Origin of the sequence: Bradyrhizobium sp. WSM2793 (genome assembly GCF_000379585.1) — a bacterium.
Lineage (GTDB): Bacteria > Pseudomonadota > Alphaproteobacteria > Rhizobiales > Xanthobacteraceae > Bradyrhizobium.
Window position 1 is genome coordinate 56,009 of record NZ_KB902783.1, and the last position, 98,695, is coordinate 154,703.

Sequence of the window (98,695 nt, forward strand, 5' to 3'; positions counted from 1 at the left end):
ACCAGCCGCAATGTACTTGCTACTCGCCGAAATGACCGCCCGGCAGTCCGCAACGGCGGAAGTTGAGCATATTTTACGCAGCCTGGTCGAAATGACCCGCGATGAACCCGACACCGTCACTTACAACGCACATCGGCATCAGCACGATGCCAGCCGTTTCCTTGTCTACGAACTGTACAAAGATCGTGGTGCTTGCGATGCACATCTCTCGCGCGATCCAATCAAGGGTTTGATCGCTCGACTTCAGCCCCTTCTTGTGGCTCCCCCTCATATCTCCTGCTGCACGACCATAGCAGTAATGGAAATCTGAGGCCAAGATCGGTCGTCTTCTGAAGAGCGTTCGGATTCGGCAGGCGTTCACAAGAACGAGGTGAAGCATTGAAAGTCGACATGGTTGCAATCCGTGAGGCCCACGTGAAGCTTTCCAACTGGGGACGCTGGGGTAAGGACGATCAGATTGGAACGTTGAACAATATAACGCCCGACGACGTCGTAAAAGCGGGCCAACTGATCAAGACGGGCAGGGTGTTCTCCCTTGGTCTGTCGCTGAAGGAGCCGATACAGTCTGGCTTGTTTGGCGGCCGTTGGAATCCGATCCACACGATGCTTGCCACCGGGACCGATGCGGCCGCGGGCAACCAGGACGCGCCATCACCGCATCTGCGTTACGCGGACGATGCAATTAACATGCCCTGTCAGGCCTCGACGCAGTGGGATGCGTTGTGCCACATTTTTTACGGCCACAAGATGTACAACGGCTATGACGCAAAGCTGGTCGACGCGCGCGGCGCCAGGAAGCTAGGCATTGAACACATGCGCGATAAAATGGCCGGCCGCGGCGTGCTGCTCGATATCGCCCGGTTCAGGAAAGTTGACTCCCTGGATGATGGTTATGGGATCACCTGTGATGAGCTGGACGCTTGCGCCGAACAGCAGGGCGTCGAAATTCGCAAGGGCGATTTTGTGATCGTCCGGACTGGCCATCAGGAGCGCTGCCTCACGAAAAAGGACTGGAGTGGCTATGCAGGTGGGAACGCGCCGGGCATGGCCTTCGAGACCTGCTATTGGATCCGCCAAAAAGACATCGCCGCGATCTGCACGGATACATGGGGCTGCGAAGTGCGCCCGAACGAAACCGATGAGGCCAATCAACCGTGGCATTGGGTGGTGATGCCCGCGATCGGTATTTCGATGGGCGAGATTTTCTACCTTAAGGAGCTCGCTGAAGATTGCGCCCAGGACAAGGTGTATGAATTCTTCTTCAGTGCGCCACCACTGCATCTGCCGGGTGGTGCCGGGTCGCCGGTCAATCCTCAAGCCATTAAGTAGACTTGAGCTTCACCGGGGCTAGGTATCTCAAATGGCTCCGCTTATGGCGGAGCGAAGTGCGACTTCTGCGATGAATGAGGGATGCTGATGTATGTCATCATGGGAGGTACTGGACACATTGGTTCAGCCACCGCGAACATCCTGCTCTCTTTGGGGAAGGCGGTTACAATTGTTTCCCGTAACTCCGGCCACGCAGGCGGCTGGCGTAAGAAAGGAGCAGAGATTGTCGAGGCAGACCTCAACGACGTTTCGTCGCTCCACGCAGCCCTTCGTCGCGGTCGCCGCGCCTTGCTTCTCAATCCGCCTGCCGATCCGACTACAGACACGGACGCGGTTGAGAAACGCACGGTGGCCAGCATTCTCGAAGCGCTGGCAGGATCAGGACTGGAGAAGGTCGTTGCTGTGTCAACTGGTGGCGCTCAATCAGGTGACCGCATCGGCGATCTGAACACCCTCTGGGAATTCGAGGAGGGGCTACGGCGGCAGCCAATCCCAACCGCGATAAATCGAGGGGCATACTACATGAGCAATTGGGACGGCCTGCTCGACACCGTTCGCGCGACGGGCAAGCTGCCGAGCATGTTTCCGGCCGAACTTTCCGTTCCAATGGTCGCCCCGCAGGATCTGGGCCGATTCGCGGCAGACAGATTATTGTCCGGCACGGATGACGTGGGTGTGCGCTATATGGAGGGTCCGGAGCGCTATTCACCCGCAGATGTCGCCAGGGCTTTTTCGGAAGCGCTCGGACGGCCAATAGACGTTGAGGTAAAGCCACGTGCGGAGTGGTATGATGGGTTTCTGCAGCTCGGGTTTTCGGAGGCCGCCGCTCTATCGTACACCCGGATGACGGAATTGTGCGTCGACAATGGATTCGACATGCCTGCTGATGCGTCGCGAGGAGCGATCACGCTCGAACGATATATCGATAGTCTGGTAGTCCGCGCCGCGAAAAATTGACGTATTGGCGGATCGCGTGGACTGCGAGTTTTGAGCGAAGCCTCTGGCCACACGGCTCGATTACATTCGTTGCGAGCTGCGGCTGTCAACGTGGAGGTAGTCGCGTTGTGGAGGTAGTCGCCTTTACTGGGCGTAAGGTCGATGCTGCGCAAGAAGTGCCGGTCCCATGGCCGACCGGCAGCCATGAGCCCGCCCAATTGGGGCATACAATATGCTTGTGTTCTTGCTCTGCGAAACCTTCGGAACAGATTGTCTGCTTCAAAACAGCTTCGCCATTCAGCCGCAGCACGACCAGAGGTTCAATATTTCAGATCAGTGCGTCGAGCCTTGCAGTTGCGATGGAGGAAGCCATTCGGGTCGACTACCTGGATATGAGATGCTTAGCCGCAATAGCTTCAGCCTTGATAGCGAGCATAGCCTCGAGGCAATCGCGTTTGCCGCTCTTGCTCATTCGTCAGCAAGTTCGCGTGCGATCAATTCCACTGCGAATTTGAGGAAAGCCCTCTGATTGAGGCCGCTGGGGTCTTCAGCCACGCTCGCCAGTAAAGCATCACCTGCCATCGCCGCATGCATGTGGGCCGCACTCAAGAGAGCGATGGCGTATTGGGTGGACGCCAGCCGCGGCGCCGCATGCCCGGCCTTCCGCGCGGTTTCGATCCGCGCGCGATGCACACGCTTGACGAGCGATCCGAGCATCCCTGATCCTTTTGGCCGCCAGCCTGCCAGGCTGAGCCAGAGCGCGAGCCTGGCGGCGCGTTCATCGGCATAGGCGCGCTGAAACAGCCGACCCAGGGCTGCGACATCGATCTGGCCGGGCGCCCAGCCTTCGACGGTCGCGTCAATATCATCCACCAGCCGGCGACCGATCCGGCGCAGCAGGGCATCCATCAACGCTTCGCGGGTGCCGAAATGGTAGTGGACCGCAGCGTCGGTGATGCCGAGATCTGCAGCAATGCGCTGAATGCGCACGCCTTCGGGCCCCTCGTCATGCAGTCGCCGTTCTGCGGCATCCAGGATCGCAAACTTCGCGGCTTGCGGAGTCCGACGCTGTCGCGTTGCCATTGACATCCTTCCAGCATAGAGTTTACCTTTACTTAGGGTACCCTAAGTAAGGAATTTGTCCATGGAGGATTGGTATCCCGAGGCCCTGGCGATGATCGCCACCAAGCTCGGCGTATCCTTTTCCGACCTCGCTCCGCCGCAGTCCCGCCGTCTCCGCACGCGGGGCGGACCTGAGATCCACGCCCTCGATTGGGGCGGGCAGGGACCGTGTGTGGTGCTGCTGCATGGCGGCGCTCTCTCAGCTCGCACCTGGGATTACGTGGCGCTTGGGCTGCGGACCGAGTTTCGGCTTGTGGCGCTCGACTTGCGCGGCCACGGCGCCAGCGACTGGGCCGACGACTATTCGATCGAGAGCTATGCTGCGGACGTTTCGGCCGTGCTCGACGGACTTTCGATCGAACGCACGCACCTCGCCGGCATGTCGTTAGGCGGGATCGTGGCTTGCGAATTCGCATTGCGCCATCCCGCCCGGACCGAGAGCCTCACGATGGTCGACGTGGTCTCCAGGCCGATCTTCGCCGCAACTGCGCGGATGCGCAGCTTCATCAACGACTTTCGAGGCGCCTCCACGATCGACGACGTGGTCGAGATGGCGCTTGCGGTCAGTCCCAAGAGCGATCCACAGCGCCTGCATTATCGGATGCGTGTCCTCTTGAGGCGTCACGACGACGAGCGCCTGCTTTGGAGAGCCGACCGCCGTCGTCCAACTGACTTTGCCGCGATCCTGCGCCATCTCGCAGGATTGGAGACGCGGGTCCGCGAGATGGCCGCACCGTTTCTGCTGGCCAGGGGCGGGGACAGCCTGATCGTCACCAGAGAGGCTGCGCACAGTTTCACCGCGCGATTTCCCAACGGGCGATGGCTCGAAATCCCTGGCGCGGGCCATAACGTCCAGGAAGACAATCCGCGTGAGCTGACCAGCGCATTAAGGGATTTTTGGGCTGGACGGCTGCCGAGCATGACGCTGGATGACGTCGGACGCCGCACTGCACAGGGTAGCTAATCAGGAGCAGATATGAAGAATCTGATTACGGATATCGATGGTGTCCTCGTCGGAAACGCGGAGGACGAGAACGTTGCCTCGGGAGTGAGCGTCGTCCTCTTCGAGCAACCAGCTGTTGCGTCGATTGCGATCCACGGCGGCGCGCCTGGCCTTCGGGACGGAGCCCTTCTTGAGCCCGAGATGACGGTGTCCTCAGTTGACGCCATCGTATTGTCCGGCGGATCGGCGTTCGGTCTGGATGCACCTGGCGGCGTACAAGCGCGCCTGCTCGAACTCGGGCGAGGGCTTCAGGTCGGCCCAGCGCGCGTGCCGATTGTTCCCGGCGCAATCCTTTTTGATCTTGCCAACGGCGGCAACAAGGATTGGGGACGCCGTCCACCCTATTGGGATCTCGGCTACCGGGCGGCAAGCACTGCGGGCGCGACGTTCGCCCTCGGCACGGCCGGCGTTGGCTATGGCCTGACCACCTATGACCTCAAAGGTGGACTTGGATCCGCAAGCGCAGTCACGTCTAACGGCTTCGGAGTGGGCGCGTTGGTTGGCGTGAACGCCGTTGGACGCGCCACACGCGGGGAGGGTCCGCATTTCTGGGCGGCCCCATACGAGCAGGAGGCGGAGTTCGGCGGCCTCGGGCAGGGCGGCCAATCCACCCGGGAAGTTCTGCAAATGAGAATCAAGGGCAACGCACCGGCAAACTCGACCATCGGCGTGGTCGTCACCGACGCAGCCCTTACCAAGGCGCAGATGAAGCGCGTCGCGATCATGGCCCAGGACGGGTTTGCGCTTTCGCTGCGGCCGGCCCACGCCCCGATGGACGGCGACATCGTGTTCGCGGCGACGACCGGCCGGGCCGCGCGCACGCCCGACCTCGCTGACCTCACCGAAATCGGGATGATGGCCGCCGAGTGCCTCGCGCGTGCCATCGCGAGAGGCATCTATGAAGCAACGCCGCTGGCCAACGGGGTGGCGCCGCCCAGCTGGCGTGAGGTTCATGGAGCGTCGGCCCCCGGAAGCGGCCGACAATAAGATTTGACGAGACTCAACTGGCCTCCACCGGAATGGCGTCAGTCGCGGCAAAGCTCTCGGCGGTTCGACGGACGGAGCGCCGCCGCCGAATCTACGAAGAGTCCCGTGGTGCTCGACCGCAGCGCGGACCAGCTCTCGACTGCCGCATTGACCGCTTCGCGGCTTGTGCGCTGGGCTTCTGGCAAAGACATGACCGCACTGTATATCTCGTTCGAAATTGCGAGCCTGCTGCCCGGCGGCTTCTCTCGCCACTGCCAGAATTGGTCGAATGCGTCGTTCATGGCTGCGACCTCCGCGTGGCGCGGAATGGATTGTCAATCGTGAAGGCATCCGGCCTGATGCCACTCTCGATACGTGGCCAGGTGACGGGTGCAGCAATTGGAAAGCCCTGCCGCGCCCGCGGCGAGTAGGTGCCGATGGCGGTGGTGCCGCGCCCGTTCCGTAAGTAATCGAGGAAGATTCGCCCGCTGCGCGTCGCCTGTGCCGAGAGGATATAGCGGGCGGGGTTGCGCGCTGCGAAGTCAGAGACGAGGCCTCGTGCAATTTGATGCGCCTGGTCGTGCAGTATGGGTTCACTAAGCGGCGCCATCAAATGGATGCCCTTACCTCCGGTCAACTTCGGCCAGGTGTCGAAGCCCTGACGTTTCATGGCCGCGCGGAGTTCGAGAGCAGTGTCGGCGACCAACTCCCATTCAATGCCATCTCCGGGATCGAGATCGATCACGATGTGATCGGCGTGCTCGAAATCGTCCACCGTCGAATTCCACGGGTGCAGCTCGATCGCTCCGATGTCGATTAAGCCGAGCAAGCCATCAAGACTGTCGATCCACAGGCGTGTACCTTGGCCGCCTTCGCGCTTTTGGATCCGGAGCTGATGCACCGCTTCCGGAATCTCCTTTGGAAGCGGTCCCTTGTGGTAGAACGTGGTGCCGTGGACGTGCCTGACGAGCTTCAGCGGACGATTGCCCAGGTGCGGTAGCGCCTTCCCCCAAACACGCTTCCAGTACTCCGCGAGTTCTTCCCTCGAGGGGACGACGGCGTCGGGCAGCAGTTGCAGGATGTTTTCCTTGGGGACTGCGAGCTTCGACCTTCCGACGGGGGAGGGGACCAGGCGAGGGGCCCTGACCTTCCTCACGGCGAGGTCGTCGCGAAGCCCCTTGAACACGGCCTCGCGCAGCAGGCCGTCGTCCGTCAGCGCGCCAAACTCGACTTCAGCGTCGACGGTGGGGGCGACCCAGGTGGCCTTTGGCTTCTTGATCCTGACGTCCAGCGGCGACGTGCGCCGGATCAATGGATCCAGCCGCTCGCGCAATTCACGCGCGGTGGTCTCCGTATAGCCCGTGCGGACCTTGCCAGCATAGAGCAGCTTGCCGTTCTCGCGACGGCCCACGTAGAGCGAGGCGATCTTGCGAGGATGGGCGCCAAGCTTCTCTACGAAAGCAACGATCGGAAAGGTTTCGCTCTTCTTGCACTTGAGCTTGATCCAAGTCTCCTGCCGGCCTGAGCGGTATGGTTGTCCAAGCCGCTTGGCGATGAGCCCTTCAAAGCCCAGCTCACACCCATTGTGGAAGATGCGGTCGCCATCTGCTTCCAGGCTTTCGACATAGATGAAGGTCTCGGGCGCATGCTTGAGCAGGGCCTGCAACAAGCGCTTGCGATCCTCATACGCAACGTTACGCAGATCGTAACCATCAAGGTAAAGCAGGTCGAATGCGTGGTAGCGGACACGCTCGCTGCACTTCTTGCCGAGCTCGCGCCGGAGCTGCTGAAAGTCCGGTAATCCGCCGCTGCCGTACACCACGGCTTCACCGTCGATGATCGCACTGTTTGCTTTCAGCTTGTGCGCCGCTGCGGCGATTGACGAAAACTGCTCGGTCCAGTCGTAACCCGTGCGCGAATATACTTTGACGTCACCGTCGTCGAGGTGTAGCTGCGCGCGGTAACCGTCGGCCTTGATCTCATAGACCCAACCTTGGCCGCGCGGCGGAGTCTCGCGCAACGTGGGGTCACAAGGGTCGATGTAACCTGGAATAGCAGCTTTGTGCGCCCCAGCGGCGCGCGATACTCCCAAGCGAGACTGACGCAACACTACGGCACACATGCGGATTCAACGCGTTCGGGCCGATTCGTTCCCTCCTGGAAATGAGCCTCCGCTGGTGAACGCGATCGCGCTTCGTCGCGGCTGGCCGGTTTTTAGGCCGAGGAGCTATATGGGCGGGAGAGCCCGATGAGGAGGGTTGGGGAGGACCACCCGCGCAATATCGCCCGCAGCGACGCGCCCGCCGGTTCTAACTACGGCCATCACTCCGCATCTGAACGTCGGGCCCGTTTTCTCAGATGACAGCACCTGTCGTTTCAGGCCCGGCCGGAAGCGATCGATCAGCACGCAGGGAGTGCGAAGCCCGGTCAGTTCCACCGAGGCCGTCGGCCCGAGCAGGATTCGCGTCCCGAGCGGCAGCGCCTCGAGGTCGAGGCCGATCGTCGTGATGTTCTCGCCGAGGTCTCCCGCACCGACGTCGTAGCCGCATCTCAGTAGTTTGCCGAATAGCTCGGACGGAATCAGGTGAGCCTGTCGCATATTGGGCAGGCGGGGCTGCCTTCGGGCGAGATATCTGTGGCGAACGTAGGGTCCGGCGTGCGCATCGCCTTCGACGCCATTGCCTTCCACCAACAGGATGTCGCGCTGCGGCGTCTTGCTGAAACCGTGCCCGCGATCTGCTGACACGGCCACAACGCGTCCTTCGAGAGCGAGGCCCGCCATTGTCCGTCAGGCCGCACGTGCAAAGGCGCGCCGTCGCTGGCGAAGGTATCGCGTGATGTTCGCTAGCGGCATTGCATTCAGCACCCGGTTCGCCGGCACGCCGCCTTTTCGCGCCATCTCGACACCCCAATGCATGTGATCGAGCTCAGGGATCGAGTGCGCGTCGGGATTGATGCTCATCATGCAGCCGAATTCGAGCGCCGCCTGATGCCAGCGCCAGTCCAGGTCCAGCCGCCACGGATGGGCGTTGATCTCGACCGCGACGTCGTGCTTGGCGCAGGAGCGAAGCACTTTTTCGACGTCGATCTCGTACCCTGGCCGGCGCTGGAGCTGGCGGCCGGTCATATGGCCGATGATGGTGGTGTGTGGATCGGCGATGGCGCGGAGCAAGCGTTCGGTCTGGGCGTTCCTATCCAGCTTGAAACGTCCATGGATGCTGGCGACCACGAAGTCGAAGCCTTCTAGCACGTCGTCAGGATAGTCGAGCGATCCGTCTGCCAGGATGTCGGATTCGATCCCTTTCAGGATCCGAAACTCCTTGCCGAACTTCTTGTTGAGCCGGTCGGCTTCCCGATGCTGCTCCTTGATTTCCTCCAGTGAGAGGCCTCCGGCGTAGTGCGCTGACTTCGAGTGATCGGCGACGCCGAAATATTCGAAGCCGCGCTTCAGCGTGGCTTTTGCCATGGCCTCGAGGGTCTCGGTCCCGTCGGAGGCATCTGTGTGGCAATGCAGGATCCCGCGCAGGTCCCGATCGGTGACGAGGGTCGGCAGCTCTCCCTTTGAAGCACGCTCAATCTCACCGCGTCCCTCGCGCAATTCGGGCTCGATAAAGGGAAGCTCGAGCGCATCGTAGATGTCCCGTTCGTTAGCGGAGATCAGGCGGCGACCCTTCCGGAGGCCGTTGGCGTCGAGCTTCATGCCCTTTCGCTCGGCGAGCATCCGGAGCTGTGCAATATGTTCGGCCGAACCCGTGGCGTGCAGCAGTGCTGCGCCAAAATGCTTGCGGTCGGTGAGATGCACCTTGAGCCCACCTGCATCGAGGGCAGCCTGCCCGTCCTCCGCAGACTGAGCTTCGGCGACAAGGGCGAGGTCGGCGACGAGTTCGCAGCCGCGCCGAAAATCGCCGGCGAAGGTAACGTGCTTCAGGTCGGGCCGCGCGTTTTGAAGAGATACCTTCCCATGTTCGAGTAGGGCGGCGGCGCGGTGCAAATGAAATTGGCCTTCACCGCTTTTCGCTATGGCAAGATTCTGCAGGATCTTGGTCTGCAGCGCCGACCCCAATCCTTTGGCCTTCTTGATGCGATCCTGCCTGGCTGCGGTTTCCAATTCTGCAAGGGAAGATATCCCGAGATCGTTGTGCAGTCGAAGCACCTTGTCCGGCCGCAAGCCCGGCACAGTCAATAGCTCGAGAACGCCCTCGGGAATTTCCTTGCGTAGCTTCTCCAAACTGGGATGGGCACCTGTGCGATGCAGCTTCGTGATGATTTCGGCGATAGCATCGCCCACGCCAGGAATTTCGGTCAGGCGATCCTCCTCGATCAAGACGTGCAGCGGGACCGTGAGCGCAGCGAGACTGTCCGCAGCCCGAGAATACGCCTTGGCGCGATAAGGATTACCCCCGCGCAACGCAGTGCGCTGCCCATATTCTCGTAAGAGCTTCGCCACGGTTCGTGAATCAGCGGCGGCCACTCAATCCATCTCCGTTCTCGCCCACCTTCCTTGAAAGGCCCACTTGTACACCCTCGCCAGATACGATGCGCGCTCCGGATCCCTGGACGTCGGAGCGCTTCTTGCCTGTAAGGCCATCATCGAGTGACATCTCGAGCGTCTTCGCCGCCCGGAAGTCGTCCAAATGATGTAGGTTTGGCCCGTACGCGGCCTCCTTGGTGAGCAGGTGGTAGATTCGCCCGGCCACGGTCTGCAGCTTCTTCATCCTTCCGCGAGGCATCGCACGAGCCTTGCACAGGGCCCGGACAGCGTAGGCGCGGAAGTAATCAACAGCGTCTGACATCGGTGGACTCAACGTCCGGCCTCAGAATTGGTTCTTACCCTGCCCGCTCCAGGAACACCGCCGAACCAGAGGTGTTGAGAGACATGACCGCGAGAGTTCTCTACGAAAGCGCGAATGGTGATGTTTGGCGGCTGGTCCGGCATCCGCAATCGGGTGCCCCAATGGTGGAGCACGAGCCGAATGTCAGCTCTGGCGGACGAACCTCGCGGACCGAGATCGGACAATTCCTTCGTGCTGGCGCAAACGGGCCCGAACACCAGGCCCTGCTTCAACTGATCAGTACGCTTGCTGCCGACTAACAAGGGGGAACGCGACAGGCCTTCCCGAACGCTGGTGCCGATGGGGGCTTGGGCGTGCAACATCATGGCGTGCTGAAACATGTTCTTCTTCTTCTCGAACCGCCTGGGCTGTCTCGGCTCGCTGCTGATCTCTGCGTTCGTCACTGTTGTGCTGCTTTTTGTGTTCGGATTACTCCGGTTCTAAACGACAACTTGTGCAATGCACCTGCCATTGACCGCTCGATCGAGGGGGCGAAGTCAATTGGCTCTCCGAGCGCCGATCTGAGAGCAGAGTGCCAGTTCTCTGCCTTGCCTAATTTCACCTAAGGGGCGTCAGCCCACGGCTTGCCCGAAGACTGCGCACGTTGATCCCGGGGGGAGGCTGACGACTAGCTAGTCCAGCGCAAAGAAGAACGACTCGCCGCTCATGCTAGGAACGCGCGAGGCAACACGACGTTCGAGGGTGAAGGTAGCCGCGACCGCGCTTCCGAATTCCTTCAGAGGAGGATTCACCATGAGGTCCATTGCGAGCGCGCTGGTCTTTGCTCTGGCGCTTTCAGCCCCCGCCGCATTTGCACAGACGGCGAAGCCGGACGTCTCCGGCGCTCCGAGCGCACAGAATTCGGGCGCCGGCATAGCGGGACAGCCAGGCAACAAGAATGGTCCAGCCGCCAAGCCGGGAGAGACCGTCGGCGCCAGCTCGAACCAGCAGAATCCAACAGTCCAGCAGCAGGACACGTCCAACATCAAAGGTCTGCCGGGTAACAAGAGCGGTCCGCCTGCCAAGGAGCCCGATCGCAAGTGACGGTAATCGCCCGCGGAGGCCCTAGCCATCCGGACGATCTCGCCCGGATGGCAGGGCTCCTTCGGGGTTCGCTGGCCGGGCGCGCTCCTTCGCAATTGCAGCAGAACCGTTAAGCTCCAGGACACCAAGCGCCTTTACGTGGCGTTCGGCATTCTGCCCCTAGCTTGTTGATCGGCTGGGGACATTTTCGATGGGCCTACTCTCGCGAACGTGCAGCGCGTTTTCGATCGGCAGCACGACCGACCCGCTCGGTCGTTCGCTGCTCGTCGAGCAATTCCGGGTGCTGCGCAAGCAGGTGCCGGTTCTTTACGCCGTCCTGCTCGTCGACAGTATCAGTGTAGGACTGGTGCTCCCGACCACGGTGTCGCCGTGGCTGCGATTTGCGCTGCCCACAGCGCTGCTCGCGGTGTGTCTCGTTCGGCTGATCCAATGGCTGCGCTTGAGCGGCGCCGATTTCAGCCCGGAGGAGGCGTTCCGTCAGCTCGCCAGAACCCGCCTCGTGGCGGTCCTGCTCAATGCCGGGTTCGTGCTCTGGATTCTGGCGCTGTTCGGGGTCGTTGACCCTGAGCTCCGCGCGCCGGTGGCGCTGCTCGTCTTCATGGGCTGCGTCGGCACCGCGTATTGCCTCGGCAGTTTTCCGCCGGCATCCCTGCTGACGATGCTGATCGCCGGCGCCCCGATCGCAACGGTGCTGTTGATTTCCGGAGACGGGATGATGATCTCGCTCGGGATCAATCTGCTGCTGCTGCTCGTTCTGCTCGGACGGATGATCAACACCAACTTCCGGTCGTTCGTCCAACTGGTCCAGACCCACGGCAGGCTGGCGGAAGAGGGCGAGCGGGCGAAGGCGGCGGAGCAGACCGCGACCGCCTTCGCCGAGCGCTTCGACACGGCACTGAACAACATGTCGCACGGACTTTGCTTCTTCGACGAGGATCAGCGCCTGATCGTCTGCAATCGCCAGTATCTCGAAATCTACGATCTCGATCCTGAAATGGTCCGGCCGGGCATGAGGCTGAACGATATCGTGGACCTTCGCTACGCGGCTGGCAGCGCTCCGAAGATGCCCAAGCAGGACTATCTGACCTGGCGCAACAGCGCTCCGGTAATCGCTCAGCAATCCGACACCACGGTCGAGCTGACCAACGGGCGCATTGTCCGCATCCGGCATCGCCCCATGGAGGGCAACGGCTGGGTGGCGACCCACGAGGACATCACGGAGCGTCACCGGACCGAGGCCGCGCTCGCCGAGGCCAAAGCCGCCGCCGAGCGGGCCGAAGCCGCCGCACGCGCCGCTCACACCCATCTCACCGACGCGCTGGACGTCGTCCCCGAAGGACTCGCCGTCTTCGACAAGGATGACCGGCTGGTGCTTTGGAACCGGCAGTACGCGGAGTTCTACGCGGCGAGCGAGGAGGCTCTTGCGGCCGGGACGCCATTCGAAAGCATTCTCCGGGTCGGGCTCGCGCGAGGACAGTACCCCGAAGCGGCGGGTCGGGAGGAGGAATGGCTCGCCGCGCGCATGGCCCGCCACATGCTGCCCCGGCACACCCACGAGCAGCATCTGGCCGGTGACCGCTGGATCCGCGTCGAGGAGAGACGGACCGCCGATGGCGGCAGCATCGGTGTCAGGATCGACATTACCGACCTGAAGCGCCGCGAGGCGTCCTTCCGGCTTCTCTTCGAAGAGAACCCGCTCCCGATGTGGGTGGCGGACTCGAAAACGCGGCAACTGATCGCCGTGAACGGTGCGATGTGCCGACATTACGGATACCGGCGCGAGGAGCTCCTCCTCATGACGGAGCAGCAGCTCCGGTGCGGAGAGCTGGACGACGGGTCGGAACGCGATTTCGAGCTGCAAAGGACCGCATCCGGCGAGGTCATCCAGGTCGCGATCGAGTCCCGGCCGCTCGTCTACCACGGGCGCGCCGCCCACGTCAGCGTCGCCTTCGACGTCACCGAGCGCAACCGGACCCAGGAGAAGATCGGCTATCTCGCCCGCCACGACGCGCTGACCGAATTGCCGAACAGGACCGCGTTCGATCGGCATCTGGCCGACGCGATCGACCGAGCACTTGTCACCGGCAGCGGCTTCGCCGTGCTCTGCATCGATCTCGACCATTTCAAGGAGATCAACGACCAGTTCGGCCACGCAATCGGCGACGCCGTGCTGCGGGAAGCCTCGCGCCGCCTGCAGGAGGCCGCGCAGGGTTCATACGTGGCGCGAATAGGGGGCGACGAGTTCATCGGTATCACCGACCATTTGCCATTGCCGGCCAGCGCGGAACTGCTGGCGACCAGGATGCGCGCTGCCTTCGAACACCCGATTGAGGTCGAGGGTCACGCCCTGAATGTCGATCTCTGCATCGGCGTGGCCGCATTCCCGAGAGACGCGCAGGATGCGGTCTCGCTGCTGGCGAATGCCGATGCTGCCCTCTACCGAGCCAAGCATGAGGGCAGGGGCGCGATCCGCCTGTTCACGAGCGCAATGGATCAGCAGCTTCGGGAGCGCCGCGCGCTCGAGCACGACCTGCGGTTCGCAGTCGAGCGCGGTGAGCTCTTTCTGGAGTACCAGCCGCAACAGCATCGGGATGGGCACGTCACGGGATATGAGGCGCTCGTTCGCTGGCGACATCCGGTTCGCGGCATCGTCCCACCCGGGGAGTTCATCCCCGTGGCGGAGCGGAGCGGCTCGATCGCGCAGATCGACGACTGGGTCTTGATGGAAGCGTGCAAGGAAGCTGCCTCATGGGATCAGCCCCTCAGGGTGGCGGTCAACGTCTCGGCAGCGCAGTTTCGCCGCGACAACCTCGATGTGCAGGTCCGCAAGGCCCTACGAGAGAGCGGGCTTCCGCCGTCCCGGCTGGAGCTTGAGATCACCGAAGGCGTCTTTATCGATGACATTGCGCGCGCCGGGAAGGCGATACAGGCGCTCAAAAATCTTGGCATCTCGATCGCGCTGGACGATTTCGGAACGGGCTATTCCTCCTTGTCATACATCGAGGCCTTTCCTCTGGACCGGATCAAGATCGATCGGTCCTTCGTCGCTCGTCTCGGGCAGAGCGCGCGGTCGCTCGCGATCGTGCGGGCCGTCATCGGCCTCGCCCATGGGCTCGGCGTGCCGGTGCTTGCGGAGGGGATCGAGACGGAGGCCCAGATGTCGCTTCTCCTGCAGCAGCGATGCGATGAGATGCAAGGGTATCTGATCGGCCGGCCTGGAGCCTTGGCCGGCACCAACACAGGCAAGGCGCTCCGGCTCCGAGTGGTCTCTTGAACGGCGCAACCCGCGCCGCGCCGGGCGCGCAAGGACCAGACTAGTCGGGCTGCATGCGCCGGTCGCCTCCGAGCTCCTTTACCATTCGGACGATCTCGTCGGGATGGAAGGGCTTCCTGAGGATGCGGCTGCCCGGCACGGGATGTGGTGTAGTGGGCGAGTAGCCCGTGGCGTAGATGACGGGCAGTTCCGGATCGCTATCGCGGCAGCATTCCGCGACCTGCCAGCCGTCGAACTTTTCGGGCAGCCTGACGTCGGTGACCAACACGTCTGCGATGTGGCGCTTGCACCACTCCAACGCCTCCTCACCGGTGCTTGCGTGGATCACGTGATAGCCTGCATCGCGCAGCGCTTGGACGACAAATTCACGGATCAGGGGATCGTCCTCTACGAGAAGTACGCTCACTGGCAGCTCACTTGGGATAACATTCGCTACGCAGGTCGAACGGCGCAATTGCGTTGTCGTTCCTGACGAAGCGCGCCGGGCGGGCGTGACTGGATAGTTCAAGCGATCTCAAGAAGACTCACAAGCTATCAAACCCTCGCTCGGGTTCTACGATCTTGCGATGGCAACACCATCGATCAAGGCGGCCCTTGAGCCCAGGGCACGAGGAGCAATTTGTTCCATCAGGGCGTAGCGATAGAGACGGCGGACGCGACGAAGCGAGCATCACCCGCAATCAGCGACAATGAAGCGCGCAGGAGTTCGAGAAGGGAGCAGTGGCGCGAGGGGCCGAGCGGCGCCGGGAACAGGCGGCGCCGGCCAAGGCACGTGAGAAGCGGGAGAGGCCGGTCGCAAAGGCGCAGGCGGCGATAACAAGGCTCGGGGGGAGCACGAGGAGAAGGCAAGCGGCCATCGAAACTGAGCGCGCGGCGTTGGACGAGCGCGCCGAGGTCGCAGAGAGGCGCTAGGAGAAGCAGAGGGAAACCCTCGAGTCGGCTCTGCGCCGCGCTCGGGAGTAACCGTCGGAGCAGCGGGATAAAGTTCCCTCCGCTTGGGGTATGCTTCCCTTGGCGCGGCACTACGTACAGCCGACCAGAAAGATCCTGCGGCCCGCTTCGGTCTCGTGCGCCGGCTGATGCCCAGGTATGGCCGCGGAGGTCGCACCTGACCTCTGCGGGCCCGCCTTTCCTCATGCTTCGCCGGGACCGGAGAAGAGCGTCGAGGGGGGGCTGGTGCGTGGGGGTGGCAGCGGCCGGGCGCCGCCGGCGGGTCTGCTCTTGGCGTCGTACCTTTTGGCCAAATCGAGCAGCCTTCTGCGTGTGAACGGATCTGCCTTCTCCGCCAAGTCGCGAGCTTGCTGCGCGAAGCCGCTGTAGAACTCTTCCATGACGCCACCCCACTATATGACCGAATGCTCATCTTCGATGGTCAGCGATGCCCACGTCAAGACATCGCTTGTGCGCCCCGGGTAAACGGCACTAGGCTGATCCCTGGCGGGGGAGTCCAATGTCGCTGTTGCACCCTATCCGGAAGCCGTGCCCCCACTGTGGGCGGCCGATGAAGCTCGCACGCCACGAGGCCGGCAGACACGGAGAGCGCTATATCTGTCCCGAGTGCGACGACGATCCGCTGCACGATCCCGCCGCCCGGAAATGGGTGGACGGTCCACTGCGGCCGCCGGCAAAATAGTGCTCAAGCGTAGTCTGGTCGGGGGCCTCGCAAAGCCAGGACTGGCAAGTTCGTCGTCGGCGCATCAGTTCGTTTGTAAATGTCAAAGATCGGGAGTCGCCATGTCGACGGTCGCAAAGCTGCTCGCGCGGAAGCAGGCACTATTGGAGCGGCTCGAGAGTGATCTTGGGCCGAACGAGCGCGAGGAAATCCAGGCATTGCTCGCCCAGATCGAAACCGCGCTAAACCTGCTCGATCCGAAAGTTGCGACCGGTCTGAACGACGAGTGAACCGAGGTCGCCCGTCAAAGCGCTATGATCGTCCGGCACGTGCGGACCTTCCGGATCAGTGTGGCGTCGCCGAACTCGCCGGTGGTCGGACCCCCAGTCCGGTTGAACGCGAGCTCGCCGACGCAGCCAGGCTGTCGCGAGAGCGCCTCTGCGCGCTTTCCCGCCGCATTCGCTCATGCGTTCCACCGCCTCGCCTGGAGCGAGGCCGTCGTCCGCCACCACGAAGGGTAGCGCTACGTGATAGGCGACGTCCATCGGTCCCTCCCTACGTCGCGTCGGCGCAAGTCGTCTCCCTACAGCTGGGCTACCCTTCTGTGCAGGGGGCCGCCCCTGGAGAGCGCCGCTCCGAGCTCGGCGATGATTTCCTGCTCCGGACGCGCGGCGAGTGGGTCGTGCAGCCTTTTTGATGCAAGCCAATTCTTCGAGCTGTTCTGTGGAGTCTTTGACCGACATGGCAGCTCGCGTCGCTTCAATCCGGGCAGAACGAATACCTCTTTCCATCCTTGTGATCTCGTGCGGCCAAATGTGATCTTTCACCTTGAGCATCCGGCGCACGCAAATCGCAGCTCACTAGAATTTCAACGTCGTGCGCAGGCCGAAGACGGACGCATTCTTTAGCGCTCTGCCGGGCATGGGGCCCGTCGGGTCCGTCGCTCCGCCGCCCGGCCGGATGACGTATTGGAAATTGGGCTGAAGGGCCCAGCCGTCCCTCAGCTGATACTGGTATACAGCCGTCAAAAGCCCTTCGAAGCTGCGCATCGGCCACGCGGGACCGGCCAGCGCGCGATAGTCTAAGTCGAGCGCCTGGGCGCGCTTCGAGACGTGCGCGTAGCCAGCCGCGATGCCGAACTTGTCGTCGGGCCGTTTGTCGTTGAGGCCGATGAATTCGAGCCCCGCGTCCGCGTAGAGATCGATCAGGTTGCGAACGGCGGGGGCACCGGAGACGCGGGCGAAGACGCCGATTCCGCGGTCGTCGCTCTTAGGCACGCGATACAGCTGCTGCTCGAAGACCGCCCATGCGCCGACGTCGCCCGCCAACGTGAGTGGAGTGCCGCTGCTGGTCGGCGCCGCTAGGGAAACGCCGTTGCTGGCGAGTTGAAGATCAGAGAACGGCCCGAAGTGACGCCACCCGCCGAACTTGATCTGGCCGGTCAGGTTGGGATCACCCTTCTTGTTGTTCCAGGCGTACTGGATCTGGCCGACCAGCAGAGGCGGATCGTTGGTCCGAAAGTTGACGCCATATCGGTTACGTTCTTGCGGATCGCCCGGTCCCGGACCGGCCTGGTTGCCGTCGAAGATGCCTCCAAGGACGGAGAGCTGATCGGTGATGTTAACGAGCAGCCGGGTGCCCATTGCCGCCAACGGCGGCGACGGACCGCCGCTGAGGAGGTCGAGCGATGTGATCGCCGGCCAGCCCATCGAGGCATTGGTGAAAACGTCGCTGTATTTCGTGTTGAAGAACTCGCTGTCGGCTGCGAGCTGCCCGAACTTGAGGGAGACCTTCTTGCCGCCCCACTGCTTTTCGAAGTAGGCCTCGTAAAGGCGTGTCGAAGGCAAGGCTTCGATGCCGCTGACGACGAAGAAGTTGTCGAGATAGTTGCGCGACAGTCCGTCGCCATGGATCTGGAACATGTTGGCGTGGAACGTGAGCTTGTCGATGCCGACGAGCTTCTGCAGGTCGACGTCCACTGCGAGGTTCAACCGGCCTTCGTAAATCGCTCCCTGCTTCAGTCCGCCCGAGACATTCCCCAGCATCTCCCCGATATAGGTCGCGGCGAACTTGATCCCGTAGTTTTGGAATGGGTTCGGCAGAAGCCCAAGGGTCTTCTCCTCGACGGTGCTTTCGCCGGTATCGGGATCGGCGGGCTTGTCATCGTCGGTCTTCTTGTCCTCCTGCGCGAAGGCGTGGGAGCCTACGAGAAGACCCGCCAGAAGGATCGCCAGCGCCAGACATCTAAAGGACATGTTCAATCGGGCGGCTTCGAGGACTCGGCAGGACGGGCGCATTGGGACACGCTCCAACGGCAAACTCAAGGGGCACCCGCGGCTCCTCCTCCTTCGAGAAAGCTGCCGCTGGGGCTTGGGATCCTCTGCCGAGCAAAGCTCGAACGAGCGCGGCTATCGAGACCGCCGCAGTCGGTTTTGCGGCAACCGGCATGGGGAGAACTCATCCCTCGATAACGGACGGCGTCGGCTGGGGCGACTAGGAACCATCCAATAAAGGGGGAGTTCGTCCTCGAAGCACAATCAAAGAAGACAAGAGGGTGAGATGACGCGATCGGTGGAGGAGCCACGACGGGAGTCCGAGCGTAACCGGGCGGAGTTGGCGGCGACGGTCGGCGGTCTGAAGCAGGGGATATCGGACACGACGCGGGATCTGCGCCACCTGGCCTCGCCTGAACACGTCAAATCGGAAATGTCCGGCTACGTGAGCGACAAGGCCCAAGGCTGGGTCGAGGGACTCAAACAGCAGGCGATGGATAACCCCATGCGCGCGGCCGGTGCCGCGGTAGCCGTGCCGCTGCTGCGACTGGCGAGAGGGGTGCCCCTGCCGCTTCTCATGATCGCTGCTGGCCTTGCACTTACCTCCAAGAGCGTGCGCGACCGGGCTGCTGCAGCCGTATCGCCCGTGTTGGATGGTGCCGGTCGGGTCATCGACCAAACCGCCGAGAGAATTCAAGAAGCGAGAGGTGGGGCGGAGGCGAAACTGTCCGAGTCCCAGGGACGTGCCGCCGGTGCGGTCAACGACGCGATGGACGCGGCCAAGACTGCGACCGACGACCTCAAGTCTCGGGCAACGGAGGCCGCAGGGACGATCGGTGACAAGATCACCGGAGGAATGGACGCCATCAAGGACTCGGCTACCGCCGCCCCGGGACAGGCCCGTCAGATCATCGGTGATAACGCCGCGCTGATCGGAGGACTCGGCATCGCCATCGGCGCCATCATCGCGGCCGCACTTCCGGAAACGAAGTTCGAGGACCGGACGGCGGGGCCGGCCAGCGACAGCCTGAAGCGCGCGGCAGGCGAGGCCGCGCAATCCGGTTTCGAGGCGGCCAAGGACGCGTCGATGTCTGCGGCCGATGCGGCCATAAGAAGCGTGAGTGACGCTGACCTTGGGCGGCACGCGAGCCGTATGACCCGTAATCTGGCCGACAACCTCAAGGAAGCGGCCGCCGAGGCTTGTCGATGCAGCATTCAGTCCTTCCCCAAAATCCAGCACTTGAGAGACACAGCATGAGCGATTCAGATGTGGTCAAGCCGACTAACTTCAATAAAGGCAAGAGCAGCTCCTCCAGCGGCCTGAAGGATCAGATCGGCGACGCAGGGGCCGAGATGAAGCAGCGCGCCGGAGAAGCCCTGCAAGCATCGGCGGACATGGCGCGGGAAAAGTTCAGCGAAGCCACCGATGCAGCCAAGAATGTCACCAGCGGCACTGCCGACCAGATCCAGGAACGGGCACGGGAGCAGCAACAGACCGGTGCTGATTTCATCGAGCGCTTGGCGGGCAACTTCCGCCAGGCTGCCGGAGCATTCGAAACTGACGTGCCATTTGCCGCACGCGGCATAAAGTCAGCTGCCGACTACGTGGAAGACGCGGCCGCGAAGGTTCGCGATGGCAGCTTCCGCGACCTCGTCGACGGGGCGACTGATTTTGCGAAGCGGCAACCCGCGGCATTTCTCGGCCTTTCTGTTTTGGCTGGGTTCGCCGCTGTGCGCTTCCTGAAGGCTTCAGGCGGCTCCTCCACATCGCAGCGGGCTAGTACGCAAACCGGTGAGGAACCTGGTGCGTCCGGGGCTCGGACGGCTTACGCAAGCGAGGGGGTCGGTGGGCAGACCTCTATTGGATCCACAGGTCAGCGACCGAACCCGGGCGGCGGCAGCGCATCATGAGCATCCAGCACGATATCGAAACCGGGAAAAGCGATCTTCACAACATCTCGGGCCTTGTCGGCGACGCAATGGCTCAGGTTGCGAAGCTTTTCCAGAATGAGGTCGACCTGGCGAAGGCTGAACTTGGTGAGAAGGTTCAAAAGCTCGGTGGAGCATTGGGGCTTCTGGCCGGCGGCGCGGCTCTTGTCATCCCCGCCATCGTGATGGCGCTGTTCGCGTTGTCAACCGCGTTGATCAGTGCCGGATGGTCGCCGACATTAGCCTACCTGACGTCGGCGATCGTCGCCGCTGCCATATCCGGCGCTTTGTTTGCGGTTGGTATGAAGCGGCTGGACGCGCGTAGCCTCACGCCGCAGGAGACCATACGGCAGCTTGAAAAGGACAAAGACACTGTGAAGGGAATGGTGCGATGAGCGCGCAAACCGGTTTTTTTGACAGTCTCCTTGCCGCAGCCCGAGAAAACCCGCTTTCAGCCGCGCTTATCGGGGGCGGAGCACTCTGGCTGCTTGTCGGCGACGACAAGTTGAAGGGTGCTGCCCAATCCGCCGCCAACGTTGCATCCGGTGTGGTCGATAGCGGTGCCAGCAATTTGAGGGCTGCGGCCACGGGATTGCAGCGGACCGCGGCGCCACCAACCGCACCGGAGATGGATCATGAAGGGGTCGGCACGGCAGGGACCTCACGCGATGCCGCGCAAACGACAGCCGACTCGATGTCTGAAACGGTAGACCGGGTCCGCGACCGGTTTGACGAGGGCGTAGCTTATGCCCGCGAACAGTTTGCTAGGATGGGCAATCCCCTGCCGGCAGGAGACAGCCTGGCAAAAGCTCAGTCTTCACTCGGCGAGCTTATGGAGCGCCAGCCGCTGGTCGTCGGCGCCATCGGCCTGGCGGTCGGCGCTGCACTCGCAGGCGCGTTCAGAACGACCCAGATTGAAGACGACTACGTCGGCAAAGTCAGCGACCAAGTGAAGGATGACTTGAGCAGACGCGGGACCGCTGTATCGCAGGCGCTGCGCGAAGCTGCTGACACGATCGCTGTCGAAGCGAGTGACATTGGAGCCGAAGCGGTCGATCGCATGAAGCAAGCGGGAACTGAAGCCGCTCACGCCGCCAAGGAAAAAGCCAAGCAGTTGTGAGGGACGGGGGCCCCGGTACGGCCTCCCTCTCACGCGCTACTGCCCCGTCGGAATTAGGAGCTGAACACCATGAGCCGCGGAACGCGATCGATTACCGCCTTTTGAGGCATGCTCGCGTTTCGATGGCGAAGCGATCTGATTGGAACGTTGGCACGTTCAAGCCGTAACGACTACGAAGTTTCCTGGAAGGGTCTGTAGAGGAAGGAGCCGCAAATGGGTGACGAACGAAAATCATCAAAGGCAGGGGAACGGGCCGCTGAGGGCCTACGCGAAGCAGCTTCCAAGGAAGAAGCGAAAACCGAGAGCAAGATGGGGCACGATCTAGCTAAGGGCGCTGATCGTTTCGAAGAACGCTCTAAAAGCTCCGATGATAAGAGCGCAGATGAGAAACAAAAAGGGTAAATGACCTCTGGCGGCTTCCCGACAAAAGGCCTTCGCATTGACTGGAGGCCTTTACGCACGAAGGATAGATCTGCCCTCGCTAAAAGAAGGCGCTTCGAGCCTGAACGCAGTTAGACACTTCCGAGGGGGTAGTCCCGGACGTCCGAAGCCCCAAGCGTACCCCCATTACCTCCGCGCCGAACGTGTTTTCGATTCGCCATCGGGCCGCCAACTTATGCACTGGTCATTTACAGAGGCCGCAAAGCGCGACATGAGCACGGGAGCAGAACCCGAGCGTTGTCGCCCACCGCAACCGTCCTCGCCGGCCAAGACCACGCCCAGCACCCCGGACTTGAACCGAGGCGCCGTTTCCGTCGACGAGAGCACCGGCGTTTGGGGCAAGCCCGGTGCAGCTAGGTCTTGATGCAAGAGCGGTTCACGTCGCGCAGGAACGACCACGCAATGATTTCGTTGTGCTCGTCTTCCGGAGAAGAAAGGGTAACGATCATGGACCGCGAACATGTAAAGGGCGCCGCCCACAACGTTGCAGGAGACGTGAAGGACGCCGCGCGGGACACGGCTAATACCCTCAAGAAATAAGCAAAAGAATGAAGTCCGAAACTAGCCGCCTCCGGGCGGCTTTTCCTTTCTCTCAGGTCCGACGAGCCTAAGCTCGCCGACACTAAAGAAGACGCAGAAACGCTTATCGAGCGCCTAAAAGACAAAGCGCAAGTCAGTTAAGCTAAGAGGTGTTCTTTGCCGGGCGAGGGCAACAGGTCAACGTGCTTCTCGACGGACCCCGAAGCCACATAGCTCTGCATGTTCGGTAACTTGGAATCGGCGAAGGGCAAATAGGCGCCGGCATGGCAGAGCACGTCACCGTTTTCTTTTATGGTCTTTTCATGGATCCGGATGCCTCGAAGCTAAAGAGCTGCGCCCATTGGACATCAGGCGGACTCGTGTGGAGGGCTTCGAGCTGAGACTTGGTGAGCGCGCTACGCTCGTTCCAGCCAAGGACGGCAGGGTTTACGGGATGGTCATGCGTCTTACCCATGCTGAGATTGACCAACTATATTCGGAGCCAAGCGTCGCTGCGTATCGGCCTGAGCCAGTTGTTGCAAAATTGGACGACGACGCGGCGGAGCCTGCCTTGTGTTTCAATCTGCCGACGCCGACCGATCAGGTGAGCGGAGATCCTCAGTATGCCGCCGCACTGCAGGCCGTGGCGCGGAAGATGGGCTTGCCAGAATCCTAGGTAGCTCACCGGCAGCCCCGAGCTCTTTGAGACGTTCCTGCTCAAGTTGGCGCTCGGCTTCGTACCAAAACTCGGCCATTTTGCCACTGGGCTCGCCAGCTTGTTTCCAGATAAGGAAAGCACGTTCTCTGACGTCGTTATCGTCGAGGTGTTTCATAGCCTAGCCTTCATGGCGTCTCCGCGTTCACGTCCCACATCATTAGGTTCAGGTAGTGCGTTTGACCCGACATGCCTGATGATGATCCCGACGCCGGTTCGACGGCGCGGCGGCGGCGGTCGCGAATGCGGTCTACAACGCCACCGGCGCGAGGGTGCAGTGGTGCGCGACATAGCGGACCTGTCGGATATAAAGTGTTCGGTCTGCGCATATCAAGACGCCTGGGACCCGCACGCCCGCGATCAGCCATTTTGCGTGATCTGCGAACTGCTGCAATGAAAGAGGGGGGTGGAGCACAGCACAAGGGGTGAAGCAAGCGCCTGGATGCGCTGCGCGGCTTGACGCCCCCCGATCTTTGTTCGTTTCGCAATTTTCTTCGCCACGTGCTTCTCGCGGCCTTCTTCCTTTTTCTCGACCTGCACGCAGGCGCTCCACTTCTTAGCCGCCCTCTTCTTCCGGGGGCACTGCGGCTAGAACCGGGGACTTTCGGTCGAGCGCGCTCGGCGTGGACCCGGGCTCCGAAAATTCGGCGCCAATGCACTCTCATCTCGCATCCGGAAACACATTCCTCGCTTTGAGAGTTCCGCTCTGCGGCCGACGCGATGTGGGATGAACCCGGCGTGTGCCCTTGCCCTGGGCCCATACCCGGTCAATGGCAGAAACAGAGCGGGCAAGACCGAAAGAAGATCTTCAAAATATCTGAAGCGCGGTATCCACGGCGTTCCTATCGCCTGGCCGACAGTCGCTCGACATTCGCTGCGACGATCTTCCTGTAATGGTCTAGAACGTGGCCCCAGTCGTCGCCGCGCATGAAAATCGAACCGGCCTCCGAGGCGGCGTCTAGCTTCTCCGTTACCATGAGAAACATTTCGTCAGACGTGCCGTTTCCCACGGCCATCTGCCGGAGGCGCATATGCATGACCTCTAGGGCATCGGCCATGAGTGTCAGCGCTGAAAACCAAAAAAGCATACGCACTCCGACTGGCTTTGCTGGGGTTTCTGCAGCCCCGCCATTAGGAAGGTAAGCATCCGGTGCCGGCCAGGTTCCTAAGCGGGACGGGGGGCCATCCGTTTGAGCCCGAACGGCGCCAGCATGCGATACAGGGTTTTCGCATTATCAGGCGCATGAGCGTCGTAGTCGTTGTTGAAATAAATCCAGGCTCTCTTGGCGCCGCTCCCCTTGATCCTGCTCGCCCATTTCAGAAGTTCTTCGTCCGAGTAATTGTGGTGATACCAGCGCTCGGGTCCATGGAGTCGTACGTAAACCTCATCCGCTGTCCGGACGAGTTCGTCAGGAAGCCGCGGACCGCTGCAGGAGCAGAAGATGATCCCGGCATTGCGCAGGGCACGATAGACTTCCTCATTCCACCAGCTCTTGTTTCTGAACTCGAGAGCGTTGCGGCGCTTAGGATCAAGCTGGCTCACGATCGCAGCGAGGCGGGCCTTCGTGTATCGGTAGCTCGGGGGGAGCTGGAACAGAAAGCAGCCCATCTGCTCGCCAAGGATGTCCGCGATGATGCCAAAATCCCTGATCAGTGTTTTCGTGCCCTTGAACTTTTTGACATGGGTGATGAGTTCGCAAACCTTTACGGTGTAAACGACGCCCTTGCCGCCGGGCTGGCGGCGCCAGGCCTGAACATTCGCAATGGTAGGCCATGAGTAAAAGGATGCATTGATCTCGACTGTATCGAACACGGAGGCGTAATGCGCGAACCAGTTCGGTTGCGGCACTGATGCGTAAAATGAATCCCGCCATTTCCAGTAGCGCCAGCCGGAACAGCCTACGAAGACGGTTTTCTGCAAATCAGGCGGTGGCGGAAGCCCCTCGCTCTCCATCTTTAGCCTAACGCGGTGCATCTTTGCTGCGCGCAGGATATTATCCTCCCGCTGCTTTTCCCGGCGAATCCGGCGCCGCTCGCGTCGTTCATCCGGTGTCAGGTCTTTCGGAGCAGGAGACACTAAAGGCGTCCGTCGCGAAGTCTAGCCGGATATAGGTGTGTCAGCGATATCCAGCAGGGCGCCGAGGCCCTCCCGTAGGCGCCGCGTCCCGATATTATTGTTGGCAAGCCCGAATACCAAGAAGGACCGCCCGGTAACTTCGTAAGCGTGCTCGAACTCAAATTCTGCCATTCGCGCGTCGGGCCGGTTGGTGTCGATCAAGCCCAACCAGCTGATGCCATCGGCTACCGCAGGCAGGCTGAAGTTTACGACATCATGGTGCGCGTTGTACACCAGAAGCATCGTCGCATCCGAGCCGCGGCGTTTGATGCCGGTCTCCTGGGCGCGCCCGTCGAGCAGCATGCCAAAGCACTTGGCGTTGCCGTCCTGCCATTGCTCCTCCGTCATCTCTTCGCCGGAAGGTGACAGCCAGGTCACGTCCTTGACGTCGAGTTCTTCATTATGGGAGCCGACCAGGAACCGGCTGCGATAGAGGATCGGGAAGGCTTTGCGCGTCGCAATCAGCTTGCGCGCGAATTCGCGCAGATTGCGGCCATTTGCCGTTATACCCATCCAGTTGAGCCAGGTGGTCTCGTTGTCCTGGGCATAGGCATTGTTGTTGCCGTTCTGAGTGTGCCCGAACTCATCCCCCGCAAGCAGCATCGGCGTGCCGTGGGACAGCAGCATCGTCGCGAGCAGGTTGCGCTTCTGGCGTTCGCGCAGCGCCGTGATCTCCGGATCGTCCGTAGGGCCTTCACTGCCGCAATTCCAGGAATGGTTGTTGCTGTGGCCGTCCCGATTGTCCTCCCCGTTAGCCTCATTGTGCTTGTCGTTGTACGACACGAGATCATTGAGGTTGAAGCCGTCATGGGCCGTGACGAAGTTGACGCTGGCCCAGGGGCGACGTCCGCGCTTGTTGAAGAGATCGCCCGACCCTGACACCCGCTTGGCGAGATCCGCCACCGTGCCGTCGTCACCTTTCCAGAAGGCGCGGACGGTGTCCCTGAACTTGTCGTTCCACTCGGCCCAGCCGGGCGGGAACTGGCCGACCTGGTAACCGCCGGGGCCGATGTCCCAGGGCTCGGCGATCAGTTTGACGCTGGACAGCACCGGATCCTGTCGGCAGGCGTCGAGGAAGCCGCCGCCTTCGTCGAAGCCATAGGGCTCGCGCGCAAGGATGGTGGCGAGGTCGAAGCGGAAACCGTCGACCCGCATCTCCGTCGCCCAATAGCGCAAGGAATCCGCAACCAGTTGCAGCACCCGTGGATGCGACAGGTTCACCGTATTTCCGGTGCCGGTATCATTGATGTAGTAGCGCTTCTGGTCCGGCAGCAAGCGGTAATAGCTGGCGTTGTCGATGCCCTTGAACGACAAGGTCGGGCCGAGTTCGTTACCTTCCGCGGTGTGATTGTAGACGACGTCGAGGATGACCTCGATGCCGTGGGCGTGGAACTGGTTGACCATTTCCTTGAATTCATTCGCGAACGGCGTCTTTAGGTAACGCGGCTCCGGGGCGAAGAACGCGATGGAATTGTAGCCCCAGTAATTGAGTAGGCCTTTGTCGACCAGATAGCTGTCGTCGACGAAGGCATGGATCGGCAGCAGCTCTGCGCTGGTGATTCCCAGGGAGCGCAAATAGGCGGGGATTTCCGAATGCGCGAGCCCCGAGAAGGTGCCGCGGTCTGCCTCCGGCACCAGCGGGTGCAGCTGGGTAAAACCCTTCACGTGCATCTCGTAGACGATCGTCCGTTCCCACGGCACTTCGGGCTTGCGCGCCGCGCCCCAGGTGAAGGCGGGATCGATGACACGGCACTTCTGCATCAGCGGCGCGCTATCGCGCTCGTCGAAGGAGAGGTCCTTGTCGGCGTGATCGAGCTGGTAGCCGAACAGTTCGGGTCCCCAGCGCAGTTGCCCGACCAACTGCTTGGCATAGGGATCGAGCAGGAGCTTGTTGGGATTGAAGCGGTGTCCGGCGTCAGGCTCATAGGGGCCGTGGACGCGATAGCCGTAGACGGTGCCGGGGCGGGCCGAGGGTAGATAGCCGTGCCAGACTTCATCGGTGTATTCCGGCAGCTCGATCCGCTCGAGCTCGGTTTCGCCCTCGTCGTCGAATAGGCAGAGCTCCACTTTGGTGGCGTGTGCCGAGAATAGGGCGAAGTTGACGCCAAGGCCGTCCCAGGTGGCGCCGAGCGGAAACGGTTTGCCCTCGGTGATCCGGGATCGGCGCAGGCTCGACGCCGCCCGCGTCAGGGCGTCGTCTGATTGCGTTTTTTGATCCATGTCTGCCCCCGATGACAATCTGGTCAGGATGTCGGCGCTGGTGTGGGTGTCTCGGCCGTCGCCTGCTCGGTGGCCGCAGCCGAGGCGATCACAGCCGTGGGCGGCACATCGGCCGGCTTAAGCAGCGCGTTGGCGCGCTGAATGGCCGCTTCCTTGCTGATCGCAGAGATCGAATTGCCGATCCGCCCGGCGATAGCAGTCAGCTCGGCATCGGACAGGCCCAACCGTTTTCTGACGAGGCGCATCTGGGCGCGGTCAGACAGGTCGAGCTTATTGCGGATGGGCTTAGGGATCGAGCGGCGCATTGCGGCAACTCCTGTGTCTTGTCGCAACCGCCGCTCGCAGATTCCGTTCCTGAGGATGTCAGTCAACGCGGGCTGGAGCTATTTCCAAGCCAGCAGAAGGTATCTGCATGCTGATCTCGCTTTTGCTTTCAAGAGTCGCGAGCACGTCCACTTGCGGTCTTGCCGAAGGGCTGGTAGCCGGCGTTAGGTGGCCAGATAGTAGCTCGCCATTCGCTCCGTCGTGAAGCGTTGTTCGAACTGCTTGCAGATCGCCGCTCGATCCAATGTGCCGATTGCGTTCACCGCCGCGACCGCCTCCTCAAGGGGACGAACCCGCTTAGGCCATGGTCGACGATTCCGGTACCGAGCCGTAGGAAAGCGCAATCACGGGCGTGCCGCAAGCCATCGCCTCGATCGTGCCGAGACCGAAGGGCTCCGGCCAGCAGATTGGAAAGAGCAGGGCGCGCGCATTGCCAAGGCAGTCCGTTTTCTGAAGTTCGTTGATCCCGCCGATGAACTCGACGTTTGGATGCGCCGCGACCATTGGCGCGATCACCTGATCCCAACAGCACTGATCTGCGGCATCAATCTTGGCCGCCATCTTCAGGGAACGCCGGTCTTGGCAGCGATCTCGATGGTCTTGTCCGGTCCCTTTTCGGAGGAAATGCGCCGGAGGAACGCCAAATAGTCCCCGGACGGCGCTGGCCGATACGTGAGGATGTTCTCGGGCAATCCATGAAGCACGGTGGCGAGCCAGTTGACCGGGCGCATCGGATGGCGTTGTGCGTCCGAAATCGAGACCAGCGGAGGTTCGGGGAACGCGGAGTAGAGCGGCTTCAGATCGGGCAGATCGAGACGCCCATGCAATGTCGTGACGATGCGATCGGCATAGCGCCGCATCAAAGGATAGTGCAAATGATCGATATGGAAGTGCAGGACGTCGAACTCGTTGGCTCGCCTGGCAACTTTGTCCAGCATCATGACGTGCTACGGCGTCATTTCCTTCATCGAGGGATCGAGCCGCAGGGCTAATTTCGAGCACGGCACCAGCTCCCCAGATGTGACGGAGTCACCGCTCGCGAACAGCGTGTGCGCGGACGGTTCGCTTGTCTTCGACATCGGCTGGTCCCGGAAGATCTCGACCGTGACTTCGTCCGCGTTCGAGGGCGCCCTCGTGCGGCCCGTCCCACCATCGCCGTCGATGTTCGGCTTGAGCGGCCACTCCCGCATGCCGCTAGTCTTGGAGTTCCATGGGCCGAAAGGACTGTCCTGCCGGAGCATTCGGCGCAGTAATTTGGAAAGAACTGAGTTAAGCTCGATCGACGTGGAGGAAGTGTGATGGTGGAGCTTTGAGCGATTCCGACGATAAGGACCCTGGCCAACGCCATCAACGTCTGGCGGATTTCATTCGCGACAACCAATCCGCCATCATCGAGGAGTGGATCGATTTCGCTCGGACGCGTTCACCCGCGAGTGACGGGATGTCGAAGCTCGCGCTCAAAGACCACATCGTGGATATTCTCAAATTCGTCGCTACGGACCTGGAGTCTCCTCAAACGCCTGCTGAACAGGTCGATAAGTCGCGTGGCATGGATGCCGGAGACGGATCGTTTCGCAAAAGCGCGGCAGAGGTACACGCGGCCGTCCGCCTTGCGGAGGGTTTCGACATCGATCAAATGGTCTCGGAATATCGAGCTTTGCGGGCGAGCGTGATCAAGCAATGGGTCGCCCACCACAACAGCCTTGAAAGCACCGATCTGGAGGATCTCACCAGGTTCAACGAAGCGATCGATCAGGCTGTGACGGAGTCGGTCGCCCACTACACCAAAACGATCAATAACTCCCGAAACCTGTTTCTTGGCATCCTAGGCCACGATCTGCGCAACCCCATAGGCGCAGCTTCTATGGCAGCGCAGTGGATAAAGCGTTCTGGGACACCGGATCCCAAGCAGGCCAAAATGGTCTCCGATCTCGTCCGGACTACGGAGCGGGCGACGCGAATTCTGGATGATCTCCTCGATCTCGCCCGCTCGTCTTTCGGAACCGACATCCCGGTCGCAAAGTCTCAAACCGACATGGCCTTGCTATGTCACGCAATCGCCGACGAACTGCGAAGTGTCAACGAGAAGAAAACTCTCACAGTCACTCAGGAAGGCGATCCAAACGGACTTTGGGACCCGGCAAGAATGGGACAGGTGCTGTCCAACCTGATGGGCAACGCGGTCCAATACAGCGACGGAACGAGACCTGTCTCGGTGATGATATCGGGCAACGATCCCCTCAATTTGGTCGTGAGCGTTCACAATTTCGGTCCTGCCATACCTGCTGAAAGCCAAAGGGCGATTTTCCAGTCGTGGATGCGTGGCCAAGTGCAGGACTTGGGTGATCGCGCCCATCTCGGGCTCGGCCTCTACATCGCACGGCTCATCGTTGAAGCCCATGGCGGCGAGATCGCCGTTACTTCCGACGAAAAGACCGGCACAACGTTCACAATTCAACTTCCTCGCACCTAACTGCTCGAAGATTTGCGGGCGAAACGCAAGCTCCTGATTCTTAGGAACAATACCTTGATGGCGCGCTTGCCGGCGTAGAGGATTCCACTGGAATGGCGCGTTCGAGCCCTGTCATATTGATCGTCGAGGACGAATTCCTACTGCGGATGGATTCCGTCGAGGTGCTCGAACACGCAGGCTTTGAGGTCATTTCGGCGAACAATGCCGACGACGCCATCGCCATTCTCTCAGCCCGCTCCGACATCCACGTTGTCTTCACCGATATTCAAATGCCGGGTTCGATGGACGGGTTGAAGCTTGCCCGGTTCGTCCGCGACCGTTGGCCACCGATCAAAATCGTCGCGACCTCCGGTCACGTCCACATCCAAGATACCGATTTGCCGGCCGGCAGCGTGTTTCTGCCTAAGCCGTACCGTAGCGCCAAAGTCGTCGAGGTTCTGCGGGAACTGACCGGAACTACCTGATCGATGACGCGTCGGGTATCCGGCTTGGGGGAAGAGCGTAGATTCGCCTTCACCCGTAAGGCAAGCCAGCTAATCGGCGCAAGGGAATACAAGGTGGTTCATGTCCAAAGTGTTTGAACGAAACAACGTGCATATTCAGGGTGCGGGCGCAAAAGCAATGATGTTTGCCCATGGCTTCGGCTGCGACCGGAACATGTGGCGCTTCGTGGCGCCGGCGTTCGAAAAAGAGTTCCAAACAGTCCTGTTCGACCACGTCGGTGCCGGAGGCTCGGACCTGAGCGCGTACGACGGGGTCAAGTACTCGAGCCTAGAAGGCTATGCGACCGACGTAGTTGAGATCGGCCGTGAGTTGAACGTTTCAGACGCCGTCTTCGTCGGCCATTCCGTGAGCAGCATGATCGGCGTGATGGCTGCCGAAAAGGCGCCCGGAATGTTCGGCAAGCTTGTGCTGATCGGCCCCTCGCCCCGCTATATTGATGACGCAGGATACACCGGTGGTTTCAGCGCAAAGCAGATCGAAGAGCTGCTGGAATTTTTGGAATCCAACCACATGGGCTGGTCCGCGCAGATGGCACCGATGATCATGGGCAATCCGGATCGCCCCGAGTTGGGCCAGGAGCTGACGAACAGTTTCTGCCGAACCGATCCTGAAATCGCCAAGGCATTCGCTCGCGTGACCTTCACTTCGGACAACCGGGAAGACCTTGCCCGTGTTGCCGTGCCAACCCTAGTTCTTCAGTGCAGCGAAGACATTATCGCCAGCCAGGAGGTCGGCGACTTCGTCAACCGCAGCATCCCGAACAGCCGGATGATCGTTCTCAAGGCGACCGGGCATTGTCCGAACCTCAGCGCACCGGAAGAAGTGGTGTCCGCGATGCGAACCTTTGTGTGACGCATGGTCGCGCTCGACTTCACCGACATGGTCGAGGACGCCCCTTGCGGCTACATCTTACTGTCACCTAGCGGTCAGATGGAGTACGTGAATCGAACTTTGTCCGGCTGGAGCGGTCATACCGCCGACCAGATGATCGGAAAGCGCTTCAGCGACTTTCTGACGATGGCTGGGCGCATCTACTATGAAACTCACATCGCGCCGCTCCTACGAATGCAGGGTTCGTTCGAGGAATTTGCCATCGACGTCATCAAGGCGGACGGGCAGCCGCTCCAGATGATCGCTAATGCAACTGAACGTCGGGACGCGAACGGCAAGCCTCTTTCGATCCGCCTAGCGCTCATTAGAGCAACTGATCGGCGCCGCTATGAACAGGAGCTTCTTCGAGCCCGCGAGGCAGCCAGAACAAACGAAAGATCTGCCGAGGTCAATTTGCAGCGAGAGCACGAAACCTCGGAGCTCCGCGAGCAGTTCATCGCGGTTCTCGGGCATGACCTGCGCAATCCGCTCGCTTCGATCAGTGCCGGGGTACGTATCCTCGATAGGACAGTGCAGACAGAGAAAGAGCGGCAAGTTATCGCCATGATGCAGACCACTGTCATGCGAATGGCAGGACTGATCGATGACGTGCTTGATTTAGCTCGTGGGCGGCTTGGCGGGGGTATTGGGCTGAATCTCGATTTCGGAAAGCCGCTGGAGCCGGTGCTCCTGGGCGTCGTGGACGAACTAAGACTGGCCTCGCCCGGCCGGATCATAGAGGCCGAGTTCAAGATCGAGCGGCCCGTGAACTGTGATGGCCAACGGCTTGGGCAGATGCTGTCCAACCTCGTCGGAAACGCCCTCACGCACGGATCTTCAAGCATGCCCGTCATCGTTCACGCGCAAACAAGGGAGCACGTGTTCGAGCTCTGGGTCTCCAACGCTGGCCAGCCGATTCCACAAGCCGCGATGGACAAGTTGTTCGAGCCCTTTTTCCGCGGGAATGCTCATGCCAGCCGCCAGGGGCTCGGATTGGGGCTCTACATCGCTTCGCAGATCGCAAAAGCTCACGGCGGCGGATTGACCGTCAGCTCGACGAGTGAAGAAACCAAGTTCACATTCACTATGCCGCTTTCGGCGGAGGCGTGAACTACTTTCTCGGGGAAGATATCCGTACCAGGGGATAGCGAGTCCTACCTCTGTTCAAGCGGGTAAATAATTCCCTGCCGCCCGCCGACAATGTAGGCTCCGGAGTCATTGCGCGCGGAGAGCCCGACTACAGTGACAGTTGGTGGGTAACTACCTGTTTTGTGGAGGACGAGGTTCCTTTTCCGCGCGGTTTCCTGCATGGTCCGGCATGGCAAAAATAAAGGTGACCTTCAAACCGGTTCGCAAATCTGAGGGCGATTGGACTATCATCGCCGAGTATCCAGGCGCAGAGCCTCGAGAAATCACCGGCTTCACGAGCAAAGCCGATATTGATGACTGGATGAATGGAGAGCGTCGGATCGCTTGGCTCCGATCACAGGGATACGCGAAGTGACTTGATAACTTCTCGCTCCAGCTATCGCGCTCGCCTGCCGCTTCGGGCTCACGCCGACGGGGACCACCTCTACTATCCAGCTTCCGTCAACCAAAGCCGCTATTCTCGCAGGTGGCGGAGGTTCTCTCGGCAGGTAGGCTTCTGAAGGCTTATGGCCTGTCGAGTATTTTCGCGGCCGGAGGCCTCACGCGTGCTCTACCAACAAGAGCTTTCACAACTCGCTTTCAAGTTGGTAGCAGCTGTTGAACCAGCATTGCATGCGATGCGGCCATAATAAACGCGTGCATCCTACGCAAAGGGCGGTATCTCTACCTCCGATCAAACGCAACAATGCTTGCTGTTCGGGTCCCTTCCCGTCACGCAAGAACTCACCCAACTCAACATGAGATAGCCGGCCGCCAGAGGGCGAATTGGGCTGGTGGATGATGAACGCGTAACCGTTTGTCGGCTCGCGTGCGATGAACCATGCGTCGCCATTTGGGCTCCGATAGAGCTCCCGCCGGTCTGATGACATTTTTCCTCCTTGCGCCGCCGGATAGTGTAGCGTCCGACGACGCTTGCGATTACTGAAAATACGAGAGCTGATCTTCCGTAACAACGCGCTCGATGTTCTTGGATTTGCACCTGATGCGATACCTAACTCGTCCATCAAACTCGATGGGCATGTGCTGTACGATCGTGTAAATCATCTGAGGTTCACTCGCTGCGCGTCCTTGCGGGCCTTGAGCTTGGTGGCGAACGTCCTCATTCAGCTTGTAGGCATATGGCATAATTCTTCCTCATCGCTCGCGACTCTATCTGACTCTCCTGGTGTCCAGTGGAATCCCTAGTCCTCAAGAATGGATTTTGTTGCCTCGAATATCTGTTCCGCTGTGCCCTTGATCGTGCCCTTCGCCTAGGCTTGAAACACGGTGACGTAGGCGTTCTTGTAAGCCGCTTCGTCTGCAGAAAAGTAGACTTCGTCTGTAGCCGTATCCAAGACGAGCGCTCCTGTATCGATGCAAATTTCCTCGATTAGTACCAGGCGTTCTTCTTGCTCGGCCAGATGACGTTTTACGATGCTCATTAAATGTCCTGCTTGGCACCAAGGATAGCACGTTCCAGATGTAGCCGCGTCTAGTCAACGTGCCGGCGTGGTCGCACTTCGTTGAGCCAGACCGGGGCAGCCTGTAAACATCGCGCGGCTTGAGGTGCAGCTCCTCGAAAAGCCTTTGCTGTTCTTCCCTCGGGGTTGACGCACGAGTTCGGCCGTCCAGCCTTCGGGAACGGCTGCGAGTACCAACGTCGGCGCCTGACCTGGCTTGTGTAAGGTCCGACGATCGTGCGCGGTCACGTCAACGCTAGTAAACAAGTTGCCGAACGACTCTGCGATGAACAATTCCTGCCACAGGCCGCGGTTCGATTTGCGAGGTGAAGTCATCCTTCAGATGAGGAATGTCGAACTGGGCCGACTATCTGCCTGTAGATGGGCACCCAAGCGGTGTTCCATGATTGCATCGTAGCGACGCAAACCGAGCACTCGAAGCTGGCTAGGTGCCATCGCCTCGGCTATAGACGGCGTCGCACCGACAAGATCGATGATCAGAATCGTGCATACCGATTTATGCGCCTGAAAGACGAAACAAGCCACTCCGAAATCAATTTGCGCGATGAGCTTCGAGGCAGACCTCGGTTCAGCTTAATCGTAACTCAGCGACACAAGGGCCGATCGTCGAAGCGAAGCCACAGACGAACCCGTTGAATTTCTTGCCGGATTCAATCAAAAACCCCCGCCCCCGATGGCTCGGGCGCGGGCAGGACCACAATGCTCTGCCAGTACATCCGTGGCTGGAGCGACAGGTCTGTCGTGCTGTTATTTAAGCAGCACGAAGATTTTCGGCAGCGGACTTACCGGTACGACGGTCGGCCACGACGTCATAAGACAGCGTCTGACCTTCGCTCAGAGTCCCCATACCGGCGCGTTCGACAGCGCTGATGTGAACGAAGACGTCGTTGCTGCCGTTCGTTGGCTGGATAAAGCCAAAGCCCTTTTGGGTGTTAAACCACTTCAGCGTCCCGAAACCCCAAGCCCAGCTGAGCTCTTCCGTTCACCATCTCCCCGATCGATCGCAGATTGTTGAACGCTAGTGTTCGCTAGCGGTTTTGACTCTAACAAGCCTAACCCAGCTACCTGTCGCTGACGTGGATATATTTCTGGAACGCGGAACGCCGACCTGTGGGGAATGTTGCCTTAAAGGCCGCGGAAACTTCGCGAGGAGCGGGACTGTCGACCTTCGCGGCAGGAACGGCCTAACGCCAGCCCTGATCACGATCTTCCCATCCCCAATTGTGAGAGAATGCCATGAACAGGTACAAGCCGACCTATTTCCGTAATTCGCTGGATTTGAGAGACAAAGTGCAAGTCAAAATTCTTCGCAAGCGACTCAAGCTGTCGGATGAGCGGTTTGCCAGCGTCGTTCGCAAGTCTGGCACCGCCATCTCGGCCATCACCAAGGAAGCCTCCACTTTAAAGTCGATAAGCTAAGTATTTGCTTCGTAGCCCGCCTGTTGAGCCACAACGACCATGCCTCCGTGCCGGCGAGATTGCTCAAGCCCCGGAAGCGCGAGCAGATCCGATACAGCTCCTCGCAATCGACAACCTACCCCGTTCCCTTGATTCTTTCCGATTTCTAAAAGCCGAAATCGACATATGGACCAGGTGTAGTTTGCCTTTAACTGCAAGCGAAATGTCGAATGGGTACGCGTCGGCAAGACCTAGCGAGCGGTTGAGGCGGTTGATCGTAAGTGCGAGCGGGGCCCACAGCTCCAAAAGTGCGCCAAAATCGCTTTCGAGATAGGGGTCGTTTAGCGTGTGCTGAGCGCGCGCGTCCAAGGACAGCGGAAGTCCTGCCAGCGAATCCAGGGTCGAAACGATATGTAAGAAGTGGGCGAAGGTTTCTGCCCAGTCTTCCCAGGGATGAGATGTCGCATACATGCTGATGTGACTTGTCGGATCGTCCGACCGATCTTGACGGGCGTAATAGGCAGCAAGTGCAGCCGGGTAATTCTCGGTCTCGTCGCCGAACACCAGCCGAAAGGGCGATAGGAAGCCTCCTTCGTGTACCAGCGCATTCCAGTAGAAGTGCCCTATCTCGTGTCGAAAATGACCAAGAAGGGTGCGATAGGGTTCACGAAAGGAAACGCGCCTGATCTCGCGCTGCACATCGTCGGCCTCCGCAAGGTTAACTGTTATCAGGCCGGATTCGTGCCCCGTCAGGACCGGTCCATGCTCGTCGGACAGAATCTCGAAAGCCAGCTGAAATCCACCCGCGGACGCGATGGGTAGGCGGAGCCGTCGCAGGTCGTAGATCAGTCTGCGCTTTGCTTCCTCCACGCGCGTCCACAGCGACACATTTTGCGTATTCTGCGTGCTGGGAATGACCTGGGTCAGGGAGCAGGACAGGCAGTAGGGAGCCGACGCTACAGCGCGCCAATTGCAACCGATGATATTCCGGTTCGCGCATTCGAGGGCACTTTCCAAGCCAACCATTGCCATGTTCTCAGGATCGAACATCAAGCGCTGCTTACACCGATCGCATTCGGAGTCCTCGAAAGCTGAAAGCTGCCCACAATGAGGACATTTGAACTCTCTCATGGTCGCGCACGTTTATTGAGGGTGCCGATCAACGCGCGCTGCTTCTTTAATGCGCGCTTCCTCAAAATGTCAGCGTCGGCTTCACTCACGGTGCGACGCGCGCCCTGATAGGACGCCCTGTCGGACACGGGCTGGGCCAGCCAGTCTTGCATCGGCTGAACCGACATGGGTTTCCCTCCTGATCGCATTTTCATCCTTTAGAAAGCCCTCAGTTAGAAATGGGTTCCGGTCAGGTATTGGACAGTTGGTCCGTCGCAAACAAGCATGCTGCTGGCGATCGTAGCTGCGATGTCATACCATTCGCGCCTGAGCGCTCGCGGCATTCATCGGTGACGATGCGCAGACGCTCTTGCGACGTTCTCAATCGTCTCATTGGAGCCAGATCCCATGAAAATCCGCGTCGGCTTTGAGATGATCTACGACTTTCCGCAACCGACACCTCTGATTGCAGTTGTCGGCACCCACTTCACGCGGGCATCCGACATCGTCGTGCCCGATCATCTTGTCAGTGAGCCGTCAGTACCAATCACGCCCTATCGCGACGGTTTCGGAAATTGGTGTAGCCGTCTTGTTGCGCCCGCCGGCCGCATGCGCCTCACAGCGGACGGCATCGTACGAGATAGCGGTCTGGCCGACCTGATCGTGCCATCAGCGCAGCAACATGCGGTGGAAGATCTTCCTCCGGACACCATCGTGTATTTGCTCGGGAGCCGGTATGTCGAGACCGACCGACTTACCGACGTGGCGTGGAAGTTGTTCGAGAAGACCGCGCCTGGTTGGGCACGGGTCAAGGGCATCTGCGACTTCGTCCATAACCACATCGCTTTCGGCTACGAACACGCCCGCCCCACCAAGACTGCCTGGGAAGTGTTCAACGAAGGCAAAGGCGTCTGCCGGGACTATGCACATCTGGCTATTGCGTTCTGCCGCTGCATGAATATTCCCGCGCGCTACTGCACGGGCTATCTCAGTGACATTGGCATGGCACCTCCATATGCCGCTGGCGATTTTGCCGGCTGGTTCGAAGCCTATATCGGCGGGCGCTGGTACACATTCGATCCGCGTAACAACATTCCGCGCATCGGTCGCGTGCTGATCGCACAGGGCCGCGATGCCGGGGACGTTCCAATCACCCAGACATTCGGACCCAACACGTTACTCAGCTTCAAGGTTTGGACCGACGAACTCGTCTGTTGATCGCCGCAGGGCCAGTTGGCAATGCAACTGCCACCTCAAGCGCGGAACAGAAACCCTCACGGTCCAAACGCGCAACAAGGAGAGCTCCGTTACTTGGATCTATTGGCTTCGAAGATCAGTGCCGCCTGAAGCCGCCTCCGTTCGAACCTCGACTGCAACGTCCGGCGGTCTTCCTGACCCGCCAAATCACGTGCCAATCCTGCCAACGTGTGAGCCGCCTCCATCGCGGCCTCTCGCTGCGTCGAAACCCTATTCCATGTTCGTCAGGGTAGAGCTCCTGATCGTCTCTGATATGGAAGAAATATCGGATCATCATGAGCGCTCCGGTTAGAGAATGTCGGCGCCAGCGCGAGAGGATTTGAAGGCATGTCCGGCATTCGCAGGTCAACTTCGCGGCTCGCTCCAGTTGCGCAATCGGGACCCAGGACGGCGTGCCACCAATCCCAATCCGTGGCCCTGCTTCCCGGTCGGGCCGAGAATGGAAGCGGCCGACGCTCGCCTCAGCTCTCCCCCGACAGCCGGGCGAAATCGTCTAGTAGCGCTGCCACCAGTGCGCGATGGCGCGTATCCTCGGCAGGCAGACTTGCAGCATAGAGGTTGAGCAAATGGCGTGCCTTCACAGCTGCCTCCGGCCAGGACGCGGCAGGAACGGTCATCATGCGGTTTTCGAGATCAGCCTCGCGAACACGCACCTCGCGGATATTGGCCTCGACGTCAGCCAAGGCGCGGCGCAGGTCGGTGGCCTTCTGCGCGGCCATGCCGCGGTGCTTGTCGAGATCGACCGGCAGGTCAGTCATGGACGATACTCGCGTCCTCAGCTTGTGCGTTCGCAAGATCGATCGAGCCGATCGACAACATCTCCGTCGTTCCGCGGCCGGTTTCAGCGGGAACGGTGATCATTGTCGCAATACGGCGATAGGCTGAGAAGGTCAGCCCCTCGATCGTCTCCTCGTCTGTGACGACCTCATAAGCGCCGGCTGGCAAGACGCGCTCGATGCCGCGGATGCGGAACGGATGTTTGAAGGTGACGGTTTCTCGCCGCGAACGGATGGTCATGCACGCTGCCTTTCGCAAGTGAAGCCCCAACCGATGCTGGCAGTCGCGACCATGCGCCGCTCGCGCGGCAATAGCCAGCACTATTGTGGCAAGCCGCAGACGAAGTTGTCACAGCGGAGCCGGCACCCGCGCGGCACTTAAACCTCGCTATTCGTTCAGCACGGGCGTAGGGTCGCTGGCATCACCGCACTTCTAACGGCTTCGACCGGTGACTGAGGGTCACGTGTGCTCCCGCCAAAGGCCTTGCAGGAGCGTTCGATGTCGCGTGGTCGCATCTCTGACTGGATCGTGCCGCCGGTGATTGTTCCGCTGTTCCTTCTGCTTCTTGTGTGCGCGGCCGCTATCTTCAATGGCTAGGCCAACGCGCGTGTTGTATCTGGTCAGTGGTACCAACGAATATGGCGGCTCCAATATCGGCCGCGGCACGGCAAAGGTAGCATTGCGACTTGCGCGAAAATTGCTGCGCGAAGGCTACATGGACGTCAGAGTCTGCACTCCCCGCGGACGAGTGTTGCAGCCAAACGAACTCGACGAACTCGAACCATCACAGGAGAGTGACATGGCAAAGGGCCAGCAACGCGGCAATCGGGAAGCCAAGAAGCCGAAGAAGGAAAAGGCAAAAGTGATCGCGGCGGCGCCGAGCCGGAAGGATGCCGCTTGGCAGCCGGATTTGGGACCCGCAAAGAAGAGGTAGCCGGGACCTGACACGTGGCAAGTGGAATCGGAAGGGCTGGTGTGGCCCCAGGTAAGCCGCTTTCGAACATGGCCCGGCAAAACCCGATCGAGCAGACATCAAATAGAAGGGCGTTCAGCATGACAATGGCTCGAACAGGTATTTGTACGGCCGCACTTTTCCTCGCATCAGCGTTCGGTACAGCACCAGCGGCTTCTGCGGCGGAACCGAATTGCCGTTCAATCGAGAGCACCAGCGCGCGCCTGTCCTGTTGCGACGCAGCCTTTCCTCCAAAAGCGAGGAAGCCCTCCGCGAGCAGTAGCGAGTCATCCTCGCGCGATAAGGATCCTTTCCTTGCGGAAGAAGCTCGCACCGCAGCGAAGCTAAAAAATATTTGCCGTGGTTGCTGAGTCTCACGCCTGCCATTGCGTTCCAAATAGCTCCAACTCAGGGAGTCAGTAGAATGACGCAAGAGGATGTTAAAGGTCGTCGCGTGACCCCTTCTGAAGCGTGCGACAGTATCCGCCCACAACTCATTCGAGCGAGCAGTGGGACAGTCATCTTCACCGAAACCTGAAGCTGCGATGACGAACGCAGCGACGCATTACGCAGGACCATTCACAATGCGTCGGACACGAAAACCGGTTAGGGGCGTTTCAAGAACAAAGCCGCAGAACGGCCCTCACCATAGGGCCATTATGCAGCGAGTGAACGTTGCGCGAACGTCCTGCGCGCTCCCGATCTCTGACGGTATTTGAAGAGGCGCCCGACCAGGGCGCGGTAACGGCGAGTCGCGACCACGCCGGTAGCGCTGATCAGTCGATTGACCCCGATACGTGGCGAAATCGCCCACGGCGTGAACACTCGAATATTTCTGTGAATTCAAGACGGAAAAATTGCGGCGGGTATACCGTCGGCATTTGTCCGTCAGACTTGGAAATTTGTGCTTGCAGTTCAAGGGCGAAACGTCGTTCGAAATGATTGAGCGGGCGTTGTGCGGCCGGCTGGCATCGCGTAGTTTAGCGTCGTCTGGTCGAGTTGTTCTCGCTTCCCTCGCGTTGAGAATTCTGACCGAAGTAGTGAGCTTGGCTTATCCCGGTAGAAGTCCAAAACCCATTGCGTCTTCACTAATGGAGTATCGCAGCGCGTTGGATCGTACAGAAGGGCCGGAGGCCCAAAGCTTACTTCGAGCACCGGCAGGTTTTGGCGAAAGCGGCCCATTTGATTGGCCACGCTGTTCTTGGCCGTTGTTAGCTGAAACTTGCCCATGATGGATCGGAGCGCGAGTTTAGATTTCTCAATCGGTTAGAGGGCGACGTGTGCACGATGTGTGCACCGGGAGATCCAGAAAAATCTCATCTGAGCCAACGTGAGCAGACCTTGTGAGTCGGGCGCGTCGGGTCGGCGAAGGACCACAGAGACTACGTTGGTGCGTGGCGGAAGGGATGGCCGCTGGCGAAGTTCCGCCTACCGGCCGGGTGCTAACGCACCGCGATTGCAACAGCAGACAGTGCTGCCGGAAGTAACCACGCCCAGTCTCCCACCACTGAAACCGCTGCCGCGGCAATGAGACATCCCGAGATAAAGCCGAGCAAGCGATGAAGCGAGCAATTCAGCCGCGTTGAATCATGCGGCAGCAGGGGGCTCCGTGCGGCAAGCAGGTCCATCGCTGACAAGATCGCGTTGGCCAAATTGCCGGTCATCACCGCCGTCGAGATCGCGCCGGGCACCGCGAGGCGAAGGAGTGCGTACTGGCAGGCCATGGCCGACGGCCATCATCGCGGCCGTGTCGGCCCGCAATCCGGCGGGATCGGCAGACGGCCTAGTGATGACGCAGAAGATCAATAGCCCGGCGAGCACAAGGAATTGAACCCGAAGCAACAGCCGCCAGACTCGAACCGCGCCGCCCGGAAGCATGGGCGATCAGCCAGACGGTCGTCAGCGCCAGAATGAAGACTGGGATCGCCAACAACTGCGCCCAATGAAACGAGCCGCCATCGACGGCCACGACGGTGGCCAGCACGATATTGCCGGTCACATGGGCGGTGAAGATATGACCGAGAGTGAAGAAGCCGGTGAAGTCGACCATTCCGGCGATGACGCTGAGCAGCGGTGGCAGCCGCGCCTCCAGGCGCGACAGCACCGCTGCATCATCCGCTGAATCCGCGGACCTTTGACGCACGAGGGCGTCTCGAGCGAGCAAAGACATATTCCGCGGCTCCGATGATGGCATGCTACTGCGCGGTTCAGCCGCCATCGACCGAGATCGCGGTGCCCGCGATCTGGTCTGCCGCACGCGAACACAGGAAGGCGACCGTGCCTCCAAGCTGCTCTGGAGAGACGAACTCGGAGGATGGCTGCTTCTCACCCAGCAGTGCCTTGGCGGCGTCCTTTTGACTGATGTTTTTCTGCGCAACGACGTCGCTGATCTGCTTTTCGACCAAGGGCGTACGCACCCAGCCGGGACAGACCGCGTTGCAGGTGACGCCGCTGCCGGCAGTCTCCAAGCCAACAACCTTGGTCAGGCCGATCAACCCGTGCTTGGCCGCGACGTAGGCGGCCTTGTGTGTCGACGCCACAAGGCCATGGGTTAAAGCGACGTTGACGATCCGCCCCCAGCGTTGCTTCTTCATCTGAGGCACTGCCGCTGCGATGCCGTGGAACGCGGCCGACAGATTGATGCCCAGGATCGCATGCCACTTGGCGGGCGGAAAATCTTCGACCGGTGCGGTGAACTGGATGCCGGCATTGTTCGCGCGTCCAGGTCGATTTCTGTGCGCCGGGAAACACCATGCCCTTGCCCGCATTTGCGGGCTTCTTGTCGGACCAGATGTACCAGTCGCGCGATAGGGCGAATCCTTGCGGTGCCGCGCCTCGTGAAACCATGAATGCTGATCGGGGTGTGTTGACGACGAGATCGATGATGACGCGCATACCGCGTTGGCGGCAGCCATGGGTGAATTCGCCGAAGTCGCCGAGCGTGCCGTAGTTCGCTGCCGCGCACGCACCGTCTCCGAATCTCGTCGGAGCCAATGAGTTACGGTCGACGGTCGGCGGCGAGCGCCTTTTTTTCAACAGCCTGCTAAGCGGTGGCCAAAAGCGACGCGGCCCTGAGGAAGCGCTTGATAGGATCAACCCGCCCCGGAATGTTAATATCATCGCAGTTAACACTAAGGATCAACTTGCTTAACCAACGAACATCACCTATAAACCTGTCGCAAGTGTGGTGGCGTCACCATGCGTTATTTTCCGAATCTTGCCACTTATGTTATTTAATGCTGGTCAGGTCGACTCTTGGCCAAGCCAGAATTTTGCCGCGCACGCGCTGGCTGCAACGATTTTGGCCCACTACGAACTTTGGGCGCTAGTATGAAGAAGCATTCTCACGAAGAGATCTTACTGAAGCTTACTCAGGCAGATGAGCTGGCCCGAGCAGGCAATTCCCAGGTGGAGATTTGCAAGGCGCTTGGGGTGAGCATCATGACGCTGCACCGTTGGCGGAAATTGCCACTCGGCAACGACGAAGCGAAATCTTCGAATCGTGGTGGGGCGGCCACGAACGCGCCGACCGATCTCCCGAGCATGGATGAAATGCGTCGTGTGCTGGAAGAGCTCACGTTCGAGAACCAGCGCCTGCGCAAGCTTGTCACGGATCTTATGCTGGAGAAGATGAAACTCGAAGATGCTTCACCACCGGCCTTCCGCGTTGGCCAGGTGCGCAAAGCCTGATCCAAATTTCATTCATCTCACTGGTCGAAAGAAGACCTGCATCTCTGCGGATCATTTAGCGGATGTGCTAGCGCGCGTCGCGTGATTGTCGGCTGCTGCTATTGCGCGAGTCCGACGACTTTCTCGACTTCGTCTGCCAGGGCTTGAATGTCTCGATCGGCAGCATCGCCAGGCATGAAGCTCGCGACCGACTGCCCGTAGGTAAAGGATCGGACGAACGCGAGGCGGCTTGCGATCGGAGGGGCAACAATCTCACCGAAATCGCTCAGCTCTTCGACAAGTTGACGGCCCTCGAGCGTGCGGCCGTCGAGCCGGTTTGGGACCAGAATCACCTGAACGCGATCTCGTCGGCGCTCGCGCGCCGCCTCGATGATCGCAAGTGTCTGGGCCGTTGCGTCCAGGTCCAGTCCTGAGGCGGTGCAGGGGACAAGAATCAGATCCGCCACGGCGATCGACGCCCCCATTCCACGCGCGTTAGGGGCCGTATCGATGACGACCATGCCAGCTTGGATGTTTCGGACCCCCTGTGCCCAGCTGGATACTGAAACGTCCTCCAATGCCATTTCGTAGACAGGGAATTCCAGATTGCCCAATTCTGCCCAATGGGCGGCGGAGCGTTGAGGATCGCTGTCGACCAGCGCGACATCGTGACCCCTGCGGGTTAACTCGGCGGCGATACAGATCGCGATCGTCGTTTTGCCGACGCCGCCCTTGCGTTGGGTGACGGTGATGGTTGTCCGCATCGGTCGGGAAGAATTCATGCGGCGCTACAATAACAAGTGATCGTATTCTCGGCGGATTCGGTCGGTGCTCTTCATCTCGCGGGCTACCGGCCGCTTGCTCCTCGTCCAGTGAGGCGGGCGAAGCTCGTACATATGGTCTCCACACATGCCTCGTCGACGAATTTCGTATGGGTACGGATCAAACCGCCTGCCACTTGGCGAGAAAAGCGTCACTCGATCACGATTCCCCTGCGTCGCCGCGCGAAGTTAACACAATATGACATTGCCTCAAATTCGAGTTAACAGCGCGTGAATTTGATGCTTGACAGTGATTGTGCGTCGCTACTAACATTCAACATAACAAAAATAGCCGGCACCTTAACATTCTAAAATAAGATGCGGGTAAGCCGGGCGGATGCAACCTGTTTGCTCCCGCTCAAGTCGCAGCACATTCAGCCTCAAGCACCTTTGCCGCTGATTGGCGCGTCGTGTCATCATCAGTAAAACTTGAAAGGGGGTACCATGGCCGTCTCGTACCTGACGAAGACTGAGCTGGGCCAATTTCTTCACCAGAACGGAAACCACATCGAGGCGAGCGTCAGATCGGCGTTGATCGATTCGCTCGAGCAAAGCGGTGTATTCAGTGACGATCCCGGGGATGCTTCGCGGGCCTGGTTCGAGTCCGGACCGTTCTCCGGAGGGAGCGTTCCGCCGGTCGTTAACGTCCTCGACGTTTCGCAGTCCACTACGGTCGAGACTACGCCGAACCTGAAGGCGATCATCCTCGATGACGCCGGCGGCAAGACGCTCGACGTGATCGGCGGCGATAACGACGTGTTCGTCGCCATGGGCAAGGGTTCCGACAGCGTGAACCTGTACGATAGCGGCGACGACACGGTCTATGGCGGCAGCGGCAACGATGCGATCCATGGCGGGCACGGCAATAGCTCGCTGTTCGGCGGCGCCGGCAATGACAGCATCTATGGCGGCACTGGCAACGATACGTTGACCGGCGGCACCGGCAACGACCGTCTCGAGGCGGGCTCCGGCGCTCAGTTGCTCGAAGGCGACGGTGGCAACGACCTCCTGAAAGATCTGTCGTCGGGGCACAGCACGCTGTCCGGTGGCGACGGCAACGATACGCTGGTCGGCGCGCAGGGCGATGTCTTCCAAGGCGGTGACGGCAAGGACGTGTTCTGGGTCTACGGCGGCGGGGCTACTGCGAACTCGACGCTGCAGGGCGGAAGCGGCGACGATACGTTCCATGTCCAGACCCATACCGGAAACGACACGATCGTTGGCGGCACCGGCACGGACACCGTTGATTTCGCCAATCGCTCCTTCTTCGATGTCACGAAGATCGACGTCGACGCGAAAACGAGCACCTACACGCTACACTTCAGCGACAACCAGACGGTCGCGGTCAGTGGCGTCGAGGATCTCCACTTCACCGATCAGGACGTCCATCTGCCGAAGCTCTGATCCGGCTCATGCATGCTATTCTTGTGAAGGCCCCGCTCACGGCGGGGCTTTTGCTTTGTCTCTCAAGAGTAAAGGCGTCTTCGACCTACTGTCGTCTTATCATTGCCATGTCTTGCTTCGATGCTGAGGGCTAATGTTATCACCCGGCGCTCTCCGGGCGCCCATACCAGGAACGGATCTTGTCTGCCAAGATGAAACGCTTGCTCAATGCGGGCTCGGGACCCGGTACGGCCCAGCGCATTGCCCGGATGATCGTCGACCATGGCTGGGAGGAGACCAGGTTCGACATCGATCCGGACGTCAAACCAGATGTGCTCGGCTCGATCCTTGATTTGAGCGGTGCGTTCGCGCCTCAGTCCTTCGACGCGGTTTGGTCATCGCACGTGCTCGAACACCTCTATGCTCACGAGGTCTATCCGACGCTGCGTCAGTTCCACCAGGTCCTGAAGCCCGATGGATTCGCGTTGATCATGAGCCCGGATGTGGAATCAGTCGCTCAGTTCATCGTCGAGCACGGCATTGCCGCAATAGCCTATCATTCGCCGGCGGGGCCGATCAGGCCGCTCGACATGCTCTACGGCCATTCGCGCGCGATCGGGGAGGGGCGCGTCTACATGGCTCATCGCACCGGGTTTACGGCGGAGCGACTCGGCAATCTGCTGCTGATGGCCGGCTTTCCGAGCGTTTCAGTCCGCACGCAAAATTTCGAGGTCTGCGCGCTTGCACTGATGCCCGGGGCCGACGGTGAAGCCATCCAGACGTCTTTGTTAGAATCCGGCTTCAATTTTCAGGAAGTCCCGGCCTGACCTACCGTGAGTGCGGCCATTCCCTACAATTTCAACGATAAGTGTGGCTGGCCTTTTTGTTGCGCAATGTTATACTTATAGCTGAGCGCGGAAGTCTTAACATAAATGGCAGATAGCTTGACGTCCATGACCGTCCACGGTGTCGGTGAGCAGAACCTGGCCGACGCAGCACCCGCATCTGCACTGGGGTGCCTGATCATCGTCGCACGACAGCACGGGCTGCACCTCACGTCCTCGCAGCTCGTTCAAGACAACCTTCTGGCGGACGAGAACGTCACGCTCGATCAGCTTGTCCGCTGCGCGGAGAAAGCGGGCATGCGGGCGAAGTGCGTCAAGCTCGATTGGGGCGGACTATCGCATCTGAAGAAGGCGCTCCCGGTCATCGTTCGGCTTCGCAATGGGAGTCACATGGTGCTCCTGCGTGTCGAAGGAGACGCCCACAATACGCGCATCGTGCTGAGGGATCCGAACGCCGCGGAAGACGCGCTGCTCGTGATCGACCAGCCACGATTTGAAGACATCTGGTCCGGCGATGTCGTCCTGGTCAAGCGCAACTACGAGATATCGGACGAAGCGCAGCCGTTCAGTTTCGGCCTCGTGGCCGCGTTGTTGTTCCGCGAACGCCGTATGGTCCGCGACGTGGCGATTGCTGCCGTGATCCTCGGGCTTCTCGGCCTGGCGCCGATCATGTTCTGGCGCCTGTTGTCGGACAAGGTGATCTTCTACAAAGCGTACAACACGTTCTATGTGCTCTGCGTCGCGATGCTGGCGGTCATAGCTTTCGAGGCGTCGTTCTCGTTCTTGAGGCAGTTCCTCGTCCATCGCTTGACGACCAGGCTCGACGTCAAATTGTCGACCTACGTCTTCGAAAAGGTCCTCAACCTTCCCATCGACTATTTCGAGCAGACGGCCGTCGGCCTCGTCGCGCGCGACATTCGCGAAGTCTTTCGCATCCGCTCGTTTCTGATGGGCCAATTGTTCGGCACCATCCTCGACTCCACGACGTTGATCTTCTTCCTGCCCGTCATGTTCTTCTTCAGCCCAGTCATGACGTTCGTGGTTCTCGCCTTGGCGGGCTTGATCGTCGCGTGGCTCGTCCTGATGCTGCCGAATTACCGCAAGGCGTCGACCGCCGTGTTGGCCGCGGAGGGCGCGCAGGGCGCTTTTCTGGTTCAAACCTTGAACGGCATCCGGACGATCAAGTCGCTCGCACTCGATACGCGGCAGCGCCACATGTGGGATGTCCTGGTCGCACGCGTTGCCAAGGCCCGACTCGTGGAAGGCATGACCGGAAACGCCATCCAGTCGGTGGTGCGTCCGCTGGAGCGGCTGGCTGTCAGCGGCTCCTATGCGCTCGGCGTCTATCTCGCACTTGAAAGCAATGATCCGGTCTATATCGGGGCGCTGTTTTCCTTCCTGTTGCTGTCGCAGCGTGTTTCGGGTCCGCTGATGCAGATGGCGCAGCTCATCAATCAGTACGACGAGGCGCGAAGTGCGGTTGCAATCGTCGGCGGTCTGGTCAACCGGCCGGCAGAAGAGGGGCGTTCCAGTCACGGCGTGCGTTCACCACTCGAGGGCAGGGTGGAGTTCTCCGGCGTCACCTTCAAATACAAGGGAGCGCTATCGCCGACGCTGAACAACATCTCCTTCGAAATCCCGCTGGGGACAACTTTGGGCGTGATGGGCAAGAGCGGATCCGGCAAGACCACGATTACGCGGCTGTTGCAGCGGCTACATTCCGACTATGAGGGATTGATCAAGATCGATGGAATCGACGTTCGCGAGTACGACATCGACCATCTCCGCCGTAACGTGGGCGTCGTGCTCCAGGAAAATTTCCTGTTCAGTGGAACCATCCGCGAAAACATCACCGCAGCCAAGCCGGACGCGTCCTTCGATGATGTGGTCAGGGCGGCGAGGCTGGCGGGCGCGGAAGAATTCATCGACAAGCTGCCGCGTGGCTACGAGACGTATATCTATGAAGGTTCGCCCAACCTCTCGGGAGGGCAGCGGCAGCGGCTTGCGATCGCGCGTGCGCTGATCGTCAATCCGCCGATCCTGATTCTCGATGAGGCGACCAGCGCGCTCGACGCCGACAGCGAGGCGATCGTGAACGCTAACATTACGCGCATCGCGCATGGCCGGACGCTGATCATCATCTCGCATCGGTTGTCGTCCCTGACGAAGGCAGATGCGATTCTCGTGCTCCATCGTGGTGTGGTCGACGATATCGGGCGGCATGAGGAGCTCCTGGAACGCAACGATATCTACAGCTCGCTGTGGTATCAGCAGAACACGCATTTGGTGCCGGCAGCCCGCAACGATCGGCCGAGATTCCGGAGTCCGACACTTGTCTCCTGATGGTGCGCTTGCGACTGTTCGCCAATTTCAATCGGAAACGGATGCGATCCGAGAGGACGCCGAGCCTCTGATCGCGAGAGCAACGCTGTTTGTGCTCTCGGCCTTCATAGTCACGATCGTTGCCATTCTGGCGCTGACGCGAATGGATCGCGTCATCACCAGCGTTGGGGGGCGGATCGTGCCGGTGGGACAGATCAGCGTCCTCCAGGCGCTTGATCCATCGATCATCAAGACGATCGACGTGCGGGAAGGCGAGCAGGTGCAGTCGGGACAGCTTATTGCGACCCTGGACGCGACCTTTACGTCGGCGGACCTGACGCAGGCGAAGTTGCAGATCGCAAGCCTCGAGACGCAGGTGGCGCGCGATGAAGCCGAGCTGAACCAGCATCCGCTGGTCTTTGCGAGCAGGCCGGACCCCGACTACCAGAAATACGCGACTTTGCAGAAGGCGCTCTATGATCAGCGGACGGCGCAATATACCGCGCAGATCAACAGCTTCGAGTCGAAGATCAAGCAGACCCAGGCGACGATCGAGAAGCTTCGCGGCGACGATGCGAGATATCGGCAGCGCGACGAGATCTTGCAGAAGATCGAGACCATGCGCACGACGCTGGCCGAGCACGGCACGGGCTCGCAGCTCAATATGTTCATCTCCCAGGACGCGCGGCTTGAATTGCTGCGAACCCTGGAGAACACCCACAACAGCCTGATTGAAGCCCAGAATACGCTCGCCGCGGCGATCGCGGACCGTGACGCCTTCAAGCAGCAATGGTTTGCGCAGCTGAGCCAGGATCTGGTGACGATCCGCAACAAGCTCGACGAGGCGAGAACCTCTTACGAGAAGGCGCTCAAGCATCAGGATCTGGTCCGATTGACTGCCGCCGAAGACTCCGTCGTGTTGACGATGGCAAGGCTCTCGGTCGGATCGGTCCTGAAGCCCGGCGATCCCTTCATTACGCTGATGCCGACCGACACCAAGCTCGAGGCCGAGATTCGTATCGCCTCGCGGGATGTCGGCTTCGTCCGGCCCGGAGACCCCTGCACGATGAAGATCGACGCGTTCAATGCCGCGGAGCATGGTACAGCCGACGGCAAAGTACGCTGGATCAGCGAGGGCGCCTTCACCACCGACGACGATGGAAAGCCTATCGATGCCTACTACAAGGCGCGGTGCTCGGTGGACTCGACCAACTTCAAGGATGTGCCGAACAACTTCCGCCTGATTCCCGGCATGACACTTGGGGGAGACGTCCATGTGGGCACGCGGGCGGTCGGAATGTATCTGCTTGGCGGAATGCTGAAGGGCATCCGGGAGGCCATGCGTGAGCCATGATGCCGTTGACCCGATCGCTTCTTCAGTGGCTTCGGCCTGCGTCTCCCGGATCCGACGAAAGGCGGCTTGGTCCGGCAGAGGCCGCGTTCGAGCGCGGTCACTATCTGGAGGCGCTCAAGCTCTGGAAGCGCAACTCGCAAAACGGTGACGCGGAAGCGGACTATCGGATCGGCATGCTCTACGCCAAGAACCAGGGAGTCGTAGGCAGTATCCCGGATGCGGTGGTATGGTACGAACGCGCGGCGCGGCGAGGTCACGTCGAGGCGCAGTATCAGCTCGGCCTGATCTATCTGTACGGAGTCAGCGCCAGCCTCGGACCGAATAGGCCGGAGACTTGGCGTCAATCCTCCGCCGCGCGATTGGGTGATACCGCATCGAATGTGCATCACCTGGTATTTCCGCACGGGACCAGTGTCGCCAAGGACATTAGTGCCGCGTTTCGCTGGATATCGGCCGCGGCCGAAGCCGGCAAAGCGGAAGCTCAGACCATCCTGGGCAATCTCTACAGCGAAGGGCAGGGGTGCACGAAGGACTTCGCTGCTGCACTTCGTTGGTATCAGGCGGCGACCGATCAGAAATTTGCCCCGGCCGAGTTCGCGCTCGGCGATGTCCATTATCAGGGCCGCGGCGTACCCGTCGATTTCGCGCAGGCTGCGATCTGGTATGGCAAGGCCGCCGCGCAGGATCACGTGAGGGCGCAGATTGCGCTCGCATTCATGACGTTGAAGGGCGCCGGTATCTCCGAGGACCCCACCGAGGCGGCGCGCCTGTTCCAGTGTGCGGCCACGCATGATGATCCGATCGCGCTCTACAACATCGGTCTGTTACGGCTCGGCGGAAAGGGCGTCGCCAAAGACCTCGATCGCGCCGAGACCGCGCTACGCAAGGCGGCGCGGAAGGATTACCTTCCGGCAATCCAGGCGCTCGCGGAATTCTATTCGCACGGAGCCGACGCCGAGCCCGATCTGCGGGAAGCGGCGGTCTGGTACGAGAAGGCGGCCGAACGCGGTGATGTGCAGGCGCAATTCTTCGTCGGCCGCTTCCATGCAACTGGTGTCGGCGTCTCACCCAATATTCGGCAAGCCGCGAAGTGGTTCGAACGTGCGGCCGAGAATGGCCATGCCACCGCGGCGTTCAACGTTGCGATCTTCTATCTCAACGGCTCCGGCGTTCAGCGCAACGTGGAGGCGGCGATCAAATGGTTCGAGCGCGCCGCCGATGGCGGCATCAGCGCCGCACAGGTGCAGCTCGGAAAGCTCTATTCGACGGGGGCGGGCGTTCCGAAAGATCAAGAAATGGCGTCGGAATGGCTGAGCAGGGCCGCCGGCAGCGGAGATCCTGACGCCAAGACCGCCTATGCGCTCTTCCTGCTTCATCAGGATGCGTCCGACGAGAGCGTTGCACGCGCGCGCTCTTTGCTGGGCGAGGCCGCGGAATCCGGTCATCCGCCGGCGGCGTTTCAACTCGGCGCCCTGAAGATGGGCAAGTTCGGCGGGACTGCCGATACGCCAGGCGCCACTCCGTGGCTCACGCGCGCGGCCGATGCCGGCCATGTCGAGGCGCAGTACATGCTGGGACTTCTTCATCTGGATCCGAAGAGCGGCGTGGGGAATGCGCAGGCAGCGTCATCGTGGATGGCCAAGGCGGCGCGCGCGGGGCATGCGGCGGCGCAATTCCAGCTCGCCGTCATGTACTGCACGGGCGCCGGAGTGGGCCTGGATCTTGCAGAGGGTGTGAACTGGTACGAGGCCGCTGCGGAGCAGGGACACACGGTTGCGCAGTACAACCTCGCCGTGATGCTCGGGAAGGGACAGGGGCGCGAGGCTGACGTGACGAAGGCGACGGAATGGTTTCAGAGGGCCGCCGAGCGAGGCATGGCGGAAGCGCAGGTTGCGCTGGGCGACGCGTTGATGTCGGGCCGAGGCACCGCGCAAGATCGGGACGCGGCGGTCAATTGGTATCAATACGCGGCGCGGCAACGCAATGAAGGCGCCGTGCGGCGCCTCCAGTCGATCGGCGCGACACGCGATCGGGCCTTCACACCGGAGACAGAAACTTTGCGCTAGTCTGCCAGTGCGGAACGAAGCGTCCAATGCATGAATGAGTAACAATGGCTGATTTCCTTTCGAAGCTCGCGCGCGACGCCGGTCAGAGAGAACCTCGGGCAAGGCGCAGTGCTGCCGCAAGGCTGCAATTCAAGGCAGAACCGGGCGCCACAAAGCCAAACAGTTCTGCGAAGGTGCTCGCCGCCGAGGAACCGGCGAGCAGACAGCCGGAGCCGCCGCGCGAAATCGAGCAGCTATTGCCGGCCGCGGACCTTGCAGATGCCGCGCGCACCCTCAAGGGCCTCGGTCTGTTCGACGAGGACTTCTACGCCGCGAGTTATCCGGACGTGATAGCAGTCGGAGCTGATCCATTCGAGCATTTCTTCCTCTATGGCTACAGGGAAGGTCGTAAGCCAAATCCGATCTTCGACCCGATCTGGTACGTCACGACGTATCCCGATGTGCAGGAGGCGGATGCGCATCCGTTCCTGCATTATGGGACAGTCGGCGAGCGCGATGGACGGCGGCCAAGCCCCTATTTTCAGCCGGCCTGGTATCGGGAGAAGTACGGCATTCCGGAAGGCGAGAGCCCGCTTGCGCACTATCTCAAGAACCGCTTGGGCCCGTTCAGCCCGATCCCGGAATTTGACGCGCAATACTATCTTCAGGCCTACCAGGACGTCGCCGCGGCCGGCGTCGATCCGTTCGAGCACTTCATCTTTCATGGCTACAAGGAAGGGCGCAACCCGTCAGCGGATTTCGACACCAAGTTCTACATTCAGCGTTATTTCAAGGGTAAGACGGACCAGAATCCGCTTCTGCATTATCTCGAGCATCGCCATGAGGATGGCATCTATCCGTCACCTCCGGAGAACGAAGCCACGATCCCGGCGGAGATCAAGCGGTTCACCCGGCCGAGCCCACTGTTCGAGGAGCTGCGTCCATTGCCGGCCGGCGCCAAGCCGCGCGCCAAGGTGCTGGCCTACTATCTGACCCAGTTTCACGCCTTTCCTGAGAACGACAAATGGTGGGGCACCGGCTTCACCGAATGGACGAACATCGCGCGCGGCATTCCGCGGTTCAAAGATCACTACCAGCCGCGGATTCCGCGCGACCTGGGCTTCTATTCGCTCGCCGACATCGAGACCATGCGCAAGCAGGCGAAGCTCGCCAAGGCGGCGGGTGTCCACGGCTTCGTGTATTATTACTACTGGTTCAACGGTAAGCGCCTCTTGGAAAAGCCGCTGGAGCAGTTCCTCAAGACGCGCGATATCAACATGCCGTTTTGCCTGATGTGGGCCAACGAGAACTGGACACGGCGCTGGGACGGCATGGAGGGCGAAGTCCTGATCTCGCAGGACTACCTCTCCGACGATGACGAGCGCCTGTTGTCCGACTTCAACCGGCACTTCAAGGACAAGCGCTACATTCGCATCCAGGGCCGGCCGCTCCTGATGATCTATCGGCCGCGCCTCATTCCGAATACGGCGAGTGTTATCGCGCGCTGGCGATCGATCTTCGCGAAGAAATTCAACGAAGATCCGATCATCATCATGAGCCAGAGTTTTGATGATTATGATCCGGCTGCGAACGGCATGGACGGCGCGATCGAGTTTCCGCCGCACAAGCTGACCAAATACGTGCCGTTGGTGAACTCCGAAGCCAAGATCTTGGACGACACTTATGCAGGCCAGATCTATAGCTATGACGATGTCGTCAAATATTCGCTCGAGGAGCCGCGTCCGAAGTTTCCGCTGATCAAGACGGTGGTGCCGAGCTGGGACAATGATGCCCGCCGGCAGGGCTCGGGCCTGGTGATCCAGGGTTCGACCCCGCAGAAATATGAAGCGTGGCTGTCGGCGCTGGTCGACCAGGCGCAGACCCACACCTTCTTCGGCGAGTCGTTCGTCTGTATCAACGCCTGGAACGAATGGTGTGAAGGCGCTTATCTCGAGCCTGATCTGCATTTCGGCTCGGCCTATCTGAATGCCACTGCGCGTTCGGCTACCGGTCTGACCCGGGATCTGTCATTGCCCAAGGTTCTATTGGTCGGACATGATGCGTTCCCCAGCGGCGCGCAGCATCTTTTGCTCAACATCGGCAGGACGCTGCGCAGCGCCTTCAACATCGAGGTCGAATATCTCCTGCTTCAGGGCGGAGCGATGGAGGCCGAATACGCCTCGGTCGCTCCACTCACCGTGCTCAAGCAGGGCTCGGAGATCCCTGCGACACTGCGACACTTCCGGGAAAAGGGCTTTACGGCGGCCATCGCCAACACGGCGGCGAGTGGGCGCGCCGCGAAGTTTCTCGTTGAAATGGGCTTTCGGACCGTTTCCCTGGTGCACGAACTGCCGAGGATTCTGCATGAGAAGCACCTGGAGGAGATCGCACGGGCGGCGATCGGGAGTGCGCATCATGTCGTGTTCGCCTCGGACTTCGTACGCGACAAGCTCGTCGAAGCGCTCGGGCTTGACGCGACCGACGAGCGTTTCCTCATTCGCGCGCAGGGCAGCTACAAGCAGATCGAGCCGGCGCCGACGGAGGCCGCGCTCGTTCGCAAGGAATTTGGCATTGCGCCCGCCGACAAGATGGTGCTCGGCGTCGGCTATGCCGACCTGCGCAAGGGCTTTGACCTGTTTCTGCAAGTCTGGAACCTGGTGCGACGACGCGATGCAAATGTTCATTTCTGCTGGGCCGGCGGCATCGATCCAAGCCTGCAGGAATGGCTGGGACCGGAGATCAAGCGGGCCGAGGCCACCGGCCATTTCCATCTCGCCGGCTATCGTTCGGACATGCAGGCGCTCTATTCCGCCTCCGACGTCTACGCGCTGACCTCACGCGAGGACCCATTCCCGACGGTGGCGCTGGAGGCGCTCAGCGTCGGCGTGCCTGTCGTTGCGTTTCAGGACTCCGGCGGCATTCCGGGCTTCCTTCTCAAGGAGAACGTCGGCCGCGTCGTGCCCTATTGCGATGCGCCGGCGATGGCACAGGCCGTGGAGAATTGTCTGCGCTCGATGCCATCGGACGCCGAGCGTGCCCGCATGGCTGAGATCATCCAGACCAAGTTCGCCTTCGCAGACTATGTCCGCGATCTCCTGCGGCTTGCCGTTCCATCCGTGCCCACCGTCTCGGTCGCAGTGCCCAACTACAACTATGCGCACTGCCTGCCGGAGCGGCTTTACACCATCTTCGACCAGAACCATCCGGTCGAGGAAATCATCGTGCTGGACGACTGCTCGTCCGACGACAGCATTTCCGTCATCATGAAGCTTGCGGACCAGCGCCAGCGTGATCTCACCCTCGTCATCAATGAACAGAATTCCGGCTCGGTGTTCGCGCAATGGGCGAAGGCTGCCGAGATGGCGAAGGGGGAGTTCCTTTGGATCGCCGAGGCCGACGATCTCTCGGAGCCGACCTTCATCTCCAGCCTGCTCGCGCTCATGCAGGGCGATCCGGACATCGCCATCGGGTTTACCGACTCGAAGTCCATTGATGCCGACGGCGCGCATCTCTATGCGAGCTATAAGCCCTATTACGCCACGATCGAGCCTGGTGCGCTATCGCGCAACGAGATCTTCGGCGGTCGCGACTTCGTAGCTCGTTACCTTGGTGTCCGGAATACGATTCTGAATGTCAGTTCAGTTCTGTGGCGTCGGGAGGCGCTGTTGCGCGCACTGAGTGCGTGCCACGACCGTCTAACGGACTTCCGGATGGCTGGTGATTGGTTGCTCTATCTCGAGGCGCTTGCGGCACCGGGCGCGAAAATTGCCTATGTCGCCGATCCCCTCAACATTCACCGTCGCCATGCGGCGAGCGTCACCCATTCGTTGAAGGCGCAAAAGCACATCGAAGAGATCGATACGATGCACCGCCTCGCGCGCGAGCGGTTCGGCTTCGGAGAGCGGGAACTCGGAGCGCAGGCTGCCTACCTCGACGAGGTGTCGGTGCAATTGCTGGAAACAGCCAGCGACGCCGAGAAGCCGAAGCGGACAGCAAAAGCTGCAGCGCGCGCTGCGGCCGGGATGTGATCGTGGTGACTGCAACTAATGGCGTTTTTGGGTGATTTGATGTTTGTGCCTTCTGCTGAATCGTTGATGAGTGCCTTAAATCTCGACAAGTCCGCTTTGGATGGTTCCGGCTATGTCAAGGTGCCGGCAGGCTTGCTCAAGCTGTTGCTACAGATCGCCATAGCCGCTGCCGATTTCGACGAGGACAGCTATTTGCGGGAGAATCCCGACGTTGCAAAGGCCGTTTCTCGTGGGGAGCTCGAAAGTGCACACATGCACTACATAGGCTTCGGCTACTTTGAGGGCCGCCGTGGAGGAGGGCCGGCCGTAGATGCCGAATGGTATCTCGGCAAATATCCCGACGTCGCGGCAGCCGTTAGAGATGGTCGGGTGAAATCCGCGGAAGCACACTTTCTATCAATTGGTGGCGGAGAAGGGCGGTCGCCTGCGGCTGACTACGAAGCCGAGGCGGCGCAATGGAAATCAGCGATCAGAGGGAAGGTAGGATGAAGATGCGGTGACGATCCTTGTTGTGGCCGCAAAGTTATTTGGATGATGGTGGTGAAGGGCAATATGGGTGGGAATAAGCGCGCTACATATTGGTTTAGGATCGATATCGCCGCCGGAGGAGCACAGTGAAGATTTTTCTGCTTGGAGCAACGCCGAGCTTTTCCGCGGAAGTTGGCGAAGATCCAATTTCAAAACTGGCGAAAACCGGAGGCAATACCGGGAACCAGTTGATTGCGCGCGGGCTGCTTGATCGTATCGTATATGACGACCTCTCGTGGGATCACAGTATCGATCCCAGGGCGGTGCATGAGCGTTTCGACATGATCGTCGTTGCGGCGGCCAACTTCCTGTTTCCCAAATTCGATTTGGGCGGCATGGCGCAATATATCGAGCGGGCCGACTTGCCGGTGGCGATAGTGGGTCTCGGAGCTCAATCAAGCAGCTACGACCCGAACATAAGCTTGATGCCTGGCACCGAGCGGTTCGTGTCTCTGATTGCCGAACGTGCTGTCAGCATCGGCGTTCGGGGCCCCTACACGCAAGAAGTTCTCGCGCTTCGTGGCGTGCACAACGTGACCGTGACCGGCTGCCCTTCCTACTACATGGGAGGGCCTCACGGCATGAACATCCCCCGAAGGCCGTTTGAAGAGGTAAAGCGCCTTTCGATCAACGCGTCTCGCGACGTCATCGTTCATTCCTTCGACAAGGAAAGGATGCTTCGGCTCGTGCGCGAGATCTACAAGACGGGAATAACCTGGAAAGCGGATTTCGTTGCCCAAAGCGAACAGGCTGAAATCAGGTTGGGAGACAAGAAAGCCCGGAATGCTGAGGACTCGCTGAAGGAACTTTCGACCTTCTTGACAGGCGCCGCTCCCGAGGCCGACATACGAAAGTGGGCGACCGATCACGTGCGAGTCTTTTTTGACGTGGATGACTGGCTTGATACCGTTGGGACCTACGATTTCGTCTTCGGCAGTCGATTTCACGGCTGCATGATCGCTCTGCAGCGTGGCGTTCCCGCTCTCGTCATCTGTCACGATACGAGAACTGAGGATATGTGCCGGTTCCTCGGCATGCCGTTCGTCTCCATCGTTGACCTCGATGAGATCGATGTCGCGCAACTCTATAGTCGTGTCGGGCTCGGCAGCCTCGCGCGGCGCTATCAAGGACTCTATCCGGCATATATGCGATTTCTCACAGCAAACAAACTCATCGCTAAAAGCTGACCATCTCAAGCCGGATCCCGGGACGACAACGAACAAGCATGTAAGCACACCCGGATTGGCTGATGAGCTGATCACTCATTCCGAAATCGCGTACAAATCGTTCATATAAGAAAGACCTATCTCTCACCTTGCGGCTGAGCGATATTTCCGACCGCTCATGAGCGGAAAGCGCGTGCATGCTCAGATGACGAGTGACCGCTTCTTTGCCAGGTGCATCGACGCGTTACCCGGCATATTGCGAATTCTTGCTATCAAACAATCTGGTTGTAAAGCCGTAGCTGATCGCGGGTGAATGCGGCGGCGTTTACCTGGAGCCGTGTGCGATGCTCACTTCTCTCCCGCGTGACAGCTCTTCATAACTTCGCCCGCAGTTCTCAACATCGAGGCGGACGGATCACCCAAAGTCGGGGCCAGTGCTCCACCTTCGCTGTATTCATTCCAGGAATAGATCAGCGCGATCTGGTAGGGGCATCGATCCGGGTGCTTCGACATGAAGCGCGACGCCTGTCGGCAGGCGAAAGCGAATTCGCTAGGGGTTGCGATCGCGACATGCGCGCCTCTGTCGATGCGCGTGTAGTCCCGTTTGTCATAAGCGGGAGGGGTCTCCTTCCGCGGCCGTGAATCCCAGCCGACCATGACGGTCGGCACCACATTAACCGAAGTGTGAGCCAACTCATCTTCCCAATATTGCTCTGCGTGCCGTTGGAGCTCGGGATAAGTGCCAGATCGATTTGGTCCGAAATTTATTCCATATGTCGAAATCGCATCGGCGCCTATCTGGCTTCGGACCGTTTCAGCTGCAGCAGGCGGTGCGTGCAAGAGTACGATGTACGGATCCCGGCCGCCCGAGGATGTCGTCAGGTTTCGCAGGTGAGACAGCGATTTCCCGAGCTCGGCGAGCAAACCGTTCCAGTATGAAGGCAATAGGGCATCCAGGTAATAGAGGAACAGAAGCGGCCTACCGTCCTGCGTTCTCTGGTAGTTGTGGTCCGAAAAGAGACCGCGAATGGACCGTGTCGCTTCGTCGAATCTGTTAGCGCGACCTAGCGTGTCCAAGGTCGCTATCAGACAATAGTTCATCTGATCGGCAATGCCGCTTTGACGATGGTACTTCAGCCCCTGCATCATCGAGTGCGCGAGGTCCAGTTTGCCATCGCTGCCGTACGCCAGATATGCCCAGTAGCCGAGACCGGCCTCGTGAGCGACCCGTATCTCATGGTCGAACGAGTCTCTGGTCGCGTTGAATTGCAACGTTTTGGACTCGGTCAGACGGCTATGGAGCGGCGCACGAAACTGCCAGCGTTGGGGGCTCAGAGCTTTTTCTTCTTCATAACAAGGTTCCCCCTTCGTGTCGCAGTATTGCGCGTCCCACCTTATGGCTCCGAAGGTCGCGCATCGCGTTCTTGCGTAACTCCTTCTGGGAAGCAGGAGGGTGGCGAGAAACCCTCGCAGAAGAATCCGACGCGTTGACAGGTACGAAATAGCCGACATTTGCGGTTGCGACCAGATCGTCAGGCCATGCATTCGACTTTGAGGCGTCTACGCGGCTGCTGATCTTTCCACAATCAGCTGCACACGCCTCGCATGACATGAGGGGCAACAACTCGCAGCGCGGAAGATTGTTCCACACTCAGAGGCGTGCGCGGTTCGGGTGTCAGGCTATGAAGCTCTCCGTTCGGTTGCGAGCACAACACGGACTGAAGTTTGCTGGCCGCATGGCGCCTGATATCGACGTCATCCGTTGGCACGACGCGAACAAATCGCTCCGCAATTTCTGTCAGTAGAATATCCGGCTTGAAGTCGTCGACCAACGTCCAGTCGATGGCGGCCGACCAGACAAACATCACGGCATCTACGGTCTCGGCAAACATTCCGGTGAGCATATGAGGCCGATACTCAAAAAAGGAATCGCCGAACACGAGAAGCCGCATTTTCGCCAGAGGGTGCCTCTCGTTGCGATATTCGACGATCGATCCGACGTGCAGCAACAGATCGTTCGGCACTCGGCCGGTTTCGCGCGCGGTCACGATCTCGTTGGCCTCGACCCGGGATGCGCCGATGCCAAAACGTCCGAACCGGATCGTCTCGAACCGCTTGGGCGTCAACTTGGAGCCGAGATCCCAGCTGCCCTCGTGGGCTGGTGCGTTCCGCAGGATCAGATCTGCCTTTTGCGGTATCCCCATGTAAGAGCACAGCATCTGATAGGCGCTAAAGCAGCCTTCCACCGTCCAATGAGTATCGGTTCGATGGAATACGTCGTAGTTGCCTGTCTGCTTTCTGAGATAATTGGTTAACGGGACCAAGGTCCCGCGCAGCTCGGCATCGTCGCTCTCTTCCAGGATTTCGGCCGGGAATCTCATTTGAGACGTGATGGCGAGCGCCTTCGCCTTGAGTATCGAGAGCTTATCTGGAACGAAGCAGTGAAGGTATTTTATTCCTTTATCTGCGGCAGTTCTTTTCCTGCTGACCAGCAGAGCCTTCCATGCAGAACAGATCAATTGGAGATTTTGGTCGGATTCGGAGAAAAGACGCGCGACGTCGTTGCTGCCGCCAACCAGGAAGAGATGGCCGTCGTCTCCCTCGAAAACGTCTTTTGAGAGCTGCGGCACAACGGCTCACTTTCGTCTCAGTGCTATGCAATCTTGGGCAAGCTGTCCGCGATCAGCATAGTCGATGACAGCGAATAGATCCGAGAACTTATCGGAAAGATATTTGTCCGTAACGAAGCATTCTGCAAACTCGCTACGCGCCACTGAGTCCGAGGGCAGCCAAAAGAACTTTCCGGATGTCACTTCCGCTATTGCGGTGTCGATCGCGTTGTAGGGGAGCCGCTTCAGAATGAGATCAATCCAGAAGTGTATCTCTTCACCATCGATCTTCTTTCGGTGTGCTTCCTTCAGGTTCTCCAAGAACCGAATGCCGAGAGTCGTTATGAAGCAGACGCCAGCTGGTCTGAGAATGCGTGCAATCTCGGAAATCCACCGATCGAAATAGTGCTGGTTGAAGTGCGAAAAGGTCGACCACGTGACCAAGTGGGTCGCGAATCCGTCGCGGAACGGGAGCGGCGGCAACGGGTCGGTCTTGACGAAGCTGATATAGCTGTTCGCCTTGCGCGCTTCGACGATGAAGTCGAACGGTTCAACTGCATAGATATTCGCCGCAGGCACATCCTTCATAAAAGCGCGCGCGATGCGGCCCCAGCCGGTTCCAAAGTCGATCAGGGTGCTATCCTTGGAGAAGGGCGCGCTATTGGCGTTCAAGACGCCGACGCAGTGCTCGCGAAAACTGAGCGCGCCTCTGATCGCCATCTCGTTGGAGTTTCCTTGCAGATGGCGCTGCAGGTCCGCTGATGGAAATGAGGGAAAGGCGATGCCCCGTATCGAAGGCTCTTTGACGCTCCTGACCAGGTCTGACCGCCATTCCTGGTCGGTAAGAGGTGCATAGGTCTCGTATATCTTGTTGATCTCAGTGTTGTGCATCTCTTCCTCGATTGAGCGAACGTCGTTGTTTGAGGCAGAAGGCCGCCTCGCTCCGGCCTACTGGGTGAGGCCGACCCGCTTGGCCTGATATCCGCGCTCCAGGATCGCCTGCCACCACGGCTGCTGCTCGACGTACCAATGGACGGTCTTCCGAATGCCGGTCTCGAAATTCTCCTCGGCCCGCCAGCCCAGGTCGCGTTCGAGCTTCGAGGCGTCGATCGCGTAGCGTCGATCGTGACCGGGGCGGTCGGCGACGAAGGTGATGAGATGGCGGCGCGGGCCGCTATGACCTGGACTGATCTCGTCGAGGAGATCGCAGATGCTTTCGACCACATGGAGATTGGTGCGCTCGTTCCGGCCGCCGATGTTGTAGGTCTCGCCGACGACGCCGTGCTCGAGCACCAGCGTGAGGGCCCTGGCGTGATCCTCAACATAGAGCCAGTCGCGGACATTCTGCCCGTCGCCGTAGATGGGAAGCTGTTCATCGGCCAGGCCCTTGATGATCATGTGCGGGATCAGTTTCTCCGGGAAGTGATAGGGGCCATAATTGTTCGAGCAGTTGGTCACGAGCGTTGGGAGCTCGTAGGTCTCGTGCCACGCGCGGACGAGGTGATCTGATGAGGCTTTGCTCGCTGAATAGGGTGAGTTGGGCGAATATGGCGTGGTTTCCGTGAAGAAGCCGTCCCTGCCAAGGGAGCCGAACACTTCATCCGTGGAGATATGCTGGAAGCGGAACCGCGCCCGCCTGTCTGAAGATAGTGTCCTCCAGTAGCGCAGAGCCTCCTGAAGCGCCGTGAAGGTGCCGACGATGTTGGTCTGGATGAATTCGCCGGGGCCGTCGATCGAGCGGTCGACATGGCTCTCAGCCGCAAGATTCAACACCGCGTCGGGCTGATACTGCTCGAACAGCCGGCGCAGTCCCGGGGCGTCGCAGATGCATTGCTTCTCGAAAGCGTAGTGGAGGTTTTCGGTCGCGCCGGGGAGGGAATCGAGGTTCGCGGCGTAGGTGAGCTTGTCGATGTTGACGACGCGTGCATGGCTGTTGCGCAGGAGGTGGCGCACGACCGCGGAGCCGATGAAGCCGGCCCCGCCCGTCACGAAGATGGTCAACCCTTTCAAACGCATAATCAATCAACTCCGTGCGGCGAATTAGGCCGCTCTGTGCGCGCGTGCGACGGACTGTAGATATTCGCCGTAGCTGCTCTTTGCGGTCTTTGCGGCCACCCGGTCGAACGCTTCAATCGTGATGTAGCCCTGTCGCAACGCGATTTCCTCGGGGCAGGCGATGCGCAGGCCCTGGCGTTGCTCGAGGATCTGGACGAAATGGCTGGCTTCGACAAGCGAGGAGTGTGTACCGGTGTCGAGCCAGGCAAAGCCGCGACCGAGCACGTCGACATAGAGATCGCCCCGGTCCATATAGGCCTTGTTGACGTCCGTAATCTCAATCTCGCCGCGTGCCGACGGCTTGATCCGCGCGGCGATGTCGACGACGTCGTTGTCGTAGAAATAGAGCCCGGTGACCGCGACGTTGGACTTCGGCTGCTTCGGCTTCTCCTCGATCGAAAGCGCGCGACCGGCCTGGTCGAGCTCAACCACGCCATATTGCTCAGGCGTGTTGACGACATAACCAAAGATGGTGGCGCCCTTATTGCGCAGGGATGCCTTTGTTAACATTCCTGGCAGGCTGTGCCCGTAGAAAATGTTATCTCCTAACACTAGGGCGACCGGATCGTCGCCGATAAAGTCACGCCCGACGATGAATGCGTCGGCCAACCCCCGCGGCGCCTCCTGCGTGGCGTAGGAAAAATGTAGGCCGATTTCGCTGCCATCACCGAGCAACCGCTCAAAGAGCGCCTTGTCCTGGGGCGTGGAAATGACTAAAATTTCCCTGATTCCGCCAAGCATTAGCGTCGAGAGCGGATAGTAGATCATGGGTTTGTCGAAGACCGGCAGAAGTTGCTTCGAGACGACGGTCGTCACGGGATAGAGGCGAGAGCCGGTGCCGCCTGCGAGAATGATGCCCTTCATTGCTCCTCACAGTTTACTTATCACAACCATAACATATAATGTGAAGAGTACAAGTTGGTGACGACGCCGAAACACCGGTGTCGGTCGGCAAAAATTCGCAGTGCTCCGAAAATGAATGTGATCCGGACCGAGCTTCCTGAAGTCCTCATCATCGAGCCCCAGTTCTTCGGCGACGACCGTGGCTTCTTCGTCGAGAGCTATCAGTTTCCCCGCTACGTCGAGTACGGCATCACGCGGCCCTTCGTGCAGGACAACATGTCCCGCTCGCGCTACGGGGTGCTGCGTGGTCTGCATCTGCAAAATCCCGTCACCCAGGGCAAATTGGTGGCGGTGCTGCGGGGCAAGGTGCTCGACGTCGCAGTGGATATCCGCGTCGGGAGTCCGAATTTCGGGCGCCACGTGGCCGTCGAGTTGAGCGAGGAAAACCGGCGGCAGTTATGGGTTCCGCGCGGCTTCGCGCATGGTTTCCTGGTGCTCTCGGAGACCGCGGACTTTTTCTACAAATGCGACGATTTCTATAGCCCCAAGAACGAGGTCTCGATCCGCTGGGACGACCCGACGATCGGCATCAACTGGGGCATCAAAAAACCATCGCTGTCGGCCAAAGATGCGGATGCGCCGCTGCTTGCCGACTCGAAAAACCTTCCAGTCTACGGGCAGATCTGATGCGGATATTGTTGACGGGAACCGACGGCCAGGTCGGAGGCGCATTGCAACCGCTTCTGGCAGGGCTCGGTACGATCATTGCGCCTGACATCACCGAGTTTGATCTGTCGAAGCCCGAACGGCTTGCCGGAGCGCTCGATGCCTTCAAGCCCGATCTCATCATCAACCCCGCGGCCTATACCGCCGTAGACCGCGCCGAAGACGAGCGCGAGCTTGCGTTCCGCATCAATGCCGGGGGACCTGGGGAGATCGCCCAATGGGCGGCGAAACATCGGGTGCCGCTGGTGCATTTTTCCACCGACTATGTCTTTGACGGCTCCGGGGAGGCACCGTGGCGCGAGGACAGTCCGACGGGCCCGCTTTCGGTCTACGGCGCGAGCAAGCTTGCCGGCGACAGTTCCATTCGCGCAGCCGGTGGTCCGCACCTGATCGCGCGCACCTCCTGGGTCTACGCCGCCAAGGGCGCCAACTTCCTGCGCACCATCGCGCGGCTTGCGGCGGAGCGCAAAGAGCTACGCATCGTCGCCGACCAGATCGGCGCGCCTACGACGGCGAGGTCAATCGCCAACGCCATCGCGGATATCGTGCTGCCAAATTTGTCGAACCTGAATGAGCTCTTTGCGCGCAAAGGGGGCGTCGTCAATCTCGTTTGCACGGGTGAGACCAGTTGGCATGGCTTTGCGAGCGCGATCGTCGCCGGCCTGAAGTCGCGCGGCCTTGCGCTGGAGGTGGAGGAGATCGTTCCGATCGCTACGGCCGATTTCCCGACCAAGGCGCCGCGGCCCGGCAATTCCCGACTCAACCTGTCGCGCCTTAACAGCCAATTCGGAGTGGTCACGCCGGACTGGCGGGAGGCGTTGTCGGTCGAGCTCGACGATTTCGTTGCCTTGCAAGAAGACGCAGCGCACGCCGAGGCGGCGGGTCAGCTCCAGCGGCGAGCCTATTCGTGATTCACCGGCGGATCGATCGAGAGAGACGCGCGGCGGCCTGAAGGGCGATGAGGCGTCGCTTCAAAACCCCAACGGCACTTCGCGCGCTGGTTCGAGATGATTGTAGCGAGGGGCGCGTGGCCCCGGCGGCCAGGCGAGGCCGCTGTAGGGGATGCCATCGCGCGAAAGCTGCGGATTGTAGGTCGGGTCCTCGTTGAGCCATTCACCCCAGCGCGCCCGAAGCAGATTGAGCTCGCGCTCGAACCGGCCGCGCCGGTCGGCGCGATCATCCGCGCCGCGGCTGGCAGATTCGGCGTGAACCAGCTTCGCATGCGGCGTGAAAACGATGCGCTTGCCCGCTTGACGCAGCCGTAAGCAATAGTCCACGTCGTTGAAGGCGACGGCAAAGCGCGCTTCGTCCATCCCGCCGACGGAAAGATAGTCGCTGCGTCTCGTCGCGAGGCAGGCCGCAGTCACCGCGCTGCATCCGTGCGTCACAAGCAGTTGATCGAGAAAGCCGGGATCATCGGCAAATCTGTCGGTGAAGGCGTGGGTCGCCGCAAAGTTCATTCCCAAGACGACACCGCCATGCTGCACGACGCCGCCAGGCCAGGTCAGGAGTGCGCCGACCGCGCCGACATCAGGCTCGGCGAGCCGCGTCAGCATCTCCTCGAGCCAGTCATCGGAGCCCGCTTCGATGTCATTATTGAGGAGACAGAGCACGTCGCTGTCCAGGACTGCGCAGGCTTGATTGTTGAGCCTGGCGAAGTTGAAGGGTCCTTCGACCCGCAAGGTTCGCACGCCCCGTCTCGGCAGATCTGCAAGGTAAGCGATGGTGTCCGGATCGACACTGTCATTGTCGACGACAAGGATATCTGCGCGGCAGCGCTCCACTGCGGGCGCGATGCTGTCGAGACAGGTCCGCAGGAGGGGGAGACGATCGCGGGTCGGAATGACCACGGTCACGCGCTGGCGCGAAACCGCTCGACCAATCCGGACCGCAGGGAAGAGGTTACCCTGTTGTGGGGTCACGTCCGCGCTGACGGCGCGTGCATCGAGGTGCATCTGGCTCGCCGCGGCAAGCTGATGGCTGGCGTTGGTTCGATCGAGTTTAGGAAGCGTCGCCAGCGCTCCCGGCAAATGAAGGATGTTGTCCTGACGCGGACCGAGGTGATCGAGCAGGCAGTTGAAGAGACGGTAGAGATTGTCGGGGCGGGTCTCGAGGCCGGTGAGCAAAGCGTCGCGTCGCACTGCGAACAGATGCGCACAATAGCCTTGCTCGAGCATTCTCTCGTAGTCGAAGGCGGGAAAGGCCAGAGGCCAGAGCCGACCATCCTCAGCAAGTAAATCAAGATCGCCGTACAGAGCGATCGCATCCGGATAGGCGTCGAATGCGGCGGCGATGCGGGCCAGGGCATTCGGCTCGAGCACCACGCCCGCCATCGCGATGACGACATGATGTGCATCGGAAGCGGCGTCGTCCAAGAATTCCAGGAGAGCGTCGGTATCGACGGAGAGCGGCTCGCCGTCGATCAAGCCGGCAGTCCAGCTTTCGTGGGTCTGGGTCTCCAGCGCGGCGAGCGTTTGCTCTGCGCCGGCGGCGCCGGCGATCATGACAGCGAGCGAAAGACCGCTTGCCAGCGGCGCCAGCAGCGGAAAGCGATCGCGCCAATTCACGTAGTCGGCGAGGGGAAGCGAGGCCGGGATCAGTTGGTCATAGAGCTTGCCGCGCAGACGCTCGGCATCGTAGCCGCCGAGCGCGTCGATCATTCCGGCGAGACCGTCGGGAAAGGCAACGAAGACGGCCGTTGTTGGAATTGGCTCGCCGTCCTCCCTGCGCAGCGAAGCGCGGTGAACGCGTCCGTCGGCAAAACGTTGCGGAACATGGAAATCGAAGGCGCGCGCATTCCGGTGTGCGGCAGCTTCGCCGACATGCGTCCAGGCGGTAGCGTGAACCTGTGCGACGGCCTCTCCGTCAACGATTGCCTCCAGGAACAGAGCGGGTTCGCTATCGATCCAGCCTTGGAAGTGCAACCCGCCAAGCCAGCGCAACTCGCATGTCTTGCGCAGATCGACGAGGCTTGCGCGGCCACTCTCCAGATCGATGGGTTGACCAACGAGAGTGCCAAGATTGGCGAGGCGTGCCTCGAGGATGCGCGCGGCGCGAAGCAGATCGGGCTCGATCGTGACCGCAAAGCCGCAACTCGCCTGAAGCCCTGGTTCAGAGAGCCCGCGAACGAAGGCGTCGGCATAGGCCGTGCTGAACACCAGACCGTCGAGCAAGATCTCAACGGTATAGCGGCGCTCCGGCGCGTGGGCGTCGTAGACGAAGCCGGACAACGTCCCGTCGTGCGCGAGCTCGAGCCGGCTGACGAGCTTTGGTCTGATCGACGGTTCGGGCTGGGGGCGGGAGAGACGCGACATGCTCATGACCCCGCGATCCAGTCGACCACGAGATCGGCAAGTCCTGCTGCGTTCACAATGGCAGGAATCGCAAGGTCGCCTTTGCGGGGCTTAAGCGCGCCGCCGGACCAGTCGCAATAGGCGACGGGTCTTGTCGCCTGTTTGGCGGCCTCGACGAGAGGATGGCCGAAGATGGGCTGCTCGAAATCGGTGAGGATCCAGCCCGGATTATGCGGCGTCAGCACCTCGCCCAACTCGTCCGCAGCGACCGCGCCCGTGACGAAGAGATTGGGCCGCGACATCAGGCGATCATCGCCGCAGGTGGTCCCGGCGATGACGATCGGTAAGGATGGTTCGCGCCGCCACAGGCGATCTGCCAATGTTCGTATCATGCGCAGGGATGCCGGCGAAGGAGTCGCGGGAACGATGACGAGGGATTTATGCGAGGCGGAGATCGGAGGTAGTGTCAGTGAACCTGTGGGCCAATCATGCAGGACGATTTCGCGATTGGGCCACCGTTCTTGCGCAAAAGCTTTGGCCGATTTGCTGGGGACGAGAAGAGGGGTCGTATGGGGGGGCAGGGAAGCGATCTCGCCGATGCTCGCCGATAGCAGCCAGCGATCGACCGGAAGATCGAGGCCCCCGATCCATTCGGTGAGCCGTGGCGACGGATTCGGGTCGAGGATCTCGATACGCGTTGGGCATAAGCGCGTCAGGAGGTCGCCGGCCTCGGCGCGACCGGCCTCTGCATCGAGGCGCAAGCGTGTGGCCTGCGGCAAACCTCCGTCGGTAGCCCTGAGATGAAGCACATCCTGCTCCCAGGAGAGCAGGATCGTGCGCTCGCCATCTAGCCGGAGATGCCGTATCCGCGCTTCGGTTACGGCAGGGCAGGTCCGCTCGCCCGCGAGAACCAGCACCGATGGCTCAGCCGGCCATGGCAGCGCACGCTCGAGCGCGGCGCGCGCCGGCCGTAACGGATCGGCGATTTCAAAGGCGCGGCATTCCTCCCGGTAGTTCGGGAATCGCTGGTCCAAAATGCCGAGATTGCGAAGCACGAGGCCTCGCTTCTCCTCTTGGAAAGATTTAGAGCCGTGATGTCCGACATAGACCGATGGCGCGCAAACGTTGCGAAATCCATTGGCCCGCGCGCGGAGGCAGAGATCGACGTCCTCGAGATAACCGCGCTCGAAATTGTCCGAGAGCTCGCCCACACTGTCGAGGCAGGCGCGGGTCACATAGAGGCAGAATCCGATTCCGCTTGCGACATCGATCGCGTGCCCCGCGTTGGCGGCGCTGGCGACGCGATCGATTGCGACGATCTCGTCATAGCGCGGCATGGGATTAACGTCGTTCGGCGTCGGAAAGGAAAAGATGTCGCCGTTGTTGGAGAGCGGTGTGACGGTTCCGATGTTCGGGGCCGAATGTGCCACATCGGCTAACCGATCGACGAAGCCGGGCGGGACGAGCGTGTCGGAGTTGAGCAGTACGATGTCGCCCGTCCGGACCTCCTTCAGCGCGCGATTGATCGCGCCAACAAAGCCGAGATTGACCGTGTTTACGAGGAGACGAATCTTGCCTGTCGTCGCAAGCTCGCTCAGATGGCGCTGCAGCTCCACTTCCGGACTGGCATCGTCGATGGCGAGAACCTGAAAGGCGTCCTTACCAGATCCTCGTGGACGCCTTGCCTTGTCGAGACTCTTGAAGCATTCGATCGTTGCCCGCGCATCCCCATAGACAGGGACGATAACGGTCGGCAGGTCGACGTTCGATCCGATTCTGGTGGCAGGATCGCGAGTGGCTCTGAGGTTCATCGTCGAGGCGAGATTGGGCGCCACGCGTCGAACCTGGATGACGTCTTCGCCGCATCTCAACGTCACGATCTGAGCTGTCTTGGACGGTGGCCGCCGAACCAGGAAGGTTGTTGCCTGCACATCTGCGCTCGCCAGGGGGTGAAACGGATTGGGTTCGAGAATGCTCGTCAGCGTGCCGTCTTCGATTGCAAGGCTCACTTCGACGGGAAGGGCGTTGGTCCAAGCGACCCAGCCCGTCACGTGATTGTCGAACACAGAGCAGGCCGCCCAATGCCGGCCCCCGGCGCGCCGCAGCTCCGCGATGGCAGCTCGAAGGATGGCTGGATTGCCTTCGCGGCATATCAGTTGAGTGGCTGCGGCCAGTCGTTGATCGTCGGCAGCCCATGCCAGCATCCGGCGGTTGGCGCCGACATCCGAAGGATCGACAAGAAGCGCCCGCGCAAGATCGAACAGTGCAGCTTCGCTAAATCCAAGCCTCCAAGCGGCTTCGGCGCGGAGAACGAAGCAGTGAGCTGCTGGTGGAGGCGCAACGCGAATGCGTCGATCGGCGTATTTGAGTGCCGTCGCGAAGTCATGCGCGGTCAGCGCCTCGGCTGCGAGGCGTTCGAGCGCGATATGCGCGCGAGCCCCGGCAAGCGAGGGGACGTCAATGACCCCGTTAAGAACCATGCGGTGGTCCGGCCTAGTCGATCTCGTTAGCCGACGGAACTCTCTTGGCGCGCCCGACTGCGGAAAACACGCACCCGGCCGGAGCCGACCGGCTTACGTGCCGGCTTTGCGGGCACGACGTTGTCCGTGGCCGCGATTCGGTTGATGCCGATGCGAATGCCGACCAGAGGCTCGCGGCTGGTCGGGCCCGACAGTACGACCCGTTTGCCGACGGCGCGCAAAGTCGGCGCGTTCAGGAACGTCGCTTCCGCCACGAACTCGAATCCGTCGGTGCCGCTGATTTCCAGCACGACGCCCGTAATCGGCAAGGCTCGTCCGCGGGTGCCGGCAAAAGTCCCAAGTGAGACCATTTTGCCGCTGCCCGCCTGGCCATTGGCGAATTGGACCGCATAGCGAATATCGAGGCCCACAGGCTTCTCCGGCCAGTCAAGAGCAATTCCTTCGATGCGCGAAGGGGCCGTTGGACCCGCAATCCACGTGCTGGGCGCGGCAACAACATCGCCGCGACCAGCAACGTGGCCGAGGACCTTGAGGCCCTCGATTGCAACATTTGTGTGCAAGGCCGCGTGCTCACTTTGCGCGACGAGTGGTGCGCGGCCGGATTGAATCGGTTCGATACGAACCATGGCCGCGCGCGATCCTCCCGGTCGCGTCGGCTGAACCTGAATCTGCAACGTGCCGGGCGTGTTGACCCGCACCATTAGACCGGAATTGGGCTCCCATAGTGTCGGCTCGCTCGCATCGGGGTGCATGATGAGCTCCATGCGGCCTTCATGCCCCTCCGCCGGTACAACCGTGACGTGAGGCGGCGAGGCGAGATCGTCCGCGCTCTTGTAGCTCACGAAGAACAGTCCCCGATCGAGACTTACGACTTTGTGTTGCTCAACGTCGCCCATCATTGCCCCGAATCAGATCCGATAAACCAGGATTTTCTTTGTGCCGCCTGACGGTCATGCGTGCCCGCTTGAGAGGCGGAACGTCGCTCCGCGCACTTCAGGGAACGCATCTCAAGCGAGCGGCGGGACGCCAATCTGGCGGTAACAGAGATCGGCGCATGTATTCGGTTTCTGCGCTGAGCAGCTCCGCAATCTGACGAAGCCTTTCATTCTCGTCTTTCAACAGCGCGATGATATCCGCGATATCATCGACGCCAATCAAGTCAGGATGCCAGCTGCACAACTCAGGGTCGAAAGGGGGTTGTTTAATCGTCATCGGATGGCTCACCGTGCGCTTGGACTTGGGTCTCTAAGATTAAAGCAATCATCAAAAACTCGCGTAGCGAGAACAAAACCCAAAGTGGCATACGTTCGGACTTAATCGCTCTAATTTGGGGCAGGAAAATGTCATGCGCATGGAAAGCTTCGACGCGAAGAAGTACTTCAGCAATTTATCGATGGGGAACCTGCGGACGACTGACACAGTCCTGTCATGACGGATCGATTGACTCTGATCAATCGGACGGCGCCCTTGCTCACGAAGCGAGCAAGACGAGAACCAGATAAATTTTGAACTTAGGTTTGTGTTGGAAGCTGCGTGCTTCGCTGCTGGCAATTCTTGCTATAAATATCTCCGTGCTTGCATTCTTGATTGATTGAATGGCATGAGGGAGCAAGCCCAGAGCGGCGTCGATGAAGATCCTAATCGTTCACAACAATTTCCCGGCACAGTATCGCAACATTGCGGCTGCTTTGGCCAAGGAGCCTGGCGTCGAGGTCGTGGCCGTCGGTGCATCGAATGCAAGATCGATGCCTTCCGTGCGATTGATCAAATACGCTCTTCCTGACGCGGACGTTTCGGGAACGCATCCGTTTGCACGACGTTTCGACGTCGAGTGCCGGCGTGCCGAACAGGTGCTGTACAGTCTTTCGAGTCTGGCGGCGTCGGGGTTCACACCGGATCTGATTCTCGCCCATCCCGGGTGGGGCGAGACTTTGCCGTTGCGTACGATGTTTCCCAAGGCACGTTTGCTCGTCTATTGCGAATTTTTTTACGGGGCCGAGGGGCGTGACATCGGATTTGATCCGGAATTTCCAATGCCTGGCCTCGATGGTCACATCGGGCTCCAGTTGAAGAATGCGACGACCCTGCTCGCGCTTGAGGACTGCGAAGTGGGCATCTCGCCAACGAAGTGGCAGCAATCGACGTTTCCCGCACATTATCAGGGCAAGATCGACGTGATTCACGAGGGCGTCGACACGGCGCGCATGCGGCCGAATCCGCAGGCGCGCCTGATGCTTCCGAATGGACAGCACGTCCGACCGTCCGACGAGGTCGTGACGTTTGTCGCGCGCAATCTTGAGCCGCTCAGGGGCTACCATATCTTCATGCGCGCGCTGCCGGAGATCTTGAGACGCCGGCCGAGCGCACAGATCGTCATCATCGGCAGGGATGGCGTATCCTACGGACTTCCGCCCCCTGCGGGTGAAACCTGGAAGTCGATCTTCCTCACCGAAGTGCGCGGTTGCTTGGACGTGTCGCGTGTTCATTTCCTGGGCGGCGTCTCGTATCAGACCTTCCTTGCGGCCCTTCAAGTATCATCGGCGCATGTCTATTTTACGTATCCCTTCGTGCTGTCCTGGTCGATGCTGGAGGCGATGAGCGCCGGCTGCCTCGTCATTGGTTCTGACACGGCACCGGTGCGCGAAGTCATAGATTCAGGCGAAAACGGGTTGCTGGTCCCATTCTTTGCGGCGGATGAGCTTGCCGAGCGGGTCGTCGAAGCGCTAGAGCAGCCGACAAGATTTTCAGCGCTCCGCGAGAATGCCCGCCGCCACGTCGTCGATTACTATGACGCGGAGCGGGTCTGTGTGCCGCGAATGCGTCACCTTCTCGATCTGAGTGGAAATGCCGCCTCATCACCGCGCGTTTTCTGGCCAGCGCGCCCAGCCTCAGAGTGGCAGACCAAAGGCGCCAAGCGCGCGTTGCGCAACATGCCGGCAGACCGCCCACCTCTCATATCTGATTGATCACGACTTCATCGATCGGGTACTTACCACCAATTTTGATCCTCTCGTTTCCAGGGCCTGCTCACTTATTAATTCGTTCCCCGTTTGCCGCGTTCGGGATCGCCGCTCTCGCGTTCGGCCATGACCTGCGGATCGGTTCTGCGGCACGCATGGGGCTGGGATTTGTGCCCCATGCGCGCGACGGCAATTTGCCTTTCGCTTGTCGCTTGTTGTCGATGATGGGCCCAGGCTGTGTGAAAATCGCGCAACATGGGGCGCGCCGGGGCATTTCGCGGCCGCCGAGCTTCTAATTCGGTGGAATCGACCTGCCGTCATCTCAGTGGCAACCAGAAGCTTCATGTAGGCGCTGATTTGATCGCTCAGAAGGCCGGCCTCACGCCCGCATCGCCTCCAGCAATCCGCCCACGCCCACGATCATCATCACGCGCTTCATGTTGTATTCTCATGCTGCTGGGAATTGGAGCGGTGGCCCTTCTGCTTATTGCGTTTTGGGGACTGCATAGGCACGTGTGAGCGGGCCCGTCGTGCTTGAGGAATCTAATGGTGGACGCTAGCCGGTTCACGACTGGCGAATTGTCTCACGGTCTCAAAAGAGCGCTCGGAGGGCTCAGCGGTCCGCTCTCTCAGTTTCCGTAGAGACAGCAAAATTGCTCTTCACCCGTCGTCTTGATGAGGGAAACCACCGTTACGAGATCCGCATCTCGACCTTTGTGCGCTTCGACGTAATCCGCGCCGGCGCCAGGCGTTCTGCCGATTGTCGTTGATCGGCGATCATGGCATGGATCGTTTACCAGCCCCAATGCTCCCGGCTGCCGATCCAATTGCGGGTAAGAGCGCCGGAGCAACGACGAAGGGCCGCAGGAGCGCCTAAAAGCCTATAGGACGTCTCCTGCGGCCAGCGCCGGCACGTTCCGCACGATCGGCGCGGCAGTGCGAGTGCTCGTACAGAGGCTGGTCAGCCTGAAGGGCAGGGGCCCGCCAATCAGGTGATTTTAATAATCGGGAGGCTTGTCTTCCCGGTTGAGCAGTCCCAAACGCCGTTCAAGCTCTTCCTTCTTGGCCACGAGTCTCGCGGCAAGAATGCCATTGACGACCGCATGGAGTCGCCAAAGCTCTTCGAGAGACATGCTCTCAAACGGCTGTCGTTCCATGAATCCCCCCGACTCACGAATTGCCATAGCTTGGGCTTACGAGGGGCAGATGGCAACTTCGGGGTTGTTGCGCGGAGAGTTACCTACACCTGCGGCGCCGACCTAGTTTCTTGGAAGCTGAACGACTCGACCTTGACCGCGAGCGGCGCAACTGAGCTTGCGCTAATCGGTTTCGCAGGACACCTAATTCAGCCATTTGACATTCGATAAATACGATACGTTGGTGCAGAGCAAAAACGGCATCGAAAGTTCGATCGGAAATACTCATCACGGCCCCAACACAACTGGACTGAAAAATATTTCGACAATCATAGCATTACGACAGTGGACGGGCACAATTGCAAGGCGAATTCTTGAGCAATGCGCCCGACGCCGTTTCTCGAGAAAGGAACACTGGGCGGACTGATGCTTGAATCGTTGCTGGGCAGCGGCCGAGCGGAAAAGCCGGCGCGCGCCCAAGCCAGCCCGTTGGCGTTGCCAGCGGCTGGCGCGGCCACCGCCGATGCACGAAACCATTCAACGCCATCGGCGAAGTCGTCCGGAAACAGGCAAGGTTGTAGGTTGACGACATCAGACGCGGGGAGGCCACCATGCTAGTCCTGATGAGCCTAATTTGGCGACGACTAGCCTACACAATGCCTGATCGGCATGCGATCCAAGCTCGTACGTCAGTGAAACGAGAGGCGGCTGTGGGTTAGGAGGCCACCATGCCCAAACAGGTTGTGAAAGCTCTCTGCTCTTTGGCAGTTGCGTGCCGGGTCGCTTTCAGCACGGTAGCGTTAGTTGCGCAAAATGGCGCGAACGCCCACCTGTCTCAAAAACGTAACCTGTTCGTACTCAGGTTGATGTAGCGGGCTAGTCACACCGGTTATCGGAAGCCTGAATTCGCGAAGTTTCTGACGGTAGTCTTCCAGCAAACCATCGGCGGCGGCCCTTGATGCATGGTGCGGCCGATTGTGAAATGGATCATATTGCGATCCAGAAATGTCGCGATAGGATCATTCCACCGGGGCTGGCTGTATATTTCACTTAGATCTTTTCACCCGGTGTCTTTTGACCATGCGAGATCGCACGAGAACATCGCTGCGGCCTTCGTGCAGGCCGGCTGCTTTTAATCACCAACAAGCTTTGTTTCCTTCGCTGCAAGTTCTACGTTTTTCTGTACCGACAATTTGCGGAATCCAAGTTGCCGTGGAGGACGTTTATGCCCAAGGAGAACTGCCTGATTGTTCGTGCCGCCGGGAAACGACTGGACCTATTACGAGGCGAGGCTGCCCGCATCGCCAAGGGAGCTAACGCCGGCTGGTGGACCGACCGAGCGGAGATCGGCACCAGGTTCTGCTTTGAAGACTCTAAGTCAAAAGAGCTGTTCGCTCTCACCTGCGACAGCCTCGGCATCACCTGTCAGGACGGCTAATCCATTGAAAAACCCACCGGCCTGGAAGCCGGAGGTGTTTGGACTGCAGACCAGACCGGACAGATCATGAGCAGTTGCAACATGAAGGCTCGCCCGTCGCGAACGAGAGGCCGGGAGTTGAGGCGGTGGCCCACAAAGGGAAGTGGGATTGTGTCAGCGACGATCTGGACGCGCCTGGAGGGACACGACTTTGTCCATGTCGCTGTGACCGGAGCGCCGGCTTTGCAGCTTCACCACCTGCTCGAGTTCGAGAGCCTCTATGGCGAGCTCATCTGCCAAGCGTTCGAAAAGTGCGCGCCCTTTGCGAGTCGCTGGTTCGCCTGCTCATAAGGGCCAAATCCGCGGCGTCGGCACGGAGTTTGTCCAATTTTTCCCTGAGGTCCGCCATGGTATCGGCCCCGTCCTGGACCCACCTCGTCATGTGGTGACGGGATGCAGGTCAACGGTGGAACAGGCTATGGGTTCTTGCTTAACCGATTGTTAGGCCGACATTCATTAGACCCGAGATGTGAACGATCGCCCGCTAGCTTTGCCCAGCGAGGTCTGCGCTATTTCGCTCAATCCTTCAGTGCGCACGTGGTCACGAGCAGCATGGTCCGGCTGCATTCCCAATCGGATCCCAACATTGGTTCATTGACTCCACGAGGAGTACCGATGGCCATAGTAGTACCAGCGGCGACTAGAACAGCGATGGTCAGCGCGAGCGTTCGATAGCTTGCCAAGTTCCACTTCATTGCGCTTCCCTCCAGTGGAAGCGGAGTGCTACGCGCAGAGATACCTCGCGCTTGCGAGCTACTTCACACGGCATTTCTCAACAGTCATCACAGTCGCGTGCAGCAAGCCCTCCGCGTGGACCGGCGGCACTTGAGAGCAGTCCGCTCTCTTACCAACTTGCCGTCGAGACAGCAAAATTGCACTTCACCCGTTTTGGCCAGGGAAGGGGCCCACCTGCTGCGACAAAAACTACGGTTTCCGTAGTGCTGACTCGAGCCAAAATCTTCAGTTCGTCGACAATTCTGGCACTCAGCGAAATACTCTAGAGGTACGTTGCAACTCACGGTTCGCGGTCCTCAGCCGAAAACCTGAAGGTAGCCCACACCAACTGGTCGCATTCCGGTCGCGCTATGGCTGCGACGGCACGTGAGGACCATCGAACGACCGGACCAGCGCGCTCCTGATCTCTGACGGTATTTGAACATACACCCAACCAGGGTGGTAACGGCAGTCTTGACCACGCCGGCAGCGCTGATCCAGTCGATCGACCCCGATAGGTGGCGAAACCGCCGAGAGCGCAAGCGGCTCAAATTTTTCTGTGAATTCAAGACCACAAATTTGCGGCGGGTATACCGTCGGCATTTGTCTCTCAGACTTGAAAATTTGTGCTGACAAATCAACGATGAAAGGTCGTTCGAAACGATAGAGTGGGAACTGAAGATTGAAGTTCCAAGATTGCCTTGCACAACCCTCCAAGACCACTCACCGAAGCGGATAAGATAGAGGGGATCAAGCCTCAAAGTGTCGCGGACCCGGGCGACGTCTGCGGGATTTGCCTGGTCGCCAGCGATCACGGCAGCCTGATCGCCTGGAGCGATGTAAAGTAGTGAAAAGACAAACAGGGGCCACGAGTGCCATTACGGGGATCTTGGTGATGATCCGTCTGAGAGCGAACGACAGGATGCTTTCCTCCGTGACCTATGAAGGTCCAATGGCTCTTTGGAAGAGCCAATCCCGCTGAGCGATCACAAACCGAGCGCGCAGCCGTCCTTTCGTTGGTCGGATGCGGCGATAAGCGTGCCGTTCGCGTGATCAATCCAGATGGCTTGACTACCGCCGAGAGGCGACTTCCTCTCCCGGATGTGGACGAGGAAAGGGCCGTCAGAGTGGCCAACGCAATTCGGATGTTGGTCACGCGGTTGCGGATCTATCATCCGCGCTCGCCAAGAAAGTACGTTACCATAAGCTTGGGTGTCGCCGGCAGAGTGAGGCGACAGCCGACGAGTTGGCGCTCACCCGTGATGCCGATATCGCGCTGTACTACGCGAAGGAGCAGGGACGGGACACCTCGATCGCCAGTTCCACCTTGGCGACCTCCGGTTTGGAGCTGGCCTCGCTGGCGCCGTCGCCGTCCGACCTGGAGCAGGCCTCCTGATGACCCCCGAAAGAGACGCGCGCAGGCTGTCTTTCGGGCGCCCCCTTCCAGCCGGCATGTTGGCGATCGACCGCACTTGGCGAAGCACCATCCGAGATGTCTGACAGCGGAGCCAAGCTGATCGTAGACGGGTCGGTGCAGGGCTCGCCATGAAGGAGTTCTTTCTGGTGCTCTCCTCAGTGGGCAGGTCTAATGTCGCTGCGAGCTTGCATGAGCGGTAAGGAGCTGCGGATCAAATTCATTAGAGCCGACAAAAATAGTCGCGGGCGCACGCGCGACGGCAACCGCCCCGCGAAGTGGCTCCAAATCGTCCGCGCCCGCTTCGGGGAGAGATCCTCGCGAGCCGCACGGTGAGAGAGTACGAAAACCGCCATTGCGAACTGACCGCTCAAGGGTGACCCCAGCTCAAGCGACGATGTGAATGCGACGAGCAGGTGCAAACTAGCTCCGAGCACGACGTCGGTTGTCCTTCTGTTTCGACTTGGCACACGACGAAATCCTTGTCGCCAGTCGTCGAGCGCCGGACCGGGAACAAGTGGAACTTCCAGACGTTGGGGCGGGCATCCGACGGGATGCGCTCACTGGAGGAGATAATCGATGAACAGGATTCTTGCCGTCGCTCTGCTTGGCTCTGCCTTGATAGGCGGCGCTGCATTCGCGCAATCCACTCAGCCGTCCGACCGCGCAGCGCCGGCAGCCGCCGCCCACCCGGCTGAGAAGATGGCGCTGAAGGGCAATTGGCGCGCCTCGAAGCTCATGGGCCTGAACGTCTACAACGAGGCGAACGAAAAGCTCGGCGACGTCAACGAACTGCTCGTCGACAAGAGCGGCAAGATCAACGCGGTCGTGATCGGCATCGGCGGCTTCCTCGGCATGGGCGAGCACGACATCGCCGTTTCGATCGACAAGCTGAAGTTCGTCGAAGAGCCTGTCCGGACAAGCTCGACCGGCACCTCGACCACCTCGCGCGACACGACCACGGGCGCGGCTTCGACGACTACCACCAACCGCAACGCGAACGATTGGGTCCCCGACCACGCCGTCATGAACGGCAACAAGGAGCAGTTGAAGGCTCTCCCGCAGTTCAAGTATTCGGATTACAACTGACGCGAACCGTTCTCGACATCGAAGGGCCTCCAATGAAGGCCCTTCTTCTTTGACGGCGAGCGCGCGGTGGCGGGGCTAAACACAAACGGCTCGAGGCCGTTGCCCACGACCGTAGTAGTCGCTGTCGTCGGTTTGGTATCGACGACGGTGCACTTTGTGGTGGTCGCGTCGTGAACGATGTAGGACTCGGTGGCTGGCTGTGCGTGCCATTTTGCAACAGCTGCAATCTCTCGCCGTCGGAAGAAATGTAATCCGGGCATTGCCGAGATTTCCCGAAGCGGAATCGGACGCGCCGTCGTGGTTGACCGGCGTCCCATTTGGAAGGTTTCAGATGAACAAGCTCGTGGAGCCGTCCAGCTACGAGATCGTGACGGTCCTGCCGTACTCCGGCCGCTCGACGGCGTCGACGCCGGCGCGCAGCGAGCAGCGCAAGGTAACGTTCAGCGACCGCCACCGTGAGGTGGTCCGCAAGCACGCTAAGGCGCGTCCCGTCGAACGGGAGCGTTGCACGATCGGCAGCACCGTCCGGACCGAGATCCGAACTGGCGAGCGGGTGCCGGAGGACATGGAGATCGAGGCATTCCCCGAAGAGGTCTATCGGGATGCCCCGGCGCTTCGCGAGTACCGGTACATGAACCGGGACAGCCGCACCTTCATCGTCGAGCCCGATGAGCGTCGTGTTATTGAAGAGATCGACTGATCTAGCAACCAAGGGAGAACATCCATGAAGAGCATCGTTCTGGGAGCACTCGCGGCGGCCCTCATTGCGTCGTCTGCAAGTGCAGCCCCTCTTGCGCCTGCGGCTATCGCGTCCACGGAGGCTACAAACGTCGAGCAGGTCCGTCTCGTGTGTGACGAGTATGGCCGCTGCTACCGGACCCGCGGTCCCCGCTATGTCCAGCGCTACTACGGCGGAGACGACGGCTATGTGGTGCGCCGGAGCTACGGCTACTATGGCGGGCCCGGCTACTACGATCGTGGATACGGCTACTACGGCGGCCCGAGCATCGGTTTCAGCTTCGGTACCCGGAGCTGGTGAACTAGGAAAGGCCCACTCACCGAGCGGCCCTTTCGACGTCGGTTTCGTTTCCTCGGTGATAAGATGTCTGCTGTTGCGAAGCTCCTGCGTCAGAAGGAGCAATTGCTGGCGCGGTTAGAAACCGATCCCGGTCCGAACGAGCGCGCGGAAACCCAGGCGCTCCTCACCAAGATCGAGACCGCACTGAAGCTGCTCGGCGCCCGATAACACCTCTGCAAGCGACGACAAATAGGCTTGGAGACAAAGGATCGAGCGCGCTTCACCCAGTCCTCCATCGTTGGGCGCGCGCTCCACGGACGAAGGCACCAGCTCGGGGGGCTGGGGGGCTTTGAGCTGGGGCCGGTTCGGGGTTTACTCCTGGGGGCGCGCCCAAGGAAGAATTGGCACTCGGGCTATCGTTCCTCCGCAAGCGCAGTTTATCCGATCCGCCCACCACAGGCAGGCCGAGTCTATCCGCGGCGCTCTTCGCAGCCCGCTCCCGATGAATGCTCCCAGGAGGAAAATAAGGGTAGTCTGCGGAAGCTAGAATTTGCCGCGACGATGCAATGCTCCCACAGCAGATCAGTGTTACGCTGCCTGCAGCGGGGGGTAACAACTGGCCATCTAACAGCCTGATGAGATTGCACGGCTTTCCAAAGCCCACGAACAGGCCCCTGCGCACGATTGGCGTAGAGGATCGCAATGATTCTCTGGCCGAAGGGTCGCCAAGAAGATCATCGAGATCGGCCAGACCGGCCTCAACGACCCCGCTCAAATCTGCGGTCGGGCGGTCGAGGAATTGCGTCTGCCGAATGGGTAAGGCACCTTGCGCCGAATTCTCTGTCAAAGCTCCGACGGTGGTAAAGCTCGGCCGCGCGGTAGATCCGCTAACTCGGCCACGACCGCTTTTCCTGGCCAAGCTCCTTGACCATCCGGACGACCTCGTCCGGGAGGTAGGGCTTCTTCAGGGTGCGGCTGCTGGGCACCCCGACCGGCCCGAGTGCGGCCACGCCGCTACCGACACATCACAAACCGAAGCTCCCGACGAGCCTCGCCCGGCGGTCCAAGAGAGCGGCAAGGGCGCATGTCGCGGTCAGAAATCCGGAGTAATGTAGATGGATCGCGCCACCGGGCGCTTGAGAGGAAGTAGGCGTGGCCTGCGAACAAGGAACTTGAGCCCCTGGTGCGGATTTGGGCGCGTGCGTCGCTACTCTGGTTTTTCGATTGGCGCAGGTTCCTCAGGATGCAGGCCCCATGCTGATGCACGCGGACATCGAGGTGTCGATCATCTGGACGTGCATCATGGGCAGCGGCGAGTGCATCTATGATGCGGCTCCACGCCAGCACACGAAGCGATTGTAGCAGGTCGCATATGGGCCGAACGCCTGCGGTCGATCCCGCCAAGATGCTCCGGATCGCAGGAGCCAGAAAATGCCATTAAGGAGACGACGGTCGCTTACCAGAGGAGCGCCACGCGGCTTCAGCAGTGGGCTCGATGGCCAGCTCATTCAAAATCGGCGAGTTGATGCGCATTGATTCGCAAGCCCCTGGTTTGGGCTTTTGAATCACGGAAACGCAACAAAGGGGCCGCCGCCAAGCTGCCTTCTCAATCTTGGTACACAGTGCTTTGCTTGTTCGGCTGACGGACCCGAGGTCGGCAGAGACCCACGTTCGAGGTAAGGAATGATTTTTAGCAGAAGTGACGGTGTTTGGCTAAATGAGCCGGAAAAATGGGCCGCAGAGAATGATAGCCTGCGAATATTCACGGACAAAGCTACCGACTTTTGGCGCGAAACTCATTACGGTTTTGTTCGCGACAATGGGCATTTCCTAGGCTTTCCGGCGGGCGAGGCATTCACCGCCGAGCTGCGTGTTCAGGGCAATTTCCGGACGCTCTACGATCAAGCGGGGATCATGGTGCGCATCGATGCGCATCATTGGGTCAAGGCGGGAGTTGAACTGTCAGATGGCCGCGCCATGCTCGCGAGCGTGCTGACTATCGGGCAGTCAGACTGGGCGACGGCGCCCTATGAACATGACCCCAACGACTTTTGGGTCCGCGCAACCGTTGGCAACGGAGTCCTCCGTCTACAACTTTCGGCCGACGGCAAGTTTTGGCCGCTCATGCGGCTGGCAGCTTTCCCGAAGGCAAGCTCCTACCTTGTGGGACCGATGGCCTGCACGCCAGAACGGGCGGGGTTAGAAGTCGTGTTCTCGAAGCTTCGTTTGAGTCCGCCCCTCGGAAAAGAGCTGCACGACTTGAGCTGACCATTTGCTTCGAAGGGAAAGTGCCTCCTTGGCCGATGGATGCTGGTCCTGTGCGGCAGGGGTGTTAATAGGTACACGGCCTAGTCAGTCCGGGTTCTCAAAACCGGCACAACCGTCTGCTCCAACGCTCGAACCGCACATTGCATATTGTGAGTACACATCCGGAGGCGCGGGATCTCGTGGAGAAAAGAAAGGTCGATAGCAAGTTTTGGTCTCCAACCGCGACGTGCTTCTGGCGCCCGGGCCAAGCCACCATCTGGCCCGATATAACGAGACGGTCGCGCCCGCAGTTCTTGGCAGCATGGAGCGCGCGGTCGGCGCCGCGACAGGGAGCCGCAGTCCAGCGCGCCCGGCGCGGGCGTGTTTGTAGCGCCGCCGCCCCAGGGCACGCAGCCGGCCTGTATCCGCGCGCAATTGCTTGGCCGGATCGGAGGCTTGCGTTGGGTCAATCGTTAGGATTGCTTTTTCTTGCAATTAATGGTTGAAATTACAGCTTTTCAGGGGAGCTGATTTTGCTTCAACTGGAGGCATATCTCGGCCAGTCCGAGGTGCTTCGCTTGGTCGAGGAAAACCTGGGTGCCGGTGTCTGGCGCTGTGACCCAGCGGGGCAGATGCAGTGGTCGCGTGGCTTTTTCGGGCTGCTCGGATTGGATCCGCACGTGATTGTCCCGTCTTTTGCGGAGATCCAACGGCGAATTCATCCGGACGACCGCCGTTCGAGTCGCGATCCCAGCGAGATGATGACCGATCGGTCGCCGCTCGACGGGGAATTTCGCATTATTCGCCCCAATGGCGCACTGCGCTGGCTTCACAGTCGCACGGAGGTGCTGCTGGACAGCGCGGGAGAGCCGGAATGTATCCTGGGTGTCGCACTGGACATCACGGCGCAGCGTCGACTGCTCCAGACGGTGCGAATTGACGCCGAACGCTACAGCGCTCTGGCTCAGGTGGCAGACGGTTTGCTGTGGATTGGTAGCTCCGACGGTCGGATCACGGCGCTGCCGAACGGCGAGAAGAGACCGGAAGCCCAGCGGCTCTTTGGCAAAGCTTGGGTTGATCTCCTTCACGAGGAAGAGCGCGAGGCTGCGCTGAGTAGCTGGGCGGCGTCTGTCGAGACGGCACGTCCTTACAGCGTCGAGCATCGGCTGCGGCAGCCCGACGACACATATCGTTGGCATCGATGTACGGCCGTGCCTGTCACCAATGGAGATGGCAGCATCCGGGAATGGATGGGGATCTCCGTTGACGTGCATCACGAAAAACTGTCCGTCCAGCACGCGACAACATCGCGATTGACCGGCGCCCAGTTGCGCGCCGCGCGCGGCATCCTGAATTGGTCGGTAAAGCAATTGGCAGCGCGTACCGGGATCTCTGCCGCCATCATCCGTCGACTTGAGGAGTACAACGACGCTCCGCTAATGCCTCATGGCGCGATGGAGATTCTCCATCGTGTATTTTCTGATGCGGGCGTCGAGTTCTTGTTTCCGCTTGTCGGCAAGCCTGGTGTCCGGCCGCGGTAACCAGACAGGTTGTCGTACTCCAGAACCGCATTTCCGAACGTCTCGAAGGATTGTCGTGGGATCAGTTTTTAGGCTGGTAAGGCATCCAATGACTAAGCAAACGGAAAAATTTGCGAAGTGCGGGCAATCCCGGGCTCAGCCTCAGTTTCGCGGTACCGCAGCGGCCGAAATTTTGCTCGCAGGAGGGTGATGAAGGTCAATTTTTCCTTAACGCCGAAATAAGCAATTGTCGTCACCATCGTCCACACACTGAAGTAGAAGATATGGATCGTATGGTACAAAGGTAGTTCACGGAGCCGACGACTGATCCGGTCGGCATCCGGCGACAACCCGTCGTCGGCTGCGGGCGCTCATGCACATCACATTCAAATTCTTTCTTTCCCCGTTTTTTGCATCGGGTTCGATGACCCGCGGAGCATTGCCATGCCGTTCAAGTTCAAATTACGTATTCGCGGCCGGCTGATTTCGGGATTTCTTGCAGTATGCGCGATCATCGCGCTTTCAGTCGGATACACGGTGTTTGCGGTCGGCGGAATTTCAACGACCATCGATCGCATGGTGACCCTGCGCACGCCCGTCGCGCTCGCGAGCACGGAGCTGGTCGGCAAACTCTATTCCACGCTGGCAACGTTGCGCGGCTACCTCCTGACCGGAAATCCGCAAGGCAAGCTCGATCGAGCTGCGATGTGGAAGGAAATGGACGCCACGGTCGCCGGCCTCGACGAGAAAGCGGCGCAATTTACCAACCCCGAGAACACCCGAAAGTGGACCGAAGCCAAGGCGCTGCTCGCGGAGTTCCGTGCCGCCCAAGACAAAGCCGAAGCCGTCGCGTTTTCTGCCGACGCATACCCCGCGACAAAGCTGCTGGTGACCGAAGTCGGTCCGCGCGCTGAAGCGATCTTTTCTCAGATCACAGGGATGATCAACGAGGAGGAAGGGCTGGAGGCGACGGCTGACCGAAAGAGATTGCTGAAAGCCATGGCGGACGCGCGAGGCAACTTTGCCGCGGCCACTGCTCAACTTCGCATGTATCTTTTGTCAGGCGAAGAGAAGGACAAGGAGAAGTTCTTCAAGCCGTGGGAACTCTTCGAAAAAGGCTATACAGGGGTCAACGCGAAGAAGGACCTGCTCACACCGTCTCAGCTGGCCTCATTCGAGAAGATCACGAAGGCGCGCAGCGAACTTGGTCCGCTGCGCGAGAAGATATTTTCTCTCCGAGAGTCTCCTGACTGGAATGCTCCCGTGCGAATTCTCGTCACGGAGGCGGCGCCGCGGGCGGCGAAGATTCTCGACCTCCTAGACGGGCCGAAGGGTGCCGACGGCACTCGCTCCGGAGGCATCAAGACGGATCAGAAGAGGATGCTTGCCGAGGAAGGGCACCAGATGCAGGCGAGCATATCTTTCCTGAGGCTGGTGCTGTGGGGCTTGCTCGCGGCAGGACTTGGTCTCGGCGCCGCGATTGCGCTGCTTACCGCCCGCGCGATCGCGCGTCCGATCCAGGGGATGACCGCCGCCATGCGCAGGCTCGCGGGAGGCGAAACTTCCACCGCGATCCCGGGCGTCGGCCGCGCCGACGAGGTCGGCGAGATCGCCGAGGCGGTTCAGGTCTTCAAGGACAACATGATCGAAGCCAACCGGCTTCGTGCCGAACAGGCCGCATCGGCGGTGCGTGCCGCCGCCCAGCGCAAGGCCGACATGCACCAGCTCGCGGGCCGGTTCGATGACGCCGTCGGCGAGATCATCGAGACGCTGTCGTCGTCCTCAACCGAGCTAGAAGCGGCGGCCAAGACCCTGAGCAGGACGGCGGAAAGCACCCAGGAGCTCTCCGGCGCGGTCGCTGCCGCGTCCGAGGAGGCGTCGACCAACGTTCAATCGGTGGCCTCCGCCACCGAAGAGATGTCCTCGTCGGTCGCCGAAATCAGCCGTCAGGTGCAGGAAGCGGCCCGGATTGCCGGCGCGGCGGTGGACCAGGCACAGAAAACCAACGATCGTGTCAACAAGCTGTCGCAGGCAGCAACCCGCATCGGGAATGTAGTCGAGCTCATCAACACGATCGCAGGACAGACCAACCTTTTGGCCCTGAACGCAACAATCGAAGCGGCGCGGGCCGGCGAGGCCGGACGCGGCTTTGCCGTCGTTGCTTCGGAGGTCAAGGCACTGGCCGAACAAACGGCGAAGGCGACCGGAGAGATCAGCCACCAGATCAACGATATCCAGGACGCCACCCAGGAGTCAGTCGTCGCGATCAAGGAAATCAGCGGGACGATCGCCCGGATCTCCGAAATCTCCTCAGCGATTGCGGCCGCGGTGGAGGAGCAGGGAGTGGCCACGCAGGAAATATCCTGCAACGTCCAGCAGGCCGCGCAAGGCACCCACGAGGTCGCCTCCAATATAACCGAGGTGCAGCAGGGGGCCACGGAAACCGGGTCGGCCTCGAGTCAGGTACTTGCCTCGGCACAAACGCTGTCAAACGACAGCGCGCGCCTGAAGACAGAGGTCGAGAAGTTTTTAACCACCGTACGCGCAGCTTGAGGTGCATCTATGACCAGCACTACAAGATCAGAGGGTCACGCTGATGTGGTCGCCGCAATGACCCGTGACGGAGCGTCCAGATCGGCTGGCAACATCGTTCCGCTGCCATTCAGTCGTCAGCGATACCTGATTGTCCAGATCAGAACGGACTGTGCAGCGCTGCGACAGCAAGTTGCGATTGTCGCCAAATGCCTGACCGATCTCAACGGCCTGCTCGAACATGTCGAAGAAAGGTCGGTTCGTGAGGGGTTCCGGCTGAAGGTCGCGCAGTTGAGCGAGCTGCTCTCGCATCGGCTTCACGAGCTTTATGCCGCCGATCGTGCGCTGGAAGATCTGCGTGCTTACACCTGAGAAACTGTGACGCGATTTTCACCAATGCCGTAACCGCTACTGCGCAAAATGCCAGCCGTCCTGGGCGAAAATTGCTGACAAACGCCTAGATCCTCTCCGTGCTGGCGATATCGTGGTTCTGCGGCGATGTCGCGGGCGGTCGAGGCCCCACTTCTGAGCTCTGCCGTATTCGATCGCGGTCGCGAGCCCCGGCGCGCGAGCTCGGTCTCGAGGAAGTCGTTGGCGACGATCAGCGCCTTGACGGCCTCGCGGGCATCGCCGCCGCAGGCTGCGATCGCCTGGTCGGCAGCCAGCTCGAGGTCGCCCTCGGCGGGCGCAGCGAGGTAGGGCGCAGCGAGCATGGCCTATGGTCCCTATCCGTTCTAGGGGAGTCAAGCGGCCTTCCGCAGGCTTAATCTCCGTCCGACCGGGTTGGGGTAGGCTGCGCCCATGGACCAGATGATGGCGCGCCGACACCTTGTGGAAGCGGAGCGTCACGTTGTGCTGAGCGAGCGGCACCTCGCCCGGCAGCTCGCAATCGTGGAAGGGCTAGAACGGGCCGGACATCCGGCCCGGCGGGCCGGTTGCAACGAATGACCGGCAGACCGGCGCCAAGCCGCCCGACCTTCGGCTCCGGATAGATGCGTCAATGGGGCCGCGTGCGGAGCGCACTTCCGCATTCGAGGGTCAGGATGTCTCCGGCACCCAGCAGAATCGCCCTCTTCATCGACGGGGCCAACCTTTACGCCACGACCAAGACGCTCGGCTTCGATGTCGATCACAAGCGCCTTCTGAAGGGCTTTCAGGCGCGCGGCGCGCTGCTCCGCGCCTTCTACTATACGGCCGTCATCGAGGATCAGGAGTTCTCTTCGATCCGCCCGTTGGTCGATTGGCTCGACTACAACGGCTACACGGTCGTGACCAAGGCGACCAAGGAATTCGTCGACGCCACCGGACGACGCAAGGTCAAAGGCAACATGGATATCGAGCTCGCCGTCGATGCCATGGAGCTCGCCGGACAGGTGGACGAGATGATCCTGTTCTCCGGCGACGGTGATTTTCGACCTCTGGTCGCTGCGATGCAGCGGCGCGGCGTCCGTGTCGCCGTGGTCTCGACCATCGCCACCCAGCCGCCGATGAACTCCGCCGACAGGCAGACGTGTTCATCGATCTAGTGGAAGTGCAGGCGAAGATCGGTCGCGATCCGTCCGAGCGTCAACTGGCGCGCGAGCGCGGCGAGGCGCGGGGGCAATATGCTCAGCGCCAGACCTTCGCAAGGCCGCGCAACGACAACGACGAATTCGATCGCTGAATGTCGCGTCAGCGTCGTGGAGGCTCCGGCTGTCTGACCGGCTCACGCACCCGAGAAGGAACGCGGGCGTCCGATTTGTCGGGGATCGCCGTAAGCTGCTCGACGCCATCGCCGGCTTGCGCACTGAAGCGGGCGCACCAACGGCGCTATCCGGCTCTCCGCCGGGAGCCAACGAAGCCGCCAAGGACCTCGCCGAGCGGCGCCAAGTCACCTGATGTTCTCGGACCTTATCGGTTCAACGGCACTCTCCACGCGTATGGACCCGGAGGGCCTGCGCGAGGTCATTTCAGCCTATCAGACGTGAGTTTCCGATACTGTGGGCCGTTTCGAGGGCTTCGTCGCCAAATTCATGGGCGACGGCGTGCTGATTTATTTCCTCTCCGGCAGCGCATGAGGATGACGCCGAGCGTGCGGTTCGGGCCGGCTAATCGGTGCGGTTGCCGCACTCCCGGTGCCCGAGCCTGTACAGGTACGGGTTGGAATTGCCACAGGCCTTGTCGTCGTCGGAGATCTTGTCGGACCGAGATGTCGTTCCCGCCGCCCGGCTTCCAATTCTTAAGCGGCGGATGGAACGCTTTGCGGACACGCGTTCACTTCGATTTCCACGACGTCCTTCGGTCCCCGTCGAAGGCGGTAAAATATAAGTTCTTGTTCGAGCATCGGACAGCGGAACCTAACGACCGCGGTATCTGGCAATCGGCACAGTTCATCGATGAGGTCGCCAACGGTCATGATCGGAGGATCGGCCACTACCTTACGAATGATCTTACTCATCGCATCACTCCTCCCCTCGCTAACCACCGCCTCAATGATTCTGTTCCAAGCTACGCGACGGTGGTATGCCGGTACTCGGGCGATTAGCTTGTCGGATTTCGGACCGGCGTGACCGCAGATCATTTCCGATCGGGCCATGTATGAAGCGATATTCGATTTCGACGATGTTTCTTCTGCTGTTACCTGCTGCCGTTCTTCGCCTAGGTCTTCATCGACGAAAGCTGGTGCCGACGACTATGTCACAAGCTGTTCGGTATTAATGAGCTGCTCGCCCGTACTCGGGCCGCGCTGCGTCACCGCCTGCAGGTGCAACGCCAGGGACGACCGGAACACGTGCCGGCCGAAGCAGTCCGCAAAGCTTAACAGGCCTGAATCGCTGAAAAAGCCCTCCTCCTTTATGACCAGAGCACCAACCGCGGCGGACCGCGAAAGGTAAGCCAGGCTGTAAGCAGTCATCCGCAGGGGGCCGCGGATTGGCGCATGAAGAGGCATGCAGCAGCGTCAGATACTTTTCGAATGCCCGGGTGACTTCATCCGCTAAACATCGGCCGGTGCCCGGAGGGACCGTTGATCTTGGTCAGCGGTTCGGCATCTCGCCCTATCGCGAATTCGTGGTCCGGAGTTCTCCTTCTGGCCGGATTCATATTGCAACCTGTGCAAGACGTGGAGTCGCGTTGCATCCTTTTCCGAGATGTCCTACAGGCAGTCTCGCGAAGGAACGCTGAAGATGAACGACGACACGCCATTGAGCGATTTGCAGGGGCTCAGACTGATCCGGGCGTTCGGCCGGATACGCGATCAACAGAGGCGGAACGAACTGATCGAGTTTGCGGAAACGCTGGCCGCGGAAATCTGCGTGAGGCGAGATTCCAGCCCGCCCGGCTTGCATCGCGAGCTTGCTGCCGAGCAGCCGACCGATCCCGCCCGTTAGCGACCGGACGGTCTGTCGAGATGATGTCGCGCTCCAGTTCGATTCCCCTGTGCTCACGCTACAAGAAGCCCATGACCTTGGCTGCCAGTCGTGACGGCAAACGACCGCCGATCTGGCGCTGCTTCAAGTGCGAAGCCGCCGACTGATCGGGGCCGACGGAGCAGCATTTCGCAGAGCGCGAGCCGACGTCAGAGGAAGCAGGCGCTCATGGAACGACTGGAGAGCGGTACCGGACCGAACGAACGCGAAGGAAATCGAGCGACTGCTGGCGCAGATCGAGACCGCGCTGAACCCGCTCGAGCCCGGAGATGCCACCGCTCCGGGCGAGGAATGATTCCGGCTCGTGCCTCTCACAGCTGCTCAGGTTGTCCGGCACCTCACCATCTCCGGAGCAGCCTGGCGTCGCTAAAGCCGCCGGACGACGGGTCGCCGGTCCGGGGGCGCTCCGAACTCTTGGTGCAATGGCGGAGGTCGGATGAATCTCGGGCGCACCATTTTTCCGCCATTCAGTATAAAACCGCGAGCCATTGCAGAGCTCTCGTGGGCCATCCGGTCGCGATCGGCATCTGCGGCGGAGTTGTCGCCGACGCCTCAGCGGATAGCAGCCTGCCGCTCCGCTCCGTGTCGCCTTGGCGCCACTTCGACCGCCGAAGCCAAAAGGCTCGGCTGCAGCAGGACGATGAACTCTTCGAGCGATACCGGCGGAGAGAAAATATAACCTTGCGCCATGGTCGCGCCGTTTTCGGCCGCGAACCGAAGGTCTTCGGCGGTTTCGATTCCCTCTACGACGGTTTCGAACCCCAATTCGTCCGCAAGTCCGAGCGCCAGGCGAAGGATCGTCTGCTTCTCGCGGTCTTCCGCGACACCCGCGACGAGCGTGCGATCGAGCTTCACGGCGTCGAAGGGGAGCCTCGCCATCGTCGAAAGATTCGAATAGCCGGCTCCGAAATCATCCATTGCGAAGCGTATGCCCAACTGCCTGAGCAGGCTTATCCTCTCGCGCACGACATCAGGATTGCGCATCGCGACCGACTCTGTGACCTCGATCTCAAGGTGTGACGGCGGGAAGTCGGCCTTGCGAACGGTCGTGACGATATCCTTGATGAACAGCGGGTCCTCGATTTCCGTCGCTGCGACATTTACGGCAAGCACGAGGTTTGAGCCGGCCCGGATCAAGCCCCCGATTTCAGCGAGCGCGCGCCTCAGCACAAAGCGGTCGATCTCCATGATGAGGCCAATCTCTTCCGCGATCTTGATGAAGCGCTGAGGAGGAATGTTGCCCTCCTTCGGATGATGCCAGCGCGCCAGCGCCTCCACCCCCACGATGCGGCCATCCGCACAGGACACCTTGGGCTGGTAATGGACGACGAGCTCTTCATTGCGGATCGCCAAGGCGAGATCGGTTTCGAGCGCATGCCGGGCACGCGCGACCTCTGAGAGATCCGGAGTGAAGAAAGCGTGGGTATTGCGTCCCGAGCTCTTCGCGACGTACATCGCAAGGTCGGCGCGGATCAGGAGATCGTCATAGGTCGTGCCGTGGGTGGGACAGATCGCAATGCCGATGCTGACGCCGATGGTCGCATGATTGCTCTGGAGCTTGAAGGGAACCTGCAGCGTCTCGGTCATCCTACGGGCACAGAGGCTCGCGGCCTCGACCGTCTTCACCCCGGCAATGATGGCGACGAACTCGTCGCCCCCGACCCGGGCGAGCAGGCTTTTGCCGGCAGCGACCTTGGACGTCAGCAAATTGCTCAAGCGCTCGGCCACCATCCTGAGCAGCTCGTCGCCAGCCTTGTGCCCGAAAGTGTCGTTGATGGATTTGAAGCCATCGAGGTCGAGGAAGAACAGCGCTCCGCCTTCTTCAGCGTCGATGAGCGCCGGCGCATCGAGGCGCATCTTCTCCCGATTGGGAATGCGGCTCACCGTATCGTAAAAAGCGAGCTGACGAATTCTTCGCGTGCTGGCCCGCAAATGCGTCAGCATTCGCTCGAATGCGAGGCCGAGGCCGCGAACCTCGCCGATGCCCGTTGCGCGGAACGGAACATCGAGATTGCCTCCTGCGATTTCCTGGGCGGTCTTGGCGAGCGCCGAAAGTCCTTTCGTGAGGTGCCTTACGGCGGCCAATAGCGCGACGACCAAGGCACCGAGCGCCAGCGCCGCTGATGCCAAGAACTGCCACATCAGCGAACGGGTATGGGCTGCGCCGATCTGGAACATCTGATCGCGTGTCGTCGTCACGAGCGATGCGCGCGCGAACGTACACACCTTGAGCGTCGCCTCATATTCGACACAGCGCGCGACGTAGTTGCCGTCGTCCGAGCGCTGCAGCCCGCCCAAACGCGTGCTGGCGCTCCTGAATTTCACCCCTTCAGGCCCCGCGGAAGATACGATCTCGTTGTCACCCGTGATGATGACCACGCCGGCATTAGCCAGCGAAGTGAAGTTCTCGAGAGTACGCTCCGTGCGCCCGAGCGGTCGGATGGCGACAAGCGCGCCGATGAGGTCGCCGAAGTCGTCGAACACGGGCTCGATTGCGGTGTGCGCTATAGTGCGGCGCTGCGGCAGGCCAAGCGCTGACAATTCACGCGATTTGAGTTCATAGGTGCCTTCCTGTCCCCGCGGGTGCGAGCGGCTATTGTGTTTGAGGATCGCCCTGAGATTGACAGAGAGGTCGGTCCCCTCGATCGCCCCGTTCAGAGCGAGGAGGTCGAGGGGCGTGTTGGCACCGAGCACGCGGCCGGTTTCGTCGAAGGCGATCAGCCTTTCGAAGCCGGAGGTCGAAGCAACGATGCTAAGCAGCTCGCGGATCGTCACATCGTTGTTCGAGGCGACCGCCTTGGCGACATCGGCGCGCCGAGCGATTTGACGCAGGCGTGATGCGGTTTCCGCGCCAAGGACCTCGATTCGCGCTCGCGCCAACTGCGCCTCGCCGTCGAGGCGATGAGCGAGCTGGTCTTCTGAGAGTTCACCCAGTGCCGCAGCCTGGTGCCTTAGCTGCTGCTGCAGGCGTAGCGCCGTCACGCCACCGATGAGGCCGAGCCCGAGCACGCCGGTTGCGAGCACGACGGCAACAAGGCGCATGGCGATAGACGAGGGGAAGCCTGGAACCCCGGACGGAACGGCCCAACGACGCCAGCGGGGCGGCGCCGTCGATGCCTTCGCGATATCGGTGTCAGTCGCCACCTTGCCAGCACCCTGAAACTTTGCGGGGACCGATCAATGTCGCTCGCTGGGGCCCCCACTCACTTGTCTTCCCGGCGCCGAATTTAGGCCAGCGAAACCGTCTAAATCGTTCATTTGTCGTGTATTTGTGGCCAGTTAATTACCAAGTGGTTTTTCGAAACCATCAGATTGTGTGCTTTTACTTTCTGTTCGCCACACCGATGCTTCCGAGAGGTGCGGCGTTGCGACAACAGAAGCTTTAGGTTTCTTTGCCAGAGTGTGCACCTCTCGGTTGGAAGGGGGTTGCAATGGCATTTTCGAGGATAATGGCAGCCCTTTTGGGCCTTTGCCTTGCGGTGGTGAATGCCGCTGGCGCCGAGACACGCAAGCTCGACATCGTCGGAACCGGAGACGGCATCGATGTCCTACGCGCCATCGCCGCGAGCTTCATGCAGCAGGAAGGAGCGGCACAGGTTGAGGTGCCACCGAGCATCGGTTCTGGCGGAGGCATCGCGGCTGTGGGGTCCGGTAAGGCGATCTTAGGGCGCGTCGCCCGGCGCCTGACCGACGCCGAAGCGGCTTCCGGCATCGTCTACAAGGCGATCGCCCGCCTGCCGTCAGCTTTCATCGTCCATCCCGGCTGCGGCGTGAGTGCCGTCACAAGCGCTCAGCTCGTTGCGATCTATTCGGGCCGCCTTGCGAATTGGAAGGAGCTGGGCGGCGCCGATATGCGCATCCGCGTCGTGCGGCGCGAGGACCAGGACAGCACTCTCACCGTGCTACGGGCCAGCATGCCGGGCTGGCATGATCTCGAGATCACCGAGAAATCGAAGATCGCGACGACCACACAGGAAGCGATCGAGACGGTTCGCGAAGTTCAAGGCGCGATCGGCTTCGGTCCTTTCTCGCGGCCGTTGGAACAGGGGCTCACGGTGCTTCGCGTGGACGGCCACTACCCGACGGACTCCGATTATCCCTCGAGCGTGGTGCTGGCGCTGATCTATCTAAATACGTTGCAGGATCCGGACGCCCTGGCCTTTCTACGCTTTGCCGACGCGCAGAAGGCAGCCGACGTCATCACCAGCCTCGGTAGTCTGCCCGTCAAGCCGTGAGGCGCCGGGGTTCGGCGGCAGCGGGCGCTGCTGAACTCGGCATCGGCTCACAGATCGGGGCGATGAGGCTCCCGGCTTCGCCATAGACGGGTGACTTTGTCTATCAGCGATGGGGTTTGAGAGCTCGGCAGGAAAGGATCGGCGTAGCATTGCGCATTGGCCGAGCGCGCCTTGTTCTTCACGATCTCGACGAGACCGACGGGGCCGGCGACGTAGACCGTATCCTCCAGCCCAAGCAGGGGCAGGTAGTGCGATGGGCGCCCGGGCCGGATCGGCAGGGTAGACCCGATCTCCGTCGTCGCAATGACCTCGCGAACACCGTCGTCGATCAGCCACTGCAACGAGGGAAGCATATAGAGATTATCCACATCCCGGCTGCCGGCAACGACCGCCATCTCGCGGTTGCGCTGGCTCGAGCGCGCCGAGCGGGCGAGCGCCCAGATCGGGGCCCAGCCTGCTCCGCCGGCGACCAGCACCAGCGGCCCCTGGCCCTGTCGTAGATATGCTTGTCCGAAGGGACCTTGCACATGCGCCGCATGGCCGGGCCTGATGGCTTTGCCGAGTTGCCCCGACACGGTGCCGTCGGGCAGGCGCCGGATGTGGAAGACGAGTTCGACTTGCTTGAAGGAACCATCGAGCCTGAAGGTCGGGCTGTACTCGCGCGCAGGATAGCCGGAAAACTTGACGCGCACATATTGGCCCGGCCGAAACTCAAGCGGCGCTGAGGTCGTCAGCACGACTTCGGCGATCTCCGGCGAGAGCTGGTTGATCTCGGTGACGGTGCCCGCCCGCTTCACCGGTAGCGGCAATTCTTCGAATTCGATCTCAGCATCGCCTGCGACCGTTGCCTGGCAGGCGAGCACAGTGCGACCATGGGCCGAGCCGCCGTCATCGACCGAGCCCGAAACGACCGTCACCCGGCAGCTCTGACATTGCCCCGATCTGCAGTCGTGTGGAACGAGAATCGAGCCGCCGAGCGCCGCGTCGATGAGGCTTTCGCCGGCGCGGGCTTCGACGGGCTTGCCGTTGATGACGAGCCGACAATGCCTCTTCATCGCGAGGCCTCTAGGCGCTGCGAATGTCGGCGAGCAGGCCACTGCTCGCCGACCCAGAATGCCATGCGCGGGTGAGGGCGCCCCCAGGCTTCAGCAGAGCCGCGCCGTAGGAGCCTCCGGTAGAGCCCTTCGCCCGTCATGAGACGCCTATTTCTGCGACACGACACGCACGGGACGGTTATGGCTCGCATGCCGCGTCTGTGCATGGTCGAAGACAGCGACCCACATGTAGAGATCGCGGCCTGGCACGAAGGCTTTATCATATCTGCCATCGCTTTTCATGTTGCGCGTCAGCTCGAGCGTCCAATGTCCGTTGCTCCATTTTGAAACCCCGGAGACATTGGCCCGCTCTCCTTCGTTGTCGCCAGCAATAATCACGCCGGGCAGGATCGTGCCAACGGGAATCTTCGCGTCGGCCTCTGCAGTGTAGGGTTCGCTCTCCCAGTCGAACATGTACCAGCGGCCGTTCTCGTCGTCGCTGCTGTCGGGATCAAGATCGAATTTGCCGAGGGCTGCGACTTGCGCCTTCAAGTCCTTGGGAAGCCGCAGAACCGTGACGGGCCCTTTGTCGTCCCGGTGGATGAACTTGAAGTTATACGAATAAAGAGAGCGGCCAGGCTTATTCCAATAACCGCCCTGATAGCGGGCATCGTAATTCTGCTCGTCCAGGGTCGGAGCGTAGGGCGGGCCGATATATTGGCTGTCGACACGCCCGAGCATGCCCCCGCGCGACGCCTTCCACTGCCACATGTCTATGTAGCTGCCATCCGTCGTGAAGTGGAAGCCCCGGCCATTGATCGGCATCGGTTTGCCGGGCAGCGGGTTGGCGCCGAGACCCGTCGCGCCTGCACCGCCGAGCGATGGATTGTCCGAGAAAATGACCGCCAGTTTATCCTCGTAGAAGTCGGCGGCGTCTTGCAGACCCGCACGCTCGTCGAGGGCGTGCCAGCCATCCTCCTGCTTGATAATTGGAACGCGACGGAGGGAGCGCGTGGGATCCTGCCAGCGGAAGGCAAAATAGATCTTCTGCCCATCGTGCAGGGCGCGCACCTCAACGAGCGATTCGCCCGATCCGCCGAGATTGGCGCCTTGCTGCGTCCGAATGAAGACCGGGGCCGCGCGCGACCAGGCGGGATCGCCCATGGCGCCGTCGAGCTTGGGCGCGGCGCTCACCCGCGCGATGACGAGCGTATCGCACGTCGCCCAGTCGAGCCCAGCGACGCCGCACGCGACTGCTACCCCGATTGCAGCCGCACCGAGAAGAGGCCTCGGCCGCACGGCCTTCGTGATCGCGAGCGGCGTCGGCCGAAACACGCGGAAAATCTGCTGCCAGCCGCCATAGAGATAATGCGCGGCGACATGCGCGAAGATATAGGCGAGCCCGACGAAGGCGGCGGTCGAGTGGAGATAAGCCCACCAGCCGCCATAGCCGAGATACATCATGACGCCCGTCCCCGTGAGGAAGATCACGAGCGCATAGACGAACCAGTGCAGGAAGACGTTGACGGCTCCCCACTTGAGGCGAGCCGGGGCGCGCATCGCGAGGATCCGCGTCTTCTTGGGGCTGTTACGCTCGACGAGGCCGCTGCGCGCGAGGTAGGCGACGTAGGCCGACCCGCAGAAGAAGACGGCGAGCCCCGCGAGGAAATGCCAGGAAAAGATCTCGCCCTGCGGCAGGACCGGAGCGAGCCATTTCGAGAAGGGGGCGTGCAGCGCGTCCGCTGCGATGCGTATGCCGGTAACGAGGCATATGACGAACGCGATCGCGATCGCCCAATGGAGGATTATCGTCCCGACATCGGTGCGTGGCGGACTTTCTCGAGTCTTTGTCTGAGCGAGGCGTCTCTCGGTCAAGGCATCGGCGTTCGTTCGAGCGGTGACATCGTTCATGGCATAAAGCTTACCCACGGTAAACCAGCAGTTGTGCCAGAAAGGCCGCGAAGCATGGGATTGGTGAGATGGGCGGCAACGGTCACTATCCCCCATAAATGCGGTCGGCCAAGGTGCCGCCCTCGGGGCATACGCCAGGTTCGAAGTCAGGTCTCTAATCCTGCTTAGCTGTGGTGCTGGGCAGCTCAGAGCGCGATGAGCTGCAAACACAGCTCACATGCGCTGGCCGGTGCCCGTCCTGCAGTGCCAAAGACCAGCTTCAGACGCCCCTCCAGCGCCCGCCGCAGTAGGGACCGATTCGGCCAACCTTTGAAAGTCCGACTGCTGTTTTAATCCGGGAACAAGCAGAAGGCGGAAATAGGACCAGTGAAGTCCGTTACGCGGCGCTGTAGGCGATTTTGATCCCACAGCTCATGAATGTGTGGGGACGCGAGTTAAGACTACGGGCGACGGATGGACCCAGTTGCCGGCGCGCGCTATTCGCTGCGCCCGAGGAATCGTCAGCGCCGTGCCGCCGCTCGATTTCAAGTCCGGTCGGCGTCCACACGGGTGAAGTCGAGATGATGGGCGACGATGTGGGTGGCATCGCTGTGCAGATCGCAGCACGGGTAGCTCAGCATGCGAATGCGAGCGAAGTGCTGGCCGAGCAGAAGTAAAGGATCTAGCGGCAGGTGCCGGCCTCAACTTCGTCGACCAAGGACGGGCCGAGCGTAAGGGTCTCTCGCCGAGACCATGCGCCTATTCGCTCCCGCGAGCAGTTTGCAACGGCTTCAACAGTGCGCTATTCGCTCTAGCATGTAGTATCGAGTCGAACAAACTATCGAATCGAGAGCGGAAAGTTCGTGCCTGTCAGCCGTAACATACTCATTCTTCTTGTCGGAGCTCTGATCGTCGTAGTCGGCGTGCTCAGCTACGAGCTTTACCAGAGCAAAAAACAGCCGGAAGGTCTTCAAATCAATGTCGGTCCGAACGGACTTAAGATCGAGGGTAAATAGTGCGACGGCGCAGACAGCCGAAATAGCTGCCCAGCGCGGCTAACCAAAAGGTCGCTCAATACTGCGATAGGATGTTCAAGGGAGTGAAGCCCGCTGAACTCCCCGTCAACAGCCCATGATTTTTGAACGTACGCTCAATCTTAAGACGGCAGCCTCATTCGGAATAACATTTCCGGACCGCCTCATCGCAAGGGCCAACAAACTTATCGAGTGAGTCCGCTCCTGATGCTGTGGACGGCTCCTCCACGGGCAATCATGCCGGTGTGTTTACGGGTGCACGACCTACTCGCGCTTCAGTCCGCATAACTGCTAGATCTCTTCGATCAGCTCAGAAGGTTGACAGATTTTTTCAGCCGTCGCACGCCTTGAAAGCGGACGGGCAACACCTCGGGTCGTAGCCGGTCGCGACAACAAAGGCGACGCGACGGCGCACCAGTTCGTCAGGGAGCGGCAGGTTTTTTTCCCCGCAAACCGATGAAGATCCGATCGCACTCGCAAAGCCACATCCTCGAACTCGATGACGGCACGAAGTGGCAGATCTTCCCGGGCGATCTCGACCGCACGCTGGGCTGGAACCGAAACCGAGCTGACGCGGTCGAGAGCGACGACGAGGTGGCCTCCTACAACTGATTGGCGGCGTTGCGAAAGTCCACGTGAGACCTGCCTGTCAACCGGCGTCCAAATTTGACCCCTCGTCGGCGTCCAATTTTGACCCCTTCGTGCGGCGGGGGGTGACGGTAGCGCTCGTCTCGTCGGAGCTGGCCGGGATAGCGGAGGCGAGACGAGCGCGGGTGATATGATCGTCGTCTCGGCTTTTGAATCGCCAGCTGTCGTTGCCGGTCTCGACGATGTCGCAGTGATGGGTCAGCCGATCGAGCAGCGCGGTGGTCATCTTGGCGTCCCCGAACACACTGGGCCACTCGCCGAAGGCAAGGTTGGTCGTGACGATTACGGATGCCCGCTCATAGAGCCGGCTGACGAGGTGGAACAGAANCTGGCCACCGGACTGGGCGAAGGGCAGATATCCGAGCTCGTCCAGGACGATGAAGTCCATCCGGGTCAGATGCTCGGCAAGCCGGCCCTGCCGTCCGTTGCGGGTCTCGGTCTCCAGACG

The 98,695-nt window shown here is 60.5% G+C and carries 87 protein-coding genes and 6 pseudogenes (1 of these 93 only partly in view); 48 read left to right on the top strand and 45 right to left on the bottom strand.

Annotated elements, in window-relative coordinates; genetic code table 11:
- From A3AS_RS45140 to A3AS_RS0118430, 3 genes are all read left to right on the top strand, one after another.
- Window positions 1-310: the 3' portion of a putative quinol monooxygenase gene (locus A3AS_RS45140; protein ID WP_157644290.1), read on the top strand. Its footprint begins 110 nt before the window's first position; the window shows 310 of its 420 coding nt (coding positions 111-420); the start codon falls outside the window, past its left edge; its stop codon occupies window positions 308-310.
- 68 nt (window positions 311-378) lie between these two features.
- Entirely contained in the window at window positions 379-1,329 is a 951-nt protein-coding gene (locus tag A3AS_RS0118425; RefSeq protein WP_018319045.1) for a cyclase family protein, read from the top strand.
- A gap of 81 nt (window positions 1,330-1,410) precedes the next feature.
- Window positions 1,411-2,286, top strand: a complete 876-nt coding sequence (locus A3AS_RS0118430; RefSeq protein ID WP_018319046.1) for an NAD(P)H-binding protein — start codon at window positions 1,411-1,413, stop codon at window positions 2,284-2,286.
- 447 nt (window positions 2,287-2,733) lie between these two features.
- Here A3AS_RS0118430 and A3AS_RS0118440 read toward each other — a convergent pair whose 3' ends face one another.
- Window positions 2,734-3,348 (bottom strand): TetR/AcrR family transcriptional regulator, encoded by a 615-nt coding sequence (locus tag A3AS_RS0118440; protein WP_018319048.1) that lies wholly within the window; start codon window positions 3,346-3,348, stop codon window positions 2,734-2,736.
- 61 nt (window positions 3,349-3,409) lie between these two features.
- Here A3AS_RS0118440 and A3AS_RS0118445 point away from each other — a divergent pair, with 61 nt between their 5' ends.
- The gene (locus tag A3AS_RS0118445) at window positions 3,410-4,351 is read left to right on the top strand and encodes an alpha/beta fold hydrolase (RefSeq protein WP_018319049.1); all 942 of its coding nucleotides are present in this window, start codon (window positions 3,410-3,412) and stop codon (window positions 4,349-4,351) included.
- A gap of 12 nt (window positions 4,352-4,363) precedes the next feature.
- Window positions 4,364-5,377 carry a P1 family peptidase gene (locus A3AS_RS0118450; protein ID WP_018319050.1) on the top strand — a complete coding sequence of 338 codons (1,014 nt, stop codon included), beginning with the start codon at window positions 4,364-4,366 and terminating at the stop codon, window positions 5,375-5,377.
- Window positions 5,378-5,415: 38 nt separating this feature from the next.
- Here A3AS_RS0118450 and A3AS_RS43535 read toward each other — a convergent pair whose 3' ends face one another.
- The 5 genes from A3AS_RS43535 to A3AS_RS49040 form a co-directional block, all read right to left on the bottom strand.
- The gene (locus A3AS_RS43535) at window positions 5,416-5,658 is read right to left on the bottom strand and encodes a hypothetical protein (RefSeq protein ID WP_018319051.1); all 243 of its coding nucleotides are present in this window, start codon (window positions 5,656-5,658) and stop codon (window positions 5,416-5,418) included.
- Window positions 5,655-7,478 carry a DNA ligase D gene (gene ligD, locus A3AS_RS0118460; RefSeq protein ID WP_049814913.1) on the bottom strand — a complete coding sequence of 608 codons (1,824 nt, stop codon included), beginning with the start codon at window positions 7,476-7,478 and terminating at the stop codon, window positions 5,655-5,657. Before ligD ends, A3AS_RS43535 begins: the two co-directional genes overlap by 4 nt.
- Window positions 7,479-7,583: 105 nt before the next feature.
- Window positions 7,584-8,102 carry an MOSC domain-containing protein gene (locus tag A3AS_RS0118465; RefSeq protein ID WP_371260684.1) on the bottom strand — a complete coding sequence of 173 codons (519 nt, stop codon included), beginning with the start codon at window positions 8,100-8,102 and terminating at the stop codon, window positions 7,584-7,586.
- A gap of 42 nt (window positions 8,103-8,144) precedes the next feature.
- On the bottom strand, window positions 8,145-9,827 hold the full coding sequence (locus tag A3AS_RS0118470) for a DNA polymerase/3'-5' exonuclease PolX (protein WP_018319054.1): 1,683 nt from the start codon (window positions 9,825-9,827) through the stop codon (window positions 8,145-8,147).
- A complete protein-coding gene (locus A3AS_RS49040) occupies window positions 9,814-10,149 on the bottom strand; it encodes a hypothetical protein (RefSeq protein WP_018319055.1) in 336 nt (111 codons plus the stop codon). The genes A3AS_RS0118470 and A3AS_RS49040 overlap by 14 nt, the downstream gene beginning before the upstream one ends.
- A 792-nt stretch (window positions 10,150-10,941) precedes the next feature.
- On the opposite strand from A3AS_RS49040, the gene A3AS_RS0118495 reads away from it, so the two are divergent.
- The gene (locus A3AS_RS0118495) at window positions 10,942-11,232 is read left to right on the top strand and encodes a hypothetical protein (protein WP_018319059.1); all 291 of its coding nucleotides are present in this window, start codon (window positions 10,942-10,944) and stop codon (window positions 11,230-11,232) included.
- Window positions 11,233-11,512: 280 nt separating this feature from the next.
- On the top strand, window positions 11,513-14,506 hold the full coding sequence (locus A3AS_RS0118500; RefSeq protein ID WP_245283212.1) for an EAL domain-containing protein: 2,994 nt from the start codon (window positions 11,513-11,515) through the stop codon (window positions 14,504-14,506).
- A gap of 40 nt (window positions 14,507-14,546) precedes the next feature.
- Here A3AS_RS0118500 and A3AS_RS0118505 read toward each other — a convergent pair whose 3' ends face one another.
- Both A3AS_RS0118505 and A3AS_RS49045 read right to left on the bottom strand, forming a co-directional pair.
- Entirely contained in the window at window positions 14,547-14,912 is a 366-nt protein-coding gene (locus A3AS_RS0118505; protein ID WP_018319061.1) for a response regulator, read from the bottom strand.
- 727 nt (window positions 14,913-15,639) lie between these two features.
- Window positions 15,640-15,837 carry a hypothetical protein gene (locus tag A3AS_RS49045; RefSeq protein ID WP_018319063.1) on the bottom strand — a complete coding sequence of 66 codons (198 nt, stop codon included), beginning with the start codon at window positions 15,835-15,837 and terminating at the stop codon, window positions 15,640-15,642.
- 403 nt (window positions 15,838-16,240) lie between these two features.
- Here A3AS_RS49045 and A3AS_RS48345 point away from each other — a divergent pair, with 403 nt between their 5' ends.
- Window positions 16,241-16,408, top strand: coding sequence for a hypothetical protein (locus tag A3AS_RS48345; RefSeq protein ID WP_018319064.1), 168 nt, complete (start codon window positions 16,241-16,243; stop codon window positions 16,406-16,408).
- Between the two features lie 570 nt (window positions 16,409-16,978).
- On the opposite strand, the gene A3AS_RS0118525 is transcribed toward A3AS_RS48345, so the two are convergent.
- Window positions 16,979-18,373, bottom strand: coding sequence for a carbohydrate porin (locus tag A3AS_RS0118525; protein WP_018319065.1), 1,395 nt, complete (start codon window positions 18,371-18,373; stop codon window positions 16,979-16,981).
- Window positions 18,374-18,677: 304 nt separating this feature from the next.
- Here A3AS_RS0118525 and A3AS_RS0118530 point away from each other — a divergent pair, with 304 nt between their 5' ends.
- The 5 genes from A3AS_RS0118530 to A3AS_RS45165 all read left to right on the top strand — a co-directional run bounded on the left by A3AS_RS0118530 (window position 18,678) and on the right by A3AS_RS45165 (window position 21,842).
- A complete protein-coding gene (locus A3AS_RS0118530) occupies window positions 18,678-19,649 on the top strand; it encodes a DUF3618 domain-containing protein (protein ID WP_245283214.1) in 972 nt (323 codons plus the stop codon).
- A complete protein-coding gene (locus tag A3AS_RS0118535) occupies window positions 19,646-20,302 on the top strand; it encodes a hypothetical protein (RefSeq protein WP_018319066.1) in 657 nt (218 codons plus the stop codon). Before A3AS_RS0118530 ends, A3AS_RS0118535 begins: the two co-directional genes overlap by 4 nt.
- Window positions 20,299-20,715: a phage holin family protein gene (locus A3AS_RS0118540; protein ID WP_018319067.1), complete on the top strand. Its 417-nt coding sequence runs from the start codon at window positions 20,299-20,301 to the stop codon at window positions 20,713-20,715. Before A3AS_RS0118535 ends, A3AS_RS0118540 begins: the two co-directional genes overlap by 4 nt.
- Window positions 20,712-21,440, top strand: coding sequence for a hypothetical protein (locus A3AS_RS0118545; protein ID WP_018319068.1), 729 nt, complete (start codon window positions 20,712-20,714; stop codon window positions 21,438-21,440). The genes A3AS_RS0118540 and A3AS_RS0118545 overlap by 4 nt, the downstream gene beginning before the upstream one ends.
- A 213-nt stretch (window positions 21,441-21,653) precedes the next feature.
- Window positions 21,654-21,842: a hypothetical protein gene (locus A3AS_RS45165; RefSeq protein ID WP_084674845.1), complete on the top strand. Its 189-nt coding sequence runs from the start codon at window positions 21,654-21,656 to the stop codon at window positions 21,840-21,842.
- Between the two features lie 1,136 nt (window positions 21,843-22,978).
- On the opposite strand, the gene A3AS_RS50020 is transcribed toward A3AS_RS45165, so the two are convergent.
- From A3AS_RS50020 to A3AS_RS45175, 7 genes and pseudogenes are all read right to left on the bottom strand, one after another.
- Window positions 22,979-23,233: a DUF2934 domain-containing protein gene (locus tag A3AS_RS50020; RefSeq protein ID WP_018319070.1), complete on the bottom strand. Its 255-nt coding sequence runs from the start codon at window positions 23,231-23,233 to the stop codon at window positions 22,979-22,981.
- Window positions 23,234-23,475: 242 nt separating this feature from the next.
- Window positions 23,476-23,655, bottom strand: coding sequence for a hypothetical protein (locus A3AS_RS47300; RefSeq protein ID WP_157644291.1), 180 nt, complete (start codon window positions 23,653-23,655; stop codon window positions 23,476-23,478).
- A gap of 302 nt (window positions 23,656-23,957) precedes the next feature.
- Window positions 23,958-24,203 (bottom strand): hypothetical protein, encoded by a 246-nt coding sequence (locus A3AS_RS43545; RefSeq protein WP_063707569.1) that lies wholly within the window; start codon window positions 24,201-24,203, stop codon window positions 23,958-23,960.
- A 77-nt stretch (window positions 24,204-24,280) separates the two neighbouring features.
- Window positions 24,281-25,192 carry a DUF72 domain-containing protein gene (locus A3AS_RS0118565; protein WP_049814914.1) on the bottom strand — a complete coding sequence of 304 codons (912 nt, stop codon included), beginning with the start codon at window positions 25,190-25,192 and terminating at the stop codon, window positions 24,281-24,283.
- Window positions 25,193-25,213: 21 nt separating this feature from the next.
- Window positions 25,214-27,451, bottom strand: a complete 2,238-nt coding sequence (glgX, locus tag A3AS_RS0118570; protein WP_018319073.1) for a glycogen debranching protein GlgX — start codon at window positions 27,449-27,451, stop codon at window positions 25,214-25,216.
- Window positions 27,452-27,474: 23 nt separating this feature from the next.
- Window positions 27,475-27,756 (bottom strand): hypothetical protein, encoded by a 282-nt coding sequence (locus A3AS_RS0118575; RefSeq protein ID WP_018319074.1) that lies wholly within the window; start codon window positions 27,754-27,756, stop codon window positions 27,475-27,477.
- 192 nt (window positions 27,757-27,948) lie between these two features.
- Window positions 27,949-28,854, bottom strand: a pseudogene (locus A3AS_RS45175) (glycosyltransferase family 4 protein); the annotation flags it as partial.
- Between the two features lie 230 nt (window positions 28,855-29,084).
- Here A3AS_RS45175 and A3AS_RS0118595 point away from each other — a divergent pair.
- From A3AS_RS0118595 to A3AS_RS0118610, 4 genes are all read left to right on the top strand, one after another.
- Window positions 29,085-30,248, top strand: a complete 1,164-nt coding sequence (locus A3AS_RS0118595; protein ID WP_018319075.1) for a sensor histidine kinase — start codon at window positions 29,085-29,087, stop codon at window positions 30,246-30,248.
- A gap of 92 nt (window positions 30,249-30,340) precedes the next feature.
- Window positions 30,341-30,712, top strand: a complete 372-nt coding sequence (locus tag A3AS_RS0118600) for a response regulator (protein ID WP_026202125.1) — start codon at window positions 30,341-30,343, stop codon at window positions 30,710-30,712.
- A gap of 100 nt (window positions 30,713-30,812) precedes the next feature.
- Complete coding sequence (locus A3AS_RS0118605; RefSeq protein ID WP_018319077.1) at window positions 30,813-31,604, top strand: alpha/beta fold hydrolase; 792 nt, start codon at window positions 30,813-30,815, stop codon at window positions 31,602-31,604.
- Between the two features lie 3 nt (window positions 31,605-31,607).
- The gene (locus A3AS_RS0118610) at window positions 31,608-32,732 is read left to right on the top strand and encodes a PAS domain-containing sensor histidine kinase (protein WP_018319078.1); all 1,125 of its coding nucleotides are present in this window, start codon (window positions 31,608-31,610) and stop codon (window positions 32,730-32,732) included.
- 1,289 nt (window positions 32,733-34,021) lie between these two features.
- On the opposite strand, the gene A3AS_RS47305 is transcribed toward A3AS_RS0118610, so the two are convergent.
- Entirely contained in the window at window positions 34,022-34,192 is a 171-nt protein-coding gene (locus A3AS_RS47305; RefSeq protein ID WP_018319080.1) for a hypothetical protein, read from the bottom strand.
- 790 nt (window positions 34,193-34,982) lie between these two features.
- Window positions 34,983-35,177 (bottom strand): cold-shock protein, encoded by a 195-nt coding sequence (locus tag A3AS_RS45195; RefSeq protein ID WP_084674848.1) that lies wholly within the window; start codon window positions 35,175-35,177, stop codon window positions 34,983-34,985.
- A gap of 290 nt (window positions 35,178-35,467) precedes the next feature.
- Here A3AS_RS45195 and A3AS_RS43550 point away from each other — a divergent pair, with 290 nt between their 5' ends.
- A complete protein-coding gene (locus A3AS_RS43550) occupies window positions 35,468-35,650 on the top strand; it encodes a DUF3606 domain-containing protein (protein WP_018319082.1) in 183 nt (60 codons plus the stop codon).
- 63 nt (window positions 35,651-35,713) lie between these two features.
- On the opposite strand, the gene A3AS_RS0118630 is transcribed toward A3AS_RS43550, so the two are convergent.
- Both A3AS_RS0118630 and A3AS_RS47310 read right to left on the bottom strand, forming a co-directional pair.
- Window positions 35,714-36,760, bottom strand: a complete 1,047-nt coding sequence (locus A3AS_RS0118630) for a putative zinc-binding metallopeptidase (protein ID WP_018319083.1) — start codon at window positions 36,758-36,760, stop codon at window positions 35,714-35,716.
- Window positions 36,757-36,927 (bottom strand): hypothetical protein, encoded by a 171-nt coding sequence (locus A3AS_RS47310; RefSeq protein ID WP_018319084.1) that lies wholly within the window; start codon window positions 36,925-36,927, stop codon window positions 36,757-36,759. The genes A3AS_RS0118630 and A3AS_RS47310 overlap by 4 nt, the downstream gene beginning before the upstream one ends.
- A gap of 220 nt (window positions 36,928-37,147) precedes the next feature.
- Here A3AS_RS47310 and A3AS_RS0118640 point away from each other — a divergent pair, with 220 nt between their 5' ends.
- Window positions 37,148-37,957, top strand: a complete 810-nt coding sequence (locus A3AS_RS0118640; protein ID WP_018319085.1) for a transglutaminase family protein — start codon at window positions 37,148-37,150, stop codon at window positions 37,955-37,957.
- 500 nt (window positions 37,958-38,457) lie between these two features.
- Here A3AS_RS0118640 and A3AS_RS0118645 read toward each other — a convergent pair whose 3' ends face one another.
- Window positions 38,458-38,754 carry a hypothetical protein gene (locus A3AS_RS0118645; protein WP_018319086.1) on the bottom strand — a complete coding sequence of 99 codons (297 nt, stop codon included), beginning with the start codon at window positions 38,752-38,754 and terminating at the stop codon, window positions 38,458-38,460.
- The gene (locus A3AS_RS0118650) at window positions 38,747-39,013 is read right to left on the bottom strand and encodes a hypothetical protein (protein WP_018319087.1); all 267 of its coding nucleotides are present in this window, start codon (window positions 39,011-39,013) and stop codon (window positions 38,747-38,749) included. The genes A3AS_RS0118645 and A3AS_RS0118650 overlap by 8 nt, the downstream gene beginning before the upstream one ends.
- Before the next feature lie 367 nt (window positions 39,014-39,380).
- Between A3AS_RS0118650 and A3AS_RS48350 the strand changes: the two genes are divergently transcribed.
- Window positions 39,381-39,707: a hypothetical protein gene (locus tag A3AS_RS48350; RefSeq protein ID WP_084674849.1), complete on the top strand. Its 327-nt coding sequence runs from the start codon at window positions 39,381-39,383 to the stop codon at window positions 39,705-39,707.
- 1,460 nt (window positions 39,708-41,167) lie between these two features.
- On the opposite strand, the gene A3AS_RS49795 is transcribed toward A3AS_RS48350, so the two are convergent.
- The 4 genes and pseudogenes from A3AS_RS49795 to A3AS_RS50025 form a co-directional block, all read right to left on the bottom strand.
- On the bottom strand, window positions 41,168-41,449 hold the full coding sequence (locus A3AS_RS49795; protein WP_018319088.1) for a DUF1275 family protein: 282 nt from the start codon (window positions 41,447-41,449) through the stop codon (window positions 41,168-41,170).
- 59 nt (window positions 41,450-41,508) lie between these two features.
- Window positions 41,509-41,829: a DUF1275 family protein gene (locus tag A3AS_RS49800; protein ID WP_018319089.1), complete on the bottom strand. Its 321-nt coding sequence runs from the start codon at window positions 41,827-41,829 to the stop codon at window positions 41,509-41,511.
- A gap of 103 nt (window positions 41,830-41,932) precedes the next feature.
- The gene (locus A3AS_RS43555; RefSeq protein WP_371260685.1) at window positions 41,933-42,640 is read right to left on the bottom strand and encodes an SDR family oxidoreductase; all 708 of its coding nucleotides are present in this window, start codon (window positions 42,638-42,640) and stop codon (window positions 41,933-41,935) included.
- Window positions 42,546-42,845, bottom strand: a pseudogene (locus A3AS_RS50025) (alpha-amylase family glycosyl hydrolase); the annotation flags it as partial. The gene A3AS_RS43555 and the pseudogene A3AS_RS50025, both read right to left, overlap by 95 nt.
- Before the next feature lie 210 nt (window positions 42,846-43,055).
- Between A3AS_RS50025 and A3AS_RS0118675 the strand changes: the two are divergent.
- Window positions 43,056-43,415, top strand: a complete 360-nt coding sequence (locus A3AS_RS0118675; RefSeq protein WP_018319091.1) for a helix-turn-helix domain-containing protein — start codon at window positions 43,056-43,058, stop codon at window positions 43,413-43,415.
- Window positions 43,416-43,513: 98 nt separating this feature from the next.
- On the opposite strand, the gene A3AS_RS0118680 is transcribed toward A3AS_RS0118675, so the two are convergent.
- Window positions 43,514-44,158: a ParA family protein gene (locus tag A3AS_RS0118680; protein WP_018319092.1), complete on the bottom strand. Its 645-nt coding sequence runs from the start codon at window positions 44,156-44,158 to the stop codon at window positions 43,514-43,516.
- A 501-nt stretch (window positions 44,159-44,659) separates the two neighbouring features.
- Between A3AS_RS0118680 and A3AS_RS0118685 the strand changes: the two genes are divergently transcribed.
- The 8 genes from A3AS_RS0118685 (at window position 44,660) to A3AS_RS0118720 (ending at window position 57,907) form a co-directional block, all read left to right on the top strand.
- Window positions 44,660-45,619: a calcium-binding protein gene (locus A3AS_RS0118685; RefSeq protein WP_018319093.1), complete on the top strand. Its 960-nt coding sequence runs from the start codon at window positions 44,660-44,662 to the stop codon at window positions 45,617-45,619.
- Between the two features lie 191 nt (window positions 45,620-45,810).
- Window positions 45,811-46,425: a class I SAM-dependent methyltransferase gene (locus A3AS_RS0118690; protein WP_084674851.1), complete on the top strand. Its 615-nt coding sequence runs from the start codon at window positions 45,811-45,813 to the stop codon at window positions 46,423-46,425.
- 126 nt (window positions 46,426-46,551) lie between these two features.
- Complete coding sequence (locus tag A3AS_RS0118695; protein ID WP_018319095.1) at window positions 46,552-48,786, top strand: peptidase domain-containing ABC transporter; 2,235 nt, start codon at window positions 46,552-46,554, stop codon at window positions 48,784-48,786.
- Window positions 48,776-50,119 carry an HlyD family type I secretion periplasmic adaptor subunit gene (locus A3AS_RS0118700; protein WP_018319096.1) on the top strand — a complete coding sequence of 448 codons (1,344 nt, stop codon included), beginning with the start codon at window positions 48,776-48,778 and terminating at the stop codon, window positions 50,117-50,119. Before A3AS_RS0118695 ends, A3AS_RS0118700 begins: the two co-directional genes overlap by 11 nt.
- Window positions 50,116-52,185, top strand: coding sequence for a tetratricopeptide repeat protein (locus A3AS_RS0118705; protein WP_018319097.1), 2,070 nt, complete (start codon window positions 50,116-50,118; stop codon window positions 52,183-52,185). Before A3AS_RS0118700 ends, A3AS_RS0118705 begins: the two co-directional genes overlap by 4 nt.
- Before the next feature lie 44 nt (window positions 52,186-52,229).
- Window positions 52,230-56,192: a glycoside hydrolase family 99-like domain-containing protein gene (locus tag A3AS_RS0118710; RefSeq protein WP_157644293.1), complete on the top strand. Its 3,963-nt coding sequence runs from the start codon at window positions 52,230-52,232 to the stop codon at window positions 56,190-56,192.
- An 18-nt stretch (window positions 56,193-56,210) separates the two neighbouring features.
- Window positions 56,211-56,681 carry a hypothetical protein gene (locus tag A3AS_RS0118715; RefSeq protein ID WP_018319099.1) on the top strand — a complete coding sequence of 157 codons (471 nt, stop codon included), beginning with the start codon at window positions 56,211-56,213 and terminating at the stop codon, window positions 56,679-56,681.
- 125 nt (window positions 56,682-56,806) lie between these two features.
- Entirely contained in the window at window positions 56,807-57,907 is a 1,101-nt protein-coding gene (locus tag A3AS_RS0118720) for a polysaccharide pyruvyl transferase family protein (protein ID WP_018319100.1), read from the top strand.
- A 327-nt stretch (window positions 57,908-58,234) separates the two neighbouring features.
- Here the strand turns inward: A3AS_RS0118720 and A3AS_RS0118725 are convergent, their stop codons facing one another.
- From A3AS_RS0118725 to rfbA, 5 genes are all read right to left on the bottom strand, one after another.
- On the bottom strand, window positions 58,235-59,158 hold the full coding sequence (locus A3AS_RS0118725) for a glycoside hydrolase family 99-like domain-containing protein (RefSeq protein WP_157644294.1): 924 nt from the start codon (window positions 59,156-59,158) through the stop codon (window positions 58,235-58,237).
- A 314-nt stretch (window positions 59,159-59,472) separates the two neighbouring features.
- Entirely contained in the window at window positions 59,473-60,516 is a 1,044-nt protein-coding gene (locus A3AS_RS0118730; protein WP_018319101.1) for a hypothetical protein, read from the bottom strand.
- A 6-nt stretch (window positions 60,517-60,522) separates the two neighbouring features.
- Entirely contained in the window at window positions 60,523-61,386 is an 864-nt protein-coding gene (locus A3AS_RS0118735; protein WP_018319102.1) for a class I SAM-dependent methyltransferase, read from the bottom strand.
- 57 nt (window positions 61,387-61,443) lie between these two features.
- Window positions 61,444-62,511: a dTDP-glucose 4,6-dehydratase gene (gene rfbB, locus A3AS_RS0118740; RefSeq protein WP_026202128.1), complete on the bottom strand. Its 1,068-nt coding sequence runs from the start codon at window positions 62,509-62,511 to the stop codon at window positions 61,444-61,446.
- A 24-nt stretch (window positions 62,512-62,535) separates the two neighbouring features.
- Window positions 62,536-63,414 carry a glucose-1-phosphate thymidylyltransferase RfbA gene (gene rfbA / locus A3AS_RS0118745; protein ID WP_018319104.1) on the bottom strand — a complete coding sequence of 293 codons (879 nt, stop codon included), beginning with the start codon at window positions 63,412-63,414 and terminating at the stop codon, window positions 62,536-62,538.
- Between the two features lie 111 nt (window positions 63,415-63,525).
- On the opposite strand from rfbA, the gene rfbC reads away from it, so the two are divergent.
- Both rfbC and rfbD read left to right on the top strand, forming a co-directional pair.
- Window positions 63,526-64,080, top strand: coding sequence for a dTDP-4-dehydrorhamnose 3,5-epimerase (gene rfbC, locus A3AS_RS0118750; protein WP_018319105.1), 555 nt, complete (start codon window positions 63,526-63,528; stop codon window positions 64,078-64,080).
- Window positions 64,080-65,030, top strand: coding sequence for a dTDP-4-dehydrorhamnose reductase (rfbD, locus tag A3AS_RS0118755; protein WP_018319106.1), 951 nt, complete (start codon window positions 64,080-64,082; stop codon window positions 65,028-65,030). Before rfbC ends, rfbD begins: the two co-directional genes overlap by 1 nt.
- 60 nt (window positions 65,031-65,090) lie before the next feature.
- On the opposite strand, the gene A3AS_RS0118760 is transcribed toward rfbD, so the two are convergent.
- The 4 genes from A3AS_RS0118760 to A3AS_RS47320 form a co-directional block, all read right to left on the bottom strand.
- On the bottom strand, window positions 65,091-67,439 hold the full coding sequence (locus tag A3AS_RS0118760; protein WP_018319107.1) for a glycosyltransferase: 2,349 nt from the start codon (window positions 67,437-67,439) through the stop codon (window positions 65,091-65,093).
- Window positions 67,436-69,892 (bottom strand): glycosyltransferase, encoded by a 2,457-nt coding sequence (locus tag A3AS_RS0118765; RefSeq protein ID WP_049814917.1) that lies wholly within the window; start codon window positions 69,890-69,892, stop codon window positions 67,436-67,438. Before A3AS_RS0118765 ends, A3AS_RS0118760 begins: the two co-directional genes overlap by 4 nt.
- A gap of 26 nt (window positions 69,893-69,918) precedes the next feature.
- The gene (locus A3AS_RS0118775; RefSeq protein WP_020508699.1) at window positions 69,919-70,791 is read right to left on the bottom strand and encodes a hypothetical protein; all 873 of its coding nucleotides are present in this window, start codon (window positions 70,789-70,791) and stop codon (window positions 69,919-69,921) included.
- A gap of 94 nt (window positions 70,792-70,885) precedes the next feature.
- Window positions 70,886-71,104, bottom strand: a complete 219-nt coding sequence (locus tag A3AS_RS47320; protein WP_157644295.1) for a hypothetical protein — start codon at window positions 71,102-71,104, stop codon at window positions 70,886-70,888.
- 416 nt (window positions 71,105-71,520) lie between these two features.
- Here A3AS_RS47320 and A3AS_RS0118785 point away from each other — a divergent pair, with 416 nt between their 5' ends.
- A complete protein-coding gene (locus A3AS_RS0118785) occupies window positions 71,521-72,858 on the top strand; it encodes a glycosyltransferase family 4 protein (protein ID WP_018319111.1) in 1,338 nt (445 codons plus the stop codon).
- A 992-nt stretch (window positions 72,859-73,850) separates the two neighbouring features.
- Here A3AS_RS0118785 and A3AS_RS48355 read toward each other — a convergent pair.
- Window positions 73,851-74,009: a hypothetical protein gene (locus tag A3AS_RS48355; RefSeq protein ID WP_198293703.1), complete on the bottom strand. Its 159-nt coding sequence runs from the start codon at window positions 74,007-74,009 to the stop codon at window positions 73,851-73,853.
- 1,204 nt (window positions 74,010-75,213) lie between these two features.
- On the opposite strand from A3AS_RS48355, the gene A3AS_RS0118800 reads away from it, so the two are divergent.
- Window positions 75,214-75,426, top strand: coding sequence for a hypothetical protein (locus A3AS_RS0118800; RefSeq protein WP_018319114.1), 213 nt, complete (start codon window positions 75,214-75,216; stop codon window positions 75,424-75,426).
- A gap of 1,424 nt (window positions 75,427-76,850) precedes the next feature.
- Here A3AS_RS0118800 and A3AS_RS50030 read toward each other — a convergent pair.
- Window positions 76,851-77,103, bottom strand: a pseudogene (locus A3AS_RS50030) (ABC transporter permease); the annotation flags it as partial.
- A 322-nt stretch (window positions 77,104-77,425) separates the two neighbouring features.
- On the opposite strand from A3AS_RS50030, the gene A3AS_RS47325 reads away from it, so the two are divergent.
- From A3AS_RS47325 to A3AS_RS48360, 5 genes are all read left to right on the top strand, one after another.
- A complete protein-coding gene (locus tag A3AS_RS47325; RefSeq protein WP_018319117.1) occupies window positions 77,426-77,575 on the top strand; it encodes a hypothetical protein in 150 nt (49 codons plus the stop codon).
- A gap of 597 nt (window positions 77,576-78,172) precedes the next feature.
- Window positions 78,173-78,682 carry a PRC-barrel domain-containing protein gene (locus A3AS_RS0118815; protein ID WP_018319118.1) on the top strand — a complete coding sequence of 170 codons (510 nt, stop codon included), beginning with the start codon at window positions 78,173-78,175 and terminating at the stop codon, window positions 78,680-78,682.
- Between the two features lie 331 nt (window positions 78,683-79,013).
- Window positions 79,014-79,382, top strand: a complete 369-nt coding sequence (locus A3AS_RS0118820) for a DUF1236 domain-containing protein (protein ID WP_018319120.1) — start codon at window positions 79,014-79,016, stop codon at window positions 79,380-79,382.
- Window positions 79,383-79,406: 24 nt separating this feature from the next.
- Window positions 79,407-79,721 (top strand): hypothetical protein, encoded by a 315-nt coding sequence (locus tag A3AS_RS0118825; RefSeq protein ID WP_018319121.1) that lies wholly within the window; start codon window positions 79,407-79,409, stop codon window positions 79,719-79,721.
- 63 nt (window positions 79,722-79,784) lie between these two features.
- Window positions 79,785-79,928: a hypothetical protein gene (locus A3AS_RS48360; RefSeq protein ID WP_018319122.1), complete on the top strand. Its 144-nt coding sequence runs from the start codon at window positions 79,785-79,787 to the stop codon at window positions 79,926-79,928.
- Window positions 79,929-80,948: 1,020 nt separating this feature from the next.
- Here the strand turns inward: A3AS_RS48360 and A3AS_RS50035 are convergent.
- A pseudogene (locus A3AS_RS50035) lies at window positions 80,949-81,208 on the bottom strand (transposase); the annotation flags it as partial.
- A 175-nt stretch (window positions 81,209-81,383) separates the two neighbouring features.
- On the opposite strand from A3AS_RS50035, the gene A3AS_RS0118845 reads away from it, so the two are divergent.
- From A3AS_RS0118845 to A3AS_RS0118865, 4 genes are all read left to right on the top strand, one after another.
- On the top strand, window positions 81,384-81,968 hold the full coding sequence (locus tag A3AS_RS0118845; protein ID WP_018319125.1) for a DUF1349 domain-containing protein: 585 nt from the start codon (window positions 81,384-81,386) through the stop codon (window positions 81,966-81,968).
- A gap of 512 nt (window positions 81,969-82,480) precedes the next feature.
- Window positions 82,481-83,488, top strand: a complete 1,008-nt coding sequence (locus A3AS_RS0118850; RefSeq protein WP_018319126.1) for a PAS domain-containing protein — start codon at window positions 82,481-82,483, stop codon at window positions 83,486-83,488.
- A 423-nt stretch (window positions 83,489-83,911) separates the two neighbouring features.
- Window positions 83,912-86,020, top strand: a complete 2,109-nt coding sequence (locus A3AS_RS0118860) for a methyl-accepting chemotaxis protein (protein WP_018319128.1) — start codon at window positions 83,912-83,914, stop codon at window positions 86,018-86,020.
- Window positions 86,021-86,077: 57 nt separating this feature from the next.
- Window positions 86,078-86,371, top strand: a complete 294-nt coding sequence (locus A3AS_RS0118865; RefSeq protein WP_018319129.1) for a hypothetical protein — start codon at window positions 86,078-86,080, stop codon at window positions 86,369-86,371.
- Here A3AS_RS0118865 and A3AS_RS43560 read toward each other — a convergent pair.
- Window positions 86,362-86,712, bottom strand: a complete 351-nt coding sequence (locus tag A3AS_RS43560) for a hypothetical protein (protein ID WP_018319130.1) — start codon at window positions 86,710-86,712, stop codon at window positions 86,362-86,364. The two genes, A3AS_RS0118865 and A3AS_RS43560, sit on opposite strands and share 10 nt — an antisense overlap.
- A 330-nt stretch (window positions 86,713-87,042) precedes the next feature.
- Here A3AS_RS43560 and A3AS_RS0118880 point away from each other — a divergent pair.
- Window positions 87,043-87,662: pseudogene (locus A3AS_RS0118880) on the top strand (NYN domain-containing protein).
- A gap of 555 nt (window positions 87,663-88,217) precedes the next feature.
- On the opposite strand, the gene A3AS_RS43565 reads toward A3AS_RS0118880, so the two are convergent.
- A complete protein-coding gene (locus A3AS_RS43565) occupies window positions 88,218-88,436 on the bottom strand; it encodes a hypothetical protein (protein ID WP_245283216.1) in 219 nt (72 codons plus the stop codon).
- Window positions 88,437-88,659: 223 nt separating this feature from the next.
- On the opposite strand from A3AS_RS43565, the pseudogene A3AS_RS50040 reads away from it, so the two are divergent.
- Window positions 88,660-88,748, top strand: a pseudogene (locus A3AS_RS50040) (DNA-binding response regulator); the annotation flags it as partial.
- Window positions 88,749-89,163: 415 nt separating this feature from the next.
- Window positions 89,164-89,367, top strand: coding sequence for a hypothetical protein (locus A3AS_RS0118895; RefSeq protein WP_157644297.1), 204 nt, complete (start codon window positions 89,164-89,166; stop codon window positions 89,365-89,367).
- A gap of 591 nt (window positions 89,368-89,958) precedes the next feature.
- Here A3AS_RS0118895 and A3AS_RS0118900 read toward each other — a convergent pair.
- Window positions 89,959-92,448 (bottom strand): bifunctional diguanylate cyclase/phosphodiesterase, encoded by a 2,490-nt coding sequence (locus A3AS_RS0118900; protein WP_245283217.1) that lies wholly within the window; start codon window positions 92,446-92,448, stop codon window positions 89,959-89,961.
- Window positions 92,449-92,837: 389 nt separating this feature from the next.
- Here A3AS_RS0118900 and A3AS_RS0118905 point away from each other — a divergent pair, with 389 nt between their 5' ends.
- Window positions 92,838-93,641 carry a substrate-binding domain-containing protein gene (locus A3AS_RS0118905; RefSeq protein ID WP_018319136.1) on the top strand — a complete coding sequence of 268 codons (804 nt, stop codon included), beginning with the start codon at window positions 92,838-92,840 and terminating at the stop codon, window positions 93,639-93,641.
- A gap of 47 nt (window positions 93,642-93,688) precedes the next feature.
- On the opposite strand, the gene A3AS_RS0118910 is transcribed toward A3AS_RS0118905, so the two are convergent.
- Together A3AS_RS0118910 and A3AS_RS0118915 are read right to left on the bottom strand one after the other, a co-directional pair.
- The gene (locus tag A3AS_RS0118910; RefSeq protein ID WP_018319137.1) at window positions 93,689-94,696 is read right to left on the bottom strand and encodes a 2Fe-2S iron-sulfur cluster-binding protein; all 1,008 of its coding nucleotides are present in this window, start codon (window positions 94,694-94,696) and stop codon (window positions 93,689-93,691) included.
- A gap of 147 nt (window positions 94,697-94,843) precedes the next feature.
- Window positions 94,844-96,586 (bottom strand): ethylbenzene dehydrogenase-related protein, encoded by a 1,743-nt coding sequence (locus A3AS_RS0118915; protein WP_018319138.1) that lies wholly within the window; start codon window positions 96,584-96,586, stop codon window positions 94,844-94,846.
- Between the two features lie 842 nt (window positions 96,587-97,428).
- Here A3AS_RS0118915 and A3AS_RS48370 point away from each other — a divergent pair.
- Window positions 97,429-97,581, top strand: a complete 153-nt coding sequence (locus tag A3AS_RS48370; RefSeq protein ID WP_018319140.1) for a hypothetical protein — start codon at window positions 97,429-97,431, stop codon at window positions 97,579-97,581.
- Window positions 97,582-98,055: 474 nt separating this feature from the next.
- Window positions 98,056-98,211, top strand: coding sequence for a hypothetical protein (locus tag A3AS_RS47335; protein ID WP_018319141.1), 156 nt, complete (start codon window positions 98,056-98,058; stop codon window positions 98,209-98,211).
- A gap of 37 nt (window positions 98,212-98,248) precedes the next feature.
- Here A3AS_RS47335 and A3AS_RS0118935 read toward each other — a convergent pair.
- The coding region (locus tag A3AS_RS0118935; RefSeq protein ID WP_018319142.1) for an ATP-binding protein at window positions 98,249-98,695 on the bottom strand (447 nt) is incomplete at its 5' end.

Excerpts from the sequence above, each read along its gene's own strand:
- A3AS_RS0118430 (WP_018319046.1), top strand. The coding sequence starts at position 1,411 with ATGCTGATGTATGTCATCATGGGAGGTACTGGACACATTGGTTCAGCC.
- A3AS_RS0118440 (WP_018319048.1), bottom strand. The coding sequence starts at position 3,348 with ATGGCAACGCGACAGCGTCGGACTCCGCAAGCCGCGAAGTTTGCGATC.
- A3AS_RS0118445 (WP_018319049.1), top strand. The coding sequence starts at position 3,410 with ATGGAGGATTGGTATCCCGAGGCCCTGGCGATGATCGCCACCAAGCTC.
- A3AS_RS0118450 (WP_018319050.1), top strand. The coding sequence starts at position 4,364 with ATGAAGAATCTGATTACGGATATCGATGGTGTCCTCGTCGGAAACGCG.
- A3AS_RS43535 (WP_018319051.1), bottom strand. The coding sequence starts at position 5,658 with ATGAACGACGCATTCGACCAATTCTGGCAGTGGCGAGAGAAGCCGCCG.
- ligD (WP_049814913.1), bottom strand. The coding sequence starts at position 7,478 with ATGTGTGCCGTAGTGTTGCGTCAGTCTCGCTTGGGAGTATCGCGCGCC.
- A3AS_RS49040 (WP_018319055.1), bottom strand. The coding sequence starts at position 10,149 with ATGTCAGACGCTGTTGATTACTTCCGCGCCTACGCTGTCCGGGCCCTG.
- A3AS_RS0118495 (WP_018319059.1), top strand. The coding sequence starts at position 10,942 with ATGAGGTCCATTGCGAGCGCGCTGGTCTTTGCTCTGGCGCTTTCAGCC.
- A3AS_RS49045 (WP_018319063.1), bottom strand. The coding sequence starts at position 15,837 with ATGGAAGAGTTCTACAGCGGCTTCGCGCAGCAAGCTCGCGACTTGGCG.
- A3AS_RS48345 (WP_018319064.1), top strand. The coding sequence starts at position 16,241 with ATGTCGACGGTCGCAAAGCTGCTCGCGCGGAAGCAGGCACTATTGGAG.
- A3AS_RS0118525 (WP_018319065.1), bottom strand. The coding sequence starts at position 18,373 with ATGTCCTTTAGATGTCTGGCGCTGGCGATCCTTCTGGCGGGTCTTCTC.
- A3AS_RS0118530 (WP_245283214.1), top strand. The coding sequence starts at position 18,678 with ATGACGCGATCGGTGGAGGAGCCACGACGGGAGTCCGAGCGTAACCGG.
- A3AS_RS0118535 (WP_018319066.1), top strand. The coding sequence starts at position 19,646 with ATGAGCGATTCAGATGTGGTCAAGCCGACTAACTTCAATAAAGGCAAG.
- A3AS_RS0118540 (WP_018319067.1), top strand. The coding sequence starts at position 20,299 with ATGAGCATCCAGCACGATATCGAAACCGGGAAAAGCGATCTTCACAAC.
- A3AS_RS0118545 (WP_018319068.1), top strand. The coding sequence starts at position 20,712 with ATGAGCGCGCAAACCGGTTTTTTTGACAGTCTCCTTGCCGCAGCCCGA.
- A3AS_RS45165 (WP_084674845.1), top strand. The coding sequence starts at position 21,654 with ATGGGTGACGAACGAAAATCATCAAAGGCAGGGGAACGGGCCGCTGAG.
- A3AS_RS50020 (WP_018319070.1), bottom strand. The coding sequence starts at position 23,233 with ATGAAACACCTCGACGATAACGACGTCAGAGAACGTGCTTTCCTTATC.
- A3AS_RS43545 (WP_063707569.1), bottom strand. The coding sequence starts at position 24,203 with ATGCTTTTTTGGTTTTCAGCGCTGACACTCATGGCCGATGCCCTAGAG.
- glgX (WP_018319073.1), bottom strand. The coding sequence starts at position 27,451 with ATGGATCAAAAAACGCAATCAGACGACGCCCTGACGCGGGCGGCGTCG.
- A3AS_RS0118575 (WP_018319074.1), bottom strand. The coding sequence starts at position 27,756 with ATGCGCCGCTCGATCCCTAAGCCCATCCGCAATAAGCTCGACCTGTCT.
- A3AS_RS0118600 (WP_026202125.1), top strand. The coding sequence starts at position 30,341 with ATGGCGCGTTCGAGCCCTGTCATATTGATCGTCGAGGACGAATTCCTA.
- A3AS_RS0118605 (WP_018319077.1), top strand. The coding sequence starts at position 30,813 with ATGTCCAAAGTGTTTGAACGAAACAACGTGCATATTCAGGGTGCGGGC.
- A3AS_RS0118610 (WP_018319078.1), top strand. The coding sequence starts at position 31,608 with ATGGTCGCGCTCGACTTCACCGACATGGTCGAGGACGCCCCTTGCGGC.
- A3AS_RS47305 (WP_018319080.1), bottom strand. The coding sequence starts at position 34,192 with ATGAGCATCGTAAAACGTCATCTGGCCGAGCAAGAAGAACGCCTGGTA.
- A3AS_RS43550 (WP_018319082.1), top strand. The coding sequence starts at position 35,468 with ATGAACAGGTACAAGCCGACCTATTTCCGTAATTCGCTGGATTTGAGA.
- A3AS_RS0118630 (WP_018319083.1), bottom strand. The coding sequence starts at position 36,760 with ATGAGAGAGTTCAAATGTCCTCATTGTGGGCAGCTTTCAGCTTTCGAG.
- A3AS_RS47310 (WP_018319084.1), bottom strand. The coding sequence starts at position 36,927 with ATGTCGGTTCAGCCGATGCAAGACTGGCTGGCCCAGCCCGTGTCCGAC.
- A3AS_RS0118640 (WP_018319085.1), top strand. The coding sequence starts at position 37,148 with ATGAAAATCCGCGTCGGCTTTGAGATGATCTACGACTTTCCGCAACCG.
- A3AS_RS0118645 (WP_018319086.1), bottom strand. The coding sequence starts at position 38,754 with ATGACTGACCTGCCGGTCGATCTCGACAAGCACCGCGGCATGGCCGCG.
- A3AS_RS0118650 (WP_018319087.1), bottom strand. The coding sequence starts at position 39,013 with ATGACCATCCGTTCGCGGCGAGAAACCGTCACCTTCAAACATCCGTTC.
- A3AS_RS49795 (WP_018319088.1), bottom strand. The coding sequence starts at position 41,449 with ATGGCCTGCCAGTACGCACTCCTTCGCCTCGCGGTGCCCGGCGCGATC.
- A3AS_RS43555 (WP_371260685.1), bottom strand. The coding sequence starts at position 42,640 with ATGGCTGCCGCCAACGCGGTATGCGCGTCATCATCGATCTCGTCGTCA.
- A3AS_RS0118675 (WP_018319091.1), top strand. The coding sequence starts at position 43,056 with ATGAAGAAGCATTCTCACGAAGAGATCTTACTGAAGCTTACTCAGGCA.
- A3AS_RS0118680 (WP_018319092.1), bottom strand. The coding sequence starts at position 44,158 with ATGCGGACAACCATCACCGTCACCCAACGCAAGGGCGGCGTCGGCAAA.
- A3AS_RS0118685 (WP_018319093.1), top strand. The coding sequence starts at position 44,660 with ATGGCCGTCTCGTACCTGACGAAGACTGAGCTGGGCCAATTTCTTCAC.
- A3AS_RS0118690 (WP_084674851.1), top strand. The coding sequence starts at position 45,811 with ATGAAACGCTTGCTCAATGCGGGCTCGGGACCCGGTACGGCCCAGCGC.
- A3AS_RS0118695 (WP_018319095.1), top strand. The coding sequence starts at position 46,552 with ATGACCGTCCACGGTGTCGGTGAGCAGAACCTGGCCGACGCAGCACCC.
- A3AS_RS0118705 (WP_018319097.1), top strand. The coding sequence starts at position 50,116 with ATGATGCCGTTGACCCGATCGCTTCTTCAGTGGCTTCGGCCTGCGTCT.
- A3AS_RS0118710 (WP_157644293.1), top strand. The coding sequence starts at position 52,230 with ATGGCTGATTTCCTTTCGAAGCTCGCGCGCGACGCCGGTCAGAGAGAA.
- A3AS_RS0118715 (WP_018319099.1), top strand. The coding sequence starts at position 56,211 with ATGGCGTTTTTGGGTGATTTGATGTTTGTGCCTTCTGCTGAATCGTTG.
- A3AS_RS0118735 (WP_018319102.1), bottom strand. The coding sequence starts at position 61,386 with ATGCACAACACTGAGATCAACAAGATATACGAGACCTATGCACCTCTT.
- rfbB (WP_026202128.1), bottom strand. The coding sequence starts at position 62,511 with ATGCGTTTGAAAGGGTTGACCATCTTCGTGACGGGCGGGGCCGGCTTC.
- rfbA (WP_018319104.1), bottom strand. The coding sequence starts at position 63,414 with ATGAAGGGCATCATTCTCGCAGGCGGCACCGGCTCTCGCCTCTATCCC.
- rfbC (WP_018319105.1), top strand. The coding sequence starts at position 63,526 with ATGAATGTGATCCGGACCGAGCTTCCTGAAGTCCTCATCATCGAGCCC.
- rfbD (WP_018319106.1), top strand. The coding sequence starts at position 64,080 with ATGCGGATATTGTTGACGGGAACCGACGGCCAGGTCGGAGGCGCATTG.
- A3AS_RS0118760 (WP_018319107.1), bottom strand. The coding sequence starts at position 67,439 with ATGAGCATGTCGCGTCTCTCCCGCCCCCAGCCCGAACCGTCGATCAGA.
- A3AS_RS0118765 (WP_049814917.1), bottom strand. The coding sequence starts at position 69,892 with ATGGTTCTTAACGGGGTCATTGACGTCCCCTCGCTTGCCGGGGCTCGC.
- A3AS_RS0118775 (WP_020508699.1), bottom strand. The coding sequence starts at position 70,791 with ATGATGGGCGACGTTGAGCAACACAAAGTCGTAAGTCTCGATCGGGGA.
- A3AS_RS47320 (WP_157644295.1), bottom strand. The coding sequence starts at position 71,104 with ATGACGATTAAACAACCCCCTTTCGACCCTGAGTTGTGCAGCTGGCAT.
- A3AS_RS0118785 (WP_018319111.1), top strand. The coding sequence starts at position 71,521 with ATGAAGATCCTAATCGTTCACAACAATTTCCCGGCACAGTATCGCAAC.
- A3AS_RS48355 (WP_198293703.1), bottom strand. The coding sequence starts at position 74,009 with ATGGAACGACAGCCGTTTGAGAGCATGTCTCTCGAAGAGCTTTGGCGA.
- A3AS_RS0118800 (WP_018319114.1), top strand. The coding sequence starts at position 75,214 with ATGCCCAAGGAGAACTGCCTGATTGTTCGTGCCGCCGGGAAACGACTG.
- A3AS_RS0118815 (WP_018319118.1), top strand. The coding sequence starts at position 78,173 with ATGAACAGGATTCTTGCCGTCGCTCTGCTTGGCTCTGCCTTGATAGGC.
- A3AS_RS0118820 (WP_018319120.1), top strand. The coding sequence starts at position 79,014 with ATGAACAAGCTCGTGGAGCCGTCCAGCTACGAGATCGTGACGGTCCTG.
- A3AS_RS0118825 (WP_018319121.1), top strand. The coding sequence starts at position 79,407 with ATGAAGAGCATCGTTCTGGGAGCACTCGCGGCGGCCCTCATTGCGTCG.
- A3AS_RS48360 (WP_018319122.1), top strand. The coding sequence starts at position 79,785 with ATGTCTGCTGTTGCGAAGCTCCTGCGTCAGAAGGAGCAATTGCTGGCG.
- A3AS_RS0118845 (WP_018319125.1), top strand. The coding sequence starts at position 81,384 with ATGATTTTTAGCAGAAGTGACGGTGTTTGGCTAAATGAGCCGGAAAAA.
- A3AS_RS0118860 (WP_018319128.1), top strand. The coding sequence starts at position 83,912 with ATGCCGTTCAAGTTCAAATTACGTATTCGCGGCCGGCTGATTTCGGGA.
- A3AS_RS0118865 (WP_018319129.1), top strand. The coding sequence starts at position 86,078 with ATGACCCGTGACGGAGCGTCCAGATCGGCTGGCAACATCGTTCCGCTG.
- A3AS_RS43560 (WP_018319130.1), bottom strand. The coding sequence starts at position 86,712 with ATGCTCGCTGCGCCCTACCTCGCTGCGCCCGCCGAGGGCGACCTCGAG.
- A3AS_RS43565 (WP_245283216.1), bottom strand. The coding sequence starts at position 88,436 with ATGAGTAAGATCATTCGTAAGGTAGTGGCCGATCCTCCGATCATGACC.
- A3AS_RS0118895 (WP_157644297.1), top strand. The coding sequence starts at position 89,164 with ATGAACGACGACACGCCATTGAGCGATTTGCAGGGGCTCAGACTGATC.
- A3AS_RS0118900 (WP_245283217.1), bottom strand. The coding sequence starts at position 92,448 with ATGCGCCTTGTTGCCGTCGTGCTCGCAACCGGCGTGCTCGGGCTCGGC.
- A3AS_RS0118905 (WP_018319136.1), top strand. The coding sequence starts at position 92,838 with ATGGCATTTTCGAGGATAATGGCAGCCCTTTTGGGCCTTTGCCTTGCG.
- A3AS_RS0118910 (WP_018319137.1), bottom strand. The coding sequence starts at position 94,696 with ATGAAGAGGCATTGTCGGCTCGTCATCAACGGCAAGCCCGTCGAAGCC.
- A3AS_RS0118915 (WP_018319138.1), bottom strand. The coding sequence starts at position 96,586 with ATGAACGATGTCACCGCTCGAACGAACGCCGATGCCTTGACCGAGAGA.
- A3AS_RS47335 (WP_018319141.1), top strand. The coding sequence starts at position 98,056 with ATGAAGATCCGATCGCACTCGCAAAGCCACATCCTCGAACTCGATGAC.